81 protein-coding genes, 1 tRNA gene and 3 pseudogenes are annotated in these 89,225 nt (G+C 52.9%); 35 read left to right on the forward strand and 50 right to left on the reverse strand.

Features of this window, described 5'->3' with window-relative positions:
* Positions 1-667: 667 nt before the first annotated feature.
* The 5 genes from GA0061070_RS09475 to GA0061070_RS09495 form a co-directional block, all read right to left on the reverse strand.
* Entirely contained in the window at positions 668-1,924 is a 1,257-nt protein-coding gene (locus GA0061070_RS09475; RefSeq protein WP_167353559.1) for a 5-methylcytosine restriction system specificity protein McrC, read from the reverse strand.
* A gap of 22 nt (positions 1,925-1,946) precedes the next feature.
* Positions 1,947-3,521, reverse strand: a complete 1,575-nt coding sequence (locus GA0061070_RS09480) for an McrB family protein (protein WP_090135599.1) — start codon at positions 3,519-3,521, stop codon at positions 1,947-1,949.
* A 14-nt stretch (positions 3,522-3,535) separates the two neighbouring features.
* Complete coding sequence (locus GA0061070_RS09485) at positions 3,536-4,552, reverse strand: DNA-methyltransferase (RefSeq protein ID WP_090135601.1); 1,017 nt, start codon at positions 4,550-4,552, stop codon at positions 3,536-3,538.
* Positions 4,553-4,680: 128 nt separating this feature from the next.
* The gene (locus GA0061070_RS09490) at positions 4,681-5,967 is read right to left on the reverse strand and encodes a tyrosine-type recombinase/integrase (protein ID WP_090135603.1); all 1,287 of its coding nucleotides are present in this window, start codon (positions 5,965-5,967) and stop codon (positions 4,681-4,683) included.
* Positions 5,968-6,166: 199 nt separating this feature from the next.
* A tRNA-Leu gene (locus GA0061070_RS09495) sits at positions 6,167-6,251 on the reverse strand.
* A 413-nt stretch (positions 6,252-6,664) separates the two neighbouring features.
* On the opposite strand from GA0061070_RS09495, the gene GA0061070_RS09500 reads away from it, so the two are divergent.
* A complete protein-coding gene (locus tag GA0061070_RS09500; RefSeq protein WP_090135605.1) occupies positions 6,665-7,264 on the forward strand; it encodes a response regulator transcription factor in 600 nt (199 codons plus the stop codon).
* A gap of 415 nt (positions 7,265-7,679) precedes the next feature.
* On the opposite strand, the gene GA0061070_RS25140 is transcribed toward GA0061070_RS09500, so the two are convergent.
* From GA0061070_RS25140 to GA0061070_RS09525, 5 genes are read right to left on the reverse strand one after another with little or no spacing between them, the layout of a single operon-like run.
* Positions 7,680-7,823, reverse strand: coding sequence for a hypothetical protein (locus tag GA0061070_RS25140; protein ID WP_167353558.1), 144 nt, complete (start codon positions 7,821-7,823; stop codon positions 7,680-7,682).
* 56 nt (positions 7,824-7,879) lie between these two features.
* Complete coding sequence (locus GA0061070_RS09510) at positions 7,880-8,350, reverse strand: ribonuclease (RefSeq protein WP_090135607.1); 471 nt, start codon at positions 8,348-8,350, stop codon at positions 7,880-7,882.
* A 19-nt stretch (positions 8,351-8,369) separates the two neighbouring features.
* Positions 8,370-8,825, reverse strand: a complete 456-nt coding sequence (locus GA0061070_RS09515; protein WP_090135609.1) for a lysozyme — start codon at positions 8,823-8,825, stop codon at positions 8,370-8,372.
* Positions 8,818-9,513: a DUF2589 domain-containing protein gene (locus GA0061070_RS09520; RefSeq protein ID WP_090135611.1), complete on the reverse strand. Its 696-nt coding sequence runs from the start codon at positions 9,511-9,513 to the stop codon at positions 8,818-8,820. The genes GA0061070_RS09515 and GA0061070_RS09520 overlap by 8 nt, the downstream gene beginning before the upstream one ends.
* A gap of 54 nt (positions 9,514-9,567) precedes the next feature.
* Positions 9,568-10,215, reverse strand: coding sequence for a DUF2589 domain-containing protein (locus GA0061070_RS09525; RefSeq protein ID WP_090135613.1), 648 nt, complete (start codon positions 10,213-10,215; stop codon positions 9,568-9,570).
* 235 nt (positions 10,216-10,450) lie between these two features.
* On the opposite strand from GA0061070_RS09525, the gene ahr reads away from it, so the two are divergent.
* Positions 10,451-11,470 carry an NADPH-dependent aldehyde reductase Ahr gene (gene ahr / locus GA0061070_RS09530; RefSeq protein ID WP_090135615.1) on the forward strand — a complete coding sequence of 340 codons (1,020 nt, stop codon included), beginning with the start codon at positions 10,451-10,453 and terminating at the stop codon, positions 11,468-11,470.
* Positions 11,471-11,575: 105 nt separating this feature from the next.
* Here ahr and GA0061070_RS09535 read toward each other — a convergent pair whose 3' ends face one another.
* The 4 genes from GA0061070_RS09535 to GA0061070_RS25515 all read right to left on the reverse strand — a co-directional run bounded on the left by GA0061070_RS09535 (position 11,576) and on the right by GA0061070_RS25515 (position 15,775).
* Positions 11,576-13,210, reverse strand: coding sequence for a dihydroxyacetone kinase subunit DhaK (locus tag GA0061070_RS09535; RefSeq protein WP_090135616.1), 1,635 nt, complete (start codon positions 13,208-13,210; stop codon positions 11,576-11,578).
* Between the two features lie 267 nt (positions 13,211-13,477).
* A complete protein-coding gene (gene lptG / locus GA0061070_RS09540) occupies positions 13,478-14,560 on the reverse strand; it encodes an LPS export ABC transporter permease LptG (protein ID WP_090135619.1) in 1,083 nt (360 codons plus the stop codon).
* A complete protein-coding gene (gene lptF / locus GA0061070_RS09545; RefSeq protein ID WP_090135621.1) occupies positions 14,561-15,661 on the reverse strand; it encodes an LPS export ABC transporter permease LptF in 1,101 nt (366 codons plus the stop codon). It lies immediately after the preceding gene.
* Between the two features lie 63 nt (positions 15,662-15,724).
* Complete coding sequence (locus GA0061070_RS25515) at positions 15,725-15,775, reverse strand: hypothetical protein (protein WP_216637209.1); 51 nt, start codon at positions 15,773-15,775, stop codon at positions 15,725-15,727.
* Positions 15,776-15,928: 153 nt separating this feature from the next.
* On the opposite strand from GA0061070_RS25515, the gene pepA reads away from it, so the two are divergent.
* The 3 genes from pepA (at position 15,929) to GA0061070_RS09565 (ending at position 20,945) form a co-directional block, all read left to right on the forward strand.
* On the forward strand, positions 15,929-17,440 hold the full coding sequence (gene pepA, locus GA0061070_RS09555; RefSeq protein ID WP_090135623.1) for a leucyl aminopeptidase: 1,512 nt from the start codon (positions 15,929-15,931) through the stop codon (positions 17,438-17,440).
* Between the two features lie 206 nt (positions 17,441-17,646).
* Positions 17,647-18,090: a DNA polymerase III subunit chi gene (holC, locus tag GA0061070_RS09560; protein ID WP_090135625.1), complete on the forward strand. Its 444-nt coding sequence runs from the start codon at positions 17,647-17,649 to the stop codon at positions 18,088-18,090.
* Positions 18,090-20,945 carry a valine--tRNA ligase gene (locus GA0061070_RS09565; RefSeq protein WP_090135627.1) on the forward strand — a complete coding sequence of 952 codons (2,856 nt, stop codon included), beginning with the start codon at positions 18,090-18,092 and terminating at the stop codon, positions 20,943-20,945. The genes holC and GA0061070_RS09565 overlap by 1 nt, the downstream gene beginning before the upstream one ends.
* A gap of 102 nt (positions 20,946-21,047) precedes the next feature.
* On the opposite strand, the pseudogene GA0061070_RS09570 reads toward GA0061070_RS09565, so the two are convergent.
* Positions 21,048-22,250, reverse strand: a pseudogene (locus GA0061070_RS09570) (YjgN family protein).
* Positions 22,251-22,445: 195 nt separating this feature from the next.
* Between GA0061070_RS09570 and GA0061070_RS09575 the strand changes: the two are divergent.
* Positions 22,446-22,949: a GNAT family N-acetyltransferase gene (locus GA0061070_RS09575; RefSeq protein WP_090135629.1), complete on the forward strand. Its 504-nt coding sequence runs from the start codon at positions 22,446-22,448 to the stop codon at positions 22,947-22,949.
* Positions 22,950-23,152: 203 nt separating this feature from the next.
* On the opposite strand, the gene miaE is transcribed toward GA0061070_RS09575, so the two are convergent.
* Both miaE and rraB read right to left on the reverse strand, forming a co-directional pair.
* Positions 23,153-23,911: a tRNA isopentenyl-2-thiomethyl-A-37 hydroxylase MiaE gene (gene miaE / locus GA0061070_RS09580; protein ID WP_090135631.1), complete on the reverse strand. Its 759-nt coding sequence runs from the start codon at positions 23,909-23,911 to the stop codon at positions 23,153-23,155.
* A gap of 45 nt (positions 23,912-23,956) precedes the next feature.
* Positions 23,957-24,379, reverse strand: a complete 423-nt coding sequence (rraB, locus tag GA0061070_RS09585; RefSeq protein ID WP_090135633.1) for a ribonuclease E inhibitor RraB — start codon at positions 24,377-24,379, stop codon at positions 23,957-23,959.
* Between the two features lie 97 nt (positions 24,380-24,476).
* Between rraB and argL the strand changes: the two genes are divergently transcribed.
* Complete coding sequence (argL, locus tag GA0061070_RS25950; protein ID WP_425256047.1) at positions 24,477-24,572, forward strand: putative translational regulatory protein ArgL; 96 nt, start codon at positions 24,477-24,479, stop codon at positions 24,570-24,572.
* Positions 24,542-25,546 (forward strand): ornithine carbamoyltransferase, encoded by a 1,005-nt coding sequence (gene argF, locus GA0061070_RS09590; RefSeq protein WP_090135635.1) that lies wholly within the window; start codon positions 24,542-24,544, stop codon positions 25,544-25,546. The genes argL and argF (GA0061070_RS09590) overlap by 31 nt, the downstream gene beginning before the upstream one ends.
* A gap of 37 nt (positions 25,547-25,583) precedes the next feature.
* Here argF (GA0061070_RS09590) and GA0061070_RS09595 read toward each other — a convergent pair whose 3' ends face one another.
* Entirely contained in the window at positions 25,584-26,036 is a 453-nt protein-coding gene (locus GA0061070_RS09595; protein ID WP_090135637.1) for a YhcH/YjgK/YiaL family protein, read from the reverse strand.
* Between the two features lie 674 nt (positions 26,037-26,710).
* On the opposite strand from GA0061070_RS09595, the gene arcA reads away from it, so the two are divergent.
* The 5 genes from arcA to GA0061070_RS09620 all read left to right on the forward strand — a co-directional run bounded on the left by arcA (position 26,711) and on the right by GA0061070_RS09620 (position 31,910).
* A complete protein-coding gene (arcA, locus tag GA0061070_RS09600; RefSeq protein WP_090135639.1) occupies positions 26,711-27,931 on the forward strand; it encodes an arginine deiminase in 1,221 nt (406 codons plus the stop codon).
* A 10-nt stretch (positions 27,932-27,941) separates the two neighbouring features.
* A complete protein-coding gene (gene arcC, locus GA0061070_RS09605; RefSeq protein ID WP_090135641.1) occupies positions 27,942-28,853 on the forward strand; it encodes a carbamate kinase in 912 nt (303 codons plus the stop codon).
* A 19-nt stretch (positions 28,854-28,872) separates the two neighbouring features.
* Positions 28,873-29,877, forward strand: a complete 1,005-nt coding sequence (argF, locus tag GA0061070_RS09610) for an ornithine carbamoyltransferase (protein ID WP_090135643.1) — start codon at positions 28,873-28,875, stop codon at positions 29,875-29,877.
* Positions 29,878-29,925: 48 nt separating this feature from the next.
* The gene (locus tag GA0061070_RS09615; RefSeq protein WP_090135645.1) at positions 29,926-31,329 is read left to right on the forward strand and encodes a YfcC family protein; all 1,404 of its coding nucleotides are present in this window, start codon (positions 29,926-29,928) and stop codon (positions 31,327-31,329) included.
* A gap of 101 nt (positions 31,330-31,430) precedes the next feature.
* Positions 31,431-31,910, forward strand: coding sequence for an arginine repressor (locus GA0061070_RS09620; protein WP_090135646.1), 480 nt, complete (start codon positions 31,431-31,433; stop codon positions 31,908-31,910).
* Between the two features lie 3 nt (positions 31,911-31,913).
* Here the strand turns inward: GA0061070_RS09620 and GA0061070_RS09625 are convergent, their stop codons facing one another.
* Positions 31,914-32,030 (reverse strand): hypothetical protein, encoded by a 117-nt coding sequence (locus GA0061070_RS09625; protein WP_090135648.1) that lies wholly within the window; start codon positions 32,028-32,030, stop codon positions 31,914-31,916.
* Here GA0061070_RS09625 and GA0061070_RS09630 point away from each other — a divergent pair.
* The 4 genes from GA0061070_RS09630 to ridA all read left to right on the forward strand — a co-directional run bounded on the left by GA0061070_RS09630 (position 32,010) and on the right by ridA (position 34,493).
* Complete coding sequence (locus tag GA0061070_RS09630) at positions 32,010-32,114, forward strand: pyrBI operon leader peptide (RefSeq protein ID WP_175539138.1); 105 nt, start codon at positions 32,010-32,012, stop codon at positions 32,112-32,114. The genes GA0061070_RS09625 and GA0061070_RS09630 overlap by 21 nt on opposite strands.
* A gap of 35 nt (positions 32,115-32,149) precedes the next feature.
* Entirely contained in the window at positions 32,150-33,085 is a 936-nt protein-coding gene (gene pyrB, locus GA0061070_RS09635; RefSeq protein ID WP_090135650.1) for an aspartate carbamoyltransferase, read from the forward strand.
* 13 nt (positions 33,086-33,098) lie between these two features.
* Complete coding sequence (gene pyrI, locus GA0061070_RS09640) at positions 33,099-33,560, forward strand: aspartate carbamoyltransferase regulatory subunit (protein WP_090122107.1); 462 nt, start codon at positions 33,099-33,101, stop codon at positions 33,558-33,560.
* 546 nt (positions 33,561-34,106) lie between these two features.
* Positions 34,107-34,493 carry a 2-iminobutanoate/2-iminopropanoate deaminase gene (gene ridA / locus GA0061070_RS09645; protein ID WP_090135652.1) on the forward strand — a complete coding sequence of 129 codons (387 nt, stop codon included), beginning with the start codon at positions 34,107-34,109 and terminating at the stop codon, positions 34,491-34,493.
* A gap of 200 nt (positions 34,494-34,693) precedes the next feature.
* Here the strand turns inward: ridA and mgtA are convergent, their stop codons facing one another.
* Entirely contained in the window at positions 34,694-37,402 is a 2,709-nt protein-coding gene (gene mgtA / locus GA0061070_RS09650) for a magnesium-translocating P-type ATPase (protein WP_090135654.1), read from the reverse strand.
* Between the two features lie 244 nt (positions 37,403-37,646).
* Positions 37,647-37,751: a mgtA regulatory leader peptide MgtL gene (gene mgtL, locus GA0061070_RS25955; RefSeq protein WP_139109744.1), complete on the reverse strand. Its 105-nt coding sequence runs from the start codon at positions 37,749-37,751 to the stop codon at positions 37,647-37,649.
* A gap of 148 nt (positions 37,752-37,899) precedes the next feature.
* On the opposite strand from mgtL, the gene treR reads away from it, so the two are divergent.
* From treR to nrdG, 5 genes are all read left to right on the forward strand, one after another.
* A complete protein-coding gene (gene treR, locus GA0061070_RS09655) occupies positions 37,900-38,847 on the forward strand; it encodes a trehalose operon repressor TreR (RefSeq protein ID WP_090135656.1) in 948 nt (315 codons plus the stop codon).
* Positions 38,848-38,972: 125 nt separating this feature from the next.
* Positions 38,973-40,391 (forward strand): PTS trehalose transporter subunit IIBC, encoded by a 1,419-nt coding sequence (gene treB / locus GA0061070_RS09660; protein ID WP_090135657.1) that lies wholly within the window; start codon positions 38,973-38,975, stop codon positions 40,389-40,391.
* A 45-nt stretch (positions 40,392-40,436) separates the two neighbouring features.
* Positions 40,437-42,092 carry an alpha,alpha-phosphotrehalase gene (treC, locus tag GA0061070_RS09665; RefSeq protein ID WP_090135659.1) on the forward strand — a complete coding sequence of 552 codons (1,656 nt, stop codon included), beginning with the start codon at positions 40,437-40,439 and terminating at the stop codon, positions 42,090-42,092.
* Positions 42,093-42,472: 380 nt separating this feature from the next.
* The gene (gene nrdD / locus GA0061070_RS09670; protein ID WP_090135661.1) at positions 42,473-44,608 is read left to right on the forward strand and encodes an anaerobic ribonucleoside-triphosphate reductase; all 2,136 of its coding nucleotides are present in this window, start codon (positions 42,473-42,475) and stop codon (positions 44,606-44,608) included.
* Between the two features lie 194 nt (positions 44,609-44,802).
* Positions 44,803-45,267 carry an anaerobic ribonucleoside-triphosphate reductase-activating protein gene (gene nrdG, locus GA0061070_RS09675; RefSeq protein WP_090135663.1) on the forward strand — a complete coding sequence of 155 codons (465 nt, stop codon included), beginning with the start codon at positions 44,803-44,805 and terminating at the stop codon, positions 45,265-45,267.
* 6 nt (positions 45,268-45,273) lie between these two features.
* Here the strand turns inward: nrdG and GA0061070_RS09680 are convergent, their stop codons facing one another.
* The 3 genes and pseudogenes from GA0061070_RS09680 to GA0061070_RS09690 form a co-directional block, all read right to left on the reverse strand.
* Entirely contained in the window at positions 45,274-45,558 is a 285-nt protein-coding gene (locus GA0061070_RS09680; RefSeq protein WP_090135665.1) for a type II toxin-antitoxin system RelE family toxin, read from the reverse strand.
* Positions 45,548-45,790, reverse strand: a complete 243-nt coding sequence (locus GA0061070_RS09685) for a type II toxin-antitoxin system RelB/DinJ family antitoxin (protein WP_090135666.1) — start codon at positions 45,788-45,790, stop codon at positions 45,548-45,550. The genes GA0061070_RS09680 and GA0061070_RS09685 overlap by 11 nt, the downstream gene beginning before the upstream one ends.
* An 86-nt stretch (positions 45,791-45,876) precedes the next feature.
* A pseudogene (locus GA0061070_RS09690) lies at positions 45,877-46,386 on the reverse strand (helix-turn-helix transcriptional regulator); the annotation flags it as partial.
* A gap of 20 nt (positions 46,387-46,406) precedes the next feature.
* Between GA0061070_RS09690 and GA0061070_RS09695 the strand changes: the two are divergent.
* Positions 46,407-47,059: pseudogene (locus GA0061070_RS09695) on the forward strand (oxidoreductase); the annotation flags it as partial.
* Positions 47,060-47,077: 18 nt separating this feature from the next.
* On the opposite strand, the gene GA0061070_RS09700 reads toward GA0061070_RS09695, so the two are convergent.
* The 12 genes from GA0061070_RS09700 to pmbA all read right to left on the reverse strand — a co-directional run bounded on the left by GA0061070_RS09700 (position 47,078) and on the right by pmbA (position 57,971).
* Entirely contained in the window at positions 47,078-48,988 is a 1,911-nt protein-coding gene (locus GA0061070_RS09700; protein WP_090135668.1) for a BglG family transcription antiterminator, read from the reverse strand.
* 14 nt (positions 48,989-49,002) lie between these two features.
* A complete protein-coding gene (locus tag GA0061070_RS09705) occupies positions 49,003-50,148 on the reverse strand; it encodes a lactonase family protein (protein WP_090135670.1) in 1,146 nt (381 codons plus the stop codon).
* Positions 50,149-50,204: 56 nt separating this feature from the next.
* Positions 50,205-50,945, reverse strand: coding sequence for a 2-dehydro-3-deoxy-phosphogluconate aldolase (gene dagF, locus GA0061070_RS09710; protein WP_090135672.1), 741 nt, complete (start codon positions 50,943-50,945; stop codon positions 50,205-50,207).
* Positions 50,942-52,057, reverse strand: a complete 1,116-nt coding sequence (locus GA0061070_RS09715; RefSeq protein WP_090135674.1) for a DgaE family pyridoxal phosphate-dependent ammonia lyase — start codon at positions 52,055-52,057, stop codon at positions 50,942-50,944. Before GA0061070_RS09715 ends, dagF begins: the two co-directional genes overlap by 4 nt.
* Positions 52,041-53,174: an amidohydrolase/deacetylase family metallohydrolase gene (locus tag GA0061070_RS09720; protein WP_090135676.1), complete on the reverse strand. Its 1,134-nt coding sequence runs from the start codon at positions 53,172-53,174 to the stop codon at positions 52,041-52,043. The genes GA0061070_RS09715 and GA0061070_RS09720 overlap by 17 nt, the downstream gene beginning before the upstream one ends.
* Before the next feature lie 42 nt (positions 53,175-53,216).
* Positions 53,217-53,858, reverse strand: a complete 642-nt coding sequence (locus GA0061070_RS09725) for a DUF4310 family protein (protein WP_090135678.1) — start codon at positions 53,856-53,858, stop codon at positions 53,217-53,219.
* A gap of 9 nt (positions 53,859-53,867) precedes the next feature.
* On the reverse strand, positions 53,868-54,644 hold the full coding sequence (locus tag GA0061070_RS09730; protein WP_090135680.1) for a DUF4311 domain-containing protein: 777 nt from the start codon (positions 54,642-54,644) through the stop codon (positions 53,868-53,870).
* Between the two features lie 51 nt (positions 54,645-54,695).
* Positions 54,696-54,992 (reverse strand): DUF4312 family protein, encoded by a 297-nt coding sequence (locus GA0061070_RS09735; RefSeq protein WP_090135682.1) that lies wholly within the window; start codon positions 54,990-54,992, stop codon positions 54,696-54,698.
* Positions 54,993-54,994: 2 nt separating this feature from the next.
* Complete coding sequence (locus GA0061070_RS09740) at positions 54,995-55,357, reverse strand: SFCGS family glycine-rich protein (RefSeq protein ID WP_090135684.1); 363 nt, start codon at positions 55,355-55,357, stop codon at positions 54,995-54,997.
* Between the two features lie 10 nt (positions 55,358-55,367).
* Positions 55,368-55,706 (reverse strand): glycine dehydrogenase, encoded by a 339-nt coding sequence (locus GA0061070_RS09745; protein ID WP_090135685.1) that lies wholly within the window; start codon positions 55,704-55,706, stop codon positions 55,368-55,370.
* A gap of 465 nt (positions 55,707-56,171) precedes the next feature.
* On the reverse strand, positions 56,172-56,558 hold the full coding sequence (gene cybC, locus GA0061070_RS09750) for a cytochrome b562 (RefSeq protein WP_090135687.1): 387 nt from the start codon (positions 56,556-56,558) through the stop codon (positions 56,172-56,174).
* Positions 56,559-56,618: 60 nt separating this feature from the next.
* Entirely contained in the window at positions 56,619-57,971 is a 1,353-nt protein-coding gene (pmbA, locus tag GA0061070_RS09755; RefSeq protein WP_090135689.1) for a metalloprotease PmbA, read from the reverse strand.
* Positions 57,972-58,065: 94 nt separating this feature from the next.
* On the opposite strand from pmbA, the gene yjgA reads away from it, so the two are divergent.
* Together yjgA and GA0061070_RS09765 are read left to right on the forward strand one after the other, a co-directional pair.
* Positions 58,066-58,620, forward strand: a complete 555-nt coding sequence (gene yjgA / locus GA0061070_RS09760) for a ribosome biogenesis factor YjgA (protein WP_090135691.1) — start codon at positions 58,066-58,068, stop codon at positions 58,618-58,620.
* 288 nt (positions 58,621-58,908) lie between these two features.
* Complete coding sequence (locus GA0061070_RS09765) at positions 58,909-60,117, forward strand: aldose 1-epimerase family protein (RefSeq protein WP_090135693.1); 1,209 nt, start codon at positions 58,909-58,911, stop codon at positions 60,115-60,117.
* Positions 60,118-60,178: 61 nt separating this feature from the next.
* On the opposite strand, the gene mpl is transcribed toward GA0061070_RS09765, so the two are convergent.
* Positions 60,179-61,561 carry a UDP-N-acetylmuramate:L-alanyl-gamma-D-glutamyl-meso-diaminopimelate ligase gene (gene mpl / locus GA0061070_RS09770; RefSeq protein WP_090135695.1) on the reverse strand — a complete coding sequence of 461 codons (1,383 nt, stop codon included), beginning with the start codon at positions 61,559-61,561 and terminating at the stop codon, positions 60,179-60,181.
* 276 nt (positions 61,562-61,837) lie between these two features.
* On the opposite strand from mpl, the gene fbp reads away from it, so the two are divergent.
* Complete coding sequence (fbp, locus tag GA0061070_RS09775; protein WP_090135697.1) at positions 61,838-62,836, forward strand: class 1 fructose-bisphosphatase; 999 nt, start codon at positions 61,838-61,840, stop codon at positions 62,834-62,836.
* 44 nt (positions 62,837-62,880) lie between these two features.
* Here fbp and GA0061070_RS09780 read toward each other — a convergent pair whose 3' ends face one another.
* From GA0061070_RS09780 to ytfQ, 6 genes are all read right to left on the reverse strand, one after another.
* Positions 62,881-63,366, reverse strand: coding sequence for a DUF2569 domain-containing protein (locus tag GA0061070_RS09780; RefSeq protein ID WP_090135736.1), 486 nt, complete (start codon positions 63,364-63,366; stop codon positions 62,881-62,883).
* A gap of 25 nt (positions 63,367-63,391) precedes the next feature.
* Positions 63,392-64,957 carry a methyl-accepting chemotaxis protein gene (locus GA0061070_RS09785; RefSeq protein ID WP_090135699.1) on the reverse strand — a complete coding sequence of 522 codons (1,566 nt, stop codon included), beginning with the start codon at positions 64,955-64,957 and terminating at the stop codon, positions 63,392-63,394.
* Between the two features lie 111 nt (positions 64,958-65,068).
* Complete coding sequence (yjfF, locus tag GA0061070_RS09790) at positions 65,069-66,067, reverse strand: galactofuranose ABC transporter, permease protein YjfF (protein WP_090135701.1); 999 nt, start codon at positions 66,065-66,067, stop codon at positions 65,069-65,071.
* Positions 66,054-67,076 (reverse strand): galactofuranose ABC transporter, ATP-binding protein YtfT, encoded by a 1,023-nt coding sequence (ytfT, locus tag GA0061070_RS09795; protein WP_425256048.1) that lies wholly within the window; start codon positions 67,074-67,076, stop codon positions 66,054-66,056. The genes yjfF and ytfT overlap by 14 nt, the downstream gene beginning before the upstream one ends.
* Positions 67,077-67,089: 13 nt before the next feature.
* Positions 67,090-68,592, reverse strand: coding sequence for a galactofuranose ABC transporter, ATP-binding protein YtfR (ytfR, locus tag GA0061070_RS09800; protein ID WP_090135705.1), 1,503 nt, complete (start codon positions 68,590-68,592; stop codon positions 67,090-67,092).
* 54 nt (positions 68,593-68,646) lie between these two features.
* Positions 68,647-69,603: a galactofuranose ABC transporter substrate-binding protein YtfQ gene (gene ytfQ, locus GA0061070_RS09805; protein WP_090122059.1), complete on the reverse strand. Its 957-nt coding sequence runs from the start codon at positions 69,601-69,603 to the stop codon at positions 68,647-68,649.
* 402 nt (positions 69,604-70,005) lie between these two features.
* Between ytfQ and ppa the strand changes: the two genes are divergently transcribed.
* Positions 70,006-70,536 (forward strand): inorganic diphosphatase, encoded by a 531-nt coding sequence (gene ppa / locus GA0061070_RS09810; RefSeq protein WP_090135707.1) that lies wholly within the window; start codon positions 70,006-70,008, stop codon positions 70,534-70,536.
* Positions 70,537-70,738: 202 nt separating this feature from the next.
* On the opposite strand, the gene GA0061070_RS09815 is transcribed toward ppa, so the two are convergent.
* The 3 genes from GA0061070_RS09815 to tamA are packed head-to-tail and all read right to left on the reverse strand — an operon-like array spanning position 70,739 to position 76,598.
* Positions 70,739-71,089 carry a gamma-glutamylcyclotransferase family protein gene (locus GA0061070_RS09815; protein ID WP_090135709.1) on the reverse strand — a complete coding sequence of 117 codons (351 nt, stop codon included), beginning with the start codon at positions 71,087-71,089 and terminating at the stop codon, positions 70,739-70,741.
* Positions 71,090-71,091: 2 nt separating this feature from the next.
* Positions 71,092-74,868 (reverse strand): autotransporter assembly complex protein TamB, encoded by a 3,777-nt coding sequence (gene tamB, locus GA0061070_RS09820; protein ID WP_090135711.1) that lies wholly within the window; start codon positions 74,866-74,868, stop codon positions 71,092-71,094.
* Complete coding sequence (gene tamA / locus GA0061070_RS09825) at positions 74,865-76,598, reverse strand: autotransporter assembly complex protein TamA (protein WP_090135713.1); 1,734 nt, start codon at positions 76,596-76,598, stop codon at positions 74,865-74,867. Before tamA ends, tamB begins: the two co-directional genes overlap by 4 nt.
* Positions 76,599-76,842: 244 nt before the next feature.
* On the opposite strand from tamA, the gene msrA reads away from it, so the two are divergent.
* Positions 76,843-77,487 carry a peptide-methionine (S)-S-oxide reductase MsrA gene (gene msrA / locus GA0061070_RS09830; protein ID WP_090135715.1) on the forward strand — a complete coding sequence of 215 codons (645 nt, stop codon included), beginning with the start codon at positions 76,843-76,845 and terminating at the stop codon, positions 77,485-77,487.
* A gap of 179 nt (positions 77,488-77,666) precedes the next feature.
* Entirely contained in the window at positions 77,667-79,004 is a 1,338-nt protein-coding gene (gene paeA / locus GA0061070_RS09835; protein WP_090135717.1) for a polyamine export protein PaeA, read from the forward strand.
* 78 nt (positions 79,005-79,082) lie between these two features.
* On the opposite strand, the gene GA0061070_RS09840 is transcribed toward paeA, so the two are convergent.
* Positions 79,083-79,289, reverse strand: a complete 207-nt coding sequence (locus tag GA0061070_RS09840) for a DUF1107 domain-containing protein (RefSeq protein ID WP_003856054.1) — start codon at positions 79,287-79,289, stop codon at positions 79,083-79,085.
* A 325-nt stretch (positions 79,290-79,614) separates the two neighbouring features.
* Here GA0061070_RS09840 and GA0061070_RS09845 point away from each other — a divergent pair, with 325 nt between their 5' ends.
* Positions 79,615-80,172, forward strand: a complete 558-nt coding sequence (locus GA0061070_RS09845; protein ID WP_090135719.1) for a YtfJ family protein — start codon at positions 79,615-79,617, stop codon at positions 80,170-80,172.
* Here the strand turns inward: GA0061070_RS09845 and cysQ are convergent.
* Positions 80,162-80,902 (reverse strand): 3'(2'),5'-bisphosphate nucleotidase CysQ, encoded by a 741-nt coding sequence (gene cysQ, locus GA0061070_RS09850; RefSeq protein WP_090135721.1) that lies wholly within the window; start codon positions 80,900-80,902, stop codon positions 80,162-80,164. The two genes, GA0061070_RS09845 and cysQ, sit on opposite strands and share 11 nt — an antisense overlap.
* 190 nt (positions 80,903-81,092) lie before the next feature.
* Here cysQ and GA0061070_RS09855 point away from each other — a divergent pair, with 190 nt between their 5' ends.
* A complete protein-coding gene (locus GA0061070_RS09855) occupies positions 81,093-83,039 on the forward strand; it encodes a bifunctional 2',3'-cyclic-nucleotide 2'-phosphodiesterase/3'-nucleotidase (RefSeq protein WP_090135723.1) in 1,947 nt (648 codons plus the stop codon).
* A 99-nt stretch (positions 83,040-83,138) separates the two neighbouring features.
* On the opposite strand, the gene GA0061070_RS09860 is transcribed toward GA0061070_RS09855, so the two are convergent.
* Positions 83,139-83,531, reverse strand: a complete 393-nt coding sequence (locus GA0061070_RS09860) for a winged helix-turn-helix transcriptional regulator (protein ID WP_090135725.1) — start codon at positions 83,529-83,531, stop codon at positions 83,139-83,141.
* Positions 83,532-83,615: 84 nt separating this feature from the next.
* Here GA0061070_RS09860 and GA0061070_RS09865 point away from each other — a divergent pair, with 84 nt between their 5' ends.
* From GA0061070_RS09865 to GA0061070_RS09875, 3 genes are all read left to right on the forward strand, one after another.
* On the forward strand, positions 83,616-84,464 hold the full coding sequence (locus GA0061070_RS09865; protein WP_090135727.1) for an SDR family oxidoreductase: 849 nt from the start codon (positions 83,616-83,618) through the stop codon (positions 84,462-84,464).
* A gap of 81 nt (positions 84,465-84,545) precedes the next feature.
* Complete coding sequence (locus GA0061070_RS09870; protein WP_090135729.1) at positions 84,546-85,370, forward strand: AraC family transcriptional regulator; 825 nt, start codon at positions 84,546-84,548, stop codon at positions 85,368-85,370.
* A gap of 75 nt (positions 85,371-85,445) precedes the next feature.
* Positions 85,446-86,411, forward strand: coding sequence for a DMT family transporter (locus GA0061070_RS09875; protein WP_090135731.1), 966 nt, complete (start codon positions 85,446-85,448; stop codon positions 86,409-86,411).
* A gap of 47 nt (positions 86,412-86,458) precedes the next feature.
* Here GA0061070_RS09875 and GA0061070_RS09880 read toward each other — a convergent pair whose 3' ends face one another.
* On the reverse strand, positions 86,459-88,114 hold the full coding sequence (locus GA0061070_RS09880; protein ID WP_090135733.1) for a methyl-accepting chemotaxis protein: 1,656 nt from the start codon (positions 88,112-88,114) through the stop codon (positions 86,459-86,461).
* Between the two features lie 272 nt (positions 88,115-88,386).
* On the opposite strand from GA0061070_RS09880, the gene ytfE reads away from it, so the two are divergent.
* The gene (ytfE, locus tag GA0061070_RS09885) at positions 88,387-89,049 is read left to right on the forward strand and encodes an iron-sulfur cluster repair protein YtfE (protein ID WP_090135734.1); all 663 of its coding nucleotides are present in this window, start codon (positions 88,387-88,389) and stop codon (positions 89,047-89,049) included.
* The last annotated feature ends 176 nt before the right edge of the window (positions 89,050-89,225 follow it).

An 89,225-nucleotide genomic window follows, 5' to 3' on the forward strand; every position in this document is an offset into this window, starting at 1 on the left:
ATCACTGAACAATATGACGCCGGAGGAGTATCGACAGCACCATTATTTGGCCGGGATCTCAAAAAATGCATGGAACTAAAACGGGTCTATTTACAAAACGTCGCGCATTGCAGAGAGCTATTACCTATATTACTAAGGTTGATACGGCTGTTCGTTTGAGTTTGCCACAAGGAGCCCGTACTTTTGGGCGCAGTGAATGTATTTTACAAACAGGGAAAAAAAGAGGAAGACCAAGGGATTATCCCCCTCTTAACTCCACCCCATAACAAGAATTTTACATGTACAAATCTGCAATTCTATCTGACCTATATTTCTGAAAGATAAAATATAAAAGAATCTTAAGCATTGGTTGTTTTTTGAGTCAAAAGGAAATCGTATTTATTTTATTAATTATACTCTAGACACAATTTAAAATTATTGACTAATATTTTACATACCAAAACAATACAAATTAAACATCACCAAGCATCATATTAACAAACTACTTTAAAATCTCACGCCGAGATATTACCTAGTGTATAACTTATTTTTCCGTTATACTCCGAGTGAAAATTTCATATAATCCTCATAAATAACATTGCTTACATTTAGTCCGATACTCAATAGCTATACTGGTGTAGTTCATTAAAACCACCCTACATGTTGATAGCTTGTAGCATATAAAAAATCAAGCAACTTCCTTATCATGAGTTATTAAACTTAAAAAATCAAAAATCATTTTTTCAGTATTTTCAAGGAGGCTGTTATAAATATTAATCTTATAATGGTAGAATTTTATTCCAGTAGATATCTCACCAACATATTCCATTCCTCCTACACCATTAGTAGCAGGAGATATCCAGAAAGCAAGTGGTGAATTTAAAGCAATGGCATGACTTATAACCTGATAGCGATCAGACTCATCTATTCTAGGTTTATATTTTACTTCTCCAATAGCTACTACTTTCCTATCTTTTCCAAATCGATAAATCAAGTCAGGTTTGATAGGAAATCGCTTATTATCCTGAAAAAGAGAGACTTGATGTTTTGGATTATTACCATCAAGCACGGTTATTTTTTTATCTTTAAAAGCAGATCGAAATGAGTTCCTGATAAAATTTTCAAATATGGTATCAAGAGAAAAAAGGAAAGATGGCATTCTACATCCCTTTTCACCATATAAAAACCCTACACGTCTATATCCTAAGAATATAGAATAAACACTTAACGCACCAAAATAATACTCCTGGCTCCATTTTGGTAAATCATCACACAGCACAATATCATTCGGATAAAACGACTCTGAATGAACATAATCCAATACCATTAAAGCTTCTTTCAAAATACTTTTTTCATCTACCAATTCTTTATTTTGAGAAAGTATTTTCAAAAAAGATACACAGGCGCTCTTAATAACTCCATTTATCCTGACATTTTTAGTAAAATCAAAAAAATTTGAATACGAATAAAACTCCTGACCTTTTGCTATAAATCTGTTTAATGTTTTTCCAATGTCTATTTTGGGCCTACAGTAACCCTCAAGAGATATCTCTTTATAATCTCTGAAAAAGCCTACTCTAAGAATTTCTTTTAAAAAGAAACAAAAGCTTTTAATTAATATTAAATGTGGAGTTATTGTTTCTAAACTTTGATATCCTCGCAACACTGGTAAAATGCGAGAATAACTTTCGTCAGCAATTGATAGCATTTCCCAAAAGTTATTTATCGGGAATTTTGGTTTGAGGTTAAGTGCTATTCTATCAGTTAAAGGCAAATAACCTATAAGCCCTAAAGCCCTTAATTCGACACCTTCACTTAACTCACGTAAATCTATCGCTGATAAAGCACGGGTTTCAGGCAATAGCAAAGAATATCCTCTAGAATCGAAAAGGTCAGTTCTTTGAAAAAGCCTAGCCTCTCTTTCGTGGATTTCTATTACTTTCATTGACTTGCCTATTGAATTATATTCAAGCATCTTCACCGCCAATAAAATCAGGTTCATCCGCTCTTATTTTAAGAAGACTCTCTACCTCTCCTTCAACTGAAATGTATGAATTTTTATCATGTAGCAATGTTCTCTTAAGTGCTGGTCGTATCTTGCCCATCCAGATCGCAGAAAGATCGTTTAAATCACGAACACCTAAAAAACTAGAATGTCCATACCCGTATGGGAAGACCTCATTAAGTATGGTAAATAGTTGAATAGTTCTTTTACAAACATTTTCGTCTACACCTTCTGTTTCGAGATGGTTTTGAAGGATAGCTTTATCAGGATCCATTTCATAGACCCAGAAACGTCTCAATAAGGCATCATCTAAATCTATCACAGAGCGATCATAAGGATTTGCAGTAGCAATAAGGATTAAATTATCAGGAATACTAATCCTTTCTCCTGAGTAAGGAAGAGTAAATTCGATATTTCTATACGTTGATTCGATATATGTAAGAACCTCCCCAAAAATCCTTGCAACATCACCTCTATTTAACTCGTCAATAACCATTACATACTTATTCTTTGGGTCTTTTCTTGCATTCTCAGCAAAATTCAAAAACACTCGCTTAGATAATTCATATTTAACCTTTCCATCTTCCTCTGTATATTTAGGACGAAAGCCCTCAATAAAATCATCATAACTAATCGCAGGATGAAATTGCAAAAAGATATTTCTTGCAGGATCCATGTTTGATATTTCTTCCGCGATAAGACGAGCATAACGTGTTTTCCCTGTCCCAGGAGGTCCTGCCAATAAAAATGCCAGTGCAGAACCATTATCGATCAACGACAGCATTGATGAATATAAAGGATCATCTGAACCAATTTTAGACTTAGACTCACTTTCTCTTTCATCACTAACTTTTGGTGCTGTCAAATAAGCATAAAGCTTAGGAGATAGTTCTTGAAGATAAGTTTCATTACTAGGCCTCTCATCCAGAAGTTGAGGCCAAGGTAACTCAGGCTGACTGATTTTAAATCTATTTCTGTAGGGAGGTTTAAAACTATCTAAATTAAGATGTTCTTGTAATAAGACCTCCATTAATTCAGACCAAGAAGATACCTGGTCGGGAACCCCTTCAAAAGCAAAGAGCCATACTAATAAATCTTCAAATAAAAAATCTGGTGGGATCTCAATCTCAAATTGTTGTTGAAATGAGCCAGTTAACTTAGTAACCGCTTTTTCCCCTTCAATTAATCCTTGAAGTCTCATTTCCCTATAACCACGGGAGGAGAATAAATTTCCCCACATTTTAGTATCTTGCCGTATCATATAATCACCGGCAAAGTTCCCACGATCCCAAGCAATCCCTTTTAGTCGAGGCCGTAGTAAATTGTTACCTTTAGATGTTGGTGGAATACCAATACGAGCCCCGCTAAAATAACGATCTAAAAACTGGTCTGTTCCCAGTTTTTTCGACATATCAACAAAATTCTCTATACCTATATCATTCGCAGCAAAAACAAATGACGGTAAAAGCCAATTAGCACTTACCTTTTCTAGCCTTTCGATACATACTTTTATTGTTGATATGTCGAAATATTTCATGCTAACCCCTTTATTTATTTAGCTTTTCCTGGTTTTCTGAAATTTAACCGATTACCTGCCCAATTGTCCCACTCAGTTGAGGATTGCCCAATAGTATTAGACAAACTTGACCAAGGTGTATCCTGAAGTCCATCAGCTTTCAACGTCTCTTTTATAGAGCGAATATATTCATTGCTCATATCCACCCCCACAACGTTTCGATCATTTGCTAAAGCTGAAAGTATCGTAGTTCCACTTCCCACAAATGGATCTAGAACATGCCCTCCAACTGGACTAGCCACTTCTATGCATCTACGGGCTAATTCCATAGGGAATGAGGCATTATGCTTGGCACGACGAGAACGTTCAATCGGTATATTCCAGACATCCTCTTCAATTAATTTCGAACGGTCAAAACTATAAAAACGGTTTTTTGTAAACATGAAAATAAATTCATACTGACGATAAGGTCGATCTCTTGCAGTCGGCTCAACGAAAGCATTGCAACGATTCCAGATAATATTACTGCGAAGAGTCCATCCTCTAGCTTGCATTGCAAATGCTACTTTCCAAGGAATGCCAATCATGCTTTTCTTCGGAATGTCCCAACCACTAACATCTACAGCTCTAACCTTTTTCCTTAAAAAATTCCTTGATGCACAGCGTGGGTCACTACCATGGGGTTGTCCATTACCAGAGTAGTAAGTATCACCAATATTTAAAAAGAAAACACCTTCGGGATGAAGCGTACGCTTAACTTCATCAAAAACTGTCATGAGTTGTTCTACATAAGCGTCAACGGAGTCTTCATGACCCAGTTGTCCGTCATAGCCATAATCTCTTACCCAATAATACGGCGGTGATGTTACCGCTACATTGAAAACATCTGACGGAAGCATACGAAGCGAAGATGCAGCATCACCTTCAATCAACCCTGCTACCCGCCCTTCTTCTGTCGTATAAGCCTTACATTTAGGCTCTGGAAGCAGTCCCGAAAGCTCTACTTCCGAGCTATCATCGTTCAGCTCAAGTGCAGTGATGTTTGAACGCATTTTCAATCCTCAATTACTATCATTCTAGCGCCCAAACGCAGCACTAGAAATAAATCTTTTAAAAACATATAGCTAACCATCAATATGTTTTAGACGAATTTTAAATAAACTGTATATAAAAACAGTATTTAAGCATACACATCCTTGCCCCTTTTATCCATATTGGCTCTTTTGGCAAAATCGAAAGGAGTTGTATAACTATTTCTATTAAAATCCAAAAAATCTGCCCACCATTGTAGCATTAGCTTTCTCTCATCCAAATGCTCAGCTTTATGAATGTATGCCGCTCGCACTGAGTTACGCTCCATATGGCTCATCTGACGTTCTACAGCATCCCTCGACCACAACCCTGATTCGATCAACGAACTACACGCCATCGTTCTGAAGCCATGCCCGCAAACCTCAACCTTCGTGTCGTATCCCATCACGCGCAGTGCCTTGTTCACTGTGTTTTCACTCATCGGTTTACGAGGGTTGTGATCTCCCACGAAAACAAAATCACGATCGCCACTAAGCTTGTTAACCTCTTTAAGGATTGCTAACGCTTGGCGAGATAACGGCACCAAATGGGGTGTCCGCATTTTCGAGCCACGCTGTGAATGCTTCACCCCTTCGATAGCTTCTCGCTCAGCCGGGATTGTCCACATTGCCCTTTCAAAATCAATCTCGGACCAACGGGCAAAGCGCAACTCACTAGAACGAATAAATATTAATAACGTGAGCTCAACAGCCAGACGGGTTAAAGGCCGTCCGGTGTAGCTATCAATTCGGTGGAGTAGTTCAGGTAAGCGTTTCAGTTCAAGTGCTGGTCGATGGACACGATTACTTGAAGCAACTGCCCCAGCCATCTCCTGAGCAGGATTGTAATCGATCAAACCGCTTTGCACTGCATAACGCATAATCGCATTGGTACGCTGCTGAAGACGCGAAGCTACTTCAAGACGCCCTGTAGCCTCAACTACTTTGATAGGAACAAGGAGATCGCGCGTACTAAAACTATCAATACTTCGCTTCCCAATCGCTGGGAACAAATTATCTTCCAGGCTCTTCAACACCCGTCGACTATGTTCCTCTGACCATTTCTTGTTAGTTGCATGCCACTCTCTGGCAACTGACTCAAAGGTAATGGCCTCTTTCGCCAGCTCCTCCTTTACAGCACGCTTATGCTCGCGAGGATCGATACCAGCAGCAACAAGCTTTCTGGCCTCTTCCCTCTTCTGCCTCGCATCGGCTAGTGATGTTTCAGGATAAACACCAAACGCCATCAAGTGTTGCTTGCCACCGAAGCGAAAGCGGAACCGCCAGTATTTTGAGCCGTTGGGGTGAATCAGCAAAAACATGCCATCCCCATCAACTAGGGTGTACTCCTTTTCCTGCGGTTTTGCAGAACGCACTTTGATATCTGTCAGAGCCATAAAAGTTCTCCTTCCATGTGCCGCTGTGAGTATACAACCATTATCGAACCAGCATATATACTCGGTTCTATACTCACAAGCGACTTGATGTGGGTTGACTCAGATTGACTACTGTTGAAAGGAAAATCGCGGAAAGCCTTGTATGACGGGGATTTCAGACACAAAAAAAGACGTCCGTTGACGTCTATTCATGTTCCGATGGTGCCGAAGGCCGGACTCGAACCGGCACGTATTTCTACGGTTGATTTTGAATCAACTGCGTCTACCGATTTCGCCACTTCGGCACTGAAGGGGATGCGGAAACGTGTGGGATTATACCTGCCGTTCGCGGCTATGCAAGCCACGATCGCGTGTTCCGCTGCTAAGTGATGAAAAAACCAGCGTCGAGCCAAACTGTTGGCGTTTTCTCTTCCTGTCACAGCATGTTATCCGCTACATTAACCCCTCTTTCGAAATTCCCTGTTCCGTTGCTATCACGTTATTTACCATACTCGGCCTGTTGATTATTTATAAAATAGCGAAACGGCAATTTTTAATATATGATATTTTACTGCTCAGGTTGTCTATTTCATCTTCGCTAATTTGTCATATCGGTTAAAAGACCTATGACAACTAGCCTGTTTCATTTTTTTCATTTCATTTAATACTTTGATGATTACCAGGCTCATTGACGAACACTATTACGTGGAGATGACGCATGCATGTACTCATGATTGACAAGCAGTCGATATTTATTGAAGGAATGGCATCAGTACTTTCGCAACTTATCCCAAATGTGAAGATCCGGGGGCTGAAAAATCAGAATGAAATTAATGGCACACTAAATGAATTTCCGGCATCACTAATTTTGCTGGATGGTGATGGAAATAAAACAGAGAGCCTTGAATTACTCGATACGCTGGCATTGCACCACCCAACTATTCCGGTGGTGATGCTGATGAATAAATGCCAGCCGACATTGCTCAGGCAGTTCTTGCACCACCATGCGATTGCGTTTGTCAGGCGTGATTCACCGCCGGAGACCATCGCGCAGACACTGCGTACTGCGGCGCTGGGGATGCTTTGCTTCCCGCAGGAAAGCATTCCCCTGCTGGATGGCGGGCACGGCGCGATTACGCGGCTCAGCGAGCGCCAGCGTGAAATCCTCAAGCTACTGGCTGCCGGGGAATCCAATAAGCAAATCAGCCGCCAGCTAAATATCAGCGCCGGTACGGTGAAAGCGCATCTGGAATCTATTTTCCGCCGTCTGAATGTGAATAACCGTACTCAAGCCGCGATGATGTATTCGGACGAATAGCCCAGCCTGAATTTTTATTGATATTTAATTGCTGCTACATGTCTCCTTTAGCAAATACAGGAGCATTATGCCCGTGCATAATGCTCCTGCCAGAAATATTTTACGTCAGCATTTACAGCAGCGCCGATACATTGTGATTTTTATTTGGTGGGTGTTGTCTTGCGGGGTGCTCTGGAAGATGTCGTTTTTTTAACCACCAGCGTTTTCTCCTGCTTCTCATCTTTATGCATCGTGTGATGGTAATAATAATGGCAATCACACCGAGATCTTTTTATATCCAGAACAGCAGTTGTTGTACCATTAGCATGGCATGAACAACAAACAGGGAAGATTGAGAAACCCTTGTACGGTAAACCCTGACGCGGTAATTAATGACCCAATGCGATACCACACAGGGATACCGGGCATGCGGGAGCTAATGGCTGATGATTACCCCTGCCGCCAGCCGACCGCACTGATGCAATGTTTTCGCTTGCCAGAAAAACGAGACGCTCAGCCTGCCAAATAACCCGGCGAACGCGGCCAGCCCCTGATTTAACATCTGAATACCATCAATCATGGCAATCGCCTCCCGAACAAGCGGCCTCAACGAATGGCATGAGGCCGCCGTACTGACTACTGACAAGGAGGTAGCATGACGGTTGTTACGTCATTATCTGTAGAGAGATAACGCGTCGTGCTTTCCGGGCTGTAGATCAGATGTTTGCTACTGCGCAGACCGCGTACGCTATCGACATCGGCGCTGTACCATTTTCCTTTGCCCGGCGCAGGCTTACCGGCCCACGGATCGCCGCCCAGCACTTTTTTGTTCAGCGCCCAGGTGCTCCACAGCGAATCTTCCGCCTTCCCACTCCAGCCCAATTTGATCGCCTGTTCGCGGGTAACGTACTCAGTGGGCAGCACATTATCACGATTTAGCGTTTTGAGCAGATCCGTCAGTTTATTCACATCCTGCACGGTCCTTTTGTTCTGTTCCGCCAGTTGCTGGTTGGCTGCTTGTACCACCGCGCTACATTGCGGTAAGTCGGCATACGCCGGTACAGCGGTTAACACAGCCAGAAATAATATTGGCAGCGTATATTTCATTGGAATTCCTCCAGTCAATTCAGTTGACGGGTGCCATAAACAGCGCACGTTCCGCATCGCGGCGACGGGTCAAGCCGGGGAGAATTTTGCCACCGGCTTTATTCCAGCGCGGAAGCTGGTCCGCCGCCGCCTGGTATTGTCCCTGATTAAGCAGGCGCAACAGTGTCGAATCCTGCAAATTGCCCAACCCAACGTTAAAGGCGAACGCCACCAGCGCATCGAACTGGTTCTGGTTGAGATCGACAGTCACGAGGCGATGAACCCCGCGCTCGGTCATCCCCAGATCCGCCCGCAACAAATCTTCAGCTTCTTTATTACTTAACGCCTGCGGGAAATTCTCCTGCGGCAAAATCAAATGGCCGTAGCCAATAGTCCATTTACCGACCGCATCGCGGTACTTCTCCAGGCTTAGCCCTTCAAAAGACTTAATTAATGTCAACCCGGCCGCGCCGGTGTTTGCTGGTTGATTAGCCATTGTCATCACTCCTCACGCTAGATTGGGGAAGAACTTGTCGGGTGTACTCTTCAATCAGCCGCATCACGCTTTCTGGCGGCTCCAGTACGGTGAACTGCATTTCAATGTCCACATGCCCGCTGTCGCGACCACTGCCTTCGCGGCTCAGCGGCGACATGCTGACGAGGAAGCGGCCAACCGTGTCATCGGGCGTGCCGGAAACCGCGCTGTGTTGCTCAACGGCATCGGTTCGTACCGTCAAAAAGACCTTCATTTTTTCCAGCATCAGCCCGCGCGGCGTGGAGAGCGCCACCAGCGGCAAGGTAAAGTGATGTTGATCATCCAGCGCCATTTCAACGACTTTTGGCACCAACCTTCCGTCATCGCTGTGCTCAAAAAAGGGGTCCAGCGCCTGCATGTACTGATGCGCGATAAGCTGGTTTGCCGCCGATGCGGCGTGCTGCATCCCGCGCGTGATATCCGCCAGTGAAAGAGGTGCCCCAACCGTGCCACCGGGTGGCGGGCCTTCCGGCGGCGGCGGATCGGGCGGTAGATCCGAAGAGGGCGGATCCACAGGCGGCAACCCGCTGCTCTCTTCTGTCGACGGATCGTCTGGCGGCATTCCGCGCTCGTCCGGCGGAGCCGTGGGCTGCTCACTCGCCTTCTCTTGCGTATTCCGGTTGCCGCGAAGCCAGTCTTTTATTGACATAGTGCGCTCCGTGAAAAATGAGGCTGCAATGCAGCCTCAGTGTGAACATCAGAATTAATGCGGTGCGTCAGCCGGTTTTTTTGCAGCGCCAGCAGGCGTTTCGGGATAGGCATCAAGCTTTTTCGATTCAAGCTTTTGCGCCTCAGACGGCAGAACAGCCGGGCGTGTTGCGGCATCCGTCAGGAAATCAATCACACGCATCAGTGCTTCCGGCGGTGGCTGACGTTTAACCTGGGTGTGGATGCTGTATTTCGCGCGGGTATCGGTGGAGCGGGTTTGCTGATCTTTATGCGAAACACGTCCGCTGATTTTGACGCTGAACGGCCCCCAGCCGACGGACGCTTCCAGCGAAGCTTCTGCATCGGTCTGGCTGCTGCTGGCTTCGCTCTGGGAGACTTCCAGTTCGAAGTCGATAGTCCCTTCTTCGATGCTGATGTTCGGGTGAGAGATGGCCGCCAGCAGCGGGATGCGCATGGTTTTTTTCACCACGCCCTGAATCACGCCTTTCTCGTCGACCACGGTTTCGTCGTAATCGAACTGCACCGACTCCGCTTTACCATCCTTAATACAGACAGAGAGCAGGAAGTCGGCGTAGGCCTTACTCGCCTGTACTTGTGCCTTGATCATCGCCTGCAACGGGCCGCCGATCATATTTTCCAGCGGTAGTGCATTAATGACCGATCCAATGAATTGTGAATCCATAATGCGTACTCCTGTGAGTTGTACAGAAACATCGTGTTGCGAATTCGCAGGACCCACATTACAGGCCGGGAACGTCTGAAAATATTGGCTGGATGACGGGTTAAAACAGGGGAAATGGCCCAGGACGGAAGGCCTGGCTTTGGCGAAACGGGCGGTCTGACGCGCGACATTCTGCCGGAGAAGCGCCAGATGCCCTACACTTCATGCGTCCCCCTCAAAATCGAAGGAATCCGTAATGAGCATCATCAAAAATTACGTCGCGCCGCAGGCCGGTGCCGCGCTTGAATTGCAGGAATACGATGCCGGCCCGCTGGCAGCAGAAGATGTGGAAGTGCAGGTGGATTATTGCGGTATCTGCCATTCAGACTTATCGATGATCGACAATGAATGGGGCTTCTCCCGGTACCCGCTGGTGGCCGGACATGAAGTGATTGGCCGCGTGGTAGAATTGGGTAGTGCCGCGCAAAACAAAGGGTTAAAAGTAGGTCAGCGAGTGGGTATCGGCTGGACGGCGCGCAGTTGCGGGCACTGCGATGCCTGTATCGACGGCAACCATATCAACTGCCTCGAAGGCACGGTGCCGACCATTCTGAATCGCGGCGGTTTTGCCGATAAGCTCCGCGCCGACTGGCAGTGGGTGATCCCGCTGCCGGACAGCATCGATATCGAAACCGCCGGGCCGCTGCTGTGCGGAGGCATTACCGTGTTTAAACCGCTGCTGATGCACAACATCACCGCGACCAGCCGCGTCGGCGTGATTGGTATTGGCGGCCTCGGGCATATTGCCATCAAACTGTTGCATGCAATGGGCTGTGAAGTGACGGCGTTCAGTTCAAATCCGGCTAAAGAAGCGGAAGTGCGGATTATGGGTGCCGACTATGTCGTGAACAGCCGCGATCCGGAGGCACTGAAAGCGCTGGCAGGTCAGTACGATCTGATCATCAACACCGTTAACGTCGATCTTAACTGGCAGCCTTATTTTGAAGCGCTGACCCACGGCGGCCATTTCCATACGGTGGGTGCCGTGCTGAAGCCGCTGGAAGTGCCGGCATTTACCCTGATCGCCGGTGACCGCAGCGTCTCGGGTTCGGCAACTGGCACGCCGTTTGAGCTGCGCAAACTGATGAAGTTTGCCGGACGCGCCAAAGTTGCACCAACCACTGAGATGTTCCCGATGTCGCAAATCAACGAAGCCTTGCAGCATGTGCGCGACGGGAAAGCCCGCTACCGCGTGGTGTTAAAAGCGGATTTCTAAAACATAATGAAACCGTTGTACGGGTCTGCCCGATCCGCAAAGTGATCGCGCAGGCCCGATAAGCATCAGCGCCACCGGCCAATTGTGCCGGATGGCGGTTTTGCTTTATTTCGCGATAGCGGCAAACACTTCGGCAATCGCCACCGCGCCGGGATCGCTTACGCCATCAAGATTTTCACTGTTAACGTACGACGAGCGCCCGGCACCTGCTTTTTGCATGGTTGCCGTACTGGCAGCCCCGCTTTTCGCCGCAGAGATGGCGGCCTCCAGCCCATTGTCACGCAATGCTTCCAGCGCTGGTTGCAGTGCATCGATCAGTGTACGATCGCCCAGATCCGCACCGCCGTAGTGCTTCATCTGTTTGAGCCCCAGCAGTAACGCCTCCGGCAGCGCTGTGCCGCTGTGTAAAGCGTTGCCTGCCGCAGTAAAAAAGATCGACATCAGCACGCCGCTGGAGCCGCCCATTACCGTTGCCAGCCGTTCGCCGATCAGTTGCAGCAACTGCGCGGTGTTATTCAGCGGCAGCGCCTCTTGTTCCAGCAGGCGGGCAATCTCACGCGCACCTTCGGCGAAGGTCGAACCGGTATCGCCATCGCCCACTTTCGCATCCAGCGCGTTCAGGCGGTTTTCCAGGCCAATCAGCGTCTGTAGCGCTGTGCCGACCAGCGCTTTTACTTGTGGATTATCTGAAGGTTCAATCTCCAGCCCTTCATACACCGCGTTGTGCTGCTGGGTTTTTATCGGCGCGAACGCCACCGGTTTTTGCCAGCCAACGGTTTGCACATTCGCGCAAATCGCCTGCTCGAACATTTCATTCAGGCGCAGCAACGACACGGAAAAACCCTTCATATCCAGCGAACTGACCAGCGGCGCAGGGCCAATCAACCAGGCAATCTGATCTTTCAGCGCGGAGTGCGCCAGCTCTTTGGTCAGCAGCGCCATCTCAAGTGCCGAAACGCCGCCAAGGTTATTGATCAGTACAGCAACGCGATCATCACCCACCGCAGCTTTCAGCGGTTTCACCAGCGTATCGATAAGCAACTTGCTGTTCTGCGTCTCGACAATAGAGGCGCCTGGCTCGCCGTGGATCCCCAGTCCAAGCTCTACCTTGCCGCGCTGAATACGCCCTTCCTCTTCGCTGCCCGGCAGGTTACAGGTCTCCATCGCCAGCCCCAGGCTGTAGACGTTATCGCAAGCCTTTTGCGCGATGTCGCGCACTTCACTCAGCGATTTGCCCTTCTCAGCAGCATGCCCGGCAATCTTGTGCACCAGCGCCGTTCCGGCGATGCCGCGCGGCTGTTTGTTATCCGGCAGCGCGATGTCGTCAGCGACGATCACCATCTCTACTTTCAGGCCGTAGCGCTTGGCTTTTTCCGCCGCAAGACCAAAGTTAAGGCGGTCGCCGGTGTAGTTTTTAACAATCAACAGGCAACCGCGATCGCCGGTTACCGCCACGATGGCATTCAGTACCGCATCAACGCTGGGTGAAGCAAACACATCGCCGCAGACGGCAGCCGTTAGCATGCCTTTGCCGACAAAGCCAGCATGCGCAGGTTCATGGCCGGAACCCCCGCCGGAAATCACCGCTACACGGCTTTTATCCCAGTCCGCGCGAGCCACAATGCGAATGGCAGGATCAATGTCGAGTCGGACAAGGTTGCCGTGCGGTGCGGATATCACTAAGCCTTCAATGGCGTCATTGACCAGTTGTTTGCGGTCATTGAAAAAGAACCTGGACATAATTTCCCTAAATGTTGTGAATCGTTACTCAATCATAGCCCGAAGCATAATGGACGTGGCAAAGAACAGAATTTACTGAAAGTAATTACGGCGTGGTGCGCCCAAAGTCAGTCCGGTAGCCATGCGCTTTGCGCAGGCACACCGCCACGACACACAGTGGAGAAACAAACCACGATACGGCTAAGCCGCTGAGACATCTCTGCTCTTTTGGTAAAAAAAAAGAGAGGTCGCAACCTCTCTTGTTCAATACTCACCTTCGCTGATGTATTAGCTTCTGCGCATCAACAGCCACACGCTAATCAGGAAGAACAAGGCGCTTGGCAGCAGCGCACCGACCACTGGCGGGATGCCATACACCAGCGTCAGCGGGCCGAAAATCTGATCCAGCACGTAGAAAATGAAACCAAAGCTGATACCGGTCACCACGCGCACGCCCATCGGCACGCTACGCAGTGGGCCAAAGATAAACGATAGCGCCATCAGCATCATGACCGCCACCGACAGCGGCTGGAAGATTTTGCTCCACATATTGAGCTGATAACGCCCCGAATCCTGGCCGCTCGACTTCAGGTACTTCACATAGTTGTGCAGACCGCTGATGGAGAGCGCATCGGGATCCAGTGCCACTACGCCGAGTTTGTCCGGCGTGAGGTTGGTTTTCCAGTCACTGCTGACGGTCTGCGAGCCGGTTATTTGTTTCGGATCGGTCAGATTCGATTCATCCACCTGTGACAGCCGCCAGGTTTTGCTCTCTGAATCAAATTTTGCCGACGCGGCATAGCGCACAGATTGCAAACGACGCTGATCGTTGAAGGTATAAATACTGACGCCGCCAAGCTCATCATCACCTTTCACACGTTCGATGTAGATAAAGTTGTTACCGTCTTTCGCCCACAGCCCGGCCTGAGTGGAAAGCAGAGAACCGCCGTACATCGACTGCGCACGCTGGTTACGCGCCATCTGCTCGCCTTGCGGCGCAACCCATTCGCCAATCGCCATGGTCAGCAGAACCAGCGGAATAGCGGTTTTCATCACCGACAGCGCTACCTGCATCCGGGTGTAGCCGGAAGCCTGCATCACCACCAACTCGCTGCGCTGCGCCAGCATGCCCAGACCGAGCAGCGCGCCAAGCAGCGCCGCCATCGGGAAGAAGACCTGGATATCTTTCGGCACGCTGAGAATGGTGAACATCCCAGCGCCCAGCGCGTCGTAACTCCCCTGCCCGACTTTTTTCAACTGATCGACAAATTTGATAATGCCGGAGAGTGACACCAACATGAACAGCGTCATCATGATGGTGGAAAAGATGGTTTTCCCGATATAGCGGTCAAGTACGCCAAAAGCCTGCATTTATACCGCTCCTCTACGCGTAAAACGGGCGCGAACCCGGCGCATCGGCACCGTATCCCACAGGTTCAGCGCCACAGCGAGCGCCAGGTAGACCAGGTTAACCGTCCACATCCAAATCATCGGATCCAGCTTACCTTTCGCGCCGTTTGAGCGAAGCGCGCTCTGCACCAGGAAGAACACGAGATACAGCAGCATAGCGGGCAGCATCGATAACACGCGTCCCTGACGCGGGTTAACCACGCTCAGCGGCACGACCATCAGCGCCATCATCACCACAGTAAAGACAAGCGTTAAACGCCAGTGCAGCTCCGCGCTGGCGCGCGGGGTGTCCGTATTGAACAACGTACGCATGTCCATCTGCTCGGTATCAGTCGGATCGAGCGTTACGGTCTGGTGGCCGATGATCGCCTGGTAATTCTGGAAATCCGTGATGCGGAAGTCGCGCAGCATGGCCGTACCCTCAAAGCGTGTGCCGGTGTTGAGCGTCACCACCTGGGAACCGTCTTTATGCTGGGAAAGTTGGCCGGAATCCGCCACCACCACTGACGGACGCGCATTGCCTTTGGGGCGGATCTGCGCAAGGAATACGTTGTTAAAGTGGTCACCTTTAACACCTTCAATAAACAGCACCGAGTTGCCGTCTGTCGCCTGTTGGAACTGACCCTGCGCCAGCGCCGCCATTCCGGGGTTCGCTTTGGCATCCGCCAGCACCTGATCCTGATGACGGGATGACCACGGACCTGCCCACATGACGTTAACCGCAGCGATAATGCCGGTAAACAGCGCCAGCACCATGGCGGCTTTGATCAACACCGCACGGCTCAGACCGCAGGCGTGCATCACCGTAATTTCACTTTCTGTATAGAGTTTGCCCAGCGTCATTAGCAGGCCAAGGAACAGACTCAACGGCAGGATAAGCTGCGCCATCTCCGGCACGCCCAGCCCCAGCAGCGAGAGCACGAGGTTTGTTGGGATTTCGCCATCAGCGGCAGCGCCTAAAACCCTCACCAGTTTCTGACAAAAGAAAATCAGAAGCAGGATGAATAGGATCGCAAGCTGGCTTTTTAGCGTCTCCCGCACCAGATATCTTATGATTATCACTTTAAATACGCCCGTAAAAACCAGTCTTTTTCCTGGAAAATCGCTTGTTTCATGGCTTAAACGTCATTTATTCTCTTGAGTCGTCGAAATCATCGCTAAGATTAATATACTCAGCGGATGGGTGCGAAAGAACCAATTCTGACGTGCCGAAACCGAAGTACTATTAAGATTAACACGAAGTCATCGCAACAGCGGACATGAGTTACGTAAGCTTGCAATTCTATCCGTAGCAGCCGCCGTTGTCTTTAAGATTCAGGAGTGTAGTGCATGGAGTTCAGTGTAAAAAGCGGTAGCCCGGAGAAACAGCGTAGTGCCTGCATCGTTGTGGGTGTCTTTGAACCGCGCCGACTCTCCCCGATCGCCGAGCAACTCGATAAGATCAGCGATGGCTACATCAGCGCGCTGCTCCGTCGCGGAGAACTGGAAGGTAAACCTGGTCAAACCTTGCTGCTTCACCACGTACCGAACGTCCTCTCCGAGCGTATTTTACTGATTGGCTGCGGTAAGGAGCGTGAACTGGATGAGCGTCAGTACAAGCAGGTGATTCAGAAAACCATAAATACCCTGAATGATACGGGCTCAATGGAAGCCGTCTGTTTCCTGACCGAACTGCATGTCAAAGGGCGCAACACCTACTGGAAAGTGCGTCAGGCCGTTGAGACAGCGAAAGAGAGCCTGTACAGCTTCGATCAACTGAAAACCAACAAAATCGAACCGCGTCGTCCGCTGCGTAAAATGGTCTTCAACGTGCCGACTCGTCGCGAACTAACCAGCGGCGAACGCGCTATCCAGCACGGTCTGGCTATCTCTGCGGGGATTAAAGCAGCCAAAGATCTTGGCAATATGCCGCCGAATATCTGTAATGCCGCTTACCTCGCTTCACAGGCGCGCCAGTTGGCAGACACCTACAGCAAAAACGTACTGACCCGCGTGATTGGCGAACAGCAGATGCGCGAGCTGGGCATGCACTCATACCTCGCTGTCGGCCAGGGCTCGCAGAACGAGTCGCTGATGTCGGTGATTGAGTACAAAGGTAACCCGTCGGAAGAGGCTCGCCCGATTGTGCTGGTCGGAAAAGGTCTGACCTTCGACTCCGGCGGTATCTCCATCAAACCTGCCGAAGGCATGGACGAGATGAAGTACGACATGTGCGGCGCGGCGGCGGTTTACGGTGTGATGCGTATGGTGGCCGAACTGCAACTGCCGCTGAACGTGATTGGCGTGCTGGCTGGTTGTGAAAATATGCCGGGCGGGCGGGCGTATCGTCCTGGCGATGTGCTGACAACGATGTCCGGCCAGACGGTAGAAGTGCTGAATACCGATGCCGAAGGCCGTCTGGTGCTGTGTGATGTTCTGACCTACGTCGAGCGCTTCGAGCCAGAAGCGGTGATCGATGTCGCGACGCTGACCGGCGCATGCGTGATTGCTCTTGGCCATCACATCACAGGTTTGCTGTCGAATCACAACCCATTGGCGCACGAACTGATTGGCGCGTCCGAACAGGCTGGCGATCGCGCATGGCGTTTACCGCTGGGCGACGAGTACCAGGAGCAACTGGAATCTAACTTTGCGGATATGGCGAACATCGGCGGCCGTCCTGGCGGCGCTATTACCGCAGGTTGCTTCCTGTCGCGCTTTGCCCGCAAATACAACTGGGCGCACCTGGATATCGCCGGTACCGCATGGCGCTCCGGCAAAGCCAAAGGCGCAACCGGTCGTCCGGTGGCGATGCTGTCGCAGTTCCTGCTGAACCGCGCCGGATTTAACGGCGAAGAGTAAGTCGTCATTGCCGGATGGCTATGATTGCCGGATGGCAGCTATGCCTTATCCGGCTGGAACCTCGCGCAATGCGAACTCTATACCCTATGGATTTCGCGTTGCATCGCGGCGGCAACAGAGCAAACTCCAGGAGCATAGAAAATTATGTGACTGGGTGCGCGCAGGCAGCCAACAAAGAGGCAGCGTGAAAGACGACGGGTATCAATATGAAAAATGCGACCTTTTACCTTCTGGACAATGACAACACCGTTGACGACCTAAGCGCTGTCGAGCAACTGGTGTGTGAAATTGCCGCAGAACGTTGGCGTAACGGCAAGCGCGTGTTGATTGCCTGTGCCGATGAGCAGCAGGCGATTCGGCTGGATGAAGCATTATGGGCGCGCCCGGCGGAGAGTTTTGTGCCGCACAACCTGGCAGGCGAAGGTCCGCGCGGCGGTGCGCCGGTCGAACTGGCCTGGCCGCAAAAGCGCAACAGCAGCCCGCGCGATATTCTGATCAGCCTGCGCGCGGAATTTGCAGATTTTGCCACCGCTTTCACAGAAGTGGTAGACTTCGTCCCTTACGAAGACTCTCTGAAACAACTGGCACGCGAACGCTATAAAGCCTACCGCGTGGCCGGTTTCAACCTGAACACGGCAACCTGGAAATAATGGAAAAGACATACAACCCCAAAGATATCGAACAGCCGCTGTACGAGCAGTGGGAAAAGCAGGGCTATTTCAAACCGAACGGTGATGAAAGCCAGGAAAGCTTCTGCATCATGATCCCACCGCCGAACGTCACCGGCAGTTTGCATATGGGCCACGCCTTCCAGCAGACCATCATGGACACCATGATCCGCTACCAGCGCATGCAGGGGAAAAACACCCTGTGGCAGGTAGGTACTGACCATGCTGGTATCGCAACCCAGATGGTGGTTGAACGTAAAATTGCCGCAGAAGAAGGAAAAACCCGCCACGATTACGGTCGCGATGCGTTTATCGATAAAATCTGGCAGTGGAAAGCCGAATCCGGCGGCACCATCACCAACCAGATGCGTCGTCTTGGCAACTCCGTGGACTGGGAGCGCGAGCGCTTTACCATGGATGAAGGCCTCTCCAACGCGGTCAAAGAGGTGTTTGTCCGCCTGTATAAAGAAGATCTGATTTACCGTGGTAAACGCCTGGTGAACTGGGATCCGAAACTGCGCACGGCGATTTCCGACCTTGAAGTGGAAAACCGCGAGTCAAAAGGCTCAATGTGGCATATCCGCTATCCGCTGGCTGACGGTGCAAAAACCGCTGACGGTAAAGATTATCTGGTAGTTGCCACCACTCGTCCGGAAACCCTGCTGGGCGATACCGGCGTGGCGGTTAACCCGGAAGATCCGCGTTACAAAGATCTGATTGGCAAGTTCGTGGTGCTGCCGCTGGTTAACCGTCGTATTCCGATCGTGGGCGATGAACACGCCGACATGGAAAAAGGCACCGGCTGCGTGAAAATCACCCCGGCGCACGACTTTAACGACTATGAAGTGGGCCGTCGCCATAAGCTGCCGATGATCAACATCCTGACCTTTGACGGCGATATCCGTGAAAGCGCGCAGGTTTATGATACCAACGGCAACGAATCTGACGTTTATCCGGCTGACATCCCGGCTGAGTTCCAGAAGCTGGAGCGTTTTGCTGCGCGTAAAGCGATGGTTGCCGCCGTGGACGCACTTGGCCTGCTGGAAGAGATTAAACCGCATGATCTCACCGTTCCGTACGGCGATCGCGGCGGCGTGGTTATCGAACCGATGCTGACCGACCAGTGGTACGTGCGTGCCGATGTGCTGGCTAAACCGGCAGTTGAAGCGGTGGAAAACGGCGACATCCAGTTTGTGCCGAAGCAGTATGAAAACATGTATTTCTCCTGGATGCGCGATATTCAGGATTGGTGTATCTCCCGTCAGTTGTGGTGGGGTCACCGCATTCCGGCGTGGTATGACAACAACGGCAACGTCTACGTTGGCCGCAACGAAGAGGAAGTACGTCAGGAAAATAACCTGGCTGCCGATATCGCGCTGCGTCAGGACGATGACGTGCTGGACACCTGGTTCTCCTCCGCGCTGTGGACCTTCTCCACGCTCGGCTGGCCGGAAAACACCGATGCGCTGCGTCAGTTCCATCCGACCAGCGTGATGGTCTCCGGCTTCGACATCATCTTCTTCTGGATCGCACGCATGATCATGATGACCATGCACTTTATCAAAGATGAAAACGGCAAGCCTCAGGTGCCGTTCAAGACCGTCTATATGACTGGTCTTATCCGCGATGACGAAGGCCAGAAGATGTCCAAATCCAAAGGCAACGTGATTGACCCGCTGGATATGGTTGATGGTATTTCGCTGGCGGATCTGCTGGAGAAACGTACCGGCAACATGATGCAGCCACAGTTGGCGGAGAAAATCCGTAAGCGCACCGAGAAACAGTTCCCGGACGGCATTGAGCCGCACGGCACAGACGCCCTGCGCTTCACGCTGGCGGCGCTGGCTTCAACCGGTCGCGATATCAACTGGGATATGAAGCGCCTGGAAGGCTACCGTAACTTCTGTAACAAGCTGTGGAACGCCAGCCGCTTTGTGCTGATGAACACCGAAGGGCAGGATTGCGGTTTCAACGGTGGCGAAATGGTGCTGTCGTTGCCAGATCGCTGGATTTTGGCAAAATTCAACCAGACCATCAAAGCGTATCGCGAAGCGCTGGACAACTTCCGCTTCGATATCGCGGCCGGCATTCTGTACGAGTTCACCTGGAACCAGTTCTGCGACTGGTATCTGGAGCTAGCCAAACCGGTCATGAACGGCGGTTCGGAAGCGGAGCTGCGCGGCACACGCAATACGCTGGTAACGGTGCTGGAAGGTCTGCTGCGTCTGGCGCATCCGATCATTCCGTTTATCACTGAAACCATCTGGCAGCGCGTGAAAGTGCTGAAAGGCATCGAAGCCGATACCATAATGCTGCAACCGTTCCCAATGTATGATCTGTCCCTGATTGATGATACTGAAGAAGCAGACACTGAATGGTTGAAAGATGTCATTACAGCAGTACGTAACATTCGTGCCGAAATGAATATTGCACCCAGCAAAAAGCTAGAGGTTCTATTACGTAACGCAAACGCAGAGACTAAACTGCGCCAGGAAGTATTTACGCCTTACTTAATGAAACTGGCAAATTTAGAAAGCATCACCGTGCTGCCAGCCGATGATAAAGGGCCGGTTTCGGTCACTAAAATTATCGATGGCGCAGAATTGCTGATCCCGATGGCGGGTCTGATCGACAAAGAAGCTGAGCTGGCGCGTCTGGCAAAAGAAGTGGCGAAGGTCGAGCAGGAAATTGGTCGTATCGAAAGCAAGCTGGGCAACGAAGGTTTTGTCGCGCGCGCACCGGAAGCGGTGATTGCGAAAGAGCGCGAAAAACTGGACGGTTATGCTCAGGCAAAAGCGAAGCTGATTGAACAGCAGGGTGTCATCGCCGCGCTGTAATCCCCTTCAGGCATGAAAAAGCCGGGCTGCGTACAGTGCCCGGCTTTTTTTTATCCCTCTGGTTGATTGCCCGTTGGCGTAGCGCCATCCGGCACAATAAACTCAGAACAGCGCCGGGTAGAATGACAGACCGCGCGCCAACAGGTTGGCCGGATCCTTCGCCGGTTGTTGATCGTGATTTTCCAGCGGTAATGACGATAGATCACCGTGCAGATAGGTGTTTTCCAGCAAATAGCGGGTAAAACGCACCTTTGCCCATGGCCATGCCAGAAATAGCGTTACCGAACACAACAGAAAATTAGTGATAGAGATCCAGAACACGCGCCCCAGCGTGACCGTGGAGGAGAAACGAATATCTCCTTCCAGCGCCAACTGGCTATAAAAATAATTACGCAGCTTCACGAAGGCGAAAATATAACAAATGATCGCACCAACGATATAAACCAGGTAGCTGAAGATCAATTTGCCATAAAACGGACCCATCAGCATTGCCAGTTGCTCCGGATTGTCGCCAACCGCGTAAGCATATTGCGAAAGCATAAAGAAAGCCGGGATGGTGATATAAAGTGCGATAGCAATAAACGGTACAAACAGCAGCATCGACAGCACAATAATGATGATGCACTTTTTCATCGAGAATTCGCCGGAAAATTTCAGCTTACCGTATTGTAGATTATTCACCAACATACCAAACCACTGTGCAGCATATACCCCCTGCATTATCGCCACACCCAGCAATAATACCAGGGTACCAATGCCGATCATGGTGAAAATAGCGGTATACGAACCGCTACTCAGCGCCGAGGAGGTAAAGAATGAAAACACAGTAATGGCAGCAGCCACGATCAGCAGCGGACACCCCATCATCACCCACCACGCACGCAGCGGGCTGGCATAAAAACTAAAGCGGATGCCGTTAATCTCCGTCATCAGAAATTGATAACGCAAACCCTGAGTAATCAGCCACGGGAAAAAGATCAGGAATAACGCTATCATACACAGTTGCAGGACAATATTTCCATGCACCATGTTAATGATGAAAACCGCATACAGCACCAGCATGCACAGCCAGCCGACAAATACCGAACGCCCTGTCGCATGCTAGGAAAAACGCGCACCATCAAGTTCAGTATTGGCGTAGAAATAACGGCGGGCACGGACTAACGCCCATGGCAAATATAACCCCAGCGTGACTATGATCAGCAGTATATTAACCAGCCAAATCAGGAAATAGCCTTTACCGCTTCCCTGAAAAAGGAAATGGCGTACCGGTGTTGTCGCGGAACCCTTAGTATCGAAAGTCATAACAATCCTTATCGCAGAAAAAATAAAAACACAGCCTAATAATACGCAAAAACGTTACTGAATAGTTATTTCCAGCCTCAATTTTAAATAACTTATGAATAAAAAAATAGCGACCAATATTCCAGGCCTTGCCAGATTGCCGCAGGAGTGGTATTAAGCGTGATCATGTAAAAAGGAACCTAACAGAGAGCAGAGATGAATGTGACCGCTCCGGTAGAGGTAAAAATGCGCCGGATTGCTGCAACAGACAATGCAGCAATCGCATCAGTGATCCGCCAGGTATCGGCGGAATATGGCCTCACCGCCGATAAAGGCTACACCGTTGCCGACCCTGACCTGGATGAGCTTTACCAGCTTTACAGTAAGCCGGGTTACGCCTATTGGGTCGTCGAACTACATGGCGAGGTCGTGGGCGGAGGCGGCGTTGCGCCGCTAAAATGTAGCGAGCCGGATATTTGCGAACTGCAAAAGATGTATTTCCTCCCCGCCGCACGCGGCCAGGGGCTGGCGAAAAAACTGGCGCTAATGGCGATGGATCATGCCCGTACGCAGGGCTTCACCCGCTGTTACCTGGAAACAACCGCGTTTTTAACCGACGCCATCGGTCTGTATAAACATCTGGGATTCGAACATATCGACGGGCCGCTGGGCTGCACCGGTCATGTTGACTGCGAAGTGCGCATGCTGAAAACGCTGTAACGGTAAACGAGCGGGTATCACACCCGCTCCGTACGCCGATTACGCCCGGTTCGCCTCACGCATTAGTGAACGATACAGACCGGCCGCCCTTGCTTAGCCACCCTTTTTTTCGCATCATCCCGGTGACAATGGTTATCACCGCACCGGCATACCCCGCCATCAATACATGCGTCCAGTTCATCCTTTGTTCCCTTAACGTTGAATTACACCGGCACGCCGCTGTGAAAACGGAACTCCGTATCCGGTGTTGAGATCAGCGCCGCTTCCACTTCGCCAAAATGACGCACTCGCGGGCTGATATCGACAGTGGAAATCTGTTGTGCCAGCGCCAGGTAATCCTGATAGTGACGCGCCTCTGAGCGCAGCAGCGACAGATAAAAGCTCTGCAAATCTGCCTCCAGCCACGGCGCCAGCGCGGCAAAGCGTTCGCAGGATCGGGCTTCAATGTAAGCGCCGCAAATGAGTTTATCGACCAACGTGAGCGGCTCATGAGTGCGAACCTCTTTCAGCATGCCTTTGGCATAACGGCTGGCGGTGATTTTGACGTAGGGAATATTCCGGGCGTTCATCGCTTCCCGCACCTGCCAGAAATGGTGCAGTTCCTCTTTAATCAACAGCACCATGCTGTCGATAAGCTGGCGTCCCCAGGCATCGTCGGTCTGCGGCATGACGCTTTTGCCAATCTGTTTATGCAGGGCGACAAAATCCGGTTCCGGCCCTTCGCGGAAGGTGAAGGCTTCGTAAGGTTTCAGCCATTCCAACAGCGCATCCGAACCGGCTTTATCCGCCACATATTTGCGAACCAACAGCATGGCGGTTTGCGCCGCTTTCAGTTCGCAGACCATGTGGTCGGTCAGCAGCAGCGGCAGCATGGCCGGGTTGTGGGCTTTTTCTATCCAGGCGTTGGGTGTCGGGCAGTGGAGAAAATCTAAAACCGGGGCGAGTATTTGCGGGTAATCCATGGCAGTTCCTTGCTTTGCGGCAGCAGGCGCTGCCGCAACGGTCACTCAGTGGCGCACGCCATTGTCTTCTTCATCGACGTAATCGTCGTCACCGTCTTCGCCTTCTTCACCATCAGGATCTTCGTAGTAAGTACCCCAACCGTCGTACTCAACGCCGACGTTCTCTGCGAGGTTGATCAGTTGTTCAACTTGCGTGTCGATAAGCTCAGCGTTCAGCGCACATTCGCTCACTACATCACAACAAATCACCACTTCACCTTCGTCCAGCTCCAGCTCTTCCGGCTCAGTCACTTCATAACCCAGCTTGAACGCTTCAACAGCGGCCTTTTCCAGCGTCTCAAAATCATCTGCCGACAGATGATGCTCAATGGTGTACAGCGCGTCAGGATCGCTGCCGTCTTCCAGCAGTTCTTCAATAATCAAACGCGTCTCTTCGCGCTGCTCTTCCAGGTGTTCCGGGTTCGCCATGGCTTGTTCCTCATGATGTGGCAGATACACTTATTGTCACACACCGCCGCCATTGCCTCCACTCCTCGCCGAAAAGATTTATGCTTCGGGGTTGCAAATGCATATTCATACATATAAATTGAATTTTAATTCAACAAGTGGCCTTTGCCATGTGAGGAAAACATGTCTGCGTTTTACCAGAAACATTTTTTGAAACTGCTCGATTTTACACCTGCGGAAATCAATGCCCTGCTGCAACTCGCCTCGCAATTAAAAGCTGATAAGAAAAAAGGCCAGGAAGTGCAGAAACTTACCGGCAAAAACATCGCGCTCATCTTCGAAAAAGACTCTACCCGCACTCGATGCTCTTTCGAAGTTGCCGCATACGATCAGGGTGCCCGCGTAACTTATCTTGCGCCAAGCGGCAGCCAGATCGGCCATAAAGAATCAATTAAAGATACCGCGCGCGTGCTGGGCCGTATGTATGACGGCATTCAATATCGCGGCCACGGCCAGGAGATTGTCGAAACGCTGGCGCAATATGCGGGCGTGCCGGTGTGGAACGGTTTAACCAATGAGTTCCACCCAACGCAACTACTGGCGGATCTGCTGACCATGCACGAGCACCTGCCGGGTAAACCATTCAACCAGATGACGCTGGTCTATGCTGGTGATGCGCGCAATAACATGGGCAACTCCATGCTGGAAGCGGCGGCGCTGGTCGGGCTGGATCTGCGTCTTGTTGCGCCGAAAGCCTGCTGGCCGGATGCCAGTTTGGTGGCGGAATGTACCGCGCTGGCAGTGAAAAATGGCGGCAATATTCTGCTGACAGAAGATATCGCCGCTGGCGTGAAGGGCGCAGATTTCATCTATACCGATGTCTGGGTATCGATGGGCGAAGCCAAAGAGAAATGGGCGGAACGCATTGCGCTGCTGCGCCCTTATCAGGTGAACAGCATGATGCTGTCACTGACCGGTAACCCGCAGGTGAAATTCCTGCACTGTCTGCCGGCCTTCCATGACGATCAGACCACGCTCGGCAAAAAAATGGCGGAAGAGTTTGGCCTGCACGGCGGCATGGAAGTCACCGATGAAGTGTTTGAATCACCGGCAAGCGTCGTGTTCGACCAGGCGGAAAACCGGATGCACACCATCAAAGCAGTCATGGTGGCAACGCTCAGCCAGTAAGTTTTGCCCCTCACCCGCTTCGGGTGAGGGAGCATTATCAGGCAACCAGTAGTTTTATCACCGCTTTGCGCACTTTCGCAGGCGCATTCACCGCGCACAGCGGTTTATGTACTTCTCCAGGCCAGAAGACAACAAAATCCCCTTCTCTTAGTACCACGGTTTTTTCCTCACCGCCTTCCGGCAAAAATGCGATGTCTTTATCAGCCAGCCAGTCGGTATCCGGTACGCCCGCAGGCAACGTGCTGAAAGTCATCCCTTCCTGGCCTTTCAGGACGATCTGAATATCCAAATAGCGCGCATGGTACTCCGCCCGGCGCTCGGCGAACGGCTGAGTCGTATCCTCAGAGAGGAGATAAAACAAACGGTTGCCGTCGATATCGTGTTTGCCGATCGTCGTCGCATCGGTGACATGCTGTTTAACGTGTTCAATAGCCTGGCGCAATTCCTGCGGCAACCAGGATTGCAGATGGTGAATATTGCCAACGATCATGATTTAATCCTCTATATAAAACGTCGTTTCATTTTTAAATGTTTATACGAGAATTCACACTGCCATACCACCACTTTTTACAGGAGATTTGCGACAATGCATGTTTATCGGAAAATATGTTATATGCCTGTTAAGCCTTAGCCGGAATTTATGCAGTGATAGTGCATAAACCCAGTCAGCGGGAACAACGTTCTATCTTTTGTAGACTGATATTTAAGACATTATTTAAAAAACCTTCCCTGGTTCACACTTTGACACTCCGTTTATTTGCGTGCTAATTCACTGGTTATTTCCCTTTTCATCCGTTTGTAAAACAGGTTTATTCACCATTTCGCATATTTATGCAAATAGCGATTATTAATGCATAAAAATCAATGCATTACATATCAGTGAAATCCATGTATATCTACAAGGTTATAACAACCGTGAATAATATCAGCTATTAATGCGTAGCCATTCATCTTCATAATAAGGCTAATTATCTATTCTCTGACGCGAATCATGCATTCGAACAACAACCCTTTAATATCCGATCCAACGCGAGCACAATCACATTATTAATTAACACGGCTTCTATTATTAGCCGTGAAATTAGCAACCATTACCTCGTGGCGAAATTAAAAATATTTCATCACGCGCCCCTTTTTATTCTAAGTAAAGTTAAAGGAATAATTATGGAAAAGCACTACGTCGGTTCTGAAATAGGTCAATTGCGAAGCGTTATGTTGCATCGTCCCAATTTAAGTTTGAAACGTTTAACACCATCGAATTGCCAGGAATTATTATTTGATGATGTGTTATCGGTCGAGCGTGCCGGTGAAGAACACGACGCCTTCGCAAACACGCTGCGCGAGCAGGGTGTGGAAGTCCTGCTGTTAACCGACCTTCTGACACAAACACTTGATATTGCTGAAGCGAAAGCCTGGTTACTGGACATACAGATCTCCGATTATCGCCTTGGCCCCACCTTCGCCGCAGACATACGCAGCTGGCTGGCGGATATGCCGCATCGCGAACTGGCACGGCGGCTCAGTGGCGGATTAACCTATGGAGAAATCCCGGCATTTATTAAAAATATGGTGGTCGATACCCACACGGCGAATGATTTTATTATGAAGCCGTTGCCCAACCACTTATTTACCCGCGATACCTCGTGCTGGATTTATAACGGTGTATCTATTAACCCGATGGCCAAACCGGCTCGCCAGCGCGAAACAAATAACCTGCGTGCGATTTACCGATGGCATCCGGCCTTCGCTGACGGTGAATTTATTAAATACTTTGGCGACGAAAATATTAATTATGACCATGCCACATTAGAAGGCGGCGACGTATTAGTGATCGGTCGCGGCGCGGTATTAATTGGTTTGTCTGAACGTACTACGCCGCAGGGCGTTGAGTTTCTTGCCAACAGCCTGTTCAAACACCGCCAGGCAGAACGGGTCATCGTCGTCGAACTTCCCAAACACCGCTCCTGTATGCACCTCGACACCGTGATGACGCATATCGATATCGACATCTTCTCTGTTTACCCGGAAGTGGTGCGCAAAGATGCGCAGTGCTGGACGCTCACCCCGGACGGACGCGGCGGTCTGCAACGCACGCAGGAGAGCGATCTGCTGCACGCCATTGAAAAAGCGCTCGGCATTGACCAGGTGCGGCTAATCACCACCGGCGGTGATGCCTTCGAAGCTGAACGCGAACAGTGGAATGACGCCAATAACGTCCTCACGCTGCGTCCCGGCGTGGTGGTGGGCTACGAACGCAATATCTGGACTAACGAAAAATATGACAAAGCCGGTATCACCGTGCTGCCCATTCCTGGCGATGAGCTGGGGCGCGGGCGCGGCGGTGCGCGTTGCATGAGTTGCCCACTGGAACGCGACGGGATTTGAAGGAGCCATCATGGAAAGAAAACCTACGCTGGTTGTCGCGCTCGGCGGCAACGCACTGCTGAAACGGGGTGAACCACTGGAAGCGAACATCCAGCGCCAGAATATTGATCTTGCCGCGCGCACTATCGCCGGGCTGACCGCGCAATGGCGCGTGGTGCTGGTACACGGCAACGGGCCGCAGGTTGGTCTGCTGGCGCTGCAAAACAGCGCTTACGACAAAGTCACGCCCTATCCGCTCGACATTCTTGGTGCCGAAAGCCAGGGCATGATCGGCTACATGCTGCAACAGTCGCTGAAAAATATCCTGCCACAACGCGAGGTCAGCGTACTGCTCACCCAGGTAGAAGTGGACCCCGCCGATCCCGCATTCGCTAACCCAACTAAATACATCGGCCCGGTCTACAGCGAAGCGCAAGCCCACGCGCTACATCAGGAAAAAGGTTGGGTATTTAAGGCGGATGGCCACTACTTCCGCCGCGTGGTTCCCTCCCCGCAGCCCAAACGCATTGTCGAGAGCGACGCCATCAGTGCGCTGATAAACCGCGATCATCTGGTTATTTGCAATGGCGGAGGCGGCGTGCCGGTGGTGGAAAACGCCAATGGCTACCACGGCATTGAAGCGGTGATCGACAAAGACCTGTCGGCGGCGTTGCTGGCACGGCAAATCGAAGCGGACGCTCTGTTGATCCTCACCGATGCCGACGCGGTGTACCTCGACTGGGGCCAGCCCACGCAGCGCCCGCTGGCGCAGGTAACCCCGAAAATGCTGCAAGCGATGCAGTTCGACGCGGGCTCAATGGGGCCGAAAGTCGCCGCCTGTCGCCAGTTTGTCGAGGCCTGCAACGGCATCGCGGGGATTGGCGCGCTGGTAGATGGCCCGGCCATTCTCGCCGGGGATAAAGGCACATTGATTCGTCACTAATTTAAAAAAGGAAAAATACATGAGTATCCATTTGAAAAATCGTAATTTTCTCAAACTTCTCGATTATAAACCGGCGGAAATCCAGTATCTGATCGATCTTGCTATCCAGTTGAAAGCGGACAAAAAAGCGGGTTGCGAGAAAAAAACGCTGGTCGGCAAGAATATTGCGCTGATTTTTGAGAAAACCTCCACCCGCACCCGCTGCGCGTTTGAAGTGGGCGCTTTCGATCAGGGTGCGCAGGTCACCTATCTCGGGCCGAGCGGTTCGCAGATCGGTCATAAAGAGTCGATGAAAGACACCGCTCGTGTGCTGGGACGTATGTATGACGGCATAGAATATCGCGGCTATGGCCAGCAAATCGTGGAAGAGCTGGGTCGGTATGCCGGTGTCCCCGTATGGAACGGGCTGACCAACGAGTTTCACCCGACGCAGATCCTCGCCGATCTGATGACCATGCTCGAACACGCACCGGGTAAACGCCTGTCGGAACTGCGTTTTGCCTATCTCGGTGATGCGCGCAACAACATGGGTAACTCGCTGATGGTCGGCGCGGCAAAAATGGGCATGGATATTCGGCTGGTCGCGCCCAGGTCGTTCTGGCCGGAAGCTGCGTTGGTTGAGCAATGCCAGACCATCGCGCGTGAAACCGGCGCGCGCATCATGCTCACCGAAGAGGTGGACGAAGGCGTGCAGGGTGTGGATTTCCTCTACACCGATGTGTGGGTGTCGATGGGCGAACCGAAAGAGGCCTGGTCCGAGCGCGTCAGTCTGATGAAACCCTATCAGGTCAATAGCGCGGTAGTGAAAGCTACCGGCAACCCACAAGTGAAATTTATGCACTGTCTGCCCGCATTCCATAACGAGCACACCAAAGTGGGCCGTGAGATCGAAATGGCATACGGACTGAAAGGGCTGGAAGTCACGGAAGAGGTTTTCGAATCGCCTAACTCCATCGTCTTTGACGAAGCAGAGAACCGGATGCACACCATCAAAGCGGTTATGGTGGCGACACTCGGCGACTAACCACTCCCCCGGCACATCACGGGGTGTGCCGGGGTCAAGGAGCACATCATGGGCAAGTTCAAATTCCCTTCTGCTTACACCATTCTCTTTTTGTTGATTGCCATCGTCGCCGCGCTCAGTTGGATCATTCCTGCTGGTCAGTATCACATGGCGATGAACAGCACGCTCGGCAAAGCGGTGCCCGTTGCCGGTACTTATACCCACGTGGCCGCACAACCGCAGGGGCTGATCGCGGTGATCATGGCACCGATCAGCGGTCTCTACGATCCGGATACCGGCCAGGCGGGCGCTATCGACGTGGCGCTGTTTATTCTGATCATCGGCGGCTTTCTTGGCATCGTCACCAAAACAGGCGCTATCGATGCAGGGATCGAACGTGTTACCACACGCTTACGCGGCCACGAAGAGTGGATGATCCCGATTCTGATGGCGCTGTTTGCCGCTGGCGGCACCATCTATGGCATGGCCGAAGAGTCATTACCATTTTACACGCTGCTGGTTCCGGTGATGCTCGCTGCCCGTTTTGATCCGGTTGTCGCCGCATCCACCGTTCTGCTCGGCGCAGGGATCGGCACGCTCGGATCAACCATCAACCCGTTTGCCACGGTGATCGCCGCCAACGCCGCCGGGATCCCGTTTACCCACGGCATCGCCTTGCGTTTAGCGTTGCTGGTCATCGGTTGGGTGATCTGTGTCGTCTGGGTCATGCACTACGCCCGCAAAGTCCGTGCTAACCCGGCACTGTCGATCGTTGCGGATAAGCAGGAAGAAGATCGGGCCTTCTTCCTTGGGCATAAGTCAGAGGAGATGCTCGAATTTACGCCGCTTCGTAAGCTGATTCTGGTGATTTTTGCGCTGGCCTTTGTGGTGATGATTTATGGCGTCGCCGTGCTTGGCTGGTGGATGGCGCAGATTTCGGCGGTGTTCCTGGCGAGTGCGATTATCGTTGGTCTGATAGCCCGTATGAGCGAAGAGGAGCTGACGTCGACATTTATCAACGGCGCACGGGATTTGCTGGGCGTAGCGCTGATTATCGGAATTGCCCGCGGTATCGTAGTGATCATGGATAAAGGTATGATTACTCATACTATTTTGCACAGTGCCGAAGATATGGTCAGCGGGTTATCCACCGTCGCGTTTATTAACGTTATGTACTGGCTGGAAGTGGTACTGTCGTTTCTTGTGCCCTCTTCTTCCGGCCTTGCGGTTCTGACAATGCCGATAATGGCGCCGCTGGCCGATTTCGCTAACGTTAATCGCGACCTGGTCGTCACCGCTTATCAATCTGCGTCCGGCATCGTCAACCTGGTAACGCCGACTTCCGCCGTGGTAATGGGAGGGCTTGCCATCGCCCATGTTCCTTACATCCGTTATCTGAAGTGGGTTGCTCCGCTGTTGGCGATATTGACTGTGGTGATCATGGCGGCACTGAGCCTTGGAGCCCTACTGTAACGCGTCGGATAGCTCAACGCTTCCGGCTGCGCACGGCATAACCAGGCCCGGCAGTCGTTGAGCTGCCGGGCGTTTTTTTCGGCAACTGATACGGGAAAAAGATGATGGAATATGGAGATTATTCACCGAAAGAGCAGCTTCAATTGGCCGTTTGCCTGCGTCTGATTAGCGAAAAAAGCTACCTTTCGCAGGAAGCAATCCGTCGCGATTTGCACTACCACGGTTTTGACTCTATTAGCCAGTCCACCGTGTCCCGCCTGTTGAAACTGCTCGGTGTGATAAAAATCCGCAATGCCAAAGGACAAAAAATTTATGCGCTGAATCCGCAGCTACGCCCGGTGCCGGACGCCGCCCGCACGGTCTCCGAAATGGTAACCAGCGTCGAGCATAATAGCGAATTTATCCTTATTCACACCGTGGCCGGATATGGCCGCGCCGTGGCTCGCATTCTGGATTACCACCAGTTGCCGGAAATCCTCGGCGTCGTGGGAGGGAGCAGTATTGTCTGGGTTGCGCCCAGAGCAGTAAAGCATACGGCGTTAGTACACAAAAAAATTAATTACCTACTTAGAACGCATTAATATTCAAAGAGAACCGTTTGCACTGCGTAAAATGTGCATCAATCGCTTGATCCAAAAAAGTAGCTGCGTATAATCCGGGACAATTTGCCGGGAGGAAGCATGGTCCAGTGTGTACGACAAACTGTCTTACCGCGTCTGAAAAAAGGCGCTGACCTGCCGTTTTTCTTTCCCGTTGCAAACCCTATTCCACAGCCCCTCTATTGAGGGGCTTTTTTTTGCGCAGTCGTCAGGAGATAACCATGGCTAATCCGCTATATCAGAAACATATCATTTCCATAAACGATCTCAGCCGCGAAGAACTGGAACTGGTGCTTAACACCGCTGCACGACTGAAGGCCAACCCCCAGCCAGAGCTGCTCAAGCATAAAGTGATCGCCAGTTGCTTCTTTGAAGCCTCCACCCGTACGCGTCTGTCATTTGAAACCTCCATGCACCGTCTCGGCGCGAGCGTGGTCGGCTTTTCCGACAGTAGCAACACATCGCTGGGTAAGAAGGGCGAAACGCTGGCAGACACCATTTCGGTTATCAGCACCTATGTGGATGCCATTGTGATGCGCCACCCGCAGGAGGGCGCGGCGCGTCTGGCGACCGAATTTTCCGGCGGTATTCCGGTGCTGAACGCGGGTGACGGCGCCAACCAACATCCAACGCAAACGCTGCTTGATCTCTTCACCATTCAGGAAACGCAAGGGCGCCTTGAAAACCTGCATATCGCCATGGTCGGCGACCTGAAATATGGCCGTACCGTGCATTCTCTGGCGCAGGCGCTGGCAAAATTCAGCGGTAACCGCTTCTACTTTATTGCCCCGGATGCGCTGGCGATGCCGCAGTACATTCTGGATATGCTCGACGAGAAAGGCATGGCCTGGAGCGTGCACGCCAGTATCGATGAGGTGATGGCGGAAGTCGATATCCTTTATATGACCCGCGTACAGAAAGAGCGTCTGGACCCGTCGGAATACGCCAACGTCAAAGCACAGTTTGTTTTGCGCGCCAGCGATCTGACCGGCGCACGCAGCAATATGAAGGTACTGCATCCGCTGCCGCGCGTTGATGAGATCACCACTGACGTTGATAAAACGCCGCACGCCTGGTATTTCCAGCAGGCCGGCAACGGTATTTTCGCCCGCCAGGCTCTGCTGGCGCTGGTTCTCAATTGCGATTTGGCTCTGTAAGGGGGAAACGACAATGACACACGATAATAAACTTCAGGTCGAAGCCATTAAACGCGGCACCGTGATTGACCACATCCCTGCCCGCGTCGGGTTCAAGCTGTTGACTCTGTTCAAACTGACGGAAACCGACCAGCGCATTACCATCGGCCTTAACCTGCCGTCCGGCGAAATGGGTCGCAAGGATTTGATCAAAATCGAGAACACGTTTCTCACCGATGAGCAGGTCAACCAACTGGCGCTGTACGCGCCGCAGGCCACCGTCAACCGGATTGATGAGTATGAAGTGGTGGGCAAATCGCGCCCGAGTCTGCCGGAACGCATCAATGGCGTACTGGTGTGCCCGAACAGCAACTGCATCAGCCATGCCGAGCCGGTCGCTTCCAGCTTTGCGGTGAAACAGCGCGAGCAGGATATCGCGCTGAAGTGCAAATACTGCGAGAAAGAGTTCTCACATCACGTCGTGCTGGCCAATTAACACCCAGCCCGTAAGCGGCCTGGGCGATAACGTATATACCCTAAATAATTCGAGTTGCAGGAAGACGGCAACGCAGTGACAAATTCGTCGCGAACGAATTTGCCCAACCGAAGGTTGGCCTCCGGTGAGAGACAGGATGTCTCTCAGTAATCCCCGGGAGCTTACATAAGTAAGTGACCGGGGTGAGCGACAAATCTGCCGGGAGCAGATTTGAACGCTGTAAGCAGCGGCCCCGAAGGGGTAAGGCTCAGGGATGAGCCGAATAAAAAAGCCAACACACATGCAACTTGAAGTATGACGGGTATACCCTAAATAATTCGAGTTGCAGGAAGACGGCGACGCAGTGAGTCCCCAGGAGCTTACATAAGTAAGTGACTGGGGTGAGCGACAAATCTGCCGGGAGCAGATTTGAACGCTGTAAGCAGCGGCCCCGAAGGGGTAAGGCTCAGGGATGAGCCGAATAGGAAAGCCAACGCACATGCAACTTGAAGTATGACGGGTATATAATGACCGCCACCTTATTACCGCTAATATTCAGGAAACATCATGACTAAAGTTATCGCGACGGAAAATGCGCCAGCTGCCATCGGCCCTTATGTGCAGGCTGTTGATCTCGGCAATATGATCCTCACATCCGGCCAGATCCCGGTCGATCCAAAAACCGGCAGCGTGCCGGAAGATGTCGCAGCACAAGCGCGCCAGTCTCTCGACAACGTGAAAGCGATCGTCGAGGCCGCCGGTCTGAAAGTGGGCGACATTGTGAAAACCACCGTGTTCGTGAAAGATCTGCACGATTTCGCCACCGTTAACGCCACTTACGAAGCCTTTTTCGCCGAGCATAACGCCACCTTCCCGGCGCGTTCCTGCGTGGAAGTGGCGCGCCTGCCGAAAGATGTAAAAATCGAGATTGAAGCGATCGCCGTACGTCGCTAATTCGCCTACCGGGGGCCGCACACTTATCCGGCAAACCCGTTTACAGGCCAGATAAGCGAAGCTGCCATCCGGCCTGTAACATTCCGCACATCAGCTAAGCCCGCCGTCATCTGGCATGAAACGCGGCAAAACGACTTTCCCCACCGCACGCAGCAACGCCGTAGGCCCAGTAAGCATAGCGCCACCGGGCAATTAACGGATTACTGCCAGCCATAGCGACGGCTGTAAAAGCCTTTCATCAACTGGGTCAATGTCATATAACCTGCCAGAATCGCCACCAGCCACGGGAAGTAGCTCAGCGGCAGCGCCTGCAATTGCAGGTAACTCGCCAGCGGCGAGAACGGCAGCGCAATGCCGACGCAAATCACCATCAGCGTCATGATAATCAGCGGCCATGCGGCACAGCTCTGAATAAACGGCACGCGACGGGTACGGATCATATGCACAATCAACGTTTGCGACAGTAAGCCAACCACAAACCAGCCAGACTGGAACAGGGTTTGCGCTTCCGGCACATTGGCTTTGAACACCCACCACATTACGCAGAAGGTCACAATGTCAAAGATTGAACTGATCGGCCCGAAGAAGATCATAAAACGCCCGAGATCTGTCGGGTTCCAGCGCTGCGGTTTAGCAATTTGCTCGTCGTCAACGTTATCAAACGGGATCGCCACCTGCGATACATCGTACAGCAGGTTCTGAATCAGTAAGTGCAATGGCAGCATCGGCAGAAACGGCAGGAAGGCGCTCGCAACCAGCACGCTGAAGACGTTACCAAAGTTAGAACTAGCCGTCATTTTAATGTACTTCAGCATGTTGGAGAACGTCCGACGCCCTTCAATAACCCCTTCTTCCAGCACCATCAGACTCTTTTCCAGCAGAATGATATCGGCAGCTTCGCGGGCGATATCGACCGCGCTATCCACGGAAATACCAATATCCGCCGCGCGCAGCGCCGGGGCATCGTTAATACCATCGCCCATAAAGCCGACCACATGCCCTTCGCGTTTCAGCAAACGAACAATGCGCTCTTTGTGCAGCGGCGTCAGACGGGCAAACAGCGTGGTATGTTTCGCCATCTGCGCCAGCTCATCATCGCTCAAATGTTCGATTTCGCTGCCGGTGAGCGCGTCACCCACTTCCAGCCCAACTTCATGGCACACTTTGGTGGCCACGAGCTCGCTGTCACCGGTGAGGATCTTAACAGTGATACCACTGGCTTTTAGCGCTTTCAGCGCCGGAGCGGTGGTTTCTTTCGGCGGATCGAGGAACGCAATGTAGCCTTCGAGGATCAGATCCGATTCATCCGCACGCTGATAATCTCCCGTGCGCGCGGGCAGGTATTTGGTCGCGACCGCCACCACGCGCAGCCCCTGGCGGTTCAGGGTGCTGGTGACGCGTTCAATACGCCGCAGCATGGTGTCATCCAGCGGGAAAATCTCGCCATTAAAACGTACCTGCGAGCACACGTTGAGAATTTCCGTCAACGCGCCTTTACAGATCAGTTGATGCACATCCGCCTGTTGGGCAACCACCACCGACATCCGACGGCGTTCAAAATCAAACGGGATCTCATCCACTTTGCGCCAGCCCGAAGAGAGCGTCTGCGCCACTTCCGCATCGACGCCTTCCAGCACGGCGGTGTCCAGCAGGTTTTTCAGCCCGGTCTGATAGTGACTGTTCAGCCATGCGCTGTGCAGCACCCATTCACTGACTTTGCCGCTGATATCGGTGTGCGTTTCCAGCACGATCTTATCCTGCGTCAGCGTACCGGTTTTGTCGGTACACAGAATATCCATCGCGCCAAAGTTCTGGATTGCATCCAGATGTTTAACGATCACTTTCTGTTTCGACAGTTTCACTGCACCGCGTGCCAACGTCGAGGTCACAATCATCGGCAACATTTCCGGCGTCAGGCCAACGGCAACGGAGAGGGCAAACAGCGCCGCTTCCCACCAGTCACCTTTGGTAAAGCCGTTGATCAACAAGACGATCGGCGTCATCACCAGCATAAAGCGGATTAGCAACATGCTGACGCGGCTGATCCCTTTCTGAAAGGCGTTCGGTTCGCTTTCTTGTTCGCTGACGCGCCCGGCCAGTTGCCCGAACCAGGTGTTGCCGCCCGTGCCAACCACCATTGCCTGCGCGGTTCCGCTCACCACATTAGTGCCCATAAAGCACAGCGTGTCGCACTCAAGCGGGTTTTTCTGCTCCGTCTGGCGGCTGGTTGCCACTTTTTCTACCGGCAGGGATTCACCGGTCAGCGACGCCTGGGCAACAAACAGATCCCGCGCCTGCAGGACGCGCAGATCCGCCGGGATCATATCGCCCGCCGCCAGCTTGACGATATCGCCCGGCACCAGCTGATCAATAGGGATCTCGCACCAGCTATTCTCGCCCTTTTCATTCACCACTCGCAGCACCGTCGCGGTGTTGCTGACCATCGCTTTCAGCGCATCCGCCGCTTTGGTGGAACGCGCTTCTTGCAGGAAGTTGAGCAGGGTGGAAATCGCCACCATCAGCGCAATCACGCCAGAGGCGAACAGATCTTCCGAAGCATAGGAGATCACCCCAAGGCAGGTGAGCAGCAGATTGAACGGGTTGCGGTAGCAGCTCCACAGATGTACCCACCACGGTGACGGTTTCTGCGCCGGGATCAGGTTTTCACCGTGCGTTTCGCGTGCCTTCGCTACTTCCTGCGCGGTGAGTCCTTCCGGGTGGCTGGTAAAAGTTTGCCACAGCAGTGTCGGTTCCATCACCGCAATCGACAGGCAGTGTTCGCCCATTGACGCGGGAATATCGTCCTGGCTGATGGTCTGTACGCCGGGCAGCGGATCGCGCTGTACCAGGCGACGCGGTAAATGGCGGTTCAGGCGAGCAAAGAGCTGCCGGGTGAAATTTTTCAGCATAATCATATCCTTGCCCCCGTATCACACGGGTGCCTTCTGCACATCAACTTTCAGACCCGAATCTCGGCGGTAAATCCCTGGCGCTAAGCGAGGAATTGAATACCTTACCGCCTCGATACAGCATGAATCATGGGTATAAATTTTTCGCAAGTGACGTGGCAACGCCGCGCCAACGGGCGTTTTTGTTTGGGCAGGGACAAGAACGTCGCTGCCTTACGCATCCGGTAAGGCAGCAAAAGCAGGCTTACCGGGAAACAGTTCTCCATCGCGGGAGAGGTGTGGGATCGGGATCCATCAGGCCTCCGGTAAGGGTAAGAATGGCATTCGTAAAATTACGCTGCGATATCATAGCTCCGCTGAATTAAACCAAACGTATACGCAACGATATTTAGCCTTGCAAAATACATAAACCAGACTTTGCTCATTGCTGGCGGTTGGAACCTGAACGAAACTCCTCTATTCTGCAATCCGCCTTAATAAGGAACAGGACTGGACGCATGCAAAACCGGCTGACAATCAAAGATATTGCGCGTTTAAGCGGGGTGGGGAAATCCACCGTTTCCCGCGTGCTAAATAACGAAAGCGGCGTGAGCCAGCGGACGCGCGAAAAAGTGGAGGCCATCGTCAATCAACACGGTTTTTCCCCTTCCCGTTCCGCACGCGCCATGCGCGGACAAAGCGACAAAGTAGTGGCAATTATCGTCTCGCGTCTCGATTCCCTGTCGGAAAACCTGGCGGTACAGACCATGCTTCCCGCCTTCTACAAACAGGGTTACGACCCGATCATGATGGAGAGCCAGTTTTCGCCGGAACTGGTCGGCGAGCATTTGCAGATGCTGAGTCACCGCAATATCGACGGCGTCGTGCTGTTTGGTTTTACCGGCATTACCGAAGAGCTATTGGCTTCCTGGCAGTCATCGTTGGTGCTGCTGGCGCGTGACGTGAATGGTTTTTCTTCGGTTTGTTACGACGATGAAGGCGCTATTCAACTATTGATGGAAAAACTCTACGCTCAGGGCCATCGCCATATCAGCTTTATCGGCGTGCCGCACAGCGATGTCACGACCGGCAAACGCCGCCACGATGCTTATCTGGCATGCTGCCAGCAATACCAGCTTGAACCGCTCTCCGTGCTGCCAGGCCTTGCCATGAAGCAGGGTTACGACCACGTAGCTGATGTGCTGACACCGCAAACCACCGCGCTATTGTGCGCTACCGATACGCTGGCGCTGGGCGCCAGCAAATACTTGCAGCAACAGCGCATCGAAAACCTGCAACTTGCCAGTGTGGGTAACACGCCGTTGATGAAATTCCTGCATCCGGAAATTGTTACCGTCGATCCAGGCTATGCTCAGGCAGGCCGCCAGGCCGCTGCCCAGTTAATCGAACAAGTAAATGACCGTGCTGATTTACGACAGATTGTGATCCCCGCCAAGCTCGCCTGATTGTGCCGTACGGTTTATTGTGATCCTCGCCTGATTTCGGGAACGTTCCCATTTTTTATTTTTTTGCTCCTGGTTACGCTTTGCTCCGGTCATTACGCATCATTTCTCCTTCGAGAGGCACCTTGATGGGCAAAGTAAATCAATCCGATATTGAGAAGTTAATCGCACTGGTGGGCGGGCGTGAAAACATCGCTACTGTCAGCCACTGTATTACGCGGTTACGCTTCGTGTTGAACAATCCGGCAGCGGCCAATCCGCAAGAAATTGAGCAGTTGCCGATGGTTAAAGGCTGTTTCACCAATGCAGGACAGTTTCAGGTGGTGATCGGCACTAACGTTGGCGACTACTATCAGGCGCTGCGCGAAGCCGCTGGCCTGGCGCATGCTGACAAAGAGCAGGCCAAGCTGGCGGCGCGGCAAAATATGAAATGGCACGAGCGCCTGATCTCTCATTTCGCAGAGATCTTTTTCCCACTGCTTCCGGCGCTGATCAGCGGAGGCCTGATTCTCGGTTTCCGTAACGTGATCGGCGATGTGCCAATGAGCAATGGCCAGACACTGGCGCAGATGTTCCCGTCGCTGAAAACGGTCTACGACTTCCTTTGGTTGATTGGTGAGGCGATCTTCTTCTATTTGCCGGTTGGCATCTGCTGGTCAGCAGTGCGCAAAATGGGTGGAACGCCGATCCTCGGGATCGTACTGGGCATTACGCTGGTGTCACCGCAGTTGATGAATGCCTATCTACTGGGTTCGCAAACGCCGGAAGTATGGAATTTCGGCCTGTTTACCATCGCTAAAGTCGGTTATCAGGCGCAGGTTATCCCGGCGCTGCTGGCGGGTCTGATGCTGGGCGTGATTGAAACGCGCCTGAAACGCCTGGTGCCGGATTACCTCTATCTGGTTGTCGTACCGGTCTGCTCGTTAATACTGGCGGTGTTCCTCGCCCACGCCTTTATTGGCCCGTTCGGCCGCATGATTGGCGATGGCGTGGCTTATGCGGTTCGTCATCTGATGACCGGCAGTTTTGCCCCAATTGGCGCCGCGCTGTTTGGTTTTCTCTATGCGCCGCTGGTTATCACTGGCGTACATCAAACCACGCTGGCGATCGATATGCAGATGATCCAGAGCATGGGCGGCACGCCGGTATGGCCACTGATTGCGCTTTCTAATATCGCTCAGGGTTCGGCAGTGGTCGGTATCATCATTGCCAGCCGTAAACAAAATGAACGCGAGATCTCCGTGCCTGCCGCCATCTCTGCCTTTTTAGGCGTAACCGAACCCGCGATGTACGGCATTAACCTGAAATACCGCTTCCCGATGCTGTGCGCCATGATTGGCTCCGGCTTCGCTGGATTGCTGTGTGGTCTGAACGGCGTAATGGCGAATGGTATCGGCGTCGGCGGGTTACCAGGCATTCTCTCCATTCAACCCACCTACTGGCAGGTTTATATGCTGGCGATGGCCATCGCCGTGGTGATCCCTATTGCCCTCACTTCCTTTGTTTATCAGCGCAAGTTCCGTCAAGGCACTTTGCAGATTGTGTAATGTTTGGGGCGCGTTTGTGCCCCCTTTTTTTTCGCAGGAATTGTTATGAATACCCTTCCCCACTGGTGGCAGAACGGCGTCATTTACCAGATTTACCCAAAAAGTTTTCAGGACTCAACCGGCAGCGGTACCGGAGATTTACGCGGCGTCATCACCCGTCTCGACTATTTGCAAACTCTGGGTGTGGATGCCATCTGGCTGACACCGTTCTACATTTCCCCACAGATCGATAACGGTTACGACGTCGCGAATTATACCGCTATTGACCCCGCTTACGGTACGCTGGAAGACTTTGACGAACTGGTAGCACAGGCGCACCAACGCGGGATCCGCCTGATTCTGGATATGGTGTTCAATCACACCTCAACGCAGCACGCCTGGTTTCAAGCGGCACAGGATCCCGCCAGCCCTTACCGCAGTTTCTATATCTGGCGCGATGGCGAACCGGACGTACCGCCGAACAACTGGCGTTCCAAATTCGGCGGCAGCGCGTGGCGTTGGCACAGCCAGAGCGGCCAGTACTATTTGCACCTTTTTGCGCCGGAGCAGGCCGATCTCAACTGGGAAAACCTGGCGGTTCGCGACGCGCTAAAAGAGGTCTGCGCTTTCTGGGCGGATCGCGGCGTTGACGGTTTACGTCTCGATGTCATCAACTTAATCTCCAAAGAACAGGATTTCCCCGGCGATCACGACGGGGATGGTCGACGCTTTTATACCGATGGCCCGCGAGTGCATGAATTTCTGCAGGAGATGAGCCGCGAGGTTTTCCAGCCGCGTGAACTGATGACGGTGGGAGAAATGTCCTCTACTTCGCTGGAGAACTGTAAGCGCTATGGCGCGCTGGACGGCAGTGAACTGTCGATGACTTTTAATTTTCACCACCTGAAGGTGGACTACCCCAACGGCGAAAAATGGGTCCTCGCCCGGCCGGATTATGCGGCGCTGAAAGCGCTGTTCCTCCACTGGCAGCAGGGGATGCATGACGTCGCATGGAATGCGCTGTTCTGGTGTAATCACGATCAGCCACGCATTGCATCACGCTTTGGCGATGAAGGCGTACTGCGCATTCCGGCCGCCAAAATGCTGGCGATGATTTTGCACGGTATGCAGGGCACGCCCTATATCTATCAGGGCGAAGAGATTGGCATGACTAACCCGCACTTTTCCCATATTACCGATTACCGCGATGTCGAAAGCCTCAATATGTTCGCTGAGCAGCGCGCCACCGGACGCGATCCGGAAGAACTGCTGGCGATTCTGGCCAGTAAATCCCGCGACAACAGCCGTACGCCGATGCAGTGGAGCGCCTGTAAAAATGCCGACTTCACCACTGGCGAGCCGTGGATTGGCCTGTGCGATAACTACCGCGAAATCAACGTTGAGAAGGCCATCAGCGACCCTGACTCGGTGTTTTATACCTACCAGAAGCTCATCCATCTGCGTAAAACGCTGCCGCTGCTCGCCTGGGGCGATTATCAGGATCTGCTGCCCACACATCCATATCTGTGGTGTTACCGCCGCCAGTGGCAGGGTGAAACGCTGCTGGTTATTGCAAATCTGAGCAACACATTTCAGCCGTGGCAACCGGAAGAGATGACCGGCGACTGGCAAGTTGTGATCAGCAATTATGCCGAAACCTCCACAAAACCTGGCGATATGGTGCTTCGGCCGTACGAAGCCGTGTGGTGGCGACAGCCTTAGACTTATCCTGGTAAACACAAACACGACAGCAGGCATAAGCCTGCTGTTTTTGCTGAATTTTTAGTCAAAAGGAGAACGCTAAAATTTACATTGCGCCAGGCTGCCCGTCCTCTGTGCTATCAAATTTTTACTTTGTCCTGAGTCAATAAAAACGCAAACATGTTTGATGCAAATCACTATATATAGAAATTAGAATGCTCTCCAGCCCAACATCTTGTATTTCCCGTCTACTATTCAAACAAGCCGTCCCCATGGGAAGCGATACACGCTGTGGATAACACGGGCCAAAACGAGACAAACTGATTGGTTTTAGTAATGAATAGCTAAGCCATCAGCGCGCCTTTCATTGTGAATAACCTGTTTTTTAAAATGGAGTAATCATGACACCGCATGTGATGAAACGAGATGGCTGTAAAGTGCCTTTCAAATCAGAGCGCATTCAAGAAGCGATTTTGCGTGCAGCTAAAGCAGCGGGAGTCGATGACGCAGATTATTGCGCCACCGTCGCAGACGTAATCAGTCGTCAAATGCAGGATCGGTCGCAGGTTGACATCAGCGAGATCCAGACGGCCGTTGAAAACCAGTTGATGTCCGGGCCGTACAAACAGCTGGCGCGTGCCTATATCGAATATCGCCACGATCGCGATATCGCACGTGAAAAACGTGGCCGCCTGAACCAGGATATTCGCGGGCTTGTCGAGCAGACCAACTCAGCGCTGCTGAACGAGAACGCCAACAAAGACAGTAAAGTGATCCCGACGCAGCGCGATTTGCTGGCAGGGATTGTTGCCAAACACTATGCACGTCAGCACTTGCTGCCACGCGATGTCGTGCTGGCCCACGAACGCGGAGAAATCCATTATCACGATCTGGATTACTCGCCGTTCTTCCCGATGTTCAACTGCATGCTGATCGATCTGAAAGGTATGCTGACGCACGGCTTTAAAATGGGTAATGCGGAGATCGAACCGCCGAAATCGATCTCGACCGCGACCGCCGTCACTGCGCAGATCATCGCCCAGGTCGCCAGCCATATCTACGGCGGCACTACCATTAACCGTATCGATGAAGTGCTGGCGCCATTTGTCACCGCCAGCTTCGAAAAACACCGTAAGGTAGCAGCAGAGTGGCAGATTCCGGATGCCGACAGCTATGCCCACAGCCGCACCGAGAAAGAGTGTTACGACGCGTTCCAGTCGCTGGAATATGAAGTGAACACACTGCACACTGCCAACGGTCAGACGCCATTCGTCACCTTTGGTTTCGGCCTTGGTACCAGTTGGGAATCCCGTTTGATTCAGCAATCCATTCTGCGTAACCGTATCGCTGGTCTGGGTAAAAATCGCAAAACCGCCGTGTTCCCGAAACTGGTGTTCGCTATACGTGATGGACTAAATCATAAGTTTGATGATCCAAATTATGACATCAAGCAACTGGCGCTGGAGTGCGCAAGCAAGCGTATGTATCCGGATATTCTGAACTACGATCAAGTGGTTAAGGTTACCGGTTCGTTCAAAACGCCAATGGGCTGCCGCAGCTTCCTGGGTGTCTATGAAGAGAACGGCGAGCAGATCCACGACGGACGTAACAACCTGGGAGTTATCAGTCTGAACTTGCCGCGCATCGCGCTGGAAGCGAAAGGCAACGAAGCGGTGTTCTGGAAACTGCTCGACAGCCGCCTGGAACTGTCGCGTAAAGCGCTGATGACCCGTATCGCTCGTCTGGAAGGCGTGAAAGCGCGCGTGGCACCAATCCTTTATATGGAAGGTGCATGCGGCGTACGTCTGAAAGCGGACGACGATGTTTCCGCTATTTTCAAAAATGGCCGCGCATCGATTTCGCTGGGCTATATCGGCATTCACGAAACCATCAACGCGCTCTCCGGCAATAAACATATTTACGACAGTGAAGCGCTGCGGGCGAAAGGTGTGGCCATTGTCGAACGCCTGCGCCAGGCGGTCGATCAGTGGAAAGAAGAGACCGGTTATGGTTTCAGCCTCTACAGCACGCCTAGCGAGAACCTGTGTGACCGTTTCTGTCGCCTTGATACCGCTGAGTTTGGCGTAGTGGATGGGGTGACCGACAAAGGCTACTACACCAACAGCTTCCACCTCGACGTCGAGAAAAAGGTTAACCCGTACGACAAGATCGATTTCGAAGCGCCGTATCCGCCTTTGGCCAGCGGCGGTTTTATCTGCTACGGCGAATATCCGAACATTCAGCACAACCTGCGGGCGCTGGAAGATGTCTGGGATTACAGCTACCAGCATGTGCCGTACTACGGCACCAATACGCCTATTGATGAGTGTTACGAGTGCGGTTTTACTGGCGAGTTCGAGTGCACCAGTAAAGGCTTCACCTGCCCGAAATGCGGTAACCACGACGCCGCGCGCGTTTCGGTCACGCGCCGCGTTTGCGGTTACCTCGGCAGCCCGGATGCTCGTCCGTTTAACGCCGGTAAACAGGAAGAAGTTAAACGCCGCGTGAAACACCTCGGTAACGGGCAAATCGGTTAATATGTTGATCGCAGATGATGGCTGGTGACTTATCCGGCCTGTGAATCGTCTGTTATATATCCGCAACGCAATTGACGTCAGAACAAGGCGGCCATGGCGAGTGTCCCGGGGAGCTTACATAAGTAAGTGACCCGGGCGCACGTCAGCAGCCAACGCCGTTATGGCGTCAATTGATAAGCGGATGGGAAGCGAAAATGAATTATCACCAATATTACCCTGTAGACATCGTAAACGGCCCCGGAACCCGCTGCACCCTGTTCGTCTCCGGCTGCGTACATGAATGCCCCGGCTGCTACAATAAAAGCACCTGGCGGCTTAATTCCGGCGTTCCATTTACGTCTGAGATGGAAGATCGCATCATCGCCGATCTCAACGATACGCGCGTTAAACGCCAGGGCATTTCACTCTCCGGCGGCGATCCGCTGCATCCACAGAACGTGCCAGACATTTTAAATCTGGTAACCCGCATCCGCGCCGAATGCCCCGGCAAAGATCTCTGGGTGTGGACCGGTTACAAAATGGATGAACTGAATGCCGCCCAGCTTGAGGTGGTGGCCCTGATCAACGTGCTGGTTGACGGCAAATTCATTCAGGATCTAAAAGACCCAATGTTGATTTGGCGCGGCAGCAGCAACCAGGTTGTGCATCATTTGCGGTGAATACCGCTACAACCGCTTACGGGCCTGCCGGTAAGCGGTCGCCTTTTCTCGCTTTCCGACGGCAATAACAAACACCGTCACAATATTATCCCGGACCTGATAAATCAGTCGGTAGCCAGACGACCTGAGTTTGATCTTATAACAATCCGGAAAGCCATGCAGTCGGGCAGCCTCAATCCGTGGTTGGATCAGAACCTCCGCAATTTTCTTTTTGAGTTGCGCCCTTACTGTCTCCCCCAGCTTTTCCCACTCCCGGTATGCTCGTGGATCAAAGACCAGTTCATAGGTCATCCAGAGTAACCCTGATGCCTTTCTGCGGATTTGCCAGTCGCTCCCTGACGATTTTCAACAGCGCTTCTTCATCGTCGCTCATCGCCACGGTCTTAATCGGCATACGTCCATTTTCCGCCACATACTGAAACAACATGCGAACAGCTTCCGTCGGCGTAATATTGAGTTTTTCCAGCACGATCCACGCCTCTTTCTTGAGATTGTCATCCAGTCGTACATTTAGCGTAGCCATTATGCCTCCGGTAAAAAGAAAATGTGTAATGCAATATAGCATTACATTCGCATTACATACAGTTCTGGAAAGCGGCTCGCAAAAACTCAATGCGAAGCGATAAAGTCAGAAGCCGGATGTAGCGGCGGTACAGAGAAACTCTGCTGCATTCTCTGCACTTCTTGCGCAGGCGGCAGGCCAAACAACCGTTTAAACTCACGATTAAATTGTGACGGGCTTTCATACCCAACTGCATAGCTGGCTGCGGCAGCGGTCATCTCCTGGCGAACCATCAACATTCGCGCCTGGTGCAGACGCACTGATTTGACATACTGCATCGGCGGCATATGCGTCATTGCTTTGAAATGGCTATGAAATGTCGGTACGCTCATCCCCGCCTTGTCTGCCAGTTGCCTTAGGCTCAGCGCTTGATTGTACACAGCATGAATATGCCGCAGCACCTTGCAGATCCTGCCGAATTGCCCCTGCAACGCCAGCGCGGAACGCATGGCATGTCCCTGCGCCCCGGTTAATACGCGAAAATAGAGCTCGTGCACCAACGCTGGCCCAAGAACCGCCGCCTCCAGCGGGGAGCTTAGCGCCTCCAGTAACCGCAATTTTTCATGGGAGTACGACAATGTCCGCAAAAAAAATTGTTTTTATTACCGGCGTCAGCAGTGGTTTTGGCCGTGCGCTGGCGCAGGAAGCGCTGGCCGCAGGCTATCGCGTGATCGGTACGGTGCGTAACACGCGTTTGAGGCGCTGTCATCTGGCTGCGCTTACGGGCGTATCCTGGATGTCACGGATTTCTCAGCAATCGACAATGTTATTGCCGAAGCGCAAACCAGCGTCGGGCCCATTGATGTGCTGGTAAATAATGCGGGTTACGGTCATGAAGGGTTGATGGAGGAGTCACCGCTGGAAGCCCTGCGTCACCAGTTTGAGGTTAACGTGTTCGGTGCCATCGCCATGATGAAAGCGGTGCTTCCGGGCATGTGCCAGCGGCGTCGCGGGCACATCATCAACATCACCTCGATGGGGGGTTTTATTACCATGCCAGGCATTACTTACTACTGCGGCAGCAAATTTGCGCTGGAGGGAATTTCCGAAGCGCTGGGCAAAGAGGTTCAGCCGTTTGGCATTTTTGTTACCGCCGTCGCGCCCGGTTCGGTTCGTACCGAATGGGCGGGCCGTTCGATGATCCGCACACCCCGCTCAATTGCCGATTACGATGCGCTTTTCGACCCTATCCGCAAAGCGCGCGAGGAGAAAAACGGCAAACAACCGGGTAGCCACTACCCGGTTGTGTTAAAACCGGCTGACGCACTCCATCGCTACACTGCGGAAGGCGGCGAAATTGGCGCAACCGCAAAGTCTTGAAGCTGCACGCTCGCGCAGGAAGGTGACAAAAATATCGTAGATCGCCATTGCCTCTTCATACTCACTTTTACTGATCGCCAGCAGGAAGATGACATGCGCGATCTCCTCACCCCACTGAATACCTTTTGGCGCGAGCACGGTGTAGACCACAGTTTTCTTCGCCAGCAACCCCAGCGCGTGCGGCAATGCGATGCCCTCGCCGAGCATGGTGCTGACAATCGCTTCACGCTCCACCACGGAATCAACAAACTCTGCGCCGACAAAGCCTTCATCCTGAAGTTGATGACAAAGCGTTTGAAACAGCGTCTGCTGATCCATCGCGCCATCTATAATGCGGAAATGCGCGGCATCAAAATACTTTTCCAGCATCCACGGACGCGTTCTATCCACCAGCACCAGCTTGCCGATCTGCTCCAGTTGGTAATCAGTGGGGAAAGGCGCGATGGTGACGATCGGTTTGTCTTTCTCGCTGATCCGCGCAGTGGAAATAACAAAATCTTCCGCAATGCCGTCACACTGCTCGTAGTCGCGCAGCGTTACGGTACGGGAGATAACAATTTGCGGATATTTGCGCGCCAGCACCGCTTCAATCATCCGCACCATCGCATTCCCGGCATCGCACACCAGCAGCACGCTCGGCTGGCGCTGGTAGCCAATGTTGTAATGGCGCTCAAGCCCTACACCAATATGCAGCACCAGGAAGCCAATTTCGTTTTCGCTGATGACATACGGCGTGTATTTGCCCCAACTGGATACCGCCGCCAGCGTCATATCCCAGGCCATCGGATAATGCTGTTTAATGTTATCCAGCAACGGGTTAGGGATCATGATCTGGTAACGCACGCGGGTGATCATGGTTTTAATATGCGTCAGTAAATCCGCATGTAGTTGATCGTCACTTTGCAGGTTGTAGTTATAGTGCGTATTGATATAGCCGAGAATGTAGTTCACCAGCGTTTCGTCGTCGTCCGCGCTAATGGCGCTCGGCGCAATCTCCTGCACTCGTCGCCCGGCAATATGCACTCGCAACCAGTGTTCTTCTGACGCCGCCAGCGGTTTTCCCGCCAGTTGCTGTAACGTGGCAGAGATGGCGCGCGCTGCATCGCGCACGTTCTCATCGCCATCTTCCGCGGTAAATTCCGATAGCGGATACCCTTCGCTGATACGCCGCACCGCCACTGCACAATAGAGACGGATAAACAATTCCCCCTCATCAGTCAGGCGAATGTGATAACGGCTAAAGCAATCATGCAGAATGGCGGCCAGCGCCTCTGGCACCCCAGGGTTGAGTGCCTCTTCGGTGATCAGCGGGTTGTGCGCGTTTAGCTGCGCCAGTTCAAACAGCAGATCCGTCAGACAAGCGCGCAGCGCCATCTCGCTACCAAACAGCTTCATGCCGTGGCGCGGACGAGTTTCCAGTGTCAGGCGATAACGGGAAAACCACTCGCGCACTTCGGTCATGTCGTTTTGCAGCGTGGCACGGCTGACAAACCACTCATCCGCCAGATCTTCCAGCTTCAGGGAAAAGGCAGAGGTCAGAAACCGTACCACCAGGTAGTGCACCCGCTCCGGCCCGCTGCGGGGAATGCGCAGCAGGCGCGGGCGGGCAGCCTGTAGTGTCTGGTAACGCGTAGCGTCATCAATCTTCAGTTGATAACCGCTACCGCGCGTCAAAATAAACTGTGCGCCGTGATGCTCCAGCAGCGCATTTAAGGCGGTGATATCGGCCCGAACGGTACGCGTGGAGACCGACAGCCTTTGTGCCAGTTCATCCTGCGGCAGTGTTTCGTTTTGCAACATCATAAACAACTGCGCTAAACGTTGGTTCGGGAATCGCACATCAGTCTCCTGGCTTAGTAAGAGGAAATGACCATCTGAGATGGGCTACCCACCGGCGTGTAATCCGGCACAAAACTTAGCTTACCGTCCTTCGCAACGCGAAAACGGGTGACATTGTCGCTGCGTTGATTCATGACGTACAGCCAGCGTCCCTGTTTATCCAGCGTCAGCGAGCGCGGATAGTCACCGCGCGTCCAGACATCATCCTGATGTGCCAGCGAACCATCTGGCTGTACACTAAAGTGCGCCACGCTGTTATGCAGACGGTTAGCTACATACAGTTGTTTACCATCCCGACTGAGTACCAGACCGGCGGCAAAGCTGGTGCCTTTGTACGCTGCTGGCAGCGCCGAGGTGGTTTTGCCCTCTTTCAGCGTTCCGGTTGTGCTGTCCAGCGTGTAATACGTCAATGTTGAGGCTTCTTCATTAATCAACCACAACCCGTCACCTTTTGGCGTAAAGACAAAGTGACGCGGCCCGGCACCCTTTGAAGACGCGTTGATAAAAGATGGCTCGTTAGGCGTTAACTTGCCACTTTGCGCCTCCAGGCGGTACTGATAAATACGATCCAGTCCCAGATCGGTCGAGAAGACAAATTTCCCCTGTGGATCGGCGGCAATCATATGCGCATGTGGGCCGTTATGATCGCTGATGGCAAAGCTGCCCTCCACGGCTGCTGCGGGTTTAGCTGCTCCCGCTTCGCCCTGATCCTGGTGTCTGTCCACCGCCTCGCCAAGGCTACCATCGGCTTTTATCGGCAGTACAGCAATCGAACCGCTGACGTAATTCGCCACCAATAGATAACGCCCATTCGGCGTCAGCGCCAGATAAACCGGCCCGGCACCACCGGATGACACCTGGTTTAGTTCCTGCAATGCGCCGTTATCGCCAATGCGCAGCGCCTGCACCACGCCCTTTTCCACTTCGCTGGCGACATACAACGTTTTGCCATCCTGCGAAACGGTAAGCTGCGCCGCATTCGGCAGCGTACTGACCAACGTTTTGTTACCCAGCGCGCCGGATTGTGGGTCAACAGTAAAGCGGTAAACGCCTTCGCCGTTGGGGTTGTAGGTTCCCACCCAGGCGTACTGCGTCTGAGCAATGGCGCTGGTCGCCAGCAGAGAGAGTGAAGCAGCAAGCAGATGTCGGACAGTGTGCATGGTGGCTCCTTTATCGTGTGCGTTTCCCTCCCACAGGTTGTGAGAGGGCAGGACGTTTACTTCACTAACGCTTTGGTCATTGCCAGTAACTGGCGTACATCGGCCGGACGGGTATCACCACTCGCTTTATCGATAATCGAACTGTAGATATGCGGGATAATTTTGCTGACGCCCGCTTCCAGAGCAATGCGCAAGATTTCGCTGTAGTTCTCCAGATCAATACCGCCGGTCGGCTCCAGCCAGAAGTCATGGCGCGCACAGGCATCGGCAACCGCCTGAAACTCATCACGGCACTTCAGCCCACCCATCGGGAAATATTTAATCGAGCTGCCGCCCATATCCTTCAGCAGTGCAATAGCGGTTTCCACTGGCACAATACCGTCTGCCGCCTGGCTGCTGAGCGGCCCGGTGGAGATTTTCACCAACCCCGGAGTACCGGTCGGCGAGACCAGACCGTTAACCACCGTTTCATTCTGCCCAAGCAGCGCGCGGCTGGTTGCCACGCCGGTAAACACCTGGTTAACGTGCTGCGGCTGAACGTCACGGGAGATGGCGCTGACCATCGCCGACTGGTTCGGATCGCCCGCACCGAGGCCGACTGAGAGTGCGTTATCGATACGCGCCGCGTAGTCACGCATATCCGCCACCGCCGATGCCACATCCGGGTAATTTTTGGATAGCACACCGACCAGCACATGGCCTTCAGCCGCTTCATAGATGGCGCTGGCATTCTCCTTGCTTCCCGCCAGCACGTTCAGGCAGACGCGATCGTGGTAAAAGTTCGGTGTCAGTTTCATGCGTGTTGCCCCTTCAATTCTTCAGCGATGCGGCGATAAACAATCGCCAGTTGCTCAGCGCTCACGCTGCGCACATCGGCTTCGATAATGCCTTCATTGGCTTTGTAACCACGAAAATAGATGGCGTATTCACCCTGTTTCAGCGCGCTGACCAGTTCGCCGGTGGCGATGCCGGTTACCGCTTCATCAAACTTTATTTCGCTACGGGCAATGTCGCGTCCGGCGCTGTCCCATACCACGCGTGCACTCACGCCTTGCAGCGTGTTGAGCTGGTCGATAAACGGCGCCATTTTGGCGACCATTTCCGCTCCGCTCTCTTTGCGGGCGCTCAGATAGTGTTCGATGGCGCAAGTCAGGCCAAGAATGCCCTCTTTACCGACTTTCATGGCGCGGCCAATGCCTGCCGTCTGGCGTTTGACCCACTCGACGTACTGGTTTTTGCCAATCACCAGCCCGCTGGTTGGTCCTTCGATGGCCTTCGCGCCGCTGTAAATCACCAAATCAGCCCCAGCACGGTAGTAGCATTGCAAATCCTCTTCCGCTGCGGCATCGACAATCAGCGGCAGATTATGCTTACGCGCCACTACCACTGCCTGCTCCACGCTGAGCATGCTTTTTTGTACGCAGTGGTGCGATTTGATGTAGAGGATCGCGGCCGTGCGCGGCGAGACTGCCGCCGCCAGTTGATCGGCGGAGCATTCGTTGGCATAACCCGCTTCCACCACCTTCCCGCCGCCGAGCGCCACCATCGTGCCGACCGGTGCGCCGAAGTTAACGTTGTGACCGCGCGGCAACACAATTTCGTTGTTCTCAATCGCCGTGCTGTGCAGGTTCTCCAGCAGCCAGTCGCTGTCCCGCACCAGTACCGCAGCAACGGATTGTGCAATCCCTGCGGAGGCGCAGGAGACAACGGTCGCCGCTTCAACGTCCAGCAGTTTCGCAATGTATTCGCCGGTTTTGTTCACCAAATCTTTCATTTCGAAATAGTGATTCATGCCGCCAAGCACGGCTTCCACCACTTCCGGGCGCGGGGTGGAAACGCCCAGTGCTGTCATGCGACCGGAGGCGTTAATCACCTGTTTTAAATTGTACTTTTCATAAATCGAAGGCATGTTCTGCACTCCCTTGTTCGGTCAGATAGCCTTTGCCCGCGCGAATGGCGGCCAGCGGCGTGAGTAACTGTTCGGCCTGTAGGCTGTCGTTTTCCGCATCGGTGAACAGTACCGACTGGCGACGCAGGTCAAAAATGGTCAGATCGGCATCGAAGCCGACGGCAAGACGCCCTTTATGCTTCAGACGCAGGCCAGCGGCGGCGTGGTCGGTTACGCAGGCAATCACCTGCGGCAGCGACAGGCCAATGGCGAGGAATTTGGACATCACATTTGCCAGCGATCGCACCGGGCCGTCGATCCGGTTGCGGCAGTAGATGTCAGAACTGATGGTCTGCGGCAAAATGCCGAGGCTGATGGCCTGTTTGGCCACCGCAAAGCTGAAACTGGCGCTGCCATGCCCGACATCGAGACGCACGCCACGCGCAATGGCACGCGCTACAGAAGCGCGTAACTCGCCAGCCGGTGCCAGAATGCGGTTCGGTTTACCGTTATAACAGTGGGTAATGATGTCGCCGGAAGTCAACAGTTCTGCGATTTCATCGAGGTTCGGTGGGTTGTTGCCAATGTGCACCATCAACGGCAAATCGCCGTTGGCTTTCTGGATCGCCTTCGCGCGTTCCAGCGGCGTGATACCATTTTCACCGACCACGCTGCTGCTCATGCGCGCTTTCAGGCCAACGATAAAATCCGGATGGCGTTTTATCGCGTCATGTACCGCATTCGCGTCGATATTAGCCATGTTGGCCAGCTCGTTCTGGGCAATCAGCCCGACGCGGGAGACGTTCAGCAGCGCATATACTTCGGTCGCCGCCTCGCGGGTAATGGCATAAAAATCATCGACATCATCAGCACCAGTGCTGCCCGCGTCAATCACCGTCGTCACGCCGGTGTTGATGCCGACACTGTCGGGTTCATCGTGGTAAATCGGCGAGTTCGGGTAGCAGTGCACGTGGGAATCAATCCACCCGGCGCTGACATAGTGTTCGCCGTGCAGATCGAGCGTTTTAACCGCCGGGCTGTTGATCTCGCCCAGCGCGGCGATTTTCCCTGCCTTGATGGCGATATCCGTCAGCGTATCGTCAACCAGACGCGCCCGGCGCAGGAGTAAATCAAACATGCGAATCTCCAGTAATAACGGGCGCCGCAGCGCCCGTAGGGTTCAAAGGGCAACCGGGAAGATGGAGCCCAGCAGCATGGCACCGAGGATCGCGCCCCCCGTAATCGGTTTCTGCCAGAGGTAGAACAGCAGCGCGCCGACCAGAGAACCAATACCAATAGGAATGGAAGCAGTCATGGCGCTGAGGATAATCAGCGGGCCGAGGAAGCGACCAGACGCGTTACCCGCGCCCATCATCACATCTGCCCCGTAGGTGGAATCGCTCTGATTGATGGTGAACTTACGCGCCAGGATAATCAGATAGCCAATGACCACGCCAATCACCAGACCGGTTGCCAGCGAGGCGACAAAGTTTTCCACCGGAAAGAGGATCCCGGCTCCCAGCAACAGCGCCGGAACACCGAGGCCGACACCAGTCTGGATCGCGCCGCCGATATCAAGAATACCGACCAGTGAACCTTCAATAATGCGGGCGAACAGGAAACTGGCACCAAACGCGGCAACCGCGCCGTATACGCCAGTGTCCATGCCGGAACGCAGCATTGAAACAAACGCCACTTCGTTAAACGCGCCGATGCCATACAGGTAGTACATATGTGTCCCGGCGAACACGCCGGAAGAGAGCAGGCCAACAAAGATCGGGAACGACCAGTCGGCGTACCAAAACCCTTTATTCTGTTCCATTTCGCTTCCTTATTTGCCGCTGAGCGAGTTGTGGATGAGCTCCAGCCAGTTCGGCGCGCTCAGGTGGAAAGACTCGATCATTTTCACATCGAAGCCACGGAAGAACGCGCTCAGCACAAACAGCGCGATAATGGCCGTCATCATCACTTTAGTGACGCGGTTCCAGCCGCTCTCTTCCACACCTTTACCAATCAGAATGCCCAGAACCAGGCCGGGTACGGCGTTGCCCATAATCAGTTGTGCCGCGCCGCCAAAGACGGTCGCCCAGAAACCCGATTTTTTGCCCGCGTCGATGGCCGCCAGCCAGAAGATCACCGGCATTACGGTGTTCACCAGTAGGTTAGCCGCCGGAACCAACACTTTAACGGCAGTGACCTGCAAGGCCGCCGGAACGGAGGAAGCCGTCAGGTTAAGGAAGGTGACGACCACCATGCCAATCAGGCCACAGGCGATCGCCATCTTTTTCGGATCGTGCAGGGTTTCGCCAACGTTACGGTTTTTCACCATTAACGCCGCCGCGCCCCAGTTCGGGATGATGCGGTGGTCAACGTCCTGGGTGAAAGAACCTGCCGCAACGGACGAAGCCCAGGCGTTAAAGAAGAAGCCTAAGCCGAATGAGAAATGCGATGCGGGATCGCCTTCGCAGGAGTTCAATTCGCCCAGTGTACGAAATGCGCCCATCCCTTGTGTGGTCGGCGCATGGAACATGCGTGCAGCCCCCGCGCCAACACCGACGCCAACCAGGCCGCCGATGATGAGCGATTTTATTAGTATGATTAAGAACATCAGTCTGCCCTCTTCTACCCAGCGGAGGTGATTCACCGGGTATGTGTTGAGTTATTTCGTGACAAAGTCCACTTTATCGAGATTGATGGCAGTCACGTTGACGGTAACGTCCAGTTCCACGCTGTACGTACGTCTTACACGGCGCAGAAAAAGGAATAGAAACGCCTCTTTCCGTGCCGTTTCCTGCGCATGAACAACTTCCACATCCTGTGGCTCGATACGCAGTAAAATCTGCGGCGACGCTTTCATCACCGCGGCCTGAACCTGGTTCAGCGCATCCGCAAAGGCGCGCGCTTTCGCCTCGCCTTTTCCCTTAACCCTGACCGTGGTGGTGAACTGTTCTTTCATGGTTATGCGCCGTATTTTTTCTGCCAGGCCAGCACCAGGCGCTCGCCTAACTCTTCTTTGTCCATAAAGCCGAAGCCGAGAACATTGCAGCCTTCATTGATGGCGGTAACGCCTTCTTCTACAGAGCGCATGCCGTATTTGGCTTTATAGCCGTGTTTGTTCTGTGCGGTGATGGCACCCGCGCCACCGCTGCCGCAAAACGAAATTCCGAAGGTGGCGTTTTCTGTTTTCATCACGTCACCCAGTTTCATATCTGCCGCTACGCCCGGTACCACCACAGCCCGGCCGCCCGCTTTTTCAACGCCTGCTGCGACTTTCTGACCTTTGCCAAGACGATCGCCAATCACTACAGTAATTTGTTCCATTATTTGTTCCTTACAGGTTCTCTTTTGCCACTTCGAAGTGCACCGACAACAGCCAGGCTTCTTCTTCCGGAAGATTGCCAAACGCCGCCACCACTTCACGGGCCAGGTTCATTGATTCAGGCGAGATTTCATCAAACAGGCTGGCATCCACTTCCGGTAGCGGTTCGCCGGTCACAGACCGATGCGCCATCGCGCGAACATGGGAGGTCAGCATCTGCTGCTGTACCGCATTCGGCGTGATCCCGTGATTGCTCAGTAGCGCATAGACCTGCGTCAGCATGCGCCCGGCAAGGGTTGCCGTTTGCTCCGCCCGCTCTTGGGCATCATTCATTGCCACTCCGTTATTCACTCGTCGTACCCCATTCATCTCGTTGAGATAAAATTAACGTTGCGGGTTACGAGTTTGTAGCGAGGAGTTTTCCACTTCAAAGTGGAAAGGGAAAAGGCGTTAGTGATCTGCTCCACATAAATCGTCAGGGAAGAGATATATCACTGCGCATGAGTCACAGATTTACGCAAAAGAAGCGGAAAAATGCCCTTGCAGAAGCAGAAAAAAACGCAGAAGTCGTAGGGAAAAGCGTGAGCACAATAAGGTTTTCTTATTGCTGATCCGCCTTCAGATCACGCAGAAGATGATCGGTGAAAGAGGCAACCAGTGGTTGCGGCGGACACCAATGGAAACATTACTTGATGGAAAACACATCTGGGCTGAGAAAAATTTAAGCCAGATGTAATCTGACAGGCACCTGTATAAATAACCGGTAACTGTCAGATCAGTTCTGAGCTAATACACTTCATGTAACCAGATACCGAATTAACGGTATTTCTTATGGTACGTATTGCGCGTGTCAACAAACCCTTTGGCAGCATCCTGCGCTTCTTTCACTTTGCCTTCATTTGCCAGTTTCAGCGCGCCGTCGATTTGCCCAACCAAAATATCAAAGCCGTGACGAAAATCTTTCATCTCGGCGCTATCCGGCGCTTTGCCTTCCAGCTTCGGCGGCGTGGTTTTCTGCGCATCCAGCGCAGCGGTACGCATTTTGGTTAACGCATCTTTCATTTCTGTGGCATCACTGGTTTTCTGCACCACGTTGAGATTTTCGTTGAGGGTATCCATATCCTCACCGAGATCGGCGGCAAACGCCGTCGAACCGACGAATAATGACGATACAGCAAAGATTGCTAGCAGGTTTTTACGCATTGCTTACTTCCTTTTTATTATTCACGCTAAAGGCGCACTGCATTGCGCCACGGAGTAATGTTATTGTCCGGCGATTTTCATCTCCGGTAACAACACTGAACCACACTGAATGTTACTGCGCTGTTCAATATCGTCACCGATGGTAACAATATTGCGCCACATCTCTTTTAAGTTGCCAGCGATGGTAATTTCGCTCACCGGATACTGAATTTCGCCATTTTCTACCCAGAAACCGGAAGCGCCACGGGAATAATCGCCGGTAATACCGCTCACGCCCTGGCCCATTAGCTCGGTTACCACCAGACCGGTGCCCATCTCTTTTAGCATCTGCTCAAAGCTCAGGCCGCGTCCGGCAATGCGCCAGTTGTGAATACCGCCAGCGTGGCCGGTGCTTTTCAGCCCCAGTTTACGCGCGGAGTAGTTAGTCAGCAGCCACTGCATCAACACGCCATCTTTAATGATGTCGCGGCGTGCGGTGCGCACACCTTCGCTGTCAAACGGCGTCGAAGCCAGCCCTTTACGCAGATGTGGATGCTCTTCAATGGTCAGCCATTCCGGCAGGATCTGTTTGCCGAGATAGTCGAGAAGGAAAGTCGATTTACGGTACACCGCGGCACCAGCGATCGCGCCCACCAGATGACCGAACAGCCCGGTTGCCACTTCATGACCGAAAATCACTGGCGCTTTCATGGTCGACAGTTTACGCGGCGAGAGGCGCGACAGCGTACGCTTCGCGCACTCTTCGCCTACCCACTCAGGCGTTTTCAGGTCGTTGATATCGCGGCCAATGGTGTACGCATAATCTCGCTCCATTTCGCCGTTCTCTTCAGCAATCACGCAGCTCGACAGCGAATGACGCGTGGAGCAGTAGCTTTGCAGCATACCGTGGCTGTTACCGAAAACTTTGATGCCGTAGTGGCTGTTGAAGCTGCCGCCTTCGGTATTGGTGATGCGTTTGTCAGCTTTTAGCGCAGTTTGTTCAGCGCGAGCTGCCCACTCAATCGCTTCATCCGGCGTCACTTCCGCCGGGTGGAAAAGATCGAGATCCGGTGCATCAAAGGCCAGCAACTCTTTGTCTGCCACGCCCGCGTAAGGATCCGGCGAGGTGTAGCGGGCAATATCCAGCGCAGTCTGCACCGTACGAGCGATGGCATCCGGGCTGAGATCGGTGGATGACGCGCTACCTTTGCGGTTCTGGTGATAAACGGTGATCCCCAGCGCGCCGTCACTGTTAAATTCTACATTCTCCACTTCACCGTAGCGTGTACTGACGCCTATCCCGGTGGTTTTGCTGACCGCAACTTCCGCACCGTCCGCTTTCCCGGAGGCCAGTTCCAGAGCCGTGGAAACCGCTTCTTCCAGCGTTTTGCGTTGTTGTGCAACTTGTGTGATTACTTTCATCGCCAATGCCATAATTAAGGGAGAGAATCTTTGAAGTCTAACAGAGAACCGTTTTTCAGTGTGCGCCTTAACTGGTAACATTAGCCTCTTTTTTAAGGAGCCTGAGATGACAAAGCAGCCCGACGACTGGCTCGATGACGTGCCCGGTAATGATATTGAAGACGAAGATGATGAGATCATCTGGGTCAGTAAAAGTGAAATTAAGCGCGATGCTGAAGAGTTAAAGCAGCTTGGCGCGGAAATGGTCGATCTGGGGAAAAATTCACTGGATAAACTCCCGCTCGACCAGGATCTGCGTGACGCCATTGAACTGGCGCAGCGCATCAAAAAAGAGGGCCGCCGCCGCCAGTTGCAGCTGATCGGCAAACTGCTGCGTCAACGCGATGTGGATCCTATCCGCCAGGCGCTGGATAAGCTGAAAAACCGTCACAACCAGCAGGTGGCGTTTTTCCATAAGCTGGAGCAGATTCGCGATCGTCTGATCGAAGAGGGCGACGATGCGGTGCCGGAAGTGCTGAACCTGTGGCCGACCGCCGACCGCCAGCAACTGCGTTCGCTTGTGCGCAATGCGCAGAAAGAGAAAGAAGGCAACAAACCGCCAAAATCCGCGCGTTTGATTTTCCAGTATCTGCGCGAACTGGCCGAAACCAGCGAGCAGTAATCACCCTGTAATAACCCTCTCCGCCAGGAGAGGGATTTTTCCCCCGTTTTTATCGCCTTTATAAATAACTCCCGCTTAGCTGAAGCGTTAAAGCTAAAATCATCACTGATCACAAATTTAATACCGTTATACGTTTCATTTCTCGCATAAATGAGATCAATGTTCGCTTTTCATACAGGACTTTGCACTGTTTTTCATCAGATGAATCGGATCACATTTTCCCGGCTGCGCAAAACGTAGATTTTCGCTGTGGTGACTATAATCGATTCAGCTAAAAAGGATGGAATGATGAAAAAGACAGTAATGTTTTCCGCTCTTGCACTGCTTATCTCTGGCCCTGTAATGGCAAAAACCTGGGTGCTGACAAGTGCTGAAGGCGGTACAGAGCAAGGAAACTGGCGGATCACCAGCGATCAGCTGAACATCAAAGATCAGCAATTCAGCATTGAGCAGGTAGTACTGCACGGTGGTAAGCAGGAAGGCAGCAAAGTCATTAAACTGATCAGCAAAAATGGCCTCACCATCGCCCTTAGCCCGACACGTGGTATGAATTTGCTTTACGCCGACGGGTTTGGCGTCCATATGGGCTGGAATTCGCCGGTGAAAGAGGTAGTCAACCCAGCATTTATTAACCTCGAAAGCCGTAACGGTCTGGGCTGGCTGGAAGGTTTCAACGAGATGGTGGTGCGCTGCGGTTATGAATGGACCGGCCATCCGGTCACCGCTGACGGGCAGATTTATACCCTGCACGGCAAAGTGGGTAACACGCCAGCGTCCCAGGTTTCGGTGGATGTCAGCGAAACAGCACCTTATGAAATTCGTATTCGCGGGCTGGTAAAAGAGAGCGCATTTAAAAAAGTGGATCTGCAAACGGAGACGGAGCTGCGCTATATTCCTGGCAGCAACAGCTTCAGCCTGCATGATGTGCTGACCAACCATGCGGATTACCCACACGACTATCAAATTATCTATCACAGCAACTTCGGCAAACCGATTCTCGAGCAGGGTGCACGTTTTATAACGCCGTATGAAAATGTCAGCCCCTTCAATGACTACGCCAAAGGCGGTCTGAAAGAGTGGCAAACCTACGCCGGGCCGACCAAAGGTTTCGACGAGATGGTGTTTAATATCAAGCCGCTGTTTGATGCCAGTAAACAAACGGTAGCCGCACTGGTGAACAAAGCGGGCGATAAAGGGGTGGCAATTAGCTATAACACCGAACAACTGCCGGTGCTGACGATGTGGAAAAACACCGATACGGAAAAACAGGGCTATGTAACCGGAATTGAGCCGGGCACCAGCTATGCCTATCCGGTCACTATTGAACGTGCGCAAAAACGCGTAAAACAGCTACAGCCGGGCCAGAGTACACGCTTCGATCTCACTTACACTCTGCTGCATAACAGCGCCCAGGTGGCTGATGTAGAGAAACGCGTGAAAGAGATTCAGGGCAGTAAAACGCCGCAAACTATCGACACGCCGATGGCAAAAGAGTAATTCGCAGTCATAAAAAAACCGCGCCGGTTTCCCGGTCGCGGTTTTTTGCTTCAGCCAGCCGTCAGAGCTTTTCTGCTTCGGCCTCAGCTTTTTTCGCTAAACCATCAAGCAGCTTCTGGTGAATACCACCGAAACCGCCATTGCTCATCACCAGAATGTGATCGCCAGGCTGTGCGGTTTTGATGATCATCTCCGCCAGCGCATCGACATCAGCGCTCCAGTGAGCAGGCTGCACGCAGGCATCCGCCACTTCCGCTACCTGCCACGGAATATGCTGCGGTTGCAGCAGGAACACTTCGTCTGCGCGTCCCAACGATGGTGCCAGGTCGTCTTTGCAGATGCCCATTTTCATCGTGTTGGAACGCGGTTCCAGCACGGCGATGATTTTCGCGGTACCACCGACTTTACCGCGCAGCGCAGCCAATGTGGCGAGGATCGCGGTCGGGTGGTGCGCAAAATCGTCATACACAGTTACACCGTTCACTTCCCCGCGCAGTTCCAGGCGACGGCGGGCATTGATAAACGAGCCAAGTGCACTGGCGGCATCCGCCGGTGCAACGCCAACATGGCGCGCGGCGGCAATGGCCATCAAACCGTTGTGCATGTTGTGTTCACCCACCAGCCCCCAGTTCACCTGCCCGACGCATGTGCCGTCCAGCCAGACTTCCCAGCTTGAGGCATCGATGTTCAGTTTCTTCGCTTGCCAATGTCCCTGTTCGCCCACCAGCTCCTGCTCGCTCCAGCAGCCCATCGCCATGGTCTGCTTCAGGTTAATGTCGTTTTCCGGCCAGATGATTTTCCCCTGCCCCGGCACGATACGCACCAGGTGGTGGAACTGCTTCTGAATCGCCTTCAGGTCGTCAAAAATATCTGCATGATCGAACTCAAGGTTATTCAAAATCAGCGTACGCGGGCAGTAATGAACGAATTTGGAACGCTTATCGAAGAAAGCGCAGTCATACTCATCGGCTTCGATAACGAAGAAAGGGCTGTCGCCCAGACGCGCAGAAACCTCAAAGTTCCCAGGTACGCCGCCAATGACAAAGCCCGGCTTGTAGCCACAGGCTTCGAGGATCCAGGTTACCATCCCGGCGGTAGTAGTTTTGCCGTGCGTACCAGCAACGGCGACGACCCAGCGATCGCGCAGAACAAAGTCGTGCAGCCACTGCGGGCCAGACATAAACGGAATGTTTTTCTCCAGCACCACTTCCACACATGGATTACCGCGCCTCATGACATTGCCGATAATAACCAAATCCGGTGCAGGATCGAGCTGGCTTGCGTCATAGCCTTCAATCAGCTCAATACCTTCCTTTTCGAGCAGGGTGCTCATCGGCGGGTAAATATTGGCGTCGGAGCCCGTAACCTGATGTCCCAACGAACGCGCCAGCAAGGCCAGGCCGCCCATGAAAGTGCCACAAATTCCCAAAATATGAATGCGCATACGTTTTTATCCTTTCCAGAACTGGCGCACATTTTACGCATATGTTTAACGTCTGAGAAATGCATTTCAGGATAATCCCCATACTGCTGGTGCGATTCACCTGAGCACGGACTGTTGAATCTTTGTTAGTATTGTTGTAAGTCCGTCACGTTTTCGGCTTCGAAAGCGCTGGCTGTTAAGGTTCAGGCTGTTTACTATCCGGAACTTGCTGTTACCAGCAACCTGAAACCTTCAGGACAAGATCGCTTTACTCCATATACATGCAGGGAAAGTGTTATGAAAACGTTAGGTGAATTTATTGTCGAAAAGCAGCACGAGTTCTCACACGCCACCGGTGAATTAACTGCTTTGCTGTCGGCGATAAAACTGGGCGCCAAGATCATTCATCGTGATATCAATAAGGCCGGTCTGGTCGATATCCTGGGTGCAAGCGGTGCTGAAAACGTCCAGGGCGAGGAGCAACAAAAACTCGACCTGTTCGCAAACGAAAAACTGAAAGCTGCACTTCGCGCACGCGATATCGTGGCCGGTATTGCTTCTGAAGAAGAGGACGAAATTGTCGTTTTCGAAGGTTGTGAACACGCCAAATACGTGGTGCTGATGGATCCTCTTGATGGCTCATCAAATATCGACGTTAACGTCTCTGTTGGCACCATTTTCTCTATTTACCGCCGCGTGACGCCCGTCGGCACATCGGTTACAGAAGAAGACTTCCTGCAACCGGGCAACAAACAGGTTGCGGCGGGCTATGTGGTCTACGGTTCGTCCACTATGCTGGTTTACACCACTGGCTGCGGTGTTCACGCCTTTACATACGATCCATCACTCGGCGTTTTCTGCCTGTGCCAGGAGCGTATGAAGTTCCCGGAGCGTGGTAATACCTACTCCATCAACGAAGGGAACTACATCAAATTCCCGCAGGGTGTGAAAAAGTACCTGAAGTTCTGCCAGGAAGAGGATAAAGCGTCCAACCGTCCATATACCACGCGCTATATCGGCTCGCTGGTCGCAGATTTCCACCGCAATCTGCTGAAAGGCGGCATCTACCTCTACCCAAGCACTGCAAGCCACCCGCAAGGGAAACTGCGTCTGCTGTATGAGTGCAATCCGATGGCGTTCCTTGCTGAACAGGCGGGCGGCAAAGCGAGCGACGGAAAAGAGCGAATTCTGGATATTCAACCGGAAAGCCTGCACCAGCGCCGTCCGTTCTTCGTCGGCAATGAGCACATGGTTGAAGATGTAGAACGTTTTATGCGTGAATACCCGGACGCATAAGCGCCGGGAAAGAGGGGCAAAGCGCCACGCCTGTGGCGCTTTTTTTAGCGCACGAAAGTCCGTTTAACGCGCTCAGAGATGAGGAAATACGGCACCCAAATCGCTGCGCTTATCGCATTGCGGATCAACGCACTCACGGTTTCGAAGACATACGGCAGCGCGATAAGGTAGTGCGCCAGCAATAAATCAACGCCGTAAAAAAGCAGCCAAATCAGCAGAAAACCAATGTAAAAGCGCGGAAGCTGACGCTTTTTTCGAAAAAACAGGCTGCAAACAAACAGCGTATAAGCGAACATGGCGCTATAAAAAACCAGTTCGTAAATCAGCAGTACTCTCGGCCCAGTGTCGATGGCACTGTAGTGCTCCATCAACACTTTGGTGGCGGTATTAATGGAGGCAATGATCGCAATCAGCGACACCAGCAGGCCAATCGCTGGTACAAACAACCAGCCGCGGATCTTTTTAAATTCGCGCTCTTCACATACCGCGCAATAATCGCTGTCCTTCAGCGCTTCATTATCGCATTGAATACAAACACCATTTCTCTTCCTTAGATTATCCCTGGGCTTGCAGGCGGAATGATGCCATCGCTTGTAGCAACTCGCGCGACTGCTCTTCCAGCGAACGGGTCGCGGCAGATGATTGTTGTACCAGCGCCGCATTCTGCTGCGCGGTTTCATCCATCTGACTGACCGCGATATTAACCTGCTCAATACCCCGGCTCTGCTCCTGCGATGCATTAGCGATTTCGCGCATCAGTTTGGTCATACGCAGCACTTCTTCGGCAATTTCATCCATCGTTTCACCCGCCTGCATCGCCAGATCGCTGCCTTCAGACACCTGCGACTGCGAGCTGCTTATTAAATGGCGGATCTCTTTCGCCGATTCGGCGCTGCGGCTGGCAAGATTACGCACTTCCCCGGCAACCACCGCGAAACCACGCCCCTGCTCTCCCGCGCGCGCCGCTTCGACCGCAGCATTCAACGCAAGGATATTGGTCTGAAAGGCAATGGCATCAATCACGCTGAGAATATCGGCGATGCGATCGGAGCTACTGGAAATATCGCGCATTTTTTCAATTACATAGCATACCATTTCACTGCCGCGATCGGCGGTATCGGAAACGGTTTTAGCCAGTTTATGCGCCTGCTCGGCGTTGTCGGCATTCAGTTTCACTGTAGCGGTGATCTGCTCCATGCTGGCAGCCGTTTGTTCAAGCGATGTCGCCGTTGATTCCGTGCGTTGCGACAGATCGACGTTGCCAGCGGCCAGTTCGCGGCTGCCAGTATCGATTTGCGCGCTGGCATCGCGAACACGGGTGACGGAGCTTACCAGCGAGTGGCGCATCTCTTCGATGGCCACGTTCAGACGGTTAAACTCTTTACTGCTCGCTTCGGTTTTTACCGCGATCAAATTGCCAGCCGCAACCTGCTCAAGCTGTTCAATAGAGCGATCCAGGGGTTTCAGCAGCATATGGCGCAGCGCCAGCCAGGCCAGCACGATTATCCCGGCCACCAGCAGCGCTACCACCAGAATCAGCAGCATCACAACGCGTTTGCTGCTCTGTACGGCATCCACTTCCGCTTTGCCGCGCGCTTCTCCCCACTTCTGGAAGGCTTGCATATCATTGTCGAACTGGCGAGAAATGGGGATCAGTTTGTTTTCCAACAAATCGTAATAGGTATCCGCACTTTGCTGATTCAGCGCATCCTGCATCGGTTTAATGCCCTGGTTCACATACTCGCCGTAGCTTTTCGCCACCCCGGCAAGCAGAGCGGAACCCTGCTCATCATCCACACCTGCGGCGATCACGTTGCTGAGAGAGGCTTCACCCTGCGCAATTTCTCCGTTGATCTGCTTCACGGATTTCGCGGCGTCATCAAGCAACCCTACTTCCATCATCCGCACCGCCTGACCGGCTTCGTTACGCGCCCGCAAAATCAGCGTGTACCCCTCGCTCAGACTCGCCATTTTGTCGCCCTGAAGTTGACTAATTCGCTCCAGCGACGAGGAGCTTTTATTGAGTGCATATACCCCGATGCCGCTGACCAATAGCAGCAGCAGAGTCATAACGGCCAGTATAGAAAGTAAACCAGTACGGATCGAAAGCGTTTTAAGCATGATGTGAATTCCGGTAGCAGCAATACTTTTTGGCGTAAATTAAGCCCATTTCGTCAGTTATCGACCGCTACCGGATTTACTTTAGGAGAAAGTAATAATTTCAATCTATTATTACTTTATTGCCGTTGTGTCAACACGTGTCACAGGAGAGCTTTGACGGTTCTCCCACAGCACGATCAGGCCTCGTTGCAACGCGATAAAAATAAACAACAGGATGCCGATGGCGATTTTCGTCCACCACGAGCTGAGCGTCCCATCGAAGTTAATATAGGTCTGGATCAGCCCCTGAATCGCCACGCCAAACAGCGTTCCCAGCACCGTACCCACGCCGCCGCTGAGCAATGTCCCGCCAATCACCACCGAGGCAATGGCGTCCAGTTCCACGCCCACGCCCGCCAGCGCATAACCGGCCTGGGTATAAATCGAGAAGACAATGCCCGCCAGCGTCGCCAGGCCAGTAGAAAGCATATAGATGCGAATGGTGGTGCTGCGGGTGGAGATCCCCATCAGGTTCGCCGACGTCGCGTTGCCGCCAACGGCATACACTTCATTGCCAAAACGGGTGCGGTGAGCGAGGAAAATCCCCACTACCACCACCAGTAACATTAATAATCCCATAGCGCTCAAGCGTCCGCCGCCGGGGATCATCCACGCGAGGCTGGAGAGCGAATCATAGATCGGGTGATTAATCGGAATAGATTCTTCCGAGAGCAGGTAGCTGGCGCCACGCAGGAAGAACATCCCCGCGAGGGTGATGATAAATGCCGGGATTTTCAATGCATCGATCAGCAGCCCCATAAACGCGCCGAAAGCGCAACCCATCAGTAGAATAATCGGGAAAGCGAGTAGCGGCGAAATTCCCCAGTCACCGATCGCTTTTGCCAGAAAAACGCCGCTGAAGGCGATCACCGAGCCGACGGACAAATCGATACCGCCGGAGAGGATCACGAAGGTCATACCAACGGCAATAATTCCCAGAAAGGCGTTATCCGTCAGGATATTACATATCACACGCGTAGAGGCGAAACCGGGAAACTGCGTCAGGCAGTAGAGATAACCGAGCACAAACACGCCTAACGTTATCATCAGCGGTAAATTACGTTTTATCATGACCGCGTACTCCTTTAATCAGCGCGATAAAGCGCGGCGACTGGACAATCAGTACACACATCACCACCACCGCTTTTACGACCTGGTTGAGTTCCGGCTGGAAACCGGAGAGCAAAATCCCGGTATTCATACCCTGGATAATCAGCGCGCCGATCACCGAGAGTACAAGGTTAAACCGCCCGCCCATTAGCGAGCCGCCGCCAATGACCACCGCCAGAATGGCATCCAGCTCCAGCCACAGCCCGGCATTATTTGCATCTGCGCCGCGAATATCCGCCGCGACGACCACCCCAGCGATAGCCGCACACACGCCACTCAATACGTAGGTCAGCATCACCACGACGCGCGTATTCACCCCGGCGTTTTTTGCCGCGCGAATATTAATCCCTGCCGCTTCAATAAACATGCCTAGCGCTGTTTTGCGGGTAAACAGCCAGAACAGCAGCAGCGTTGCCAGTGCTATAATCACTGGCGTCGGGAACAGCAACAGCGATCCGCTGCCGATCCACGCCAGTGACGGCGCGTTAAAGGTAACGATCTGCCCGGAGGTGATTAACTGCGCCACGCCGCGCCCTGCCACCATCAGGATCAGCGTGGCGACGAAAGGCTGGATCTTGAGGATCGCCACCAGAATACCGTTCCACAATCCGGCCAGTACGCCAGTGCCCAGCGCAGCCAACAGCACTACCGTCAGACTGTGTCCGGAGACGGTGAGCGATGCCGCCGTTGCGCCGGCAATCGCCATCACCGCGCCAACAGAAAGATCGATGCCGCCGGTAGCGATCACCAGCGTCATACCAATCGCCAGCAACGCGACGGGCGCAGCGCGGTTAAGAATGTCGATCGGGCTACCGAACAGGCGACCATCCTGCAACACCACCTGATAAAAATGGGGCGCGACCAGGCTATCCACCACCAGAACCAGCACCAGCGCGATAAGCTGGGGTGTTCCGGTGGGCCAGTTAAAGCGGCGCTTCGGCTGCCCGGTTTGACCCACAGTTTGAGGCATCACACTCTACTCCTTACGCCGCAATGGCATTCATGATCGCCGGAACCGACAGCTCTGCGAGCGGGATCTCCGCCACCTGTTTGCGATCGCGCATGATGATCACGCGATCCGCATAGCCCACCAGCTCCTCCAGTTCAGAGGAGATAACCAGCAGCGCCAGACCATCGGCGCAGAGGGTTTCAATCAGACGAATGATCTCAGCGTGCGCACCGACGTCGATACCGCGCGTCGGTTCATCGAGGATCAGAAATTGAGGTCGGGTCAGCAGCCAGCGCGAGAGCAGTACTTTTTGCTGGTTGCCGCCGGAGAGAAACTCAATCGGCTGCTCGGCGCTCGGCGTGCGGATCCCCAACTGGCGGATGAAACGCTCGGCAATCGCGTTTTGCTCTTTGCGCGGAATCGGCCGCAGCCAGCCGCGTTGCGCCTGCAACGCCAGCACAATGTTTTCACGTACAGAAGCCGCCGCGATAATGCCATCGGTTTTGCGATCTTCCGGGCAAAAACCGATTCCCAGGCACGAAGCCTGATGCGGAGAACGGAGTATCTGGCTCTTGCCTTTGATGATCGCGCTGCCGCTGTCGGCGGGTTTAATGCCAAAAATCACTTCGGCGGTTTCGGTGCGCCCGGAACCCAACAGCCCGGCCAGGCCGACGATTTCACCAGGGCGAACTTCCAGATCAAACGGCGCGATGACGCCTTTTTTGCCATAGCCGCTGAACGCTGCAACCGGTTTATCGCTCAACAGCGTACGCCCTGCGCGCTGAAGCGCATTGCTGTCCAGTTCACGGCCCAGCATCATTTTCACCAGCTCGATTTGCGGCAACTCACTGGTTTCGCGACAGCCAACAAAACCACCGTTACGCAGTACGGTAATGCGATCGCTGACTTCATAAACCTGATCGAGAAAGTGGGTGACAAAAATCAGGCTAACGCCCTGGTCGCGAAGCTGACGCATCAGCGTAAACAGCATCTCCACTTCTTTAGTATCAAGGCTGGCGGTCGGTTCATCGAGGATCAGCACTTTGGCTGACAGATCGATGGCGCGGCAGATCGCGACGATCTGTTGCATCGCCACCGAATAACGGTTGAGCGGCTCGCGCACGTCCAGCGAGAAACCATAAGATGCCATCAGCTCGGTCGCGCGTTTTTCCATCTCTTTGCGGCGCAGCAAACCAAAACGCCGCGGTTCGCGGCCAATAAATAAGTTGTCCGCCACCGACATATTCGGTAGCAGGTTCACTTCCTGGTACACGGTACCGATGCCGAGCTGCTGTGCATGGGCAGTGTTTTTGGGATTGATCTGCTGACCTTCCAGCCAGATAGCCCCTTTATCAGCATGATACACGCCGGTTAACGCTTTAATCAGCGTTGATTTTCCGGCACCATTTTCCCCAAGCAGCGCCATGATCTCGCCACGCCGCAGGCTGAAATCCACGTTATCGAGCGCTTTTACGCCGGGAAAGAATTTACTTAAGCCTTCGGTACGCAGGATTTCCTGGTGTGCTTCCGCGTTCATTGTCGACCCCTTAAACCATTACCCTCTCCCCGATGGGGAGAGGGTTTTCGCGACTCAGTAACCCATATTTTTCTTTTTCTCCAGCTCCTCTTTCGCCGTATCCGGCAGATAGAGCGTGGATTTGGTGATGGTCAGCTTCGGCGGCAGGGTGCCGTCTTTTTTGAATTTCTCTAACGCGTCGAAAGCCGGGCCAGCCATGTTCGGCGTCAGTTCGACACTGGCATTGGCTTCGCCGTCTATCATCGCTTTGTAGATATCCGGCACGCCGTCAATGGAGCCAGTCAGGATATCTTTGCCCGGTTTCAGGCCCGCTTCTTTGATCGCCTGAATCGCACCGATCACCATGTCATCGTTATGGGCGTAAACCATGCAGATATTTTTGCCGTTGTTTTCCGCCTTGATGAAGCTCTCCATTACCTCTTTACCCTTACTGCGAGTAAAGTCGCCGGATTGCGAACGGATGATCTTAATGTTGGGGGCTTTAGAAATAGCTTCGGCAAACCCTTTCTTACGATCGATCGCCACGCTGGCGCCGACGGTGCCTTGCAGTTCCACGACATTACACGGTTTGCCATCCACAGTTTTCACCAGCCATTCGCCAATCAGCTTGCCTTCAAGAATGTTGTTGGCGGTGACGGTGGTCATATAGAGCGATTTATCTTTAACATCGATGGAGCGATCGAGCAGGAACACCGGAATTTTGGCGTCTTTCGCTTCTTTCAGTACCGGCTCCCAGCCCGTTGCTACCACTGGCGCGATAAAGATAGCGTCCACGCCCTGAGCGATAAACGAACGTACGGCTTTGATCTGGTTTTCCTGTTTTTGCTGACCGTCGGCGATTTTCAGCGTAATACCGCGTTTGCTGGCTTCGCTTTTCGCGACGTTAGTTTCAGCGGCTCGCCAGCCGGATTCGGATCCGACCTGCGAAAATCCTACGGTTAACGGGGCGGCCATCGCCATAGACGACATGGCTGCCGAAACTGCTGTGACAAGAAGTAAGCGCTTCCACATAAGAGCATCCTCGTAGGGTTATTGTTGGCTACAACTTCACCTGCGGAGAAAACTATAGACAAATCGTGATGTAACAAAATGCGTTACATCACAAATCGGAAAAGTGAATGAATTGTTGATTGCCAGTTGAGATCTGGCACGCGAAATGACGCACTCTGATATATGCTAAATTTGCTCTTGATCTTACGGAAATTTAACTGTTGCAGTGTGGTGAAAAATTACGCTGTAATCGCTTCCACAAAATTATTCAGGATGCTGCTATTGTTATGGATAAAACGGTCATAAAAAGGAATACGAAACGCTCTGAAAATGTGTGAGTAAGTTAAAACAGGCGAAGACATTCACCGCCAGTTGGCTATAATACCCGGCACTTGTTTGCCACACATTTTAAAGGAAACAAACATGAGCTTATTGAACGTCCCGGCGGGTAAAGATCTGCCAGAAGATATCTACGTCGTTATCGAAATCCCGGCTAACGCTGACCCGATCAAATATGAAGTTGACAAAGAGAGCGGCGCACTGTTCGTTGACCGTTTCATGTCCACCGCGATGTTCTATCCGTGCAACTACGGTTACATCAACCACACCCTCTCCCTGGATGGTGACCCGGTTGACGTGCTGGTGCCGACGCCGTACCCGCTGGAGCCAGGCTCTGTGATCCGCTGCCGTCCGGTTGGCGTGCTGAAAATGACCGACGAATCTGGCGAAGATGCGAAACTGGTTGCTGTTCCGCATACCAAACTGAGCAAAGAGTACGATCACATTAAAGATGTGAACGATCTGCCGGAACTGCTGAAAGCGCAGATCACCCACTTCTTCGAGCACTATAAAGATCTCGAAAAAGGCAAATGGGTGAAAGTGGACGGCTGGGAAAACGCTGAAGCCGCGAAAGCGGAAATCATTGCTTCCTTCGAACGCGCAGCCAAAAAATAATACGGTTTAATGAAGAAGCCCCGGTACGCATTATGCGACCGAGGCTTTTTTAATCGATAGGTGCCGGATGGCGGTATCGCCTTAACCGGCCTGCACTCCGCAACGATCTGTATTAAACGCAGGTGGGGCGCCACCCGGCGAAAAATTTCTGCGACCCGCAAAAAGAAAAACCGCGCCAAACGGTGCGGTTCTCTAAGACTGATTACTTCTGGTACTGTTCCCTGTCGAGCCAGTTACCGCTTTCAATCAAGGTTTTTCCCTCAACCGAACGCTGGTACACATACATCCAGGCGCTGCCATAAGGCGTCTGGATCAGTTGACGTTTGTATTCGCCCCCTGCGGTACGTAAGGCATCCAGTTCGCCGAGCGTTGCCGCATCGATGCGATAAACTTCGCCCTTCACGCTTCCTTCGCCCTGAACAGCTCCCGGGTAATGCCCCAGACTATACAGCTGATGATTTTCGACGCAAAAGTCCCCCAGCCACTGAGCGTTGGTCATCCAGTGGCTGTTGCCCTGCTTGCGTCGTAAACTGCCGTAGACAAATATTCGCATTGCTAAAACTCAAACTGATAGAGCAAATCTAGTGCCTGATCTACGCCAGACACCGCTTCAAGATACAGCTTAGGCATCAGGCGATAACGTAACGTGAGAGTCGCCAGTGAGTCAAAAATTCCTACACCATATTTGACCTGTAGACCCGGCAGAACATAGCCGCTGACCACCACCTGGGAAGAGTCGCCTACCCCCTGAGTATCCAGCACCAGATTACTGACGCCAAATGTCTCGCCGATTTTACCCACAACCTGACCACTTTGTGCAACCCCTAAGCCAATCAGCATAGAGGTCATTGCCGCGCTGTCGCTCTGCTCGCTAGCCAGCCCTTGCCCACGCAGCAGATAAGAGAGCGCCTCTTGCTGCGACATCGCCGGATCAGAGAAGATCTCGGCTTTTGGTTCATCCGCCGAACCGGTGACGCGAACCCCGGCAATAACGTTGTTTTCGGTCGACTCAGGATTACGAATCGCCTCAATGTTCAGCAGCGGTTGATCAGGCGGGCCGGAGAACAGCAATTCGCCTTTGCGCACAATCAGATCCTGGCCATACGCATGGAAGCGCCCTTCCGGGATACTAATTTGCCCGTTCAATCCCAGCCCTTGCTTATCCTGCGCCACTTTCAGGTCGCCGGTCAGCCTCGCTTTCAGGCCGAAAGCATCCAGCCGCACGTTATTGCCGATGTGGACCGTCAGATTGCTGTTGATCGGAATCGACGCGCTCTTTGGCTGCTCCGGTTGTAGATCGTTGTTGAGCATCACCTCATCACTGGAGACACCCACAGCGCTTTCCGGCAGATCGTGTACCACAATGCGCGCCCACGGCACATCGACATTCCCGTCAAGCGTAAACAGCCCTGGCGTGGCTTCAAATACCACATCCGGCGAAACATCCAGCCGCACCATCGGCGGCACAGTAATGCGCACTTTACTGCCTTTCGCCGCCACGCGCGCTCGCCAGTTATCCAGTTGCCGCCAGTCAGCATCCCCGCTGAGGTTGATCTGCCCCTGCGCGGTACGTACCACGCCCTGCAACATCGAACTCATGCCGTTGAAATTGATCGCCAATTGACTGGGCTGCATTTCAAACGGCATAAAGTTGCCCTCCACATTCAGCCCATTCAGCCCCAGTTGCCCGAACAATTGAGGGCTTTGCACATCGCCCGCCAGCCGCAGGTTAGCGTTCAGCGTCCCTGCGGCTTTCTCGCCGCGGCTGAAGATGGCGTTGACCATCGCTAGCGAGAAGTTACGGATGTTCACATTGCCGCCCAGGTTACGTCGTCTCTGTGGATCGGTAATCTGTAGCTGACCATCAAACTGCCCGTTGTTAGTCAGGCGAATCAGCCAGCCGAGATCGGCACGGTTGTTACGGAGTTGTGCATTCAGGTTCAGGGTATCGAACGCAACCGGTAGAGGCTCACCATTTACTTCCTGGGTGACTTTCACGCCGTGCCCGGAAAGCGTCACCTCGCCCTGCGGCAGACCCCCTTTGGTAGTGTCCCAACTCACATCGGCCTTACCGCTGAATACGCCGCTGGCCTGTGTGGTATCCGGCATAAACGGTTTGAGCATCGCCAGATCGAAGCGATTCAGATTCACTACTGCGCGTCCTTCAGCACCGGCATCAATAGTCTGCGGCACACACAGTTCAGCGTTGGGGTTCAGCCAGCAGTGCGGGCCAATAGCGATTTTCTGTTCCAGATTACGGTAATCGAGAGTAATTGGCCGGTTGATCGACCACGGGCCAACCGGCGTGGCGAAGCGAGTATCACTCAGCGTCCCTTTCCAACGCTGTTGCTGGCGATCGAAGCTCCCGGCCAGATTCAACTGCCCGGAGACCGGCTCTCCCTGCACGCGCAATTGCAACTTGTGCTGCTTTTCGTTGCCGTCAGCATTCAGCGTCACCAGACTGAGACTCACGCCCGGCTGGGTGATACGCTCAATGCGCGCGTTGAGTTTCCCGGCAATCTGATCGCTGGACGTAACATCCCCTTCAACACGAACGCGGTCGACAGATAGCTCCTGCCAGCGCAGCGCATTAGCGGTAATGTCCACCAGCGCCTGCGGCGCATCGACCGTACCGCGTACTTTCACCACGCCTTTCACCGCTCCGCCGAGGCCCGGTAACGCATTATTCAGCCCCGGAGCATCAATGTTAGCATCGAGGTTCAAATCTTTAACCCCCAGATCGCCTTTGATGTCCACGCTGTTTTTCCCCAGCGCCAGATGCAGGCCGGGGATAGTCCATTGCAAATAGCTGTTGCCCTTCAGTTGCCCGTCAACGCTCACTTTGTTTTGCTTCACGTTGCCGCTAAGCTTCAGCTCCGGCACATCCATCTGCCAGTTACCACCGTACAGACTGCCACGGGTTTTAATCAGGCCATTCAGTTTTGACGGCCACTCAGGGAAAGCTTTTGCCGTATCAATACCGTTAAGCGTCAGTTCGCCGCGCCAGCTTATCGCCTGCTGCCAGTCGAGCAGCGCTTTCAGCTCGGTTTTCCCTTCCAGCGCGGCGATGGTCAACTTATCAATATTGACCTGCTGCGCGTTACCTTTACCGTCCAGCATGATGGTCGCCGGGGGAATATCCTGTCCTTTCACCGCCGTGCGAAACGACAGCGCGTAATCGTTCATTTTGCCGGAAAAGGTCAGTTTGGTATTGTCCGCCTGAAACTGTTTTGTCCCGGTAAACGGCCAGTAAAGCTGCTGGCTCGTCAGCTCAAGATTGAGCGGTAATCCCGCTTCCGCTAGCTGCGTTTGCCCGCGTAAGACCATATCAACCGGGCCGGAGAGATTCACGCCAACCTCAAGCTGCTTACGCACTTCGCCGCCAACTTTCAGCTTCACCTTCTCGCCCTTCAGCGGATCGATATTCAGCGTGCTGTTGAGGGTAATATCTACCGGCCAGTTATCACGCAGTTGTGCGCTGCCGGTGGCATTTACCGTCCCCTGGCTGGAGTCGATATCCAGCGCATCAAGCTTCATCTGTCCGTCAATGCTGCTGACTTTCAACAGCAGGTTGCTGACCAGAAGATCGGTGTCGCCGGTCAGGCGCAACTGTTCGCCGCGGAACTCCTCAATATTGAGGTTCAGCGGCAGATGCACATCGGTCATTTCCGGCAGCAGTGGTTTGTCAAACAGTGCCTTCAGCGTTTCGCCCAGCGGTTTTTCCTGCGGCTGCGGCTTCTGGATCTTCGCATCCACCACCTCTTTTTGCGCGACATTGGCCACTTTCGGCAGCGCGATCAGCAACCCTTTCAGCGAGGTCGGCGTCAGTGTCAGGTTCTTTTCTTGCCAGTTCAGCCCAGTGCTAAAATCCATCACCGATACCGTGGTGCCATCAATTTTGATGTTTACGTTGTTTAGCGCCACCCGGCTTAAGGTAATCGGATAAGGCGTGGAGAGATTCAGCGGCCCGCTCTCCTCTTCCTGTACAGGTGCGCTCTGCGGCATTTGTTTGCTGTCGATGGCGACGTTAATCTCTTTCAGCGATAGATCGTTGACGCACACGCTACTGTTACGCAGGCAACCAAGCTTGACCGCAAGGTGGATCTCCCCGGCATCAACCGCGACACCTGGCTGCGTATAGCGCAGGTTTTTCAGCGTCAGATCGCGCCAGCCGCCAGTAACCTGGCCGATCTCCAGTCCCGGCACCCAGCGGTTTGCTGCGTTAAACAGCAGATGCAGCCCGCTGGTGGTGCCCACCAGAAAGACAACAGTTGCCAGCAGCAGCAGGATAAGCACCAGTACGCCGAGGCTGATTTTCTTCCATAAACTCATAGCTCTGGTCCCAGACCGATGTAAAACTGTAATCCGTGTTCACTTTTATCGCCGACCGGTACGGCGAAGTCGAACTTGACAGGCCCGACCGGTGATTCCCAGCGCACGCCAACGCCGGCCCCGGTTTTAAAATCGCTACGCCGGATATCGCTGACCGCTTCGCCGCTGTCAACAAATACGGCACCCCACCATTTCCCGGTCACGTTGTACTGGTACTCCAGCGATCCGGTCGCTAGTTTTGATGCCCCGATCAGCTTGCCGTCATTATCTTTCGGCGCGATGGATTTGTATTTGTAACCGCGAATACTGCGATCGCCCCCGGCGAAGAAGCGCAGATCCGGCGGTACGCGGTTGAAATCACCGGTTTCGATCCAGCCGAGATTGCCGCGCGCCACAAAGCGGTGGCGATCATAAAGCGTGCGGATCCAGACGTTTTGCGCCTGCATCACGAGGAAATCGACATCCGATCCCCAGGCGGTGTTGGAGTAATCGACTGAGTAGCGTTGTGAGTCGCCCCAGGTCGGCATCAGGCCACCGCGCGCGCGGGTTCGGCTTATCATCACGCCGGGATAGAGCAGCATGGTGGTGTTGGTAACGCTGGCCTGAGTAAAGTGGTCGAGGCTCCAGCGCAGGTTAATCGCCCGCTGCCAGCCGCTGGAGAGATCCCAGTAGCGCGACAGCGCAAGCGTGGTGGAATCCGCTTCAGTATCGTTCAGATCGGTTCGTTTAAAGCCGCCCTGCACCAGATAATATTGCTCCAGCGGGTTTTTCAGCAGCGGCATCTTATAGCTGAAATCAAGTTGTTGTTCAGGCGCCGAGACGCTCATGCTGGTGGTCAGACTGTGGCCGTAAGAGTTCATCCACGGCTTTTTCCACGTCGCTTTAACGCGCGGCCCGACATCAGTGGAATAGCCAACCCCCGTTTCGATGGTGTTTTCCATACGTGGCGACACCACGCCTTTCAGCGGCAGCACTTTGGTCTTACGCGCTTTATCAAACTCCGGAGCAACCACAACTGAGTTAAACCAGCCGATAGCGGACAGGCGACGGTTCAGCTCCGCCAGATCCCTGGTCCGGTAGTAATCCCCTTGATGAAACGGGACGAGGTTTTGCAGATATTCGTCGCGTATTTGCGAACCTTCAAAGGTTACCGCGCCAAAGCGGTAACGCTGGCCGCTGTCGTAGTCGATATCCCAGAAGGCCTGGTGGCGAGCGAGCGAGACGCCAAGCTGGCGTTTAGTGAACTGACTGTCAAAGTAGCCTTTGCGTAGTGCCACATTGGTAAGGGATTTTATGAAATTGTCGTAATCGTTATGGTGCAGCACGGTGCCGATGGCAGGACGCTTTTTGAGCAGCGCCAGATAATCGCTATCGTCACGTGCGCCGCCGCGCAGGATCACACTAGTACCGCCGATCAATACTGGTTCGCCCACAGAGACGCGAGCAATCAATACCTGGCGCCCTTTTGCCGGAGGTGGCTGCAGTTCAAAATCAATGGTAGGTTCGTAGTAGCCTAAGGCTTTCAACCCTTCGCGGATAGCATCATCAACACGAGCCTGAAAACGCCGATCCGGCGTCACTTCGTCACTCTGGATAGTGGACAACTGAGCGCGCACATTTTTTTGTAACTCGCCCGTTAATCCCTCCAGTTGTAAGCGTACATTCGCGGCAAAAGCCATTTCACTTGCCAGCAACAAGCCGACAAAACATAAAAGACGGATCTTTGGCACGTTCTCTCCTGAATATCCTTGTTCCCACCTCTGGAAGGAAACGTAAGCGCAACTCCGCGCTGAGCCTGGTCGGCTTTTATGCAGAATACAGGCTGATAAAAACCCGCTAATGCAGGTTGAAAAACGGACGGCTAGCCCAAAATTTCTTATGTTTAAATCTAGCCTGATTTGTGATGTTTATTGTGTTAAAACACACGCCACAACACAACCCTAACCATAATTACTCTCTCCGGGAGGTATCACCGTGAGCTTTTTCGATAAAAAAGACCTTGTTTCTCAATCAGAAGCATTGCCCGGACGCAATACACCCATGCCTGTCGCCAGTTTACACGCTGTCAACGAGCATTCAATGAGCCATATTCCGGAAGGTATGGAGATTGCACTGTTTGCTATGGGCTGTTTCTGGGGCGTAGAGCGCCTGTTCTGGCAGTTGCCGGGCGTCTACAGTACCGCTGCGGGCTACACCGGCGGCTATACGCCAAACCCGACTTATCGCGAAGTGTGCACCGGACTAACCGGCCATGCCGAAGCCGTGCGCGTGGTATACGACCCAAAAGTAGTGAGTTACGAGCAGTTGTTGCAGGTGTTCTGGGAAAACCACGATCCGGCGCAAGGAATGCGTCAGGGTAACGATCTCGGCACTCAGTACCGCTCAGCGATCTACCCGCTAACACCGGAGCAAAACGCCGCCGCACACGCCAGTCTTGAACGTTTCCAGGCGGCCATGCGCAGCGCCGGAGATGCGCGTACCGTCACCACTGAGATCAAATCCGCAACACCGTTCTACTACGCGGAAGATGAGCACCAACAGTATCTGTATAAAAACCCGCATGGCTACTGCGGTATCGGTGGGATTGGAGTTTGTTTACCGCCGCAGCTCACCCCGTAAAATAGTAAGGGAACTTTCACGCATTTCGGCGAAAATTAAGTCTCTGGCAGCTTGCGACAGGCTTACGCTATACTACCCCTCGAAATTGCCGGCTCACCGCTTCGGGCCGGCTTTCATTGTGTTTACCACATGGATATTCAAAACCCCTTCCGAGGATCCGGTTAATAGCTGGATAAATTATGTTAAACAGCATTTTAGTCATACTCTGTCTGATCGCGGTAAGTGCGTTTTTCTCGTTGTCAGAGATCTCACTCGCCGCATCGCGAAAAATTAAGCTCAAACTGCTTGCCGATGAAGGCAACATCAACGCACAACGCATCCTGAAAATGCAGGAAACGCCCGGCACTTTCTTTACGGTGGTGCAAATTGGTCTTAACGCCGTCGCCATTCTTGGCGGTATCGTCGGCGATGCAGCCTTCTCTCCCGTTTTTCACAGCATGTTGATCAACATCGTTTCCCCCGAGCTTGCCGAACAGCTCAGCTTTATTATCTCCTTCTCGCTGGTGACCGGGCTGTTTATTCTGTTCGCCGACCTGACACCGAAACGCATCGGTATGATTGCGCCCGAAGCCGTGGCTTTGCGTATCATCAACCCGATGCGCTTCTGTTTGTTCGTTTTCCGTCCGCTGGTCTGGTTCTTCAATGGCCTGGCCAACGTCATCTTCCGCATTTTCAAACTGCCGATGGCGCGCAAAGACGACATCACCTCCGATGATATTTATGCCGTCGTGGAAGCCGGAGCCTTAGCCGGGGTGCTGCGTAAGCAGGAACATGAGTTGATTGAGAACGTGTTTGAACTGGAGTCACGTACCGTGCCGTCGTCAATGACCTCGCGCGAGAACGTGATTTGGTTCGATCTGCATGAAGATGAGCAGAGCCTGAAAAACAAAGTCTCTGAACATCCGCACTCCAAATTTCTGGTCTGTAACGATGATATCGACCATATCGTCGGCTATGTTGATTCCAAAGATTTGCTCAACCGTGTGCTGGCGAATCAAAGCATGGCGCTGAACAGCGGCGTGCAGATCCGCAACACACTGATCGTGCCGGACACCTTAACCCTCTCGGAAGCGCTGGAAAGTTTCAAAACTGCTGGTGAAGACTTCGCGGTGATCATGAACGAATACGCGCTGGTGGTCGGTGTTATCACCCTTAATGACGTGATGACCACGCTGATGGGCGATCTGATCGGCCAGGGACTGGAAGAGATGATTGTCGCCCGTGATGAAAACTCATGGTTGATAGATGGCGGTACGCCGATTGATGACGTGATGCGTGTGCTGGATATCGATGAATTTCCGCAGTCCGGCAACTATGAAACCATCGGCGGTTTTATGATGTTTATGCTGCGTAAGATCCCCAAACGCACCGATGCGGTGAAATTCTCCGGCTATAAGTTTGAGGTGGTGGATATCGATAACTATCGCATCGATCAACTGCTGGTTACCCGTATCGACACCCGCACGACACTGCTGACGCCAAAGCTGCCCGACGCGGAAGATAAAGGCGTGGCGTAATCGCCTGCTGAAATATCAACGGCCCCTGCGGGGCCGTTTCTTTTAGTACTTAAACTACTGCATAGCACAACGGGTTGGTTAAGCCATCTCTGTTTGCAGACGCATAACCTGACGGTTGACTTCGGACATCACAGACAGATGCTGTTTGTCCTTCACTTTCGGGATAAGGATCTTCCCCTTGTCAAACTCGAAAGCGCCAACGTCCTTGATATACAACCGTCCACGGAACAGGATTTTTACGTACTTAGCCACCTGAAGTGGGTTGTAACGCTGGAAAATTTTCATTCTTGTTTCTCCTGTAAAGCATTACGCCCTTGCGGTTCCACAATCGGACCAGCGTTGGTGAGCGCAAATTTTAATGCTCAATGACTATAGTTCAGAACCTCACACATACATAGTATGAATAACTTTATTTACCTTTTGATGACAATTATTCAGAGTATTCTTTTTAGCCACTTAATCCACGCAGTATAAAGCTACGTTTTTTCACAGATATGTGCGTCCGCCCGCAAACTGGCACCCTGCTTGCGGGAAAAACAGATAGATCGCATTTATGATTAAAACCGTAAGTCAAGTGGTCGGATCACCTGCATAACGATAAGGAAACACCATGACCCTACGTTCTATCCTGGCAGCGACATGCCTGTTACTGCCGCTGATGGCTTCAGCCCATAACTTAGAAACCAATCAGCGCGTGCCGCCTGTGGGCATCGCCGACAGAGGGGAGTTGATTCTTGATAATGACAAGTTTAGCTATAAAAACTGGAACAGCGCCCAACTTCCAGGCAAAGTACGGGTTGTGCAGCATATTGCTGGTCGCACCTCCGCTAAAGAGAAGAATGCCGGGCTGATTGAGGCGATAAAAGCCGCAAATCTGCCCCATGACCGCTATCAGACCACCACCATCGTTAACACCGATGATGCTATTCCGGGCAGCGCCATGTTTGTGCGCAGCAGCATTGAGAGCAACAAAAAACTCTATCCGTGGTCGCAATTTATTGTGGATAGCGAAGGTGTGACGCGCAAAGCGTGGCAACTGGACGAAGAGAGCTCCGCGATTATCGTGCTGGATAAAGAAGGCCGCGTGCAGTTTGCTAAAGACGGTGGGTTAAGCCAGCAAGAGGTGCAGCAGGTGATAGACCTGCTGCACAAGTTACTCAGTAAATAGAAACCCGAAAGCCGGGGTTGAGGAAGGATTCGCGCGGGGTGTAATCCAGTGTACGCCCCTGCCAGTCGCGAACATGCGCCCCGGCTGCTACCGCAACAGCATGCCCTGCCGCCGTATCCCAGACGCTGGTCGGCCCGAAACGCGGATAGAGCTGGGCTTTCCCTTCCGCAACCAGGCAGAACTTCAGCGATGAACCAATTGCCGTGGTTTGATGTTCGCCTAGTTGCTGTAAATACTCTTTCAGTTCATCGTCGGCGTGGGAGCGGCTGACCACGACCAGAGGCGGACGCGCATTACGCACCTGAATCTGCTGGTGATGTCCCGCTTCCTCCTTCCACGCTTTTCCTTCATCGGCAGAATACATCACTTTCAGAACCGGCGCGTAGACTACGCCCAGCACAGGTTTTCCCTCGTCAATCAGGGCGATATTAACCGTGAACTCGCCGTTACGCTTGATAAACTCTTTGGTGCCGTCCAGCGGATCCACCAGCCAATAGCGTCCCCATGTCTGGCGAATTTCCCACGCGGGCGGATCCTCTTCCGAGAGCACCGGGATATCCGGTGTCAGCGCCTGCAGACCGCGTACAATCACGCCGTGGGCCGCAATATCTGCGGCGGTCACCGGGGAATCATCCACCTTGCTGGTGACCTCCATCGGTTTGTGACCGTCATACACCTGCATAATGGCGTCACCCGCTTCCCGCGCGAGTTGGCAAATTGCATCTAACATATCCACCTCTTATCTGTTCAGTGGTTTGTAACTCGTTGTTTTACTTATATCGCATTGCGCTGGAATCTGCCATCTGTGATAGCGATTGCGTTTTCTTTGCTCACTTTTATGTCAGTATTCACAGTTCTGTAAGCAACAAAATGTACATAACAGTTTCTTTTGTGGCTTAGTTCGAAAAAGGATGCCTCTGATGATTAAGTTTAGTGCAACGCTTCTGGCGACGCTGATTGCGGCCAGCGTGCAGGCTGCAACGGTGGATTTGCGTATTCTGGAAACCACTGATTTGCATAGCAACATGATGGATTTTGATTACTACAAAGATACCGCGACGGAAAAATTCGGACTGGTGCGCACTGCCAGCCTGATCAACGCCGCACGGGGCGAAGTCAAAAACAGCGTGCTGGTGGATAACGGCGACTTAATCCAGGGCAGTCCGCTGGGCGACTATATGGCGGCAAAGGGGCTTAAAGCCGGGGACATTCATCCGGTCTATAAGGCAATGAATACCCTTGATTACGCCGTTGGTAACCTCGGCAATCACGAATTTAACTACGGCCTTGATTACCTGCACAAAGCACTGACAGGGGCGAAATTCCCTTATGTAAATGCCAATATTATTGATGCCAAAAGCAAAAAACCGCTGTTCACGCCTTACCTGATTAAAGAGACTGCTGTGCAGGATAAAGAGGGCAAACCCCACACGCTGCGCATCGGTTATATCGGCTTTGTGCCGCCACAAATCATGGTGTGGGATAAAGCCAACCTCAGCGGCAAAGTGACGGTCAATGACATCACCGAAACCGCGCGCCGCTACGTGCCGGAAATGCGCGCCAAAGGTGCTGATCTGGTGGTCGTGGTGGCACACTCCGGGCTGTCGGCGGAGCCATATCAGGCAATGGCGGAAAACTCCGTTTACTACCTGAGCGAAGTGCCGGGTGTCGATGCCATTCTGTTTGGTCACGCTCATGCCGTCTTCCCGGGTAAAGATTTTGCCGCCATCAAAGGCGCAGATATCAGCAAAGGCACGCTGAATGGTATTCCGTCGGTGATGCCGGGCATGTGGGGCGATCATCTTGGCGTCGTCGATCTGGTGTTGAACAACGATTCAGGCAAATGGCAGGTGACACAATCCAAAGCCGAAGCGCGCCCCATCTACGACGCAGCGGCGAAGAAAGCCCTCGTTGGCGAGGACAGCAAATTGGTCGAGATCCTAAAACACGATCATGACGCCACGCGTCATTTTGTGGGGAAGGCAATTGGTCAATCGGCCGATAACATGTACAGCTACCTGTCGCTGGTGCAGGACGATCCGACTGTACAGGTGGTGAATAACGCGCAAAAAGCTTACGTGGAACGCTTTATTCAGGGCGATCCCGATCTGGCGAAACTGCCGGTGCTCTCTGCTGCCGCTCCATTTAAAGCGGGTGGGCGTAAAAACGATCCTGCCAGTTTTGTTGAAGTGGAAAAAGGTCAGCTCACGTTCCGTAATGCCGCTGATCTCTATCTCTACCCCAACACGTTAGTGGTGGTAAAAGCGACCGGTAAAGAAGTAAAAGAGTGGCTGGAGTGTTCTGCCGGGCAATTTAATCAAATCGATCCCAACAGCGATAAGCCGCAAAGCCTGATTAACTGGGATGGTTTCCGCACCTATAACTTCGACGTTATTGACGGCGTGAAATATCAGATCGATGTGACGCAACCTGCGCGTTACGATGGCGAATGCCAGAGTATAAACCCGCAGGCGGAGCGTATTAAGGATCTGACGTTCAACGGCAAGCCTATCGATCCGAATGCGGTTTTCCTCGTCGCCACCAATAATTACCGCGCCTACGGCGGTAAGTTTGCCGGAACCGGCGACAGCCATATCGCTTTTGCTTCGCCGGATGAAAACCGCGCCGTGCTGGCAAAGTGGATCAGCGATGAAACGAAGCGCGTCGGGGAAATCCATCCCGCCGCAGATAACAACTGGCAACTGGCACCGGTTCACACAAGCCACAAGCTGGATATTCGTTTTGAAACTGCGCCGACGGAGAAAGCCGCCGCGTTTATTAAACAGAACGCACGTTATCCGATGCAAAAAGTGGGGAACGACGAAGTCGGTTTCGCGATTTATAGCATCAATTTAAACAAGTCCTGATTAACCCGGTCCGGAAGATATACCTTTTATCGTCCGGTATCATCCAGTCGGCGCAGCGCTATCCGGCATCTTGCCGGGTGGCGCTGATGCTTACCGGGTCTACGCCACCTGTTTCGCATGATGCGCCAGCACCTGTGGAATATTCAGTTCTATCCAGTCCGCCAGCGCGGCCACCTTCTCGCTGACCTCCTCGCCGAGTGGGGTCAGACTATACTCAACATGCGGTGGTACAACCGGGTACGCGACACGGTTAATAAAACCATCCTGCTCCAGCCATTGCAGGCTTTGCGACAGCATCTTTTCGCTCACGCCGCCCATCTTGCGGCGTAGATCGCTAAAACGGTACGTGCCATCACGCAGCGCCACGAGGATCAACACGCCCCAGCGGCTGGTCACATGTTTGAGGACATCCCGCGACGGACACTGCTCGGCGAACAAATTACCGTCGCGTATCTGTTCACTCAAGGTCTGGGGTGCAGAAACTGTTTTCATACTTACCTTTTTGTACGTACTTACTAAAAGTTAGTTTGAGTGATAGCTTACCACAACACTCACTGAACACGTAAGGAGAACACCATGATCGCACTTACCGGCGCAACCGGCCACCTGGGCCAGTTTGTGGTAGAAGAGCTGTTGAAAACCGTCGCGGCAAAACAAATCGTCGCCATTGTTCGTAACCCGGCGAAAGCCGAAGCGCTGAGCAAACAGGGTGTACTGGTGCGTCAGGCCGACTACGGCGACCAGGCCGCGCTAACGCAGGCGCTGGCAGGCGTCGATAAACTGTTGCTGATCTCCAGTAGCGAAGTGGGCCAGCGCGCCGCACAGCACCGTAATGTAATCAATGCTGCTAAAACCGCAGGGGTGAAATTTATCGCCTACACCAGCCTGCTGCATGCGGATAAATCCCCTCTCGGCCTGCACGTCGAACATGTCGAAACCGAGAAAATGCTCGCTGAATCCGGCATTCCGTATGCATTACTGCGCAACGGCTGGTACAGCGAAAACTACCTTGCCAGCGCACCAGCGGCACTGGCGCACGGTGTCTTTATTGGGGCCGCAGGTGACGGCAAAATAGCCTCGGCGACCCGCGCGGATTATGCTGCCGCTGCTGCTCGTGTGCTTAGCGAAGAGGGCCATGCCGGGAAAGTTTATGAACTGGCGGGTGATACCGGCTGGACATTGAGCGAACTGGCCGCCCTGTTAAGTAAAACCAGCGGCAAAAACATCGTTTATCAAAACCTGAGCGAGGCGGATTTTGCCGCTGCGCTAAAAGGCGCTGGCCTGCCGGACGTGTTTGCTAATCTGCTGGCGGATTCCGATGCCGGAGCCGCAAAAGGCGGTCTGTTTGATGACAGCAAAACGCTCAGCAAGATGATTGGCCGCCCGACCACGCCGATCGCTGACAGCGTCAATGCCCTGGCGTGACGGTTAAATATTGGTTAATTTTTGTAGCCTGCCGCCGGGTCATCCTGAATAATGCAGCGATGACCCGCGTGGAGAAGCATTGTGGAAGGCGTACCAGAACAGTTTAACGACGAGCGAGATTGCGCGCGCTTCCGCCATCTGGCAAAGGTGCCGGGCGTTGAGCTGTACCACGCGCATATTTCCCGTTACGCGTTCGAACCCCACACCCATGAAGCGTTTGGCATTGGCGCCATTGAAGCCGGTGCCGAACGCTTTCGCTATCGCGGTACGCAGTATGTCGCCCCGGCCAATTCCGTGGTCACTATGAACCCCGACGAGCTGCATACTGGTGAAGCGGCAGCCGACGACGGCTGGCGTTATCGCATGGTCTATCTCGATCCGCAGTTGCTTGAGGAGGTGACCGGCGTCCGCCAGTGGTGGTTCAGCGAGGTAATGCGTCCCGATCCGCTACGCACCCGGCAGATCTGCTCGCAGATCCATGGCCTGTGGCACACCGATGATCCGCTGGCGCAGCAAGGTATTTTGCTGGATCTGATCGATACTTTTCGCCCGCTGGCGCATCACGCGCCGCAGCGCCCGGAAGGCGCACACCGTTTTGAACGCGTACGCGACTATCTGCACGACAACTATATGCGCAGCCTGACGCTGGACGAGTTAGCGAGCGTTGCTGCGCTTAGCCCGTACCATTTTCAACGCAAGTTCAAGGCGTACTTCCATGTCACGCCACACCAGATGTTAATGGCGATCCGCCTGTGGCGGGCAAAAGCGTTTCTCACGCAGGGTATGCCTGCGGCAGACGTCGCTGCCATGACCGGGCTGACGGATCAATCGCATCTGACACGCGCCTTTACCCACCGCTACGGCATCACGCCAGTGCGTTACCAGAAGCAAGTTATCCGCCGTTAAAGCGCAATCTCATACAATATTTTGCACCATCGCTTCCCTACACTGGCGACAGCCAATGTAAACGTGGATGGAATGATGATTAGTGGTGTGTTGTATGCCCTGCTTGCCGGGCTGTTGTGGGGCTTAATTTTTGTTGGGCCGCTGATCGTGCCGGATTACCCGGCGGTATTGCAATCCACTGGTCGTTATCTGGCGCTGGGCCTGATCGCCCTGCCGCTGGCGTGGCTCGGTCGAGTACGTTTGCGCCAGTTAACGCGCGGCGACTGGATGACTGCGCTGGCACTGACGATGATGGGTAACCTGATTTATTACGTCTGTCTGGCGAGCGCCATCCAGCGTACTGGCGCGCCGGTATCGACCATGATCATCGCCACCCTGCCGGTGGTGATTCCGGTGTGTGCCAACCTGCTCTATAGCCAGCGGGACGGCAAACTCTCCTGGCGTCGGCTGGCGCCCACGCTTGCCTGCATCGCTATTGGTCTGATGTGCGTCAATATCGCCGAATTGCGCCATGGTCTGCCGGGTTTCACCTGGAGCCGTTACGGTTCGGGGATCGCACTGGCCTTTACCTCGGTGGGTTGCTGGGCATGGTATGCCCTGCGTAACGCCCGCTGGTTGCGGGAGAACCCGGATAAAAACCCGATGATGTGGGCGACGGCGCAGGCGCTGGTCACATTGCCTGTCTCGCTGATCGGTTATCTCGCCGCCTGCCTGTGGCTTGGTGTACAACAACCCGATTTTCCCCTGCCGTTCGGCCCGCATCCGCTGGTGTTTGTCGTGCTGATGTTTGCTATTGCCGTGCTCTGCTCGTGGGTAGGCGCGCTATGCTGGAATATCGCCTGCCAGAGTCTGCCAACGGTTATAGTCGGCCCGCTGATTGTTTTCGAAACGCTGGCCGGGCTGCTTTATACCTTCCTGTTGCGCCAGAGCATCCCGCCGCTGCTCACCTTTTGCGGCGTTGTGTTGCTGGTGTGTGGCGTGGTGATGGCGGTGCTGTCTAAACCGCAAAAAGTAAGTGTTATTTCAGTAGCGCAGGAATAAAAAACCCGGCGTCATTGCGCCGGGTCTGGTCAGCCTGAAGCGAGGATTTAGAAGGTTTCCCAGTTCGCTTCGCTAAGGCTCTCTGCGGCTTTCGCCTGCGGTTTGCTGTCCGGTTTTACCAGCGCAGGCGTGCGCAAGCTGCGGTTACGGTTGATTTTAAATACCGCTACCGTTTCCGTCAGGCGTGCGGCCTGCTCTTCCAGCGCGGCTGCTGCGGCAGCAGATTCTTCCACCAGCGAGGCGTTCTGCTGAGTAACGCGATCCATCTCAGCAACAGCCTGACCCACCTGGTCGATACCGCGGCTTTGCTCATCCGAAGCCGATGAGATTTCGCCCATGATATCCGACACGCGGGTGACCGCACTGACGATCTCTTTCATTGTATCTCCGGCTTGATGTACCAGCTCAGCGCCTGCGTCAACGCGGCTGCCGGAATCTTCGATCAGCCCTTTGATCTCTTTCGCCGCCTGCGCGCTGCGCTGCGCCAGCGTACGAACTTCGCCAGCAACGACGGCGAAACCGCGGCCTTGTTCGCCAGCGCGGGCGGCTTCAACCGCAGCGTTCAGCGCCAGGATATTGGTCTGGAAGGCGATGCCGTCGATCACGTTGGTGATTTGCGCGATTTTGCTGGAGCTAGTGGCAATTTCGTCCATCGTACGCACCACGCCCTCCACAACCTGACCACCTTTTTTCGCCGTGCTGGAGGCATTCTGCGCCAGTTGCGTCGCCTGGCGGGCGTTGTCGGCGTTCTGCTTCACCGTTGCTGTCAGCTGTTCCATGCTGGCCGCAGTCTCTTCCAACGAGGCTGCTTGCTGCTCGGTACGGGAAGAGAGATCGTTGCTACCGGCTGAAATTTCTCCCGCACCGGTATAAATGGTATCGGCGCCATCGCGAACCACGCTGACGGTTTTCGTCAGTGACTGCTGCATCTCCTGCACGTTTTGCGCCAGCAGCGCCATCTCGTTTTTGCCTTCGGCATCGATTGCGTGTGTTAAATCGCCTGCCGCAATGTAACGGATATGCCCTATCACTTCATGCAGCGGTTTCAGCAGTACACGCTGCATCGCCATCCAACTGATGATGATCACGGCCAGAACAACAACCATGACGACACCCAGAATCCACAGGATACGCTGGTAATCACTCTCGTTTTCGATCACGCCCTGGCTCGCCAGTACAGCCTGAGCATCCCGCCATGCGCGGTAGCTTTTCTGCATAGCGACCTGTTTTTCTTCAGCATTCTGGCGGAACATATCTTCCAGATTGCCCGCCATCAGCAGACGGTTCATTTCTGTCAGCGTCGCATGGTAAATGCCGTACTGTTTTTCCAGGTCACTGGAAAGATTTGGATCCAGCCCCGGCGTGTTCGTTATCGATTTGTATTTTTCAAAATACTTTTGCGCCTGATTCAGCAAGTCAGTAGTCGTGTTGACCAGCTCGCTCAGTTGCCCGCCATTGATCTGGCCGGCGGCGCTACCTTGTAAGCGCAACATACCGCGGTTCAACGTGACGCGCGCCTGGTTAAGGCTAATCCAGGCATCGGTGAACGCAGAAACGTTCTGGCTGGAGAGATGAGAAACGTTAAAATTGTTTTTGTCATTATTCAAAGCGCTGACAAACACGCCGGCAGAGATAAGCTGCATCGTACCCAGTACGAGCAATACCATAATTAGTAATGTAATAACTTTAATACGCTTGAACATAATAGGCCTTCTTTTAATATGGGAATGGTCTAAGTATCTGTATCGGCAGCGTTACGTAGTTGTTTAATCCAGATACAAAGTCACATCCAAAATTTTTCAATAAAGTTACTCATATTCAACAAGTTAGCATGCACAATATTTTTTGTGACAAATGTCACATTTTTGTGTAATTAGGGCATAAGCCAGTTTTTACCCCACTCCCAAAGGGGTATATCATTGATGAAAAGATGTATTTAAAATGCATTTTATAATTTCACGATGAGGTAACTGCTATGGCTTTTCGCGATCAACCCCTGGGTGAGCTGGCGCTCTCAATCCCTCGCGCTTCCGCACTGTTCCGTCAATACGATATGGACTACTGCTGCGGTGGTAAGCAAACACTGGGGCGCTCTGCGGCGCGCAAAGAGCTGGATATTGATGTGATTGAAATCGAGCTGGCAAAACTAGCCGAGCAGCCCATCGAGAAAGACTGGCGCGTTGCTAAACTTTCGGAAATCATCGACCACATTATCGTGCGTTACCATAATCGCCACCGCGAACAACTGCCGGAACTGATTTTGCAGGCCACCAAAGTGGAACGCGTGCATGCCGATAAACCGAATGTGCCGCACGGATTAACCAAATATTTGACGATGCTGCACCAGGAGCTTTCCAGCCATATGATGAAAGAGGAGCAGATCCTGTTCCCGATGATCAAACAGGGCATGGGTTCGCAGGCCATTGGGCCGATTACGGTGATGGAGAGTGAACACGATGAAGCTGGTGAATTGCTGGAAGTCATTAAGCACATCACCAACAATGTTACGCCGCCGCCGGAAGCCTGCACCACCTGGAAAGCCATGTATAACGGCATCAATCTGTTAATTGACGATCTGATGGAACACATCAGTCTGGAAAACAATAACCTGTTTCCGCGTGCCCTCGCTGGGGAATAATAAAAGGCGCCCAAAAGAGCGCCCTTGATTCATGGAAGTTTAGAGCCGCTTTGCGGCTCTCAGACTGCTGACGAACCCCATGTTTTTGCATGGGGTTCTTCTTTTGTAGCGACCGCAGGTCGCGATCGCGATATTTTCCCGCTTTAACCTGTCATCACTTTCTCTGGCTTCACAGG

The sequence above is a fragment of the Kosakonia oryziphila genome, from assembly GCF_900094795.1.
Lineage (GTDB): Bacteria > Pseudomonadota > Gammaproteobacteria > Enterobacterales > Enterobacteriaceae > Kosakonia > Kosakonia oryziphila.

What these genes read in the sequence shown, in the direction of transcription:
- GA0061070_RS09475 (WP_167353559.1), bottom strand. Translation starts at nt 1,924, where the DNA reads ATGAAAGTAATAGAAATCCACGAAAGAGAGGCTAGGCTTTTTCAAAGA.
- GA0061070_RS09480 (WP_090135599.1), bottom strand. Translation starts at nt 3,521, where the DNA reads ATGAAATATTTCGACATATCAACAATAAAAGTATGTATCGAAAGGCTA.
- GA0061070_RS09485 (WP_090135601.1), bottom strand. Translation starts at nt 4,552, where the DNA reads ATGCGTTCAAACATCACTGCACTTGAGCTGAACGATGATAGCTCGGAA.
- GA0061070_RS09490 (WP_090135603.1), bottom strand. Translation starts at nt 5,967, where the DNA reads ATGGCTCTGACAGATATCAAAGTGCGTTCTGCAAAACCGCAGGAAAAG.
- GA0061070_RS09500 (WP_090135605.1), top strand. Translation starts at nt 6,665, where the DNA reads ATGCATGTACTCATGATTGACAAGCAGTCGATATTTATTGAAGGAATG.
- GA0061070_RS25140 (WP_167353558.1), bottom strand. Translation starts at nt 7,823, where the DNA reads ATGATTGATGGTATTCAGATGTTAAATCAGGGGCTGGCCGCGTTCGCC.
- GA0061070_RS09510 (WP_090135607.1), bottom strand. Translation starts at nt 8,350, where the DNA reads ATGAAATATACGCTGCCAATATTATTTCTGGCTGTGTTAACCGCTGTA.
- GA0061070_RS09515 (WP_090135609.1), bottom strand. Translation starts at nt 8,825, where the DNA reads ATGGCTAATCAACCAGCAAACACCGGCGCGGCCGGGTTGACATTAATT.
- GA0061070_RS09520 (WP_090135611.1), bottom strand. Translation starts at nt 9,513, where the DNA reads ATGTCAATAAAAGACTGGCTTCGCGGCAACCGGAATACGCAAGAGAAG.
- GA0061070_RS09525 (WP_090135613.1), bottom strand. Translation starts at nt 10,215, where the DNA reads ATGGATTCACAATTCATTGGATCGGTCATTAATGCACTACCGCTGGAA.
- ahr (WP_090135615.1), top strand. Translation starts at nt 10,451, where the DNA reads ATGAGCATCATCAAAAATTACGTCGCGCCGCAGGCCGGTGCCGCGCTT.
- GA0061070_RS09535 (WP_090135616.1), bottom strand. Translation starts at nt 13,210, where the DNA reads ATGTCCAGGTTCTTTTTCAATGACCGCAAACAACTGGTCAATGACGCC.
- lptG (WP_090135619.1), bottom strand. Translation starts at nt 14,560, where the DNA reads ATGCAGGCTTTTGGCGTACTTGACCGCTATATCGGGAAAACCATCTTT.
- pepA (WP_090135623.1), top strand. Translation starts at nt 15,929, where the DNA reads ATGGAGTTCAGTGTAAAAAGCGGTAGCCCGGAGAAACAGCGTAGTGCC.
- holC (WP_090135625.1), top strand. Translation starts at nt 17,647, where the DNA reads ATGAAAAATGCGACCTTTTACCTTCTGGACAATGACAACACCGTTGAC.
- GA0061070_RS09565 (WP_090135627.1), top strand. Translation starts at nt 18,090, where the DNA reads ATGGAAAAGACATACAACCCCAAAGATATCGAACAGCCGCTGTACGAG.
- GA0061070_RS09575 (WP_090135629.1), top strand. Translation starts at nt 22,446, where the DNA reads ATGAATGTGACCGCTCCGGTAGAGGTAAAAATGCGCCGGATTGCTGCA.
- miaE (WP_090135631.1), bottom strand. Translation starts at nt 23,911, where the DNA reads ATGGATTACCCGCAAATACTCGCCCCGGTTTTAGATTTTCTCCACTGC.
- rraB (WP_090135633.1), bottom strand. Translation starts at nt 24,379, where the DNA reads ATGGCGAACCCGGAACACCTGGAAGAGCAGCGCGAAGAGACGCGTTTG.
- argL (WP_425256047.1), top strand. Translation starts at nt 24,477, where the DNA reads ATGCATATTCATACATATAAATTGAATTTTAATTCAACAAGTGGCCTT.
- argF (WP_090135635.1), top strand. Translation starts at nt 24,542, where the DNA reads ATGTCTGCGTTTTACCAGAAACATTTTTTGAAACTGCTCGATTTTACA.
- GA0061070_RS09595 (WP_090135637.1), bottom strand. Translation starts at nt 26,036, where the DNA reads ATGATCGTTGGCAATATTCACCATCTGCAATCCTGGTTGCCGCAGGAA.
- arcA (WP_090135639.1), top strand. Translation starts at nt 26,711, where the DNA reads ATGGAAAAGCACTACGTCGGTTCTGAAATAGGTCAATTGCGAAGCGTT.
- arcC (WP_090135641.1), top strand. Translation starts at nt 27,942, where the DNA reads ATGGAAAGAAAACCTACGCTGGTTGTCGCGCTCGGCGGCAACGCACTG.
- argF (WP_090135643.1), top strand. Translation starts at nt 28,873, where the DNA reads ATGAGTATCCATTTGAAAAATCGTAATTTTCTCAAACTTCTCGATTAT.
- GA0061070_RS09615 (WP_090135645.1), top strand. Translation starts at nt 29,926, where the DNA reads ATGGGCAAGTTCAAATTCCCTTCTGCTTACACCATTCTCTTTTTGTTG.
- GA0061070_RS09620 (WP_090135646.1), top strand. Translation starts at nt 31,431, where the DNA reads ATGATGGAATATGGAGATTATTCACCGAAAGAGCAGCTTCAATTGGCC.
- GA0061070_RS09630 (WP_175539138.1), top strand. Translation starts at nt 32,010, where the DNA reads ATGGTCCAGTGTGTACGACAAACTGTCTTACCGCGTCTGAAAAAAGGC.
- pyrB (WP_090135650.1), top strand. Translation starts at nt 32,150, where the DNA reads ATGGCTAATCCGCTATATCAGAAACATATCATTTCCATAAACGATCTC.
- pyrI (WP_090122107.1), top strand. Translation starts at nt 33,099, where the DNA reads ATGACACACGATAATAAACTTCAGGTCGAAGCCATTAAACGCGGCACC.
- ridA (WP_090135652.1), top strand. Translation starts at nt 34,107, where the DNA reads ATGACTAAAGTTATCGCGACGGAAAATGCGCCAGCTGCCATCGGCCCT.
- mgtA (WP_090135654.1), bottom strand. Translation starts at nt 37,402, where the DNA reads ATGCTGAAAAATTTCACCCGGCAGCTCTTTGCTCGCCTGAACCGCCAT.
- mgtL (WP_139109744.1), bottom strand. Translation starts at nt 37,751, where the DNA reads ATGATATCGCAGCGTAATTTTACGAATGCCATTCTTACCCTTACCGGA.
- treR (WP_090135656.1), top strand. Translation starts at nt 37,900, where the DNA reads ATGCAAAACCGGCTGACAATCAAAGATATTGCGCGTTTAAGCGGGGTG.
- treB (WP_090135657.1), top strand. Translation starts at nt 38,973, where the DNA reads ATGGGCAAAGTAAATCAATCCGATATTGAGAAGTTAATCGCACTGGTG.
- treC (WP_090135659.1), top strand. Translation starts at nt 40,437, where the DNA reads ATGAATACCCTTCCCCACTGGTGGCAGAACGGCGTCATTTACCAGATT.
- nrdD (WP_090135661.1), top strand. Translation starts at nt 42,473, where the DNA reads ATGACACCGCATGTGATGAAACGAGATGGCTGTAAAGTGCCTTTCAAA.
- nrdG (WP_090135663.1), top strand. Translation starts at nt 44,803, where the DNA reads ATGAATTATCACCAATATTACCCTGTAGACATCGTAAACGGCCCCGGA.
- GA0061070_RS09680 (WP_090135665.1), bottom strand. Translation starts at nt 45,558, where the DNA reads ATGACCTATGAACTGGTCTTTGATCCACGAGCATACCGGGAGTGGGAA.
- GA0061070_RS09685 (WP_090135666.1), bottom strand. Translation starts at nt 45,790, where the DNA reads ATGGCTACGCTAAATGTACGACTGGATGACAATCTCAAGAAAGAGGCG.
- GA0061070_RS09705 (WP_090135670.1), bottom strand. Translation starts at nt 50,148, where the DNA reads ATGCACACTGTCCGACATCTGCTTGCTGCTTCACTCTCTCTGCTGGCG.
- dagF (WP_090135672.1), bottom strand. Translation starts at nt 50,945, where the DNA reads ATGAAACTGACACCGAACTTTTACCACGATCGCGTCTGCCTGAACGTG.
- GA0061070_RS09715 (WP_090135674.1), bottom strand. Translation starts at nt 52,057, where the DNA reads ATGCCTTCGATTTATGAAAAGTACAATTTAAAACAGGTGATTAACGCC.
- GA0061070_RS09720 (WP_090135676.1), bottom strand. Translation starts at nt 53,174, where the DNA reads ATGTTTGATTTACTCCTGCGCCGGGCGCGTCTGGTTGACGATACGCTG.
- GA0061070_RS09725 (WP_090135678.1), bottom strand. Translation starts at nt 53,858, where the DNA reads ATGGAACAGAATAAAGGGTTTTGGTACGCCGACTGGTCGTTCCCGATC.
- GA0061070_RS09730 (WP_090135680.1), bottom strand. Translation starts at nt 54,644, where the DNA reads ATGTTCTTAATCATACTAATAAAATCGCTCATCATCGGCGGCCTGGTT.
- GA0061070_RS09735 (WP_090135682.1), bottom strand. Translation starts at nt 54,992, where the DNA reads ATGAAAGAACAGTTCACCACCACGGTCAGGGTTAAGGGAAAAGGCGAG.
- GA0061070_RS09740 (WP_090135684.1), bottom strand. Translation starts at nt 55,357, where the DNA reads ATGGAACAAATTACTGTAGTGATTGGCGATCGTCTTGGCAAAGGTCAG.
- cybC (WP_090135687.1), bottom strand. Translation starts at nt 56,558, where the DNA reads ATGCGTAAAAACCTGCTAGCAATCTTTGCTGTATCGTCATTATTCGTC.
- pmbA (WP_090135689.1), bottom strand. Translation starts at nt 57,971, where the DNA reads ATGGCATTGGCGATGAAAGTAATCACACAAGTTGCACAACAACGCAAA.
- yjgA (WP_090135691.1), top strand. Translation starts at nt 58,066, where the DNA reads ATGACAAAGCAGCCCGACGACTGGCTCGATGACGTGCCCGGTAATGAT.
- GA0061070_RS09765 (WP_090135693.1), top strand. Translation starts at nt 58,909, where the DNA reads ATGAAAAAGACAGTAATGTTTTCCGCTCTTGCACTGCTTATCTCTGGC.
- mpl (WP_090135695.1), bottom strand. Translation starts at nt 61,561, where the DNA reads ATGCGCATTCATATTTTGGGAATTTGTGGCACTTTCATGGGCGGCCTG.
- fbp (WP_090135697.1), top strand. Translation starts at nt 61,838, where the DNA reads ATGAAAACGTTAGGTGAATTTATTGTCGAAAAGCAGCACGAGTTCTCA.
- GA0061070_RS09785 (WP_090135699.1), bottom strand. Translation starts at nt 64,957, where the DNA reads ATGCTTAAAACGCTTTCGATCCGTACTGGTTTACTTTCTATACTGGCC.
- yjfF (WP_090135701.1), bottom strand. Translation starts at nt 66,067, where the DNA reads ATGATAAAACGTAATTTACCGCTGATGATAACGTTAGGCGTGTTTGTG.
- ytfT (WP_425256048.1), bottom strand. Translation starts at nt 67,076, where the DNA reads ATGCCTCAAACTGTGGGTCAAACCGGGCAGCCGAAGCGCCGCTTTAAC.
- ytfR (WP_090135705.1), bottom strand. Translation starts at nt 68,592, where the DNA reads ATGAACGCGGAAGCACACCAGGAAATCCTGCGTACCGAAGGCTTAAGT.
- ytfQ (WP_090122059.1), bottom strand. Translation starts at nt 69,603, where the DNA reads ATGTGGAAGCGCTTACTTCTTGTCACAGCAGTTTCGGCAGCCATGTCG.
- ppa (WP_090135707.1), top strand. Translation starts at nt 70,006, where the DNA reads ATGAGCTTATTGAACGTCCCGGCGGGTAAAGATCTGCCAGAAGATATC.
- GA0061070_RS09815 (WP_090135709.1), bottom strand. Translation starts at nt 71,089, where the DNA reads ATGCGAATATTTGTCTACGGCAGTTTACGACGCAAGCAGGGCAACAGC.
- tamB (WP_090135711.1), bottom strand. Translation starts at nt 74,868, where the DNA reads ATGAGTTTATGGAAGAAAATCAGCCTCGGCGTACTGGTGCTTATCCTG.
- paeA (WP_090135717.1), top strand. Translation starts at nt 77,667, where the DNA reads ATGTTAAACAGCATTTTAGTCATACTCTGTCTGATCGCGGTAAGTGCG.
- GA0061070_RS09840 (WP_003856054.1), bottom strand. Translation starts at nt 79,289, where the DNA reads ATGAAAATTTTCCAGCGTTACAACCCACTTCAGGTGGCTAAGTACGTA.
- GA0061070_RS09845 (WP_090135719.1), top strand. Translation starts at nt 79,615, where the DNA reads ATGACCCTACGTTCTATCCTGGCAGCGACATGCCTGTTACTGCCGCTG.
- cysQ (WP_090135721.1), bottom strand. Translation starts at nt 80,902, where the DNA reads ATGTTAGATGCAATTTGCCAACTCGCGCGGGAAGCGGGTGACGCCATT.
- GA0061070_RS09855 (WP_090135723.1), top strand. Translation starts at nt 81,093, where the DNA reads ATGATTAAGTTTAGTGCAACGCTTCTGGCGACGCTGATTGCGGCCAGC.
- GA0061070_RS09860 (WP_090135725.1), bottom strand. Translation starts at nt 83,531, where the DNA reads ATGAAAACAGTTTCTGCACCCCAGACCTTGAGTGAACAGATACGCGAC.
- GA0061070_RS09865 (WP_090135727.1), top strand. Translation starts at nt 83,616, where the DNA reads ATGATCGCACTTACCGGCGCAACCGGCCACCTGGGCCAGTTTGTGGTA.
- GA0061070_RS09875 (WP_090135731.1), top strand. Translation starts at nt 85,446, where the DNA reads ATGATTAGTGGTGTGTTGTATGCCCTGCTTGCCGGGCTGTTGTGGGGC.
- GA0061070_RS09880 (WP_090135733.1), bottom strand. Translation starts at nt 88,114, where the DNA reads ATGTTCAAGCGTATTAAAGTTATTACATTACTAATTATGGTATTGCTC.
- ytfE (WP_090135734.1), top strand. Translation starts at nt 88,387, where the DNA reads ATGGCTTTTCGCGATCAACCCCTGGGTGAGCTGGCGCTCTCAATCCCT.